The following is a 112,426-nucleotide window of genomic DNA, read 5'->3' on the forward strand; positions in this document are numbered from 1 at the left end:
GTTCGCGCTGGCCGGTCTATTGGATGCGGCTGGCCAAGACGCTTCTCGGCTTGAGTGGACTGAGACTCTCAGTGGGGAGCAGGGCATGGCGAAGGTGATTGCGGGTGAGGCGGACGTGGCGCCCATCACGCTCACAGACGCACGCGAATTCTTGCGAGCGAAGACAGCGCGCCCTTTGGCCAATATGGATCGGGCTCGCCATGCGGTCTTCCCTGATGTGCCAACCGTTCTTCAGGCGATTGGGGTCGACTGGTCGGTCGCGCACTGGAGAGGGTTAGTGGCGCCTAAGGGGCTATCGGCCGCGTTGCGTGACCGATATGTGTCTGCGCTGCGAAAAGTGGCTCAGGATGAAGAATTTCAGCGAGAAGCCGCCGCTTCTGCGTTCAATCTCGACTGGCGGTTCGGCGATGACTTCAAAGACTACATGGCGCAGGACGACGCCGTGTTCGGTCATCTCATCCGCATGCTTTCTTCCCGGGCAGCTCGCTGAGTATGTCCAGCATGCATGCTGTCCAGAGCGCCTGGTCGATAAAAGAGCTGCAACGCGCATGTGTCAGGCGCTTGCCTCGGCCCGTTCTCGATTTCTTCGAGGGTGGCGCCGAGGATGAAGAAACGCTATGTGCGAACAGACGAGCTTTCGAGCAAGTGCGTCTCGTGCCGCGCGCTTTCGTGGACGTGTCGAATATTCGTATTGGGGCGAATCTGATTGGAGCGGCAGCGACGATGCCAGTCGCAATCGCACCCATGGGTGCGATTGCGTATGGATGGCCGGACGGTGACATTGCACTTGCGAAAGCAGCTGCGGCAGCGGGCGTCCCGTACACGTTGTCGACCATGGCGTCCGTGTCTATCGAGCGCATGGCCCGCGAGGTCGGTGGTCGCTTGTGGTTCCAGGCGCATCTGCTGCAACCGAGGGAGCGGACGCTCCAACTGGTCGAACGGGCGCGCCGGGCAGGGTACGAGGCGCTGATGATCACGGCGGATTTACCCCGAGGCGGCAAGAGAGAACGGGATCTGCACAATGCCCTGACCATTCCGTTTCGGATGCGGGTTCGGCACCTGCCCCAGTTTGCAGCCCGTCCCGGCTGGTGTCTTCAGATGCTGCGCCACGGGACCCCTCGTTTGCCCGAGGCGCTTCAGGCGTCGGCTGTCTCTCAGGCAGGCTCTTCGATCGGCGCGGGGTTTGACCCGAGCTTTGATTGGGATGCATTGAGGACACTGCGCGAGGCATGGCCGGGGAAGCTAATTGTCAAGGGCATCCTTTGCGGCGAAGACGCGCAGACCGCAATAGGCATCGGCGTAGACGCAATCGTCGTTTCCAACCACGGAGGCAGGCAGCTCGATGGATGCATAGCCACAATGGATGCTCTGCCCGAGATTGCGCAGGTGGCGAGCGGCCGGGTGACAGTCTTTCTGGACGGCGGAGTGCGCCGAGGACGCGACGTACTGAAGGCGCTGTGCCGTGGCGCCGACGCAGTTCTTCTCGGACGCGACGTACTCTACGGGGTGTGCGCGAGCGGCCAAGCAGGTGCGGCGAAGTCGCTCCAGATTATCAGAGATGAACTTGTCGGTGCCATGCAGCTCTCGGGTAAGTCGGATATTTCGGCTTTGTGCATGTTCCCGCGAGACCCTTCGCTCTTGTGGCGAGATGCGTCCGCCAGCGACTTCTGACTGAGCGTCCAGGCAATGTGCATTGAGCCGCGGTGACCGGCGTCGCTCAGGCCTGGCCACGCCGGTCAACGCCGATCGCCCAGGTGTGGCACCTCCGTGAATTTACCCACGGAGCCGCGACGGCGACCACCGTGCCGGCGATCCGCCCTTTCAGGCAGTGGATGGGACTTGACCAGCGCATCCGCAGCATCGGTAAGCTTTGTCATGGCCATGTCGAAAGCTCTCAGCTCAACTTCGTTCAGTGTGGACAGCACGAGGTTGTTGAGGTGAACCGATTGAGGAAAGAACTCTGCGTGCAAAGTCCGACCGCGTGGCGTGATGTTGACCCAGGCGCGGCGACGATCATCCGGATCGACCACCCGCTCGAATAGCTTCTTGGTTACCAGATCGGAAACGTGCCGTGACACGCGCGGGCGTTCCAGGTGTGACCGTTCTGCCAGTTGAGAAGGCGACATGGCCCCGTGGTCCGCCAGGATGCAGATCAAGCGCCACTCACGCCTGGTGATGCCGTAGCGACCCTCGCAGATACGCGTTACCAGAGCCCCACTGCTGGCCAACAGGCGGTTAAGCCGGTAGTTCAGCAGGTCATCGACGGTGGCGGGTTGGGCAAAGGACATGGTTCGGATGATCAAGGAAGGTAGCCAACGCAGTGTGAACGGCCCCAACTTTCTTGGCAAGGGGCCCGAGTTAGTTGTATAGAAGAATTACCGCATTCAATCCTAGACTGGTTTCAGCGACCTACTCTGGAGCCTTTGAATGACGCAACAACTGCCCCCACAGGGCTTGAAAATCTCCGACTCCGAGGTGTTTGACCTCAACATGTCCTGGCGCGGCCTTCGCATCAATACGATGTGCAACGCGCTCTCTGACCCCGTCAACCGCGAAGCCTGCAAGGCCGATGAAGAGGCCTTCATGGCGCGTTTCGAGCTAACGGAGGCCGAGAAGGATCTGGTTCGTGCGCGCGACTTCGCCGGCTTGCTCGCCGCCGGAGGCAACATCTACTTTCTGATCAAGTTGGGCGTGGTCACGGGCAACGGGCTTTATAGGATGGGTGCTTCCATGCGTGGGGAAACACACGAGCAGTTTCTGGCCACCCGCAACGACAGTGGAGCGGTGTGATGGGCGGAAAGATCATCGCCGGCATCGGCACCTCCCACGTTCCGTCCATTGGCGGCGCCTACGACCGCGGCCGTACCCAGGAGCCAGCCTGGAAGCCATTGTTTGACGCCTACGTTCCGGTTCGGCAATGGCTCCAGGAGATCAAGCCTGACGTGGCCATCATGGTCTATAACGACCATGGCGCCGATTTCTTCTTCGACAAGTACCCCACCTTTGCCGTGGGGTGCGCCGACCAGTACGCCATTGCAGACGAAGGTTTCGGCACGCGGCCGCTGCCTGCTATTCCGGGCGACTTGGCGTTTTCTCAGCACCTTTGCCGCTCCTTGGTGTACGACGAGTTTGACATCACGGTGTGCCAGAAGATGGCCGTGGAGCACGGATTTCTGGTGCCCATGCACCTGTGCTTTGACCACACGGACACCTGGCCTGTGGCCTCGGTGCCGATTGCCGTCAACGTGCTGCAGCACCCGCTGCCTACCGCGCGCCGCTGCTTCCACCTAGGGCAGTCCATCCGTCGTGCAGTGGAAAGCTACGAGCGCGATTTGCGCGTGGCCATCATAGGCACCGGCGGCATGTCGCACCAGCTTACCGGCAAGCACTTTGGTGACATGCAGCGTGACAACGACCTGGATTTCCTCGACCGCATCGAGCATGACCCCGAGAGCCTGACGGGGCTCACGCATCAGACGCTGATGGAGAGGTTTGGCGTAGAGGGCATAGAGCTGATCATGTGGCTGGTGATGCGTGGCGCACTCTCAAATAACTTGAAGCAGATGCACCGCAACTACTACGCGCCCATGACCACGGGCATGGGCCTGATCACGCTAGAGGAGACCATTTGATGCGCACACAAGTCGGCATCATTGGCGCAGGTCCGTCGGGACTGATGCTCTCGCACATGCTGCACCTCGAAGGCATCGAATCCGTGATCATCGAGCGTTCTGCGCAAGAGCATGTGCAAAGCCGCCTGCGTGCAGGGGTGCTAGAGCAGGGAACTGTGGAGATGATGCGCTCGCTCGGCTTGGGAGAGCGCATTGGACAGTTTGGGCTGGAGCAGCACAGCATCGATTTCCGCTTTGGCGGGGAGTCGCACCCCATCAACTTCCACGAAGCCACGCAAGGGCGCAGCGCTTGGGTCTACCCGCAGCATGAGGTGGTGAAGGACTTGATGGCTGCGCGCACCGCGACCGACGCGCAGATGCTCTTCGAAACCCCTGTGACCGCTATAGATGGCATAGACGGACCGCGCCCGGTTGTACGTTACGAAAAGGACGGAGTACCCGGCGAACTGCACTGCGACTTCGTGGTCGGTTGCGACGGCTTCCGTGGTATCAGCCGACACGCCATTCCGGCGAACGGAAGCCTGGTGCACGAGCGCATCTACCCCTTCGGCTGGCTTGGCATTCTGGCAGACGCTGCACCCGCGACGAACGAAGTAACCTGGGGTTGCCACGAAGACGGGTTTGCGATGATGAGCATTCGCACCAAGTCGATCACGCGCCTGTACCTGCAGTGCGCACCCGATGAAAACCCGGACAACTGGTCCGACGACCGCATCTGGTCGGAGCTGCACAAACGGCTTGATGTACCCGGTCTGCCGCCGATCAACGAAGGCCGTATCACGCAGAAAGGCGTGACGGCCATGCGAAGCTTTCTCTTCGAACCCATGCAACACGGTCGCCTGTTCCTGGCCGGGGACGCGGCGCACATCGTGCCGCCCACGGGTGCCAAGGGCTTGAACTCGGCGATGGCCGACGTAAAGGTGCTGGCGCGCGCGCTTGAACAGCACTACAGGCGCAGCGCCGACGACCTGCTGGAGAGCTATTCGAGGACGTGTCTGAAGCGCATGTGGCTGGTGCAGCGATTCTCTGCAGGCCTGTGCACCATGGTGCACAGCTTCGACGGCGACAGCTCATTCATCAAGCGCCTGCAACGCGCCGATCTGGAGTACATGACGGGAACTCATGCCGGCCGCCTGCAATTTTCCGAGAATTTCACTGGTCTTCCGATCGACGCCTGAAGGAGCTTTCTCATGCCACACTTGAACACCTTTGCTTCTTCGCTGCGCCGAACTTTGCTGGCAAGCGCCGCTGCTGCCATGCTAGCAGCGGCGATGCCCATCACTGCGCTGGCCCAGGCGGGTGCCTGGCCTTCCAAGCCGGTACGCGTAATCGTCAATTTCCCGCCGGGCAGTTCACCTGATGTGCTGGCGCGGTCGATCTCGCAACCGCTGCAGCAGGCTCTGGGACAGCCCGTCATTGTTGAAAACCGCGCTGGCGCCAGCGGCATGATTGGCGCCGAAATCGTGGCCAAGGCCCCGGCAGACGGGTACACGCTGCTGATGACGGCGGGCAGTGTCATCACCACCAACCCGTTTATCTATAACTCGATTCCCTACGACACTGCGAAGGACCTCACCCCGGTGGCCGCAGTGGCGCGAATCGTGCTGTTTCTGGAAGCAAGAGCCAGTCTGCCGGTAAAGGACGTCAAGGAGTTCCTCGCCTACCTCAAGGCCAACCCGGGCAAGCTGAGCTACGCGTCCGCAGGCAATGCCACAGGGCTGCATCTGGCGGGCGAGATGCTCAAGAGCAGGGCAGGTGTGTTTGCGCTGCACGTGCCCTACCGGGGCTCAGCCCCCGCGCTGCAAGATCTTCTGGCTGGTCAGGTTGACTTTTTCTTCGATCCTGGAATAGGCCTCAATCACGTGCGTGCTGACAAGTTGCGCCTGTTGGCAGTGGCCGGCATGCAGCGTTCTGCGGCGTTCCCCAACGTGCCCACGTTGGATGAAGTCGGCCTTAAAGGCTTTGATGCCGGCCAGACGCACGGTTTCTATGCACCTGCGGGCACGCCTGCTACCGTGATTGAGCGTCTCAACCGCGAGATCAACCGCATCTTGGGGACGCCAGCGGTAAAAACTCAGATTGAAACGATAGGGGCCGAGGCCACACCTCTGACAGTGCATCAGTTCGCCGCTGTGATGAACGACGACAGCAAGCGCTATGCCGCGATCATTAAGGAGCGGAACATCAAGGCGGACTGACGTGCGCGACGCGGCCGGTTATGGCCTATCTACCGTTCCGTGAGCTCAGAATCCTGCGTAACGCTTTTTTACCACGATGCCACCGCACGCCATCTTTGAAGGTGAATGTGCTGTAGAAAATTTCTATCCCTGTGGAACGAGCATCGCGATGCAGGTTGGCATCTGGCTCCGGTGAGGGTATGGTCAAGCGCCGATTGAGCACCGCTGGACGGTCCTTGGCCAAGAGCGTTCGACCTGCGGCAATCGCCCGAAATCAGTATCGCTTGCATTTACCTCGGTGCGTGAATGTCGGGCTGCATCCAACACGCCGCGAACGTCTCCCAGACCGCGGCTCAGTCAAATGCCTACAAGAGGGGCGGCGCCGCATTGAGAGATCGCAGCCGCATGCACTTTCTCAGTGCACTCCATCTGAACACTGTCTGCTGCATAGCTTTGGTGCACTCCGCAAGTTTTCGCGTGCGATGGGGGTCGGGAAACTACTTGCTTGCCGTCCCTACGCGTTAAGGATATATTTAATGTATTGAGCACTACATTAAATGGTTGAGAGCGCCTTTCATGCATCCACTTACCAAGTTTTTCCTAATTTATTCATGGATTGATCCATACATTAATTAGTGAAAAGAACAGAATGAAGACCCCGGAACACGCTCTGTTAGATCGTCCAATGTCATTGCGTCATCTTCTCGCTCCACGCTCTATTGCGATCATTGGTGCTTCAGATCGTCCCGGATCCATAGGGGAGATCGTTATGAACTCGCTTAGGAGTCTGGAGTACGACGGTCCGGTTTTTCCCATCAATCCAAAGTATCCGACGTTGTTGGGCTACAACTGCTTCGCGTCGCTTGACGATTTGAGCGAAGTTCCGGATGTGACCGCGATTTGTCTTAATGGAGCTAGCGCTCTCCGCGAAATGACTCATCTCGCGAGGATTGGCGCAAGAGCTGCTGTGATGTATGACGGAGGGTTTGCGGAGGCGGGGGAAGAGGGTCAGCGGCAGCAGGAACAGTTGTTGTCCCTCGCACAGAAAGCCGGTATTGCCGTTTGCGGCCCCAACTGCATGGGTATCGTCAATCTGGTGGATGGCAGCTCAACCTACAAGCTGCCAATTCTGAACGGGCGAGCGCTCCGCGGAAACATCGGCCTGATCTCTCAGAGCGGTTCCATCACGATTGGACTTCTAAGTGACACGCGGCGCTTCGGATTCAGTCACGTGGTTTCAGCGGGCAACGAGGCAGTCGTGACAGCGGGAGACTACGTCAACTTCCTGGTGGACGACGAAAACACAGAGATCATTGCCCTGTTCCTGGAAGCGGTTCGCCATCCCGGAAAGTTCAAAGCGGCCCTGCTGAAAGCCGCCCGAGCTGGGAAGCCAGTAGTTGTCTTGAAAGTGGGCAATAGCCGAAGGGCCATGGAGGCGGTGGCCAGCCACACAGGCGGGCTCGCCGGAGAGGCGAGGGTCTTTTCCGAACTTCTCAAGAGCCTTGGCGCTATCGAAGTCACCTCGCTGGATGAAATGACGGAAATCCTCGCCGCGTTCCAGGCCAAAAGACTGCCCCATGGCGACCGCATCGCGGTAGTCACCGGGTCGGGTGGACACACTGAGCTGGTATTGGACACGGTCGATCGCGCTGCCTTGAATCTTCCCCCGATGCAAGCTCATGAACTCGAACTCATGCGTGCAGCGATTGGACACTTTGCGGGGGATGGAAACCCGCTTGATGCGTGGGGAGCGGGTGACGTCAGTACCAATCTCAGAATGGCACTGCAACATTTCTCGGCCTCGCCAGATTACGACGCCGTAGTTCTGTGCAACGAAAACAATGAGAACTCCGCCATTGGCAGGTCCGAGCTTGCGTGCACAGTATTCGCGCAGTCTGCGGCGATGTCCGAAAAACCTCACTACCTCCTCAACACCAGGCCGGGATTGATGCATTCCGGAAACCTGGAACTTTTGCGTGGTGCGGGTGCGGCGATGCTCGGTGGCGTGAGACAGGGACTCTCAGCCATTGATGCACTTGCACGCTGGAGCTGCAAGGATCTGCAGCCTACGGAGATGCCTGTGCACACGGGGCACAACGTATTGACCGCAATGGGCGCCAGAAAGATGGTGAACGAGTATGACGCGAAGGCGCTACTAAGGGAGTTCGGCGTCCCTTGCGTTCCCGAACTCCTCACCGATGAATTCAAGGCATGCCTTGAAGCTGCGGAGCGGTTTGGGTGGCCGGTGGTTCTTAAAGTGGCCTCTGATGAGATACCGCACAAGACAGAGGCCGGCCTTGTAGTCCTGAACATTCATGACAGCAGCGAACTCCAAAAAGCGTGGAACCTGCTGTGCGAGAGGTGCGTGGCGCTGCGCGTTTCTAGTGACCGCCTCCTCGTTCAGAAGATGGTCAGGGGCGGCATCGAGGTCTTCCTGGGCATCAAACGAGACCCCGCCTGGGGGCACGTGTTGGCCTTTGGGGTGGGCGGGATTCTGATCGAGCTCATCGATGAAGTTGAGTTGAGACTGATGCCGGCGAGCGAGGCCCAGGTCCGGCAGATGCTGACACTCGGCCGCGCTGGCAAGTTACTCCAGGGCTTTCGTGGGAAGCCTGCTGGCGATATTGAGGCCCTGGTCCATTGCACCTTGGCCGTATGCAAATTTGTTGTGGCCTGTGGAGATTCACTCGAAGAGATGGATTTGAACCCCATTCTGGTGCTTCCTCAGGGCCAAGGATGCCTGGTGGTTGACGCCTTGATCAAAGCGAATCCTTGAAAGGAAATTCCCAATGAGCACACTCGTCACTTACCACTGCGAGGACAAGGTCGGCGTAGTAACCCTTCGCCGTCCCGACAAACTGAACGCAATCAATGCTGCGTTGAAGGAGCAACTGATTGCCACGCTTGAGGGGGCAGACGCAGACGACGAAGCGAGCGTGGTCTTGCTGGAGGCGGAAGGACGTGCCTTTTCGGTGGGGTTTGACATTGTGGGTGCCGCCAGTGACGATGAAAGCGCGCACGACCCGTTTCGCTGGGAATCGATTCTGCGCAACAGCATGCGCATGGCCCTGGCCCCCTGGAGCATGAACAAGCCTGTGATCGCTGCGGTCCAAGGGTATGCACTTGGTGGGGGGTGCGAGCTTGCAATGATGTGTGACCTGACCATTGCTGCCGACGACGCCAAGTTTGGGGAGCCGGAAGTAAAGTTCTCTCATGTAGGTCCGGTGATGGTGATGCCCTGGATGATCGGCCTGAAACGCGCGCGAGAGTTGGTTTTCTTCGGTGATCTGATAGATGCGAAGACTGCGTTGGACTATGGAATGGTCAACAAAGTGGTTCCCGCAGCCGAACTTCCGGCCAAAGCTCGCATGTACGCCCAGCGCCTGGCACTGGTTTCTCCAGAAGCGTTGCGCTGGGCAAAGCGTTCAATCAACCGCGGAGCCGAAGTGGCTGGGATCCGCACCGCGATCGAAGCGGGAGTGGATAGCTACATCAGCCTCTATGCCGGACGGACCAAGGTGAACGATGAGTTTGCCGAACGCGTTCAGAAAGATGGTCTCAAAGCGGCGTTGGGATGGCGTGAAGGCCAATTCAAAGCATTCGACTTCAGCTGAACCACTTTTCCGGGCAGATATATGTTCAGTGCAATTCTCATTGAAGACGCCAACACAGGGCGTACCGTCCAGGTTCGCCAGCTTGATGACAGCCAGTTGCCAGAAGGGGACGTGACGGTCGATGTGCTCTACAGCACCTTGAACTACAAGGATGGGCTCGCCATCTCAGGGCGCGCGCCGGTCGTCCGCCGCTATCCCATGGTCCCTGGAATCGATCTGGTGGGTCAGATCAAATCTTCGGGAAGCTCGGAATTCAAACCTGGCCAACTGGTCCTGTTGAACGGCTGGGGAGTCGGGGAGAATCACTGGGGTGGCCTCTCGCAGAGGGCTCAGCTGTCCAGTAGGTGGTTGACGCCACTGCCTGCGGGCATCACACCGCGCCAGTCCATGGCCATCGGCACTGCTGGTTACACCGCCATGCTTTGCATCCTCGCACTTGAGCGAAATGGACTCCGACCTGAACACGGCGACGTGCTCGTCACTGGGGCATCGGGCGGCGTTGGCAGCTATGCCATCTCTTTGATGTCACAACTTGGCTACCGCGTCGTCGCCGCGACTGGCCGTCCAGAGGAAGCCGATTACCTCAAGCAACTGGGCGCGAGCGACATCCTGCACCGTGAGAGCTTGAGTCAGCCAGGCAAGCCACTTCAGCGTGAGTTGTGGGCTGCGGCGATCGATTCCGTTGGCGGAGTCATGCTGGCGAACGTATGTGCAGGCATCAAGGCCGATGGCGCCGTCGCGGCATGTGGGATGGCTGCTTCGCTTGATTTCCCTGGCTCTGTGGCGCCTTTCATTTTGCGCGGGATCAACTTGCTGGGTATCAACAGCGTGACACGTCCTGCTGCTGAGCGTGTGCAAGCCTGGAAACGGCTCGAAAGCGACATCAATCTCACCAGCCTTGACCTGATCACTGAAGAAATCTCGTTGGGTGAGGCGATTGGTGTTGCTGAGCAACTCATGAGAGGGCAAATACGCGGTCGCGTCGTGGTCGATGTCAATAGAGCATGAGTCCAATAAATTTCTGACTACCGAAAAGTAGAGCAAGCCCGAACTTCTACACCTTGGCTATTTCGTCATGCGTCTTTAACCTCAACCATCACGCGCATGTTTGCGCCAGAACAGGAGCCGGATATGTCCCCCAGAAAGATTTTCTTCGCGACAATGACCTTTCTCGTGGTGGCTTGTGCCCAAGCCGCCGACTGGAATCCAACGCGTCCGATCAAGATTACCGTGCCCTATGCTGCTGGCGGCTCTGCCGATGTGATCGCTCGAGTTTTGGCAGAACGGCTTCAGGCGCAACTCGGGCAACCCGTCATCATAGACAACAGGCCGGGTGCGGGAACGGTCATCGGCGCCACGGCGGTCGCGAAAGCCCCCGCAGACGGATACAACCTACTCTTTGCAACTTCAACGACATTGAGCATCGTGCCGCTGGTGCAAAAGCAAATTCCTTACTCGCCTTCCCAGTTCATGCCCGTGGCTGGAATCATGCTGATGCCTTTCATGCTCGACATCAATAAGGATCTTCCGGTGAACTCTCTGAAGGAACTGGTCGCCGCGTCTCGTGCCAAGCCTGGCGTCCTCAACTACGGCACGCTTGGCAATGGGAGCTCCAACCATGTGCTCGGCGCCTTGCTCTCCAAGGCCGCTGACGAATCGATGGTCTCCGTTCACTATGTGGGTGCTGCCCCCGCGTTAACGGCTCTTTCGCGGGGCGATATTCATGTCTACTTTGACGGTATCCCGACGTCGATCCACAAGGTGGCCAACGGCGAATATAAAGCGATTGCCGTGACCAGTAAGACCAGAGTGCCGGGTGCGCCCAATATCCCTACCGTGTATGAACAGGGGTTTCCGGAGCTGGGACTATCTGTGTGGTACGGACTGGTTGCACCCACCGGCACGCCTCAAAACGCAGTGGCAACGATCAACACCGCTGTCCGCTCTGCTGTTGCCGATACACGTGTTTCGGGACTCATCACACGCGACGGTTCCCAGCCACTGCAGCTCGACCCGCAGGCTTTCCAACAACTCATTGAACAGGACGCGGTTGGGTGGAGAGAAGCATTCTCCAAACTTAAGCTCAAGCTCGATTGATCTCCGATGTCGATAACGGACTTTCTATGAACGGTGCCGAGGCGCTTCTCCACACCTTGGTCAGAGGCGAGGTGAAAACCTGCTTTGGCAATCCTGGAACGAGTGAAGTTCATTTCGTGAAGGGCCTTGACGCTGTGCCCGCCATGCGTTGCGTTCTAGCATTGGCGGAAAACGTGGCCACAGGAGCGGCGGACGGGTTCTCGAGAATCTCCGGCGGCACCGCCGCAACACTGCTGCATTGCGGGCCCGGGCTTGCGAACGGACTCTCCAACTTGCACAACGCACAGAAAGCTGGCAGCTCGATTGTCAACATTGTGGGCGATCAGGCGCAGTTTCATTCGTACTTGAACCCTCCTCTGGCATCTGAGACGCAGAACTACGCACGCACCGTCTCGGCGTGGACACGGCAGTCGAAGTCTTCGCTCTCAGTAGGTGCAGATGCTGCCACCGCCATTGCTCAGGCAAGAAGCGGTGGTGGTGCCATCGCAAGCCTTATCCTGCCATCCGATGTCTGTTGGGGGCCGGGAGGAAGCATAGGTACGGTCGCTCCGTGCGCCCCCCCACCGCCCGTGCCATACCAAGTGGTCTCTGACGTCGCCAGCCTGGCACGCAAGGGCTCTTCAACCGCCTTTATTCTGGGCGATGGCGCCCTGTGCGGTGATTCTCTGCGCCTCGCGTCGGCTATTGCGAAGAAAACAGGTGCCCTCGTCTTGGCGCATAGCTTCATTGGCAGGGTGGAACGTGGGGGTGATCGGCCATCGATCGACCGCGTGCCTTACGCCGTGGCGCCTGCACAGAAGATGTTTGCTGGCATCCGAAATGTGGTTCTTGTTGGAGCCCAACGCCCGGTTTTTGCCTTCGCTGGCCCGGACGGCGTGAGCGGCCCGGAGGTACCCGGCACTTTGTTTAGCAATCTAGGGTCAGTGGGTGACGATCTGGAAAGCGCGCTGCGCGCTGTGTGCGCACAGCTCGGTTGCAAGTTCGTGGATTCTGAGTCCTCTTCCGGCTACGTACCTCTAGAGCGAGCACGTGGCGAGATTTCTCCCGCTGCGTTTGGGCAATCACTGGCAGCATTGATGCCTGAAGACTGCATCGTCGTAGACGAGGGCGTGACGTTCGGACGTTCAGCCTATGGAGCAACGCACAGCGCGCGACGCCACGATTGGCTTCAGTTAACGGGAGGTGCCATAGGATCCGGGTTACCGCTTGCGACAGGGGCAGCTGTTGCAGCGCCGCAGCGTCGCGTCGTTTCTCTCCAGGCTGATGGATCAGGTCTCTACACGGTGCAAGCTCTCTGGACGCAAGCGCGCGAGCGGCTGGATATCACAACCGTCGTGTTCTCGAACAAGAGGTACGAGATACTTTTCAATGAGATGAGGCGAATGGGGGTTGAGCCCGGAGCGAACGCGGAGAAGCTCTTCTCGCTTGAAAATCCCTCGCTTGACTGGGTACGCATCGCGCAGGGCTTCGGCGTAGAGGCGGCGAGAGCTTCCAACATGGACGAGTTCAATGATCTATTCCTCTACTCACTGAACTGCAGCGGACCATTCTTGATCGAATTGCAGATTCCCAACTGACGGGCCTGACATGCGGCTCGCCACTGGTATTGGCTAGCCTCATGATGCCGATTTTTTCTCCAGCACACGCATGACGGAGTCTGATGCGAAAGCAGTCCACTCCTTGTGCGCTTCATCGTCAAGCGCCTCGCCAAGAAATCTGGACAGTGTGTACCGGTTGGACACGAAAAAGTATCCCGAGGCCAGGATCATCAGGTAGATATGGCGAGCCTTGACGCCGCGTCTGAAAAGGCCTGCGCGTTGGCCTTCCGCGACTATATTTTCGATACGTGTCAAAACAGGGGAGACGGCGCCACCAGGCTCAAGCGGCCGGCTTTTGACCAGGTGCCGGCCCTTGTGCATGTTCTCGTTGTTGAGGAGAACAATGAGCTCGGGATGAGCCATGTAATACCCAAACACGAACTGAACGATCTTCGTGATGGCTTTCTTCGGATCTCCCAGATCAATCTCCAGGGCCTCTTCGGCAGCCCCCATGCGCTGGTACATTTCTTCGAGCGCGGCGTTGTAGAGGCCCTGCTTGTTGCCGAAGTAGTAATAGATCATTCGGTCAACAGACTTCGCCTCTTTAGAGATTTTCTCGATGCTCCCCGCGTCGTATCCATACTGCGAGAACACTTTGATCGCTGATTTCAAAATGGCGCTTCTCGTTTTCTGGCTCAACGGTTCTAGCTTGGGCCGCCCGCGCCCTGGCTTCTCGGGGATGGGGACAGGCGGTGATTTCTTGACGGTCACTTCGAAAGAGCTCCATGCTGCATGTTGACACGAGTGTGCCACGACGCAAACCATTCAGGGTACGCTTCATATCCTCGACATAGCGTTGCGTGACAAGACTCCCTTGGCGCGGACCACTACCGTCGCACCGAACTAAACCGTCTTGATGTTCAGCACGCAGGTCACAGTCCGAATCAATGATGAAACGCGCGCGGTTTGGAAGAGCAGCCAAAATGATGCAGCCATGCATGGTCCCATCGAGACGTTGGCTGCACTGGCCAATAAGCTGGCCAGCTATGGAGTGTCAATACCTTGAGGTTTGCGCGTCTTGGTTGGTAGCTTCACGGAACCTCAAGCCGTTTCCCGCGGCGATCGAGTCGTCTCAAACTTTGAGCCATTCGGAAGTGTGAAAATTAGCTTGAACTGAATTGCTGAGACTGAAGGAAGTCAGGGCGTGCGAGCTACCCAGCCTTTGAATGTCAGAGCACTGTAGAACATCTCAACGCACGTGAATCCGGCTTCGTGAAGCACAGCCGCATCCTCCTCGGGCGAGAGAACCGGTAGTTTTTCCTTGATCGCTGAGATGCTCGCGTCGGCCTGTGAAGTGGCGACTCCGGAAGCTTTTGCATACGCGGCATTTCGAAAAAGCCACTTGTCTTGATCGTTGCCGTGGTTGGGAAAGCTGTGGTGAGCAACCACCAGGGGCGCGCCAGGCTTGAGCCGAGTGCGGATGGCTTCCAGCGTTCTGCGGCGCTCGGCCGCAGGTAGAAAGTGCAGCGTCAACAGGCAGGTCGCCGCATCAAAGGGCCCACTGGGTGCGCTGTCGATATAGCCTTCATGCCACTGCACTCGGGAGCCCAACGGCCCCAGGGTGGTGCGGGCCAGGCGAAGCATTTCGGCAGATGGGTCCACGCCATCGAATCGCCAATGAGGCTGCATCTCTGCGAAGGCCTTCAGCTCAAGCCCTCCACCTGCACCGAGTACAAGCACGCGCGCTTGCGCAGAGGCCCGCTCGGCCAGCAACACGCAGGCCATCTTGTGCAGGTCTGCAAGGCCGGGAACAAGTTGTGCGGTCTTCTGGGCGTAACTGGACACAGCGGGTTGGTCAACGTGCGCACTCATGGAGATTTGAGGCTTGCCTGATCCAACTGGATTGTGTCTGGCCAAACCAAGGATCTGTGTATTTGCGCGCCCGCCATTGCGCCGTTGCCAACTGCCAGCGACACCGAGTGGGGTGCCCGAGCCACATCGCCGCAGGCGAACACGCCGGAAATGGAGGTCTTGCACTCTGCATCTGTGCGCACTTGAATTCCCATGGGCGTCTCTTCCAGGGCACAACCCAGGGCTTCTGCCAGGGGGCTGGCAGGTGAAGTGCGTGTTGCGGTGAACAGACCAGCGAAACGTTGCGTCCGTCCGTCGATCAGAACCACCTCAGCCGTCCCTTCTATCCTGTCGATGAGGGTCTCTTCGATCTCAACGCCACGTTGCTCCAATCTACCTCGAGTTAGATCGTCAACAGTCACCGCGCCGTTCGAGAAAAGCGTGACTTTCCCCCATTCAGTGAGAAGCTCCGCCTGATGGGTAGACAAGGGACTGGCGCCGATGATGCCGACTGGACCCTGGTCGAGTTCGTATCCATGACAGTAAGGGCAATGAAAAACCGATTGACCCCAGCGCTCCGCCAAACCCTTGACGGCGGGCAACTGGTCCGCCACACCTGTGGCGAGCAAGATGCGGCGTGCCTGGTGAGTTTCGCCTGTAGCAGTGGTGATACTGAAGCTGTCAACTTCGCCGGATAGACCAGAGATTTGGTCCTCAATCCATGCCAGTGTTGGGTAGCGTTCGAGTTGACTGCGCGCAGTCTTCGCAATTTCGCCGGGATTGACTCCGTCTTGGCTGAGAAATCCGTGTGAATGGCTGGCGAAGCGATTTCGCCTCTGTCCGCCGTCGATGACCAGCACGGTTTTTCGGGCTCGAAGTAGTTGAAGGGCTGCGGCCATCCCGGCGTAGCTGCCGCCTATGACGATGACGTCGTGTTTCATCCTCGGCTCCTGTTAGATCGCGCGGCCACGTGCCGACGCGAAAAGTCTTCGGCCAGATCGGCCAAGGTAATTTCCGAGAAACGCTTGAGCAGCAAGGCTTCAGCTTCTGCCAGCGTGCCTTCAAGCGCTGCATTCACCGCTTGTTCGACCAGACACTCCGGCGCATCGTTGTGGGAGCCAATGGCAAACATCGCAGGCTCTCCGAGTGTTTCGTGCAGTTGGCGCAAGGTAAGGGTAGAAAGGTCGGCCTGGATGCGCCATCCCCCAGCGTGGCCTCTGTCCGAGGTGACGATGCCTGCATCCCGCAGAGAGGCCATGGTGCGGCGGACAACGACCGGATTTGTGCTCAGGCATTGAGCCAGGAAGTCAGAAGTTACGGGTCCATCCTGCTCGGCCATGTGAAGCAGAGCATGCAGAACAGACGAAAGGCGGCTGTTGCGTTTCATGTAACTTATGATGTTTCATATTGGGCAAAATGTCAAGGAAAAACCCAACCGAATCGTTTCGATACTGAAATACGAGTGTCGGCAAGACGTGAGCGAGAGGGTGAACTGAGTGTGAACACGCCTTAGATGTCCAAGACCAGCGTGTCGCTGTGGGCCCGGGAAACGCACACCATCATCGTCCGGCCCGATTCCTTCTCCGCGTTGGACAGGACGTAGTCGCGGTGGTCCGGTACTCCGTCAAGTACGATGGTCTCGCAGGTGCGGCACATGCCTTCACGGCAAGAGCACGGCAGGTCATATCCGTTCTCCTGGAGAACGTCGAGAATGGATTTGCTCTCGGGCACCACCAGCAGCTTGTCACTGCGATGCAATTTCACCCTGAACACCGTGTCGACAACCTCATTGGAGCGAGCCACGGCTGGAGGTGCGAACCATTCGAAGTAGGCGGGACTATTTGGTTGACTGTTCGAATATTGCTCCACTGCGAGCATCACGGGCGTCGGGCCGCAGCAGTAGATCGGCACACCCGGCTGCACCGCGAATGACGGATCGGTAAAGTCGAAGAGTTTGCCAGCCTCGTCGTCGAAGTGCCATCGAACTCGTGTTCCGCCGATCGCACGGAGTTCGTCCTGAAACGCGGCATGCGCACGGGATCGCGCCAAGTAGAGCAAGCTCCAATCCCAACCCTGGCTTTCGCAGTAGCGGATCATCGACAGGATAGGTGTGATGCCAATGCCTCCCGCTACAAACTGGAATTTCCGGTGTTCGATCCTTAGCGAAAAGTTGTTGCGAGGTTCGCTGATATCGATGAATCCTCCTTCTTTCAGATCGGCATGCACACAAGACGATCCGCCTCGACTCGCCGCCGCCTTCGACACGGCAATCTCGTAAGCGCCAAGTTCCCGGCAGTCGTTGAGCAGCGAGTACTGGCGCAAGAGCCCATTGGGCAGGAATACGTCAATATGCGAGCCGGGTGTGAAAACTGGCAGGTTTTCGCCATCGGCTTTTCGCAACTTCAACCTGACTACGTCCTTGGCTGCCTCGACGCGTTCGGTGATAGAGACACGTATTTTGTTCATGACGAAAAACGGCTCAAGCCGTGACGGCCTCTTCCTTGATTCGCTTCTCGATCAGCCAACGTAGATGTGACAGCGGTGCATCGGCTGCGATGGCCTTCAGCGTGAACGAGGGGTCTGCATCGAGTACCTTTTGCTGGGTCTCAATCATGACCTTGTCCTCGTAGAAACCTTCCAGAATGCTGTCGTGCAACGAATGCGCTGTGCGTTCAATGTCCTTTGTCTGGTTGTGCATGTATATCCAGAAGAAGTGAGTTGTGCCGTCCGTTTCTGGTGTCATAGCCTGGAAATTGCGGAATTCAATAACCCCGTCGCGGTTGCCTTCCCGGATGCCGGTGCCGGCTGGCGAGAAGCCGGATTCCAGGAAGAAGTAACCCGGCACTTTCATCTGCGAGGTGTTCCAGCGATCTACTTTGGTCACTTTTCGTTCAATCTTCTTGACGAAAGGCGGTAAGTCCGTGTTCATATGCCATTTGGTCAGTCTGAAGCCGTCGTGCAGGCGCTCCATTGGGACTTGCTCGCTCTCATACGCATATTTTTCGGAACCGCCAAGCGTGTTGGGGTGTACGTAGGCGATGTGATTGAGGTCGGCCAGGTTGTCGGCGATTAACAAGTAGTTGGCGTCGTAGTGCAGATAGTCTGGAATACCATGCCATTGCGGGTTCTTCAGATAAGGGAAGTCCGGGATGGTCGACTCATCGGCCAGAGCCGGATCGCCCATCCAGATCCAGACCAGGCGACCGCCGTCCACGACTCGATAGCTCTTTACCTTCAGGTTTGGCGGGATACGCTCCTGCCCCGGGATCTGGATGCAGGCACCGGTGCCGTCGAAAAGAAGTCCATGGTACATGCAGCGCACGCAGTTCCCCTCAAGCCTACCCAGTGACAGCGGCGCCCCCCGGTGGCAGCAGCGATCTTCTATCGCCACGACGTTGTCATCGTGGCCACGGTACAGCAAGACCTTTTCATTGAGCAACGTGCGGCCTACCAGTGCGTTGTCTTTCAGTTCGTGGCTCCAGGCCGCCACGTACCAGCAATTTTTCATAAACATGTTGTCGTCTCCAGGGTGAATGAATGTCAAAGGGCCATCACGCCAATCGTGCAGCCGCAGGAAAAAGCGGGAATGGGTTCGTAGCACCAGATCTCGCCGGTTGAGCCGGCGGCGGCACCGGCGGCTGCGATGAACGTGCGGATCTCGTATCCACCTTGCCCGCCCTGGGCATAGGTTTCGTCGTCGGTGTAATCGAGCATCGCGGTGCGGTCGTTGCGCTTCCAGCGCTCCAGGAAGTCCCTGTCCCAGGCTTCGTTGATCGTGCCGGAATCGGGCGTGCACGGCCAATGTGAGATACCTCCCGTCCCGATCACCGCGATGCGTTCCGGCATCTTGTCCGCAGCGTGCCGAATTGCCTGGCCGAGCGCGTACACGCGGTGCAGTGGCGCCATGGGCGGAGCCTGGCAATTGATATTCACCGGGATGACTGGCAAGTCGTAGTCCGGTGTCAGGTGGTGCAAAGGCACCATGATTCCGTGGTCGAATTTCCATTCCTCGCAGTAGCTCACATCCACCTCTTGCATCACGCCGTCCAGCAGTTGACGCGATATCACGGGATTGCCGGGGATGTTTCGACGAGGAATCCGCAGCCAGTCCGGATCCTCGATTGGGCCCATATAGTTCTGCGCAATACCCATCGCGAACGAGGGCATGTTGTTCATGAAGAAGTTGGCGAAATGTTCGGCGCCAATAACGACGAGCGCGTCGGGTCGCGCATCACGCAGGGCGTTGCGCATGCGCTCATAGCCAGCCTTCAGGCGCGCGTACTGAGCTGAATCGGCACTCTCAGTGCGAGCGGTGATGCCCGGACCATGGCTGCATACGCCGGCAAAGACCAAGCTCATGGCCGATCTCCCTTCGCTGCATAGATACCCTCACGTACAGGGCCGTACATCCGGAGGCCATCTTCCATCGCGGCGATATAGGCGCTCCACTCGTAACCGCAGGACGCGGCGAAGTGCATCAGCAACTGACCATTGACTCCCAGCACGTACAGCAGGCCGACATTGGGGGTGCTGAAGGCGGCGGCTTCCTCCGCAGTCATTTCGTACTCGCTGGCAAAACCGCCGGGGTCAGCCTTGTACCGGGCCATCTCCGCTTCCTCGCGATTGATGACATAGATAGCCTTCTGCAGCGCGTATAGGGTCATTGGGCCTCCGAGAGAGCTTGAGCAAACGAGGGAGGCAACTCATACGCGCGCACTGCTCGCTCGCGAGCCAGTACCCTGCGCACTGCTGGACGCGCGAAGACGCGTTCCGCCAGAGCCGCATAGCGTGGCCGGTCTGGCAGCTTTGTCTGGATGCGCTCATCGAAACTCCATGTATAGAAAACGAATAAATAGGCATCGACGACGGAGAATTGGCCGCCCACCGCGTAATCCGAAGTGCCGAGCCGGTCCTCGACCTCCCGCAATACTTTCGCCAGCTTTTTCTTCGCGTGTTCGCGCACTGCGGCAATTGCATGCGGCTCATCGCCCGCATATGTCTGCGACCTGAAGATCGACCGGTAAGTCACGTGCATCGTGCCGGAGATCCAGTTCATCCACTCGTGCGCCCGGACGCGGGCCAGGGTCCCGGGCCGTGGGAGCAGGCCGCTTTCGGGCGCGAGATCGGCGATGTAGGTAAGGATGGCGTGCGACTCAGTCAGCACCGCGTCGCCGATCCCCAGAGCAGGTACGGCACCTGAAGGGTTGATCTTCAGATACGCAGGACTCATGTTTTCCTGCGCCCGAATGTCTACGGACACTGCCTCATATAGCAATCGCGATTCCTCGAGCGCGATGTGCGAGGCAAGCGAACACGCCTTTGGGCTGAAGTACAGCGTAAGCTTTGGCGGAAACGCCATTGATGTCGGATGTTGCATGCACTCGAGAATAGGCACATACCGCGCACGTCATGTCATCAATGTTTGATGACATGGACACTCGAATACCTGGTGCGGACCGATGAAAAACAGCGTCTCCATTCTCGTGTTGGGATTCGCTGCACGAGCGCTTGAATCCCGTCGTCGATGTGGGACAAGTCGCTGCGCAGACCTTGTGTTCTGAACTTATCCCTGATAGCTCAACAGGCCATGGACTGAGACCGTGCAACGGCCTGGGGTGCGAGCGAGTTCGACCTGACGCAGTTGGCCGTTTTTTTTTGGCGTGATGCCTAACGCGAGCGGTCTACATGAGCGATTGGCGCCGAACCCTTACGCTGCCACTCATTTCTGTCGTTCTATTTCCACGAGTCAGCAGCTCATGGAGTTGACGCACCGACCCTACCCCGAACTTCGCGTATGCGCGCCGGCTGTAGGTGATGACCGTGTTGACGCTCAGGCCTAGCTCGGTGCCGGTATCAGCCAACGTGCGACCACTCAATAAGTTGGAACAAACGTCTATTTCTCGTGCTGAAAGGGGAGCGTCAATGTTGTGATCCAGAGCCTCACGCCAGTGAGCCAAAGGTATGTGATGCGGCAACGTGAGCTTGGCATGAATTTCCACGAAAGACAGCAGCAGCGCCGCACCAGCGGTAAGTGCTTCCAGCTCGGACGGTGTGAAACGGCCAGTGCTCTCGTCGCGGTAGCAGCGCAGCAACGCTACCGTTCCATCGCCATGTTGCCTGGACATGGTGAGGCGATCTTCGATGCCCGTGTGCTCGTAACACGCGATGCGGTACTTCGGATTGACCACTTCGTCTCGCGTTCGGTAGCTCAAGCGAACCGGAGCGGCGCATCCTCCTTTCGGAACGAGGGACAACTCGTCGGCAAAATCGTGCAGGTGCATGCCGTCCATGTAACGCAACGCAGCGCGTGCGCCGTTCGCATGCGCGACCTGGCTCGCCGTCCCGAGAAGACGCAGTTCAGTGCGTTGCAGGCGCACCAACAGGGCGCAGTGATCAACCCTGGCAAAGTGGTTCAGTGCTTCTAACGTGGCACGTGAGCAAGCAGGCTCGCCGAGTGATCGAGCCAGTGATTCGATGCACGGAACGGGCACCTGCGCATTGGAGTCACGGCTCTCAGCGATCCAGATATCCACCGATTTTCCTCCGCTACGGCCTGCAATAAGATCTGGCCGACCTACGAGGTATGGGAGCAGGCCGTGACGATCGCTGTGAGGTGGTTTTTCTACTCAATGAATGTGCTGCGGAGTGGATTCCTGGGCAGGTCACGATTCAGCCGTAATGTTGCGCTCTACCGCAATCCTTTTCCACTTCACAAGCTCCGAGCGCACAAACTTATCCATGGCCTCAGGCGTTCCTCCTGTTGGAGTGACATACAGATCCTGGAAGCGCTCGCGCAAGGTCACGAGTTGGACTGCCGCGTTGATTTCGCGATTCAAGGCATTGATGACAGGCGCCGGGGTTCCGGCGGGGGCGGCGACCGCACTCCAGGTGAGTGCCTCGTAACCCGGAATTGTCTCGCCTATCGTTGGGGTTTTGGGTAGTCCAGGCAACCGTTCCTTGGATGTCACCGCGAGCGGAATCAGTTGTCCTGATTTAATGAAGCGGATGCCGGATTGCAAACCGTCGATCACAAGGTCCACGTGTCCTGCAATCGCGTCGGTGACCGGGCCGTTGCCGCCTTTGTATGCCGCATGCAGTATGCTGACCTGTGCCATGCTCTTGAACAGTTCACCAGCGACATGGAGTGAGGTTCCAACGCCTCCCGTTGCATAAACCAGCGAGTCTGGCGCCGCCTTGGCAAGCGCAATGAGCTCAGTCAAAGACTTCACACGACCCTCGGGCCTTGCCATGAAGACGAGAGGAGCCTGCCCGACGAGCGCGACGGATGCGAAATCACGCACGGGGTCAAATCCAAGACGCTTGTAGATTGCCGGATTGATACCGTGGGTTGCAGCTTGTGCCCAGAATAGGTTGTAGCCGTCGGGCGCAGACTTCGCAGCGTTCTCTGCACCAATATTGCCTCCGGCGCCGGCGCGGTTTTCTACTACAACAACTTGTCCTAGACGGCGTGAGAGTTGATCTGCTAGCAGTCGCGCCAAAACATCGTTGGCGCCGCCCGATCCGAAGGGTACGACCAGCCGAAGCGGTTTGGCCGGAAAGGTGTCCGCGCTCCAAACCGGCGTCTGGACTGCTAACGCCATGAGGCCCGCGGTGAGGCTTCGGCGGCGGTGAGATATGTGGGTCATGCTTGTCTCCTATTTGTATGCGGCACTTGTTGGACGCTTTGATAGATACGGATTCTTCGACAGCTCCGGGAGTTGCGCAATGCACTGAGGGGAATTTGGTCCATGAATCCGATTCATCTTGTGGACAATAGGGCTCCGCGAAAGGCAAGATGGCGCACGATGGAAAACCACAACCGATCACTGGTCAGCATTCAACAGCTTCGCTGCTTTGAATCTATCTATCGGCTTCGAAGCATCACTCGTGCGGCGTCAGAGCTGGGCCTCACGCAACCCGCGCTGTCTAAGGCGCTCGCTTCCCTCCGCACCGAGTTTCGAGATCAACTTTTCGTCCGAACGCCCTCACACATGGAGGCAACCACCCAAGCGGACCGGATGATCCAGTCAGTGCGGAAAGCATTGCACATTGTCGATGTCGATCTGCGCGCGGGAACAACCTTTGATCCCCGGGTAGCGCGACGCGGCTTCACGCTCTGTTGCTCTGATCTCGGAACCCTTGTATTGGCACCGTCCTTGCTGGCTTACTTCCGAGCCAATGCTCCACATGTTCGCCTTCGGGTCGTTCCGCCGGTTCAGATTGACATGGCGCTAGGGCTGGCGCAAGGCGAAATTGATCTTGTGATCGGGGCATTCCCCGAGCTCAGCAGTGATGTCTACCAGCAAGTTCTTTTTAGCGATACCTACTCATGTTTGGTGAGCGCTCAACACCCGCGGATTGGAAAGGCTATCACCTTGGAGCAGTTTGTGTCGGAATACCACGTGGTGGCGTCTGCGACCCGGTCGGGCCATCAGCACAGCGCGGTGGAGCGGCGGATTATTGAGTTGTGCGGCGCCGACGGGATTGCGGTTCGCGTTCCGAGCTTTCTGGAGGCGCCACCCTTGGTGGAGCGAACAGACTTTCTGCTCACGATGCCTACCGTCAGCGCGAAGCATTTTGCGCGTCCTCGTGTTCTTCGCTTGGTAGATTGCCCGCTTGATATTCGGCCGCTCGAGGTCCGACAGTATTGGCATCAACGAACTCATCATGACAGTGCCCACCTCTGGCTAAGGACGCTTGTATTTGAATTGTTTGGTCGGTCGCGTGCCTCGAACGGCCTTCCCTTCTCCAACTAGTGCCCCGGCTCTTCAAGAAAGCCGACTCTGGCCCTCGCCGGCCCACTGCGAAACCGGGATCGCTAGAGCGTCCTTGATGGCTATTTCAGTCGAAATAAGAATCTGCCCCTTATTTGATGGCAAACGGTGGGAACCGAATGAAGCGGTGCTCTCTTAGTTGATGCGGACGGTCATTCCCATCGGGCATCTCTCAGGGGTCGCAGAAGCGTTAATATTTAGGTATTAATTTGATAATAAGGGTGGCAAGTAGAGGGTGGCCGATCGAATGAACCCCGCTCTCAGGGGTGTGGGTGCCACCCGTCATCGCGCAGAGGGACAATGATCCCTATTTCTTTTTTGACATGCGCTACGGGCCTGCGGTCCAGCGGTGACAATACGAATACCCTCCGTGGGCTACGCGGGATGCCAAAGGGCGATGGACCCAAGCGCTCCCTCAGGATGTTTACAAACAACAGAGACAAAAGCGAAGCAGACAGACCATGACGATGCTAGAGACCAAACTCAACGCCCGTTCCACGGAATTTCAGGCCAACTCCACTGCGATGCGCGCTTTGGTAGAAGACCTGAAAGAGCAGGTTGCGAAAATGGCCGAAGGAGGCGGAGAGGCCGCGCGCAAGAAGCACACGGATCGCGGCAAGTTGCTGCCTCGTGTTCGGGTACAGACCTTGTTGGATCCAGGCACACCCTTTCTGGAAATTGCGCCGCTGGCGGCCATGGGCATGTACGGTGGGGATGCGCCTTCCGCAGGCATTGTGGCGGGCATTGGCCGCGTCAGCGGAGTCGACTGCATGATCGTCTGTAACGACGCCACGGTCAAAGGCGGGACCTACTACCCCATGACCGTCAAAAAGCATCTGCGAGCGCAGGAAATTGCAGATGCCAACCGGTTGCCCTGTATCTATCTGGTGGACTCCGGGGGCGCCAACTTGCCTCAGCAGGACGACGTCTTCCCTGACCGCGATCATTTCGGTCGGATCTTTTATAACCAGGCCAACATGAGCGCCAAGGGGATTGCTCAGATCGCTGTCGTCATGGGCAGTTGTACTGCAGGCGGCGCCTACGTGCCGGCCATGAGTGACGAAAGCATCATCGTCAAGAACCAGGGCACCATCTTTCTGGGTGGTCCTCCTCTGGTGAAGGCTGCGACGGGCGAAGAGGTCACGGCCGAAGATCTGGGCGGTGGGGACGTTCATACGCGTCTTTCCGGCGTGGCGGATCACCTGGCGCAAAACGACATGCATGCGCTTGCGCTGGCGCGTGAGATCGTGTCGCACCTGAACCGCAAGAAAGAGCCTGCTGGCGATCTACGCATCCCAGTGGCGCCCAAGTACGCCGCGGAAGAACTCTATGGCGTGATTCCTACGGACACACGCAAGCCGTTCGATGTGCGGGAGATCATTGCCCGAATCGTGGACGGTTCGGAGTTCCATGAATTCAAGGCGCGCTTTGGCGCCAGCCTGGTGTGCGGCTTTGCGCATATCGAAGGCATGCCGGTCGGCATCGTTGCCAACAACGGCATCTTGTTTTCTGAGAGCGCCCAAAAAGGCGCCCACTTTATTGAGCTCTGCGGCCAGCGCAAGATTCCGTTGGTTTTCCTGCAGAACATCACAGGCTTCATGGTGGGCCGCAAGTACGAAAACGAAGGCATTGCGCGCCACGGCGCCAAGCTGGTGACGGCGGTGGCGACCGTGAACGTCCCCAAGTTCACCGTGATCATTGGCGGTAGCTTTGGTGCTGGCAACTACGGCATGTGCGGCAGAGCCTATTCACCGCGTTTCCTGTGGATGTGGCCGAACGCCCGTATCAGCGTGATGGGGGGCGAGCAAGCTGCCGGCGTACTGGCCACCGTCAAGCGAGACGGCATAGAGGCCAAGGGCGGGCAGTGGAGTGCCGAGGAAGAGGAGGCTTTCAAGGCCCCGGTTCGCCAGCAGTATGAAACCCAGGGACATCCTTACTACGCCAGCGCCCGGCTTTGGGACGATGGCGTCATTGACCCCGCAGATACGCGCCGGATGCTGGCGCTGGGCCTGTCTGCTGCACAGAACGCGCCGATAGAAGACTTGAAATTCGGTATTTTCCGCATGTAGCCATGCCGTCCTGGCCACAGCACTTTTCCACTCTGGCTCGCTATAACGTGTGGGCCACCCGGCGCTTGCTGGCCGCGGTAGGCGATTTGCCTGAAGAAGCCTATCGGCGTGACGTGGGCCTGTTCTTCAAAAGCATCCACGGCACGCTCAATCATTTGCTGGTGGGAGAACACCATCTCTGGTTTGTGCGGTTCTCGGAAGGCACTTCACCTCGCTTGTCCCTGGATGCTGAACTGGAGTCTGACCGCCAGAAGCTGGAGCAGCGTTTGGTAGAAGGTGCGGAGCGCTGGCAGGCTTTGATCCAGAGTTGGCCGCTGGAGCGTTTCGACGGTGAACTGAGCTATATCACCATGCGTGGCCAACCTGCAAATCTTCCTTTTTGCGCCACTTTGGCGCACGTTTTCAATCATGGAACGCATCACCGTGGCCAGGTCACGGCGGCGCTTACCGCACTGGGCCGAACAATCACTGAGCTCGACCTCGTTTATATGCTGCAAGAGGAATCCAAAAGGTCATGACCAATTCTGCTATTCGTACATCCGTTCAGAATCAGATCGCTACGGTGGTGCTCAGCCGGCCTGAGCTTAGAAATGCATTCAACGACGAAGTGATTGCGGACCTGACCCATGCGTTTTCGACCCTGGGTGAAGATCCACAGGTGCGCGCGATCGTGCTCATGGCGGAGGGGCCGGCATTTTGCGCGGGCGCGGACCTCAACTGGATGCGCCGCATGGCCGACTATTCCCAGGACGAGAACGAACGCGACGCCGAGAAGCTGGCTTTCATGATGCGCACTATCTATGAGTGTCCAAAACCCACTATTGCACGCGTGCAAGGCGATGTCTATGCGGGCGGCATGGGTTTGGTGGCCGCCTGCGATGTGGCGGTCAGCATTGATACAGCCCACTACTGTCTCAGCGAGGTCAAGCTCGGCCTGACGCCAGCCACCATCAGTCCTTATGTCATACGGGCCATGGGGCCTAGAGCCGCCCACCGTTATTTCTTGACCGCTGAACGCTTTGATGCGCAGCAGGCACTGCGCCTGGGTTTTGTGCATGAGGTGGTACCTGCCGATCAACTCAATGAGGTCGTGAGCACATGGGTGAACGCATTCCTGGCGGCTGGCCCCAATGCACTGAAGGAATGCAAGAAGCTGGTGCAATACGTGGCCGACCGGGACATCACTCGCCTGCTCATTGATCACACTGTAAAAGCCATCGCCGACATTCGGTCCTCGGACGAAGGCAAGGAAGGCATACAGAGTTTTTTGAACAAGACCAAGCCTGGCTGGCTGGTGTCTTGAGAAGGCATCGGTGGGACACCGTTGTAGACACACGTAGAGGCACAGGCGCGTCGTCATATGCAAGAACTCTTCCAGCAGATCGTGCAGTGGTTGCACAGCATGGGTATTCATCCGAACCAGGAGACCGCCCAGGCTATTGGTGAGGCCGTCGGGCAGGCTGGCACCGCCGTGGGCGGGGCGGTGGCGCCTGTGGTGGCCAAGATGGACATGGCTTCGCTCATGGCCTTGGCTGCAGCGCTTGGATGGGCGAGCGGATTCAGGCTTTATGCGGTGGTGTTTCTGACGGGGGCCATGGGTTATGCAGGGTGGATTCCGCTTCCTTCGGGCTTGAATATTCTCGCGCACCCTGCCGTCATGGCCGCCAGTGGTTTCATGCTTCTGGTTGAGTTTTTTGCTGACAAGATTCCGTGGGTGGACAGCGTTTGGGATTCGATCAACAGCGTGATCCGGATCCCCGGCGGCGCGCTTCTGGCAGCGGGTGTTTTTGGTGCCGATTCGGCCACCATGGGCTTGGTGGCTGGTTTGCTTGGCGGAGGCCTGGCTGCTACCTCCTTTGCGACCAAAGCCACCACACGCGCCGCGATCAACACTTCACCAGAACCCTTTTCCAACTGGCTGGCATCTTTCTTCGAGGACGGGCTGGTGGTGCTGGTGATGTGGTTGGCCACCACGCACCCGGTGGCCTTTGGCGTTGCGCTGGTGGTGATGCTGCTGGTTTCCGCACTCCTGCTGGTGGTGCTTTACAAATTTCTATTGACGGTCGTGGTCAAGCTGCGCCGCCTTTTTGGCAGAACATCGTTCGAATCAAATAGTGCCTGAGTGGCGCTGACAACCTGGGGAGACAACACTTTGTTTGACAAGATACTGATCGCCAACCGTGGCGAAATCGCTTGCCGCGTAGCTGCCACAGCGCGCCGCATGGGCGTAAAGACCGTGGCTGTCTATTCAGATGCCGACGCGCACGCGAAGCATGTGTCAGCGTGTGATGAGGCAGTGCATATTGGCGCCAGTTCTCCCAAGGAGAGCTATCTGCAGTGGCAACGGATCCTGGATGCGGCCAAGGCCACAGGCGCGCAAGCCGTTCACCCTGGTTATGGTTTCCTGAGTGAAAATGAGGAGTTCGCGCAGGCGTGTGCGGACAATGGCCTGGTGTTCATTGGCCCTCCTGCTTCGGCGATCAAAGCCATGGGTCTGAAGGCCGAATCCAAGCGACTTATGGAGTCAGCCAGCGTACCTTTGGTGCCTGGCTATCACGGCGCAGGCCAAGACCCTGAAATGCTGCACAAGGAGGCTGATCGCATTGGCTATCCGGTTCTGATCAAGGCCAGCGCAGGGGGTGGCGGCAAGGGCATGCGTGCGGTCCAGAAGACAGAGGAGTTCGCTGCAGCGCTGGAGTCCTGCAAGCGTGAGGCCATCAACAGCTTTGGTGATGATGCCGTCCTGATCGAAAAGTACGTCCAGCGCCCCCGCCACATCGAAATCCAGGTATTCGGTGACGCACACGGCAACTACGTCTATCTCTTCGAGCGCGATTGCTCCGTGCAGCGTCGGCATCAAAAAGTGCTGGAAGAAGCGCCTGCACCTGGCATGCCGGAGAGCATTCGTGCCGCCATGGGCGAAGCAGCCGTCAATGCGGCGCGCGCGGTGAATTATGTGGGCGCCGGCACGGTGGAGTTCATCGTGGAGCAACCGGGTGGCTATGAGCGGCCAGACCAGATGAAGTTCTACTTCATGGAGATGAACACACGGCTGCAGGTAGAGCATCCGGTCACGGAGGCCATCACCGGCCTTGACCTGGTCGAATGGCAACTGCGGGTAGCCAGCGGCGAACCCCTGCCTCTGGAGCAAGATGACCTGCTTATCGAAGGCCATGCTATCGAAGCTCGCATTTGCGCTGAAAATCCAGACAAGAACTTCCTGCCCGCCACAGGTACCTTGAAGATCTATCGCAAGCCCGCGCATGCGAGCTTTGAGATTGATGTGGTGCGTGTGGACGATGGTGTGCGCGAGGGCGATGTCATCAGCCCGTTCTATGACTCCATGATCGCCAAACTCATCGTCTGGGGCGAAACGCGTCAGGAGGCACTGGCCAAGCTGGACGCAGCACTGGCCGCTACGCACATTGCAGGCTTGCAGACCAATGTGCAGTTTTTGCGTCACGTTCTGGCCTCCGAATCTTTCAGCCAGGCCAAACTCGACACGGCCCTGATTCAGCGTGAGTCCGATCAACTTTTCAAGCAGGACAAACTGGGCGCCCAGATGGTCGTTGCCGCCGCAGTGGCGCAAACAGTGCTGTCGGAGCGCCAGGCTGAAACACACGACCCATTTAGCCGCCGCGATGGTTTCCGATCTCACGGTACGGCTTCCCGGCGGATTGATTTCGAATACAAAGGCCAGCCAGTCGTTGCCAAACTACGCTACTTGAGCGACGGCTTGCAACTGGCGGTAGGCGATCAAGACGCACGGCCGCTGGCTTTCTCCGCCGATGCGCAAGGACGCCTGGATGTTCGCTTTGGTGATGATCGCCAGGTGGTACAGATCTACAAGATCGGCGAGGTGGCGCACGTGTTTGGTGCCCGAGGCGCGGCCACCATCACCGAGCCCGATGTGCTGTCTCATGCGGGCGAAGGCGGTGGCGAAGCTGGACGGCTCACCGCGCCCATGCCTGGCAAAGTGGTGTCGATCGCCGTCAAGGCGGGGGACAAGGTAAGCAAAGGCCAGCTGCTGGTGGTGATGGAAGCCATGAAGATGGAGCACACTATTGCCGCGCCGCAAGATGGCGTGGTGGCCGAGCTGCTTTTTGCGCCGGGCGAACAAGTAACCGAAGGGGCAGAGTTGCTCCGATTGGCTTCGTAAATCCAGGAGAAATTTCATGATGCATTCGAGGGTGCGTGCCGGAATGGGCGCAGTGGGTTTGGTGTTGGGGGCTTTGCTGCTTTCTGGCTGCGCTTCCATGTCGGAGGAGCAGTGCCTGGGTGCGAATTGGGCCGCTCTGGGTCATTCAGACGCGCGCGATGGAGACATGCCCGACTTCGGCGCCAAGCGGGTGCAAAGCTGTGCCGAAAAAGGAGTTCGGGGGAATCTGAGTGAATGGCAACGCGGCTGGGAGCAAGGCCGGCGGGAGGTTTGTGTGCCTGGCAATGCGGACTCCTGGGCCCGTCGTGATAGTGAGTACAAACCCGGTTTCTGCCCACCGGACATGGAGCCGTTGTTCCTGTCCATCTACACGCCGGCGCGTGATCGCTACCGCTTTGAAAAGCGCATCAGAGACCTGCAACAGCAGATTGACGAGCGTTCCCGCAGGCTTGAAGAGGTCATTCGAGACTCGGGCCGGTCAGAAAACCAGAGTTCTCAGAGACGGGCAGAATTGTCTGCGCGCAGGTCTTCGCTGGAGCATGAGATCCGCAATTTGCGTGACCGCATGCGCACAGAGACGATGATGCGTGTAGTGAGGTAGATTGCCTCGGCGCCTTGGGTCGTTTACCAAACAGTGATCGGCCCCAGTACCCTCCCGCGTATTCTGGTGCGTCGTGAGGGTTTATTTATTTGTGTTCCAAGAATGATCTGGCGAGTTTGGCTTGACCAGAATCACCGTGCAGGGGGCATGCATGGCCACCCGGGTGGGCACCGTGGCCACAAAGCGTTGCATCTGCAAGCCATGGGTGGCCGCTCCCATGACGATCAGGCTGACATGGTTGGCGCTGGCGTATCGCAGGATGGCCTGTGCGGCATCGGTTGATTCCAGTACATGGTAGGACGTTTGATGGTTAGCCAGGTCCAGACCGCGAGTCCAGTTCTTGAGCATCGCCAACATGGCGCGATGAACGGTGGCCTCGCTTTTTTCCTCGTCGGTACTGCTGCCAGGCGCCACCACGGTCACGCAAGCCAGGCGCGCGCCCGGTCGAATGCCCAAGGATCTGCTGACCGCCATTCGGAGCGCGTCCAAGGTGGTTTCTGTGACATCGCGGTGCGCAATAGCTACCAGCAAGATGGGTACCTCTTCTATCTGCCTTGCCGGTAGGGGGCTGGGCTGATACTCGGCACCCGCGGCACGGATCCATCGTCTGAGTTGTGTGAAGAAGCCAGGGGCCTGGAGGCGCAGACCTCGCACCCCGATCTGGATCTGCTCCGGGTGAGTCAGGTCGAAAGCAAGGTGCGCTGCGGAGGGGTAGCGCTCTGCCGCCATGGGTTCCAGGCAGCGCAGGATAACTTCTTGCAGCCACTCCGGGAGGTCAGGGCGGTGCTTGCGTGGAGGGATCGGTTCTGCCCAAAGTCGTTGGCGCAAACCACCCGTGGTGATGGGTGCGCCGAAAGGCAATTCACCTGTGGCCAATTCATACAACATGGCGCCTATGGAAAACACGTCGCTGCGAGGATCACCTCGCACGCCAACCACCTGCTCCGGTGCCATATAGGCCGGAGAGCCTACTGCTTTGCGCATTTCTTCTGCCAGCAGATCGGGGTAGTGGGCGTGATAGCTCAGGCCAAAGTCGAGCAGAACAGCCTGAAAGTTCAGCGAATTTCGGCCCTCATCTGGGCCTGAGGCGCTGGCTTTTTCGTCGCACCTGACCATGACGTTGGCAGGCTTCAGATCCATATGCACCGCGTTCTGCTGATGCAGCGCATGCGCTGCCGTGGCCACCGCAGCCCCCAGGCCTGCTATGAGCTCGGGTGAGCACGCTTGTCCTCGTTGAGATTTCGCTATCCAGGAATTCAACGTCCGGCCTGCCACATATTCCATCACGAGATACGGCGTTGTCGAAATATCACCTGAGGCGACGAGACGTGGCAGATGGGGGCCGCTCAACGCTTGCATGATTTGCTGCTCGACTTCGAAACCCACCAGGTTTTCCGCTCCATCGCGGGCTGTCATTCGAGGTACTTTCATCACCATGTCGAATGGCGCGACTCGCCCGTCCGCATAAACGACGCGGTAGATCAGCGCCATGCCGCCCTTGTGCACCAGTTCACGGATGCAGAAGCCATCCACGTTGGTGCCGGGAGGCAGGGTGTTCACCTGCCGAACTCCAGACGGTCTGCGAAGAAGGCAGGGAGCGATGTGGACCGGATAGCGGCCATGGCCCCTTGCACGTCGTAGGGCACGCGATGAAACGTCAGCAACTGAGCGCCATCATCGAAGATCGCGTACATCGCATCGGCTCGACCATCTCGCGGCTGACCCACCGAACCTACGGTCGCCAGCCAGAATCGGTGGCCCGGTACCGGAATAGGCACTCCCGGGGTCGGAGAAAAGGGCATCAGCTTGCCGGCTCCTCCACGAAAAAAAAGTGTTTGGGCGTGGACATGCCCGCCAAAGACATGCCGAACTTTATCGTTACCTACAGGCGGCTGCACCGCCCCGTCCAGACTGGCAGCGGCCAGCTGCGGCGTTTCCACGTAGCGCCAACGCTCAGGGCAGTCGGCGCTGGCGTGCACCAGCACCAAGCTGCTCTCGGTATGCGTCATGGGCAGGGCCGCCAGAAAGGCACGCTCGTCCAACGAGAGCTGAGCCTGGGTCCAGGCCACGCTGACATGGCCAAGGTCTGTCTTGCCTTCCACCAGGGGCATGGAGCTATAAAGATCGTGATTTCCCTTGATGGCGAGCGCACCTTGCGCCCGCAAGGCCATCACCTGCCGCACCACGGCGCTGGGCTCCGCGCCATAGCCCACCAGATCGCCTAAAAAGGCATGTCGATCAATGCCGCACTTTTCAGCGTGGGTCAGGCAAGCCTCCAACGCGTGGCGATTGGCGTGGATGTCGGCAAGCAAAGCGTACTTCATGGGAGCCTTCTACGGAGCGATAACCGTCATGAGAAAGTATTCACGACCTATTGATCCGGCACGGAGAAGCATCAACGGGGGGCTTGGCCCATGAATCTGGGTTGACCCGGCTAGATTATGAGCACGTTCCTTGAATACTTGGCGACTTCCAATTTGTCCGCACGCCGCTACACTGACTGGTTGCATCTATCCAATGAATTGCCATGTCTATTCCTTCGCGAGTGAAGATTGTCGAAGTGGGGCCGCGCGACGGCCTTCAGAATGAAAAGCAACCCGTACCCGCCGCCATCAAGATTGGCCTGGTGCATCGGTTGCAGGACGCGGGCCTCAAAGAAGTTGAGGTCACCAGTTTCGTCAGCCCGAAGTGGGTGCCTCAGATGGCCGATGCTGCAGAAGTGCTGGCTGGCATGGAGCGCAGGCCAGGGGTTCGCTACAGCGTTCTGACTCCCAACATGAAGGGTTTTGAGGGCGCGTTGGCTGCCGGTGTCGATGAAATTGTGGTCTTCGCGGCAGCCAGTGAGGCCTTCAGCCAGAAAAATATCAACTGCTCGATTGCAGAGAGCATCGAACGCTTCGCGCCGGTCGTAGAAGCTGCGCGGGCCAACGGCATTTATGTGCGTGGTGCCATGAGCTGTGTCGTGGGTTGTCCTTATGAAGGCGAGGTAGCCCCCGAGCGCGTCGGCTACCTGGCTGGCCTGATGAAAGGCATTGGCGTGCAACACGTCGGCGTGGCCGACACCATTGGCGTAGGCACCCCTCGCAAAGTACAGCGTGTTGTAGAGCAAACACTGAAGCACTACGAGCTGGACGACATATCGGGCCATTTCCACGATACCTATGGGCAGGCATTGGCCAATACCCTGGCCTCTCTGGAGATGGGGGTATGGCAGTACGACACCTCGATCGCAGGCCTGGGTGGATGCCCCTATGCCAAGGGCGCCACCGGCAATGTGGCCACGGAAGATGTCGTCTACATGCTTCACGGCATGGACATCGACACCGGCATAGATTTCGACAAGCTTGTGGATGCCGGCGCCTATATCAGTGATTTCCTTCAGCGCAAGCCCAATTCGCGGGCGGCGACTGCCATGTTGAACAAACGAGCCGGGTGAACTCATGGAAACGGTTTTGGAGAATTTGCCCGAGGGTGTTCGGCGAGTGACAGAGGCACTTGCCGCCGCAGGGCATCCCCATGTTCCCGTCATGCTGGACGATGCGGCGCGCACCGCCGCGCAGGCAGCCGAAGCGCTGGGTATCGAGGTCGGGCAAATTGCCAAGAGCATCATTTTCAAGCGCAAGGCAGATGAGGTTGCCGTGCTGGTGATCACCTCGGGTGATCGCAGAGTGGATGAAAAGAAAGTGGCTGCGCTGGTGGGCAAGATCGGCCGCGCCGATGCTGAGTTCGTCAAAGCCAAAACCGGCTTTTCCATCGGCGGCGTATCGCCGGTGGCCCATGTTGACCGCTCCGTCACGTTGATCGACCGCGAGCTTTATCGCTTTGATGAGATCTGGGCCGCGGCTGGCCATCCCCACGGCGTGTTCAAGCTGGCGCCAGTTGATCTTGAGCGTTTGACCGACGCACCCGTGGCAGACGTGGTTGAGGCACCTTCACCGTGACGCCTATGACCGCTTGCGTTGGCCTGGTGCGTAGCTAAGTGGCCGGCGTACGCGATCTTGACGCCCTGGCGCGCGAAGCACAGCTCGCCTACGACCACTGCACTCCGATGCCGTCACCTTGCGTGCGGACTTGCCGCATTGAAGAACGTACTGGCTTGTGTGAAGGCTGCTTCCGGCGTCTGGACGAGATTGCTGGCTGGGGCTCCATGGAAGACCCTAAGAAGTGGGCCATATGGCAGAGAGTCCAACTGCGCAGAGAGAAAGCAAAATGACACGCCCTAAACGCATCGACTTCTACCTGGATTTCATTTCTCCCTACGCTTACCTGGCGTTCGAGCAAATACCTCGGGCGCTGCAGGGGTTGAGCTACGAGGTGGTGTACCGGCCCATTTTGTTTGCAGGCCTGCTCAAGCATCACGGGCAACTGGGCCCGGCCGAGATCACGGGCAAGCGCGAGTGGACCTACAGGCAGGTGGATTGGCTGGCAAGTGCACATTCGATTGAGTTGCGTGCGCCAGATGTGCACCCTTTCAACTCTCTGGCGCTGTTGCGATTGGCGCTGGCCTGTTCAAGCCAGGGCATGCCCAACCGCTTTCAATGCGAAGCGATTTTTCGCCATGCCTGGGTCGAGGGTGGTGCTGCCGACGATGCTGCGCGGTTGAGGGCACTGACTGATCGTCTGGCCCCGCAGAGGGATCCGGCGGCGAGCGATGTCAAACAGGAACTGAAGCAGGCAACGGAGGCTGCCATCTCAGCCGGAGTATTTGGTGTACCGAGCATGGTGGTTGACGGCCGGGTGTTCTGGGGTTTCGACGCCTTGCCCATGTTGCGGGCTTACCTGGAGAAGGACGAACGTCTGGATCAGGCTTGGCGCGCTCCTGAACTCATAGGGCAGGGTGTCCGTAGGTCCTAGCCAGAGCATGGTTCCGGCGAGAAGGGTTTTGTCCTGGGAGCGCCAAGCTCCAGCTTGGCATTTGGGCGGGTATGTCGGTCAGAAGAATTGCCAAGCTGGAGCTTGGCGCTCCCAGGCAATACCAAGCACTAGCTCCGGATGTCTGAATTTTTTTCTACGGACTTACCCGAAGACGTCTCGCGGTTTATTGCCAAAAATTTCACATAAGAAAAAATTCCGTCGGGGTTATCCCTTGTTTTGGTTCGCTCGTGCAAGTCACGATGGAATTGTTAGAAAAGTTGTCAGAAAAGGGTCAGCTATTCGTCTCACATTCGGAGTGCAACCACGAGGGTTTGAACCCCCCGATGGGTGGCATTCACGAACTTTCAACAGGAGACACGCATGGCAACAACGGCCGCACGGCCCATGAGCGCGGAGGAGAGGAAAGTCATCTTCGCCTCCTCGCTGGGCACAGTATTCGAGTGGTATGACTTCTATCTCTACGGATCGCTGGCAGCCATTATTGCCAAGCAGTTCTTCGCGGGTCTGGACCCGACTTCTGCTTTCATTTTTGCGTTGTTCGCCTTCGCCGCAGGCTTTATCGTGCGACCCTTTGGCGCACTGTTTTTCGGCCGCTTAGGTGACATGATTGGCCGGAAGTACACCTTCCTGGTCACCATTTTGCTCATGGGCTTGTCCACCTTCATCGTGGGCTTGCTGCCCAACTACGCCTCCATTGGCGTGATTGCTCCCGTGATTTTGATCGTGCTTCGAATGTTGCAAGGTCTGGCGCTCGGGGGTGAATACGGGGGTGCCGCTACCTACGTAGCCGAGCATGCACCGCAGGGCAAGCGTGGCGCTTACACCTCCTGGATTCAGACGACGGCAACGCTCGGACTTTTCCTTTCTCTGATCGTCATCCTGATTGTGCGCAACGTGGTGGGCGAAGAAGCATTCGCTGCCTGGGGCTGGCGGATTCCTTTCCTGGTGTCGATTGCGCTGCTGGCCGTCTCAGTCTGGATTCGCTTGTCGATGAACGAATCTCCGGCTTTCCAGAAGATGAAGTCGGAAGGCAAAACCTCCAAGGCACCTCTGAAAGAATCGTTCGGTGAATGGAAGAACCTGAAAATTGTGCTGCTGGCGCTGTTCGGTCTCGTGGCCGGTCAAGCGGTGGTTTGGTACACAGGTCAGTTCTACGCGCTGTTCTTCCTGCAGAGCGTTTTGAAGGTTGACGCTTCCACCGCGAACATCCTGATTGCCATCGCACTTTTGATTGGCACACCATTCTTCGTGATCTTCGGTACCTTGTCAGATAAAGTGGGCCGCAAGCCGATCATTCTGGCTGGTCTGCTGTTGGCGGTGTTCACCTACTTCCCGCTCTTCAAGGCGCTGACTCAAGCGGCCAACCCAGCGCTGGCAGCCGCGCAAGTGGCTAACCAGGTGGTGGTCACTGCCAATCCTGCTGAGTGCTCCTTCGGTGGCAACCCTGTAGCTCGTGAGATCGACTTCCGCAGCTCTTGCGACATTGCCAAGCGTTTCCTTGCGGCCAATGCCGTGAGCTACGAGAACGTGGCAGGAACTGGGCAAGCAGTGGTCAAGATCGGGAGCAAGGAAATTGCTGCGCCCACCGGAGTGGTGGTAAACAGCAAGTTCGATGAAACGAGTGCGGCGGCCATTGCAGCTTTCAAGAAAGAAGTGGGTGACACACTGAAAGCAGATGGTTATCCGAGCAAGGCGGATCCTGCGCAGATCAACAAACCGCTGGTGGTCGGCATTCTGGCGATCCTTGTGATCTACGTCACCATGGTCTACGGTCCTATTGCCGCGGCTCTGGTGGAAATGTTCCCAACGCGCATCCGGTATACATCCATGAGCTTGCCCTACCACATCGGCAATGGATGGTTCGGGGGCATGCTGCCGACCATTTCCTTCGCGATGGTCGCCTCCAACGGCAACATGTATTACGGGCTGTGGTATCCAATCGTGATTGCCGCCGTTACGTTCGTGATTGGTCTGTTGTTCGTTCGTGAAACCAAGGACGTGGACATCTACGCATCCGATTGATTGCGCAAGCGATTAGTTGAATCATTGAATCATCGAAGCCATGACTCTTTGACTCCTTGATTCTTTGCGCATTGAAAACCGCCCGCATGGGCGGTTTTTTTTGTCTCAGACAATGCCTTAATCGAGAAAAAATGCCCTTTTTATGGGCCCTCTCAAGAGTTGATTGACGTGTTTTTCAGCTTTGCGAAAAGAGAGTTTCTTAGAATGCGGTCACCTGCACATAAAGGCAGGACTTTTAAAACCAACTTTCTGGAAGCTAAATGGCAACTGCGACGAAGAACATCAAGAAACCAACCCCTGTGACAAAGGCCGCTAAGAAGCCTGCCCCTGTGACCAAGGCTGTTCAGAAAACCGCTCCAGTGGCCAAGGCTGTGAAGAAGCCAGCACCTGTGGCAAAAGCAGTTCAAAAAGCCGCTGCTGCACCTAAGGCCGTCAAGAAGCCAGCCGTTGCAGCCAAGCCCGTGAGCAAAGCCGTTCCTGCCAAGAAAGCTGTTCCTGCGAAGAAAGCAGCAGCACCTGTGGCAAAAGCTTCAGCAGTCATCAAGCCTGTCAAAGAAGCCTTTACCAAGGCCGCACTGGTGGAGCATCTGGCAACGCAATCTGGCGTGGAATCCAAAGGCGTCAAGGCCGTGTTGGCCGCGCTCGAAGCCACCGTGCTCGGTGCTGTTCACAAGAAAGGCCAAGGCGAATTCACATTGCCCGGCCTGCTCAAGATTGGCGTGCAGAAAATCGAAGCGAAGAAAAAACGCTTCGGCAAAGATCCATTCTCGGGTCAAGAGCGTTGGTTCCCAGCCAAACCAGCTAGCGTGCGTATCAAAGCGCGTGCTCTGAAAAAGCTCAAGGACGCAGCAGCCTAAGCCGCAATAGACTCTGCGGCGTACGCAGTACGCTGCAGAGTCTGTTCAATGATCGTCTCTTGTGCGATCAATGGGGTCGTAATTGATGACACCCCCTAGACCGTTCGGGCTGAGCTTGTCGAAGCCTTGCACAACGCTTCGACAAGCTCAGCGCGAACGGACTTTTGTGAACTCCAAGTCATTGAGCAGGAACAAGGAACTTGCACTGGCGCAGGCAAGGTTAACGTAGGAGGCATAGAATTTCCCGCCTCTACCCGTTGGACCCGCCTCATGTCTTCTCCGCTGATCCGCATACGCGGTGCTCGCCAGCACAATCTGAAGAACCTCGATCTCGATATCCGCACCGGTGAACTGACGGTGGTCACGGGCCCCAGTGGCTCAGGAAAATCGAGCTTGGTGTTTGATACCCTTTATGCCGAGGGACAACGCCGTTACGTTGAAACCTTTAGTGCCTATGCACGCCAGTTTCTCGACCGCATGGACAAGCCTGCGGTGGACAAGGTGGAAGGCGTACCCCCAGCCATCGCCATTGATCAGACCAACCCGGTTCGCAGTTCGCGCTCCACGGTTGGCACAATGACTGAGCTGAATGATCATCTCAAGTTGCTTTTTGCGCGTGCGGGCCAGTTGTTCGACAGCCAGACTGCGCAACCCGTACGGCATGACACCCCTGAGACCATCGCAAGCACGCTGGCAGAGCGCGCCGCGCAACTGAGCGACCCCCGGCTGGTGGTGACCTTCCCGGTGGAGTTGCCAGGAGGCACCTCCGCAGAGGAAGTTGAGCAATGGCTATCTGCGAGTGGTTTTACCAAGGTGCAGGCCGAGCGCGAAGTTGTGGCACCTGATGGGGGCACCAACAAGGTCCTGGACGTGGTGGCTGATCGCTTTCGCATGAGCAGTGCGGAGCAAGCGCGCGTGATCGAAGCGATCGAAGTGGCGTTGCAACGCGGAGCAGGGCGTCTGAACGTTTATGCCTTGCGAGAAGAGGGGGAGCCTGATCTGTGGCGCTTCTCTACGGGCCTTCATTGCCCTGACAGCGATTTGCGCTACCGCGAGCCGATTCCTTCGATGTTTTCCTTCAACTCCGCAGTCGGCGCCTGTGAAGCCTGCCGCGGTTTCGGGCGGGTCATCGGGGTGGATTGGGGTTTGGTGATCCCAGACCACAGGCTCACGCTGCGTGCAGGCGCGATCAAACCTATTCAGACCCCGGCGTGGAGCGAGTGCCAGGACGATCTCATGCGCCATGCAGAGACTGCGGGCATTCCCCGCGACACGCCATGGAGCAAGCTGACGGCCGACCAGCAACGCTGGGTGATCGAAGGCACCCCCAATTTCAAGGAAGGCAACTGGAACAAGCAGTGGTATGGCATTCGGCGGTTCTTCAAATATCTGGAGAGCAAGGCCTACAAGATGCATATCCGTGTGCTGCTGTCCAAATACCGCAGCTACACCACTTGTCCTGATTGCGGGGGGGCGAGGTTGAAGTTGGAAAGCATGCTGTGGCGCGTCGGTACACGCGCCGATGCGGATGCAGAGCTGCCTTCCAGCCAGCGCTTCATGCCAGTGGGTGTCATGTGGTCACGCGAGCAGCTTGAGGCCTTGCCCGGGCTTTGCCTGCACGATCTGATGCTGCTGCCCCTGGAGCGCTTGCAGCGGTTTTTTGCGCGCTTGGGAAGTGCAGAAGAGCATGCGGTAGAGGCCAAAACCGCCAATGCGAACGCTCAGGCCCTGAAACTCATACTTGAGGAAATCCAGGCGCGATTGAAATACCTTTGCGACGTGGGCATTGGCTACCTCACGCTAGATCGCCAGAGTCGGACGCTGAGCGGCGGTGAGGTTCAACGTATCAACCTGACCACCGCCTTGGGCACTTCCCTCGTCAATACGCTTTTTGTGCTGGACGAGCCCAGCATCGGTTTGCACCCGCGCGACATGGACCGTATCACGCAGGCCATGCAGCGGCTGAAGAATGCGGGCAATACCCTGGTGGTAGTCGAGCACGACCCCGCCGTGATGATGGCCGCGGACCGCGTGCTTGATTTCGGCCCAGGGCCGGGCACGCTAGGCGGACGCATTGTGTTCGACGGAACGCCGGAACAATTGCGCGGAGCCGACACGCTCACCGGCGCCTATCTGGGGGGGCGGAAAACCATAGCCGGTGGCGTTGCCCGTCCTGTGGCAGACAACACCCCTCGGCTGATTCTTGAAGGTGCAACGGAGCACAACCTCAAGAATGTCTCTATCGATTTCCCCTTGCAGCGCCTGGTCACTGTGACGGGCGTTTCCGGTTCCGGAAAATCCACCTTGATCCAGGACATCCTGGCGCCTGCTTTGCTCCGGCATTTTGGCAAGGCCACGGAGTCTCCTGGCGCGCACGACCGCCTGCTCGGTGCCGATCATCTCAGCGAGGTGGTCTTTGTCGATCAATCGCCTATTGGCAAGACGGCGAGATCCAACCCCGCCAGCTATGTGGGGGCCTGGGATGCCATTCGCACCCTGTTTGCCGACGCACCGCTGGCCCGCCAACGCAGCTATACCGCGGCCAAGTTCAGCTTCAACTCAGGCGATGGCCGTTGCCCTACCTGCGGAGGATCCGGCTTTGAGCACGTGGAGATGCAGTTTCTCTCTGATGTGTACCTTCGCTGCCCGGATTGCGACGGAAAACGCTATAGGCCAGAGATTCTTGAAGTCACCATAGAGCGGCTCAGCGCAGAGCGCGGGAGCGTGTTCCTGAACGTGGCTGATGTACTGGATCTGACGGTGGCCGAAGCCGTTGGCCTTTTTTCACGCGACCGAGAGGTCGTCAGGGTGCTGCAGCCGCTGGTGGACGTAGGTCTTGACTATGTCAAGCTGGGCCAACCGGTGCCCACGCTGAGCGGGGGAGAAGCACAGCGTTTGAAGCTTGCGGGCTTTCTGGCTGAGGCGGCCAAAAGCAGCACAGCAAGCAAGCAACCCAAAGCCACCAAGGGCACGCTTTTTCTGTTCGACGAGCCCACCACAGGTTTGCATTTCGACGACATCGCCAAACTCATGCGCGCGTTTCGCAAGCTGCTGGATGCCGGCCATTCCTTGATCGTGATTGAGCACAACCTCGATGTCATGCGTGCCAGTGACTGGCTGATTGACCTCGGGCCCGAAGGCGGCGAGGCAGGTGGTGAACTCGTAGCGCAAGGTACGCCGGACGAAGTTGCTCGCCACCCTCGGTCTCATACCGGCGCTGCGTTGCGCGAGTATGAAATTTTGATGGCCAATCGATCAACGCTTAGCCTGAAGGAAGCCCATGCGGGGTATTTGCCCGCACAGCCGCAGGTTCAGCGCTCGAACCAGATCGAAATCATTCATGCGCGCGAGCACAACCTGAAGAACATCAGCGTGGAAATCCCGCGCGGCAAGTTCAACGTCATCACGGGCGTATCGGGTTCGGGTAAGTCCACGCTGGCCTTCGATATTTTGTTCAATGAGGGGCAGCGGCGCTATCTGGAATCGCTTAACGCATACGCCCGCAGCATCGTGCAACCTGCCGGTCGGCCTGATGTGGATGCTGTCTATGGCATACCGCCTACAGTGGCCATTGAACAGCGTCTGTCCCGTGGCGGTCGCAAGAGCACGGTGGGCACGACCACCGAAGTGTGGCATTTCCTGCGCCTGCTCTACGTGAAGCTGGGTGTGCAGCACTGCATTCACGACGGTGCCGCGGTACAGCCGCAAACCCCTGAGCGTATTGCCGCTCAGATCATGACGCGCTATCGGGATCAGACCATAGGCCTGCTGGCGCCTTTGGTTGTGGGCCGCAAGGGTGTCTACACCGAGCTGGCCGATTGGGCGCGGCCACGTGGTTACACGCATTTGCGTGTGGATGGCGAATTTCTGCCTACCACCGGATTTCCTCGCATCGACCGTTTCAAGGAACACAATATTGAGCTCCCGGTGCTGAGTCTGGTCGTGTCACCTGCCCATGAGACGCAGCTGCGCCAAGCCATTGCACGGGCGCTGGAACATGGCAAAGGTGTCGTCCAGGTATTGAGCGATCTCGGCGACTTGGGCTCCGCGATGCAAGAGGGCCGGTCAACCAAAGGTATTGGCCGCGTAGATGCGTTTTCTACCACACGGGCCTGTCCTATTTGTTCGACGAGCTATGCCGAACTCGATCCCCGCTTGTTCAGCTACAACAGCAAGCACGGTTGGTGCAAAGACTGCGTGGGCACAGGCGTCAAGCTGACCAAGGAGCAGCGCAAGGTTCTAGATGATTCCGTCCTGGCCGATGATCAGAAAGGACGCGAGCAGACGTTTGCCGAACCCGATATTGAAGACGTGGCGGACGTGGCTTGCCCAAGCTGCCACGGCACGCGCTTGAACCCAACCGCGCGTGCCGTGCTGCTGGAGCCGGCTCACGCCACCGCAGGCGGTAGTGGAGACAATCAAGCCTCTGGAGATCAAGCTGACATTGGTATCACGGAACTGGCGCGCCTTAGTGTGCACGACCTCCGAGATTGGTTCGAATCCCTTCACCTGATGGGGCGGGATGCGGACATCGCGCGCGACCTGGTCCCTGAGATCAAGAGCCGCCTTGATTTTCTCAAGCAAGTGGGCCTGGGCTACCTGACGCTGGACCGGGGCGCGCCTACACTGAGTGGTGGCGAGGCGCAGCGTATTCGGCTGGCGGCCCAACTGGGTAGCAACCTGCAGGGCGTTTGCTACGTTCTGGATGAGCCCACTATTGGCCTTCACGCACGAGACAACCGCATCTTGCTGAACGCTCTGCAAACGCTGAGCGACAAAGGCAATACGCTGGTGGTGGTAGAGCACGATGAAGACACCATCCGCCAAGCCGAACATTTGATCGACATCGGCCCGGGCGCTGGCGTGCGCGGCGGGCAGTTGGTCGCTCAAGGGACTTCTGCCGACCTTGAAGCTGCGGCGGATTCCGCCACGGGCCGATATCTGCGCGATGCGATGCGCCACCCCGCTCAGATGCGCCGTCCGGTTGAGTTCGCAGCCGACACCACGCTGTCGGTCCTGGGAGCCAACCTGCACAACCTGAAAGACGTCGACGTGGCCGTGCCTCTCAAGCGGCTGGTTGCGGTCACGGGAGTCAGTGGGTCAGGAAAATCCACTTTGGCACGTGATGTACTGTTGGCCAACGTGGCAGCCTGGGTGGGTCAACGCGCAACCAAGGCTGGACGCGACGCCATGGACGCTGGCAAGGCGCCACCCCTGGCCGGATGTACGGGGCTGCGGGGGTTCGAGAAGATCGACCGAGTGCTTGAGGTTGATCAAACTCCCATTGGCAAGACTCCAAGGTCCTGCCCCGCTACCTACATCGGTTTCTGGGACACGGTGCGCAAGCTGTTCGCCGAGACGCTGGAGGCGCGAGCACGCGGCTACAGCCCGGCGAGGTTCAGCTTCAATACGGGCGAGGGGCGATGCCCGGGTTGCGAAGGCCAGGGCATGCGCACCATCGGGATGAGCTTCCTGCCGGATGTCAAGGTGCCCTGTGAGGTTTGCCATGGCGCCCGCTTCAATCCAGAGACTCTGGCGGTCACTTGGCGCGGTAAGAGCATTGGCGATGTACTGCGCATGGAAGTGGATGAGGCGGTCGGCTTTTTCAGCACCATGCCCAATATCGCACACCCCTTGCAGCTACTTAAAGACGTGGGGCTGGGTTATCTCACACTGGGTCAGCCCTCACCGACGCTTTCTGGGGGGGAGGCACAGCGCATCAAGCTCGTGACCGAACTGGCGCGGGTGCGTGACGACGTAGGAAGAAGGGGTCAGAAGGCGCCGCACACGCTCTACGTCCTGGACGAACCAACGGTCGGCCTGCATATGCAAGACGTGGAAAAGCTTATTCATGTCCTGCATCGGCTAGTTGATGGCGGCCACAGCGTCTTGGTCATTGAGCATGATCTGGACCTTATCGCTGAAGCTGACTGGGTCATCGACCTTGGCCCCGAGGGTGGCGACGGCGGCGGCCGGCTGGTGGCTGTGGGAACGCCTGAAGCGGTGGTGCAGATGGGCACCCACACTGGAGAGGCGCTCAAGAGAGTGCTTTCGCGGTAGCTGCCAAGTCTGCAAAGTCCGGAACAAAAGCAAGTTCAGCCAGTCCTATGGCTGGCTTGCAGGGGCTTGGCTGTTCGCATTGGCGCCAGCCGTGCATAACTCCTCACCGTTCTGTAACTCTTCGTGCAACGATCGCAACTTGAGATTACATTTAGCCCGCCGCTTTACACAAATCAACATTGCGCCCTAAGAATACGGCTCATTGACATCCGGATTTCCAATAATGCTTGCCACGTCAACCAGGCGTTTTTTCCAGAGAAACGCAGCGGAATTTCAATCGATCCCGCCATTCCCCCGACGCGGGCTGGGAATGCCGCTGAGTCATTCGCAGCTTAGAGTGCTGAATCCGCGCATAGCTGCTTGGGCGGCGTTTGCGCTGGGAATTGCAGTGCTGAGTGGATGCGGTAAAAGTGCGCCCACCCCTCCGGCGCAGCCTCGCGTAGCTGAAGTGGGTGTCACTGTGCTTAAAAAGCAAAGCCAACGGCTGGACACCACCTTGCCCGGCCGCACCTCGGCTTTTCTGAGCGCCGAGGTCCGTCCTCAGGTCACCGGTATCGTGCAAAAGCGCCTCTTCACCGAGGGGGCGCTGGTCAAACAGGGGCAGCAGCTCTATCAACTGGACGCTGCCAGCCTTCGTGCAGCAGAAGCCAGTGCCATGGCCGTGCTGGCCAAAGCGGAGGCCAGCCAACGAACCCTGGAGGCCACCGCACGGCGCAACGCGGAGTTGGTCAAGATTACGGCTATCAGCCAACAGGCGTATGAGGAAAGCCAGGCAGCCGCCAAGCAGTCTGCGGCGGACGTTGCAGTGGCGAAAGCCAATCTCGAGAATGGCCGTATCAACCTGCGCTACAGCCGCATTGAGGCGCCAATTTCCGGTCGGATCAGCTTGTCGAGCGTGACGCCTGGAGCTCTGGTGACAGCCAACCAGACCACGCCGCTCACAGAAATCGTGCAGATGGACCCCATGTACGTCAACTTCACGCAGTCCACTTCGGAGATGCTGAAGCTCAAGAACGATCTGGCAGCGGGGATCTACCAGAAGCTGGATGGCGAGCAGCTGTCTGTTCGCATCGCTCTGGAGGACGGAAGCGAATACAAACATGAAGGCAAGCTCCGCTTTTCTGGCCTGATCGTCAACCCCACCATGGGCACCGTGACTTTGCGTGCGGTATTTCCCAACCCTGATGGCGTGCTGATGCCTGGCATGTATGTACAGGCCAAACTCCCTACGGGTCTGGCGCCTGATGCCATTCTGTTGCCTCAGCGGGCTGTCTCCCTGGACCTGAAGGGCCGTGCCAGTGTGCTGGTGGTGAAAGAAGACAGCACGCTAGAAAAGCGGTTTTTGGAACTGGGCCGCGCCATTGGCACTGACTGGTTGGTGCAGACCGGCTTGAAGGACGGTGATCGCGTGGTCATCGACGGGCTCCAGCGCGTGAAGCCCGGTGACAAGGTGAACGCTGTAGAAGGGGGTGATCGCCCGCAGAGCGGCGACAAAAAGGTGGATCCGCAGGCCGCCGCTGCCGCACTACGAGCTGCGAATCAACAGAAGTAACCCAGAAGTACCCAGCACATGGCCCAGTTTTTCATCAACCGGCCCATCTTCGCATGGGTCCTTGCCATCATCATCATGCTTGCGGGGGCCCTGTCCATCTTCAAGCTGCCGCTGGAGCAATACCCCGACATTGCACCGCCGCAAGTGACGATCGGTGCGCAATACACAGGTGCGTCGGCTGAAACCGTCCAGAATTCGGTCACTCAGATCATTGAGCAGCAGCTCAAGGGCATCGACAACATGCTCTACATGACCTCCACTGCAGACAGTGCGGGGCGTGCAAGAACCACATTGACCTTTGCGCCGGGCACGAATATTGACGTGGCCCAGGTGCAGGTGCAGAACAAGCTTCAGGCAGCTACCAACCGCTTACCCGAGGCCGTCAAGAGCCGGGGCGTATTTGTGAATAAGGGCGGCCAGGATTTCCTGGTGACCTATAGCTTTTATTCCACGGATCCATCCATGAACCAGGTGGATATTGGCGACTACCTGAACGCCAACCTGGTGGATGTCATTGCCCGCATTGACGGTGTGGGTGACGTCAACGTCTTCGGCACCAGCTACGCGATGCGGATCTGGATGGATCCCGCAGCCATGCAGCAATTTTCGCTGATGCCCTCGGATCTGATCAGTGCGCTCAATGCGCAGAACGCGCAGGTCTCTGCCGGCCAGTTGGGTGCCTTGCCAGCGCTGGAGAACCAGCAGCTCAATGCAACCATCACTGCGCGTACCAAATTGCAGACGGTCTCGCAGTTTGAAAACGTGGTTCTCAAGACCTCGCCCGATGGCTCCATCGTGACCATCAAGGACGTTGCGCGGGTCGAGCTGGGCGCGGACAACCTGACGGTCAAGTCCAAGATCAACGGCATGGTGGGGGCCGGTATGGGCATTGTGTTGGCCGATGGCGCCAACGCGATGGAAGTGTCGGACGCAGTGGCTGCCAAGCTGGCAGATCTCAAGCCCTTCTTTCCGAATGAGATTGACTACTTTGTCAGCTCGGACTCCACGCCTTTCGTGCGCGCCTCCATCAAGGAGGTGGTGATGGCATTGGGCGAGGCGATGGTCCTCGTCGTGCTGGTGATGTTCCTCTTCCTGCAGAACTTCCGCGCGACATTGATTCCTGCCATTGCGGTGCCGGTGGTGCTGCTGGGAACACTGGGGATTCTCTCGGCTGCGGGCTTTTCCATCAACACCCTCACCATGTTTGCCATGGTGTTGGCGATCGGGCTCCTGGTGGATGACGCCATTGTGGTCGTGGAGAACGTTGAACGCGTCATGCATGAAACCGGCATGCCGGCCAAGGAGGCCACCAGACACTCCATGCGAGAGATCACGCCCGCCTTGATCGGCATCGGTGTGACGCTGTCGGCGGTGTTTGTACCGATGGCCTTCTTTGGCGGCTCAACCGGGGTGATCTATAGACAGTTCTCGATCACCATTGTGGCGGCCATGGTCCTTTCGGTCTTTGTGGCCCTGACACTGACGCCTGCGCTGTGTGCCACTATCCTGAAGCCACCAGCGCATATGGACCCTCATGCGGCACCACGCCGTGGTCTGTTTGGCTTGAGCGACCGGTTTTTCCGCTGGTTCAACTACCACTTCGACAACACTGCGGACCGTTACCAACGGGGCGTTGGTGGAATCTTGCGCCGGTCCAAGCGCATGCTGCTGGTCTTTCTGGCTATTGTGGGCGTCGCGTGGTTGCTCTTCGCGCGGCTGCCTACCTCGTTCCTGCCTGAAGAGGATCAAGGCTTTGTGACCGTCACCATCAACCTGCCTTCAGGTGCGGCGGATGCGCGCTTGCAGGACGTTCTGGATCAAGTGCGAGAGTACTTTGAGAAACAGCCCGATGTCATCAGCTTCAACCAGGTGTCTGGTCTGAGCGGTGACCAAAGTTCAGCACGCGGCTTTGTTCGTCTCAAACCATGGGCTCAGCGACCGCTGAAACAGCAGTCGGCCTCGGCCATTGCACACAAGGCAACGCGGGAGATGGCATCCATTAGAGATGCTCGCATTTTCGTCAACATGCCGCCCGCAGTTCGTGGATTGGGTTCCAGTGCCGGATTTAACTTCCAACTCAAGGACATGAATGACCTGGGGCATGCCGCCCTCCTGGCAGCCAAGGACAAGTTTGTGGCCGAGGCGCGCAAACGCCCCGAACTGACCAATGTGCGCTCCACCAACCTGGATGACGCAGCCGAGCTGCGACTGTCCATCGATGACCGAAAAGCTGCGGCGCTGAATCTGTCCTATGCGGACATCAACAGCGTGCTTTCCAGTGCCATGGGCGGCACCTATGTGAACGACTTTTTGAACAACAGCCGTGTCAAGCGGGTGTATGTTCAGGGGGACGCCGAGCATAGGATGCTCCCGCAGGACATTGCGAAGTGGACCGTGCGGAACAAGAATGGCGAAATGGTGCCTTTCAGCGCTTTTTCGACTTCGTATTGGGCGTACGGTTCGCCGCAGTTGATGCGCCACAACGGTGCACCTTCGTACGAGTTGGCGGGTAACGCCGCACCGGGCGTCAGCTCCGGATTGGTCATGCAGATCGTGCAGGACATTCTGAAGGAAATGCCAAGCGGCATTGACTATGAGTGGATCGGAGCCTCGTTGCAGGAACGTCAGTCAGGCGCTCAGGCACCACTGCTCTATGCCATCTCCATTTTGTTCGTCTTCTTGTGCCTGGCCGCGCTGTATGAAAGCTGGACCGTGCCCTTCTCCGTCATTCTGGCCGTGCCGCTGGGTGTGGTGGGGGCCTTGCTGGCCACTTACACACGGGGCTTGACCAATGACGTTTATTTCCAGGTAGGCCTGTTGACCACTGTGGGATTGGCCGCAAAGAACGCCATCTTGATCGTGGAATTTGCGGTGCAGTTGCAGGAACAAGGAAAAAATGTGTTTGATGCGACCGTAGAAGCCGTTCGCATTCGACTGCGCCCCATCCTCATGACGTCATTGGCCTTTGGCTTTGGTGTGCTGCCTTTGGCCATAGGAACGGGCGCTGGCGCAGGAGGCCGCAACGCCATCGGCACGGCGGTGCTGGGCGGCATGGTGGCTTCTACCGTTCTGGGGCTCTTTCTGGTTCCGGTGTTCTTCCTGCTGATTCGCAGCTGGTTCAAGAGCCGGTCCCGTGTTGACGATGCGGCGGAATCGCCAACGACAGCGCCCCACGCTACTGACCCCCACTCTCAGACATCTGCCGCATGAAGAAAAGCATCACCATCATGCAGCCGGCGACGGCTGCACTACTGGCAGCCGTTTTGCTCTCAGCGTGTAACGTTGCACCCAAATACGAGCAGCCTCCGCTTGCAGTGCCTGAAACACTGTCACCCGGCGCTGGTACGCCCGTCATCGCCAGTGAAGCCAGCCTGGCGTTCGCGCAAGCGCAAACCTGGATCCAGGATGCGCAGCTTCGTGAGGTAGTGGCGCTGGCGCTTAGCCACAACCGTGACTTGCGAGTAGCCATCGAGAACATCGAAAGAGCGCGCGCTCAATACGGCATCTCACGGGCTGATCTGTTGCCCTCCGTCAATGCTCAAACTCAGGCGTCCCGTACTCGTATCGCAGAAGACCTGAGCAGTACCGGCCGTTCCAGTGTCAACAACCAGTTCACTGCCCAGCTCGGTTTTGCCAGCTACGAAATCGATTTCTGGGGGCGCGTGCGCAACCTCAATGAGGCTGCACTGCAAAGTTTTCTGCAATCTGAGGATAACCAGCAAAACGTGCAGATTGCGCTGGTGGCGGATGTCACCAATGCCTGGCTGAATCTGGCTGCAGACAAGGCGCGCTTGCAGTTGGCCAAAGTCACCCTGGAGGCGCGAGAGAAATCGTACGAGCTGACCAAGAAGATATTTGACATCGGCTCCACCTCCGGCCTGGTGCTTGCGCAGAACCTTTCCACGGTTGAGACGGCCCGGGGCGATGTCGCAGCGTTCACCTCTCAAGTGGACCGGAGTCGCAACGCTTTGCAACTGCTGGTCGGTGGCCCGGTTCCCGCAAACTTGCTGCCAGCGGAAAGCCTGATGAGTTCGTCCAGTGGCGGGGCCACGGCGCTTTTGCCTTCGCCTGAAGGCCTGCCGTCCTCACTTCTGCTTCAGCGCCCTGATCTGCAAGCGGCCGAGCACAACCTGCGCATCATGAATGCCAACATTGGCGCTGCCCGGGCAGCCATGTTCCCCACTATATCGCTCACAAGCAGCCTGGGTACTGGCAGCAATGAGCTCAACGGTCTTTTTGGCGGCGGAAACTCCACCTGGAGTTTTGTTCCCTTGATCCGCATCCCCATTTTTGATGCGGGCCGCTTGCAGGCCGGCGTTCAGGTGGCTGAGTCCAATCAGCGCACTGCAGTAGCGCAATACGACAAAGCCGTGCAAACGGCATTCAGGGAAGTGTCTGACGTATTGGCCGACCGCGCCCAATGGAGCGAGCGACTGCGTGCACAAGAAGCCATGGTGCAGGCGACCCAGAAAACCTTCGACCTGTCAGAGGCCAGGTTCACATCCGGAGCAGACAACTACCTGACCGTGTTGGACGCCCAGCGAAGCCTGTACGCAGCCCAGCAAACATTGCTCACTCTTCGCCTGGCAGAGCAGATCAATCGCGTCACGCTATGGAAAGCCCTCGGTGGGCGTGAGGCGGTCGCGCAGTCCTGAAAAGTTGTCGTGCTGGGGATTGTCTCGGACCGCCGAGCACCTGCTCGGCACAATCAATACCGAGTTGCGGTTGATCGATTAGAGCCGTTCGGGCTGAGGTTCCATTGCTCAGTCAAACTCCAAACACCGTTCGGGCTGAGCCTGTCGAAGCCTCACGCGGCGCTTCGACAGGCTCAGCGTGAACGGTTTGTAATTTCTAAAAAGCAAATTGGAGTAGAGCCAGGACGCATCTGCGTCCGAACCACCGTTCCTGTCGTTAGCCGCGCGTGCTAAGGCCGCTTATCAGGCGACTTATGGCGGTACAGCCACTGGCTGGCCCCCAGGTAATTCACGGTCATACCGGCCAAACTCCCTGCGCCCACGTACATGGCCAGCCAAAATGGCGCTTGCGAGTAGCGCCAGGCCAGGAATGAATAAACAGCCAGATTGACCGCACCACCCCCCAGCATGAGGCCCAGGTAGCGCAGATATTCCTGCCAGATGTTCATGCTCGCCGTTCGCCCCGCGAACGATAGGTGTCGATTGACCAACCAGGTCGCCGTCGCAGCGGCCAGAAAAGAAATCGCACGCGCCGCGTAAACACCCAAGGTGTCACGCAATGCGGTCAGCACGGCAATGTCGACTACCAAGCCTAGAACCCCGGCTGCTGCGAACCATAACAGGCTACGGCTAAGTTTCATGGTGTGTGGCGGGGCATCTTGCTCAAGATGATCAAAGCCCCTTGTCCTTCAATAGCGCTCGCGCCACTTCAGCGAACCCGGCACCGCGCTCGCCTTGTGTGATGTAGCGTGGTTTGTGCTGAAGCTCGGCCTCGAATCTTCGGATGTTGGCCACGCCCACGCTGTGCGGCAGGCGTTCGAACATGAGCTGGTCATTGGTCGAATCACCCACGTACACCCAACGGTCCGTTTCGTCCTGCAGTTCACGGCCAAACAGCGTGCGCGTGATCCAGCAAGCGCCCTGCCACTTGTTGTGGTCACCAATCCATCCATTCACATGAATACTGCTCACGCTGGCATTCAGACCCTCGCGCCGCATGACTGCCACCACCTGGGCAATTTGCGATTCATTCAAGTGACTGAATTCACTGTGGTCCACGGCAATATCCGTTTCTCTGCCCGCAGAGTCGCTCGCCAATACCGCACCAGGTACTTCCCGGAGAACGCAAGTTGCGACCTCTTGAAGACGAGAAAATTTCGCGGCACGCGTGGCGGCGTCTTCCTGATAAAGCGTGCGGTGCTCCACCATTGCAACCGAACCGTTTTCTGCGACGATCGCGTCCACCGGCCAGGCCTGCGCGAATGGTTCACTCCAGCCTACGGGGCGGCCGGTGATCGCAACCACATGCAGCCCCGCAGCTTTCAGGGCAGATAGAGCGTCCAGGGCATCTGGAGTAATTGCGCCATCAGTGGTCAGCGTGTCGTCGATGTCGGTGAAGACGCCTTGCACGTCTTGCCACGCACCTGTCTGCTTTTGTTCCAGCGATATCAGCGCAGATTCAGTCATCATCTGCCAAATCGATCGATAGTGGCTCTGTAGGGACGCGCTCCACGTCGTGATGCAGAAATGCAATCAAGAACTGAATCCCGATGATGAGGGGCAACGCTGCCAGCATGACAGTGCCGCTGGTGGCAGGCTCGCCCGTCGCATCGCTCATAACCCAGTGAACCAGCCCGAAGATCACACCCAGCAAACATAAAAGTCCCCCAAGGATGCTGTAGAGGCTGCCCAGATTGAAGTCGCGCAAAAGATAAAGGTAGACGTAGCGCTTAAAAAATCGAGTGACGTGCTTGACCATGAACTCCGGCAGCACTTTGGACACCTTCAGACTCGATTCCTCATCTGCGTACACGGAATCCATAGGGATGTCGCGTACCACCGCCCGCACCGTATTCAGGTGGTAGAGCATGTCGGTCTCGAAAAAGTAGCGCTTCTCCAACTTGTGCAGAGGCAACTCTCGCAAAACACTGGTGTGGATGGCCGTATAGCCGTTGGTGGGGTCCATCACAGACCAGTAGCCCGTGCTCAGCTTATTGATGAAAGATAGCGCGGCATTTCCGAACAGGCGTATGGGTGGCATTCCCTTCAGCGATTCAGGCCGATAGAAACGATTGCCCTTGGTGTAGTCGGCCTTGCCACGCGCGATAGGCCGCACGAAATGCGGGATCAATTTCGGATCCATCTGCCCATCGCCATCCACCTTGACGACGATGTCCACTGGCTCTTCGAGTGCCGCCCGATAGGCCGTGGCGATGGCACCGCCCACGCCCTGGTTTTCCTCATGAAAAATCACTCGCACCCTGGGATCATGACACTCACTTTGTACCAGCGCGCCACTGTTTTGTGGGCACTTGTCGTCCACCACGAAAATGCGCTGCACAGAGGACGGGATGCCGGCAATGACGTCAAGAATCTGAGCTCGAACCTTGTAGCAGGGAATGGCTACGGCTATGCGTGGAGGCATCGTCATATCAGCTATGGCCCCCTATGGATGCCAAGGTCACCCCTGCCAGGATGAGCGCACCGCCAGCCAATGTTTGCCAGGTGATCGCCTCGCCCAGCATCATCCAACCAAGAACGGGCACGATAAGGAAGGCAAGCCCCATGAACGGGTACGCAATGTGCAGCGGCGCATGGCGCAGCACCCAGATCCACACCAGGGTGGTGACTCCGTACAAGGCGAGGGCCGCGATGAGCCAACCATTGAACACCCATTGTTGCCAGTTGGCGGCGTTGATAATGGATTGCGCTGCTTTCTTGAAGAGCAGTTGCCCGAGCGAAATGCCTAGGACACAGAGGACGGTGATACTGGTGAGTAGCGGGGTCATGGTATGGGCCCAAGAGGCTAAGGCCGGTCATCGGGGGTCACGGCGAAGATAGGGGTCGATAGCACGATTTTGATGGATGAGGGCGTGCGCGGCTTCCGGTAATGTCGATTTGAGCAGCTCCGCTCCCGCCCAGGTCACGATAGTTCCGGGTGGACAGTGAAATGTAATGGAGAGGGCGCCCGATCCGGCGGGGCGCATTTCACCATTGCCATCAATGGCATAAGTATGCATAGCGCTGTCCGGTTTTAGGTATAGCGTTGGTAGCGGCTCATATCGAGTTTGCTTTGGGTGCGCGTTGGTTAAGGCCAGTGTGGCCTTTCGGCAGGCGTTGATCGCACCATCTTCGGGTGAGGATACCGCGAAGCGCAACCGCCAGATGCCATCCATTACCTGGATGGGCGCCAACGTATCGGCGATTACCACCTGCAATGGGAGCGTCAGTGTGGCAGGGGCGCTTTCTAGCCGCCAGCGGTCACTTCCCAGAGAACTCGCTGAAGCGGCGTGAATAGGCCCCATGGACGAACGATCTAGTAGAACTGCCACTGGGCCCGGGCGATAAGGATCCATGCCCCAGCTTTCGTGGTGAAGCGAATACCGGTGTAGCACACTTGGCATACCTGCCAGCATTAGCACAATGAGTGCCTTCCCAGCCAACCATACTAATCTGCGAGCAACGGGCAGATGTCTAAATTTCTCTGGAAGCTGAAGCACAATGGCCGTGCCTACGCTTGCAAGCAGGATCATCCACGGTTCCAGAAAAAAGGTGTTGTAGCGTGTGTTGTACAGAACGGGTGTGAGTTGGAGCGACATGCCCAATACACCGAGTAGCAACAGTCCCAGAACCACGATCTTCTGACGCTCCATTCCCGGGCGCCCTGGCAAACGCAGCCTCCTATTCAAAGCTCGTCGCTTCGAGGAGATCAATATGGTCAATGCCGCTAACCCTATGGCCAGCCATTCGAACGTTCGGAAGCCGCGGAGATTTCGCGACATTCGCATCTCAGGGGTACTGTAGAAGAGCCAAGCCTTGAGCTTTTGAGCGAAGAATGAGGTGTTATCCAAAAACGATGTGTTTTTGACAATATCGAAAGCCACGCGCGTATTGATTCTTTCCGATTGCAGTGCGAGTGGATTGCCTTTCGTTTCGGGCGCGACAGTCAATGGTGTCACGCCCGCGTCATAGTTGAAGCCCGAGAAGACAGGCTCCAAGCCCATCTTGAAAGGACTAACTCCGTAATACAGCCCTGATCCTGAGCCCGTTCCAATGCCCCAGAGGCCGAAGCAAAGTCCGTTTTTCAGCACTACCGCGGCTGGAAGTACCAGCGCGGCGATGAATGCAACGACAACAGGTCGATTTAAAAAAATCGCCCGAGCGGCATGTGCGAAGCTTGTATTGACGCGCAGCCAAGAAAGAGCCGTCCATGACGCCAAACCAGCGACCAAGGCCGCCAACGCGAATATCTGAAGAACGGGACGCGAAAGCAACGTGACCGTCAGCCCTAGTGCCGCCCACCGGAGAGCGGCTCGGGGCTTGGATTCATTCAAGGCATATTCCACGACTGACATGGTCAGAAGCATTAGGCCGAACAGATAGATAGACTCAGTCAGAACCAAGGGTATATGGCGTGTGAGATCCGGGTGGAAAACTATCAAGGCTGTCGCGAGAATGCCTGCCCAGATGCCTCCTAGCTGGCTGGCAGTTCGCCACATCATCAAGATGCACGTCAAAAACAGAAAGCAATTGGCTAACTGGATGAGTGCCGGGTCTGCACCCCACAGCGCAGGCCAGATATAACCCAGTGGCGCTACGTAGTAACTGGCTGGATCCTCGGTCAGGAACTCCCAAGGATGATCGAGCAGTGCGCGGGCATTGGGCAGATAGGTCCAATATGCATCGTTGTTGAGGGGAGCGTCGGGCGACGGAAAAAAACGAATAAGCTGCCGGGTTGCCTTAGACAGCAGAAGGACTAAACAAACTACTGAAAAATAAAACCAAAATATGCGTGGCATCGAAATCAGGTCCGATGTGTATATTGTGGTCACCCCGTCTTTAAAACTTTTTCCTTTGTAGCGTGCAATTTTCATGCTATGCTGTTGCATTTTTTTGTGGCGCTTAATTTTACTGAATCGATTTAAAATTAGGGCAAGATTTTAAGATTTATTGAGCTTTTTGTGGCTAGATGGAGTGGAATTTTTTGAGAGACCATGAAAATAAATAAAATTCCAAGCTTGGAGTGATTGCATGCGTGAAACCACCTTTCTTTTTAGATCGTTTTTGCTTGCCATGGTGCTCGGGTGTCTATGGATAAGCAATGTCGCGGCTTCGAGCGGCGAGCCTTGGGCCTTGGTGGAGCAAGTGCGAGCACATCAGGCAGATGCGAATGTTGAAGTCATAGTTAAAGGCATAATCCCTTCTGCGATAGTCAGTGATTTTAGTGTAAGGCCTGGTGAGCCAAATATATTCATTAAGGGCCTTTCCGTAAAATCACGTTCAGATGAAAATTCTGATTTCGAGTTCACGGTTAATTCGGAAAAATTTCAAAATGGAGGTTACTTTCCACTAGCTATTGGTATTGAGTATGAGAGCAAATATCACCCGTTGATATTTAAGTCTGGAGCCGAGCTTTCGGCACATGTGCCTGTAATCTATGGCCGGCACTGGACAATGTTGGCCGTGATTGTGATTGCTATTGGATTGGGTTTGTCCCGCCACTTTCAAAATTGGTGTGGGAAGCTTGGATGTTGGGTGGAGCGGCATCAGCGTACGCTGGCCTGGGGGATTGGCGCCTTAGCGTTGCTGCTGGTGGCGGCAGGTTGGACCGGGAGTTCCTGGCGGCGTATGGCTGACAGCTATGCGGGTAAATCGTTTCTTGAATGGCAAGGTAGCCAATGGCATTCGCGTTCTTTCAAGCTTGATCGCTGGGACGAATGGGGTGTAATTACACCGGCAGTATTTGCGCAGTTGAATCACGAGCCGAAATTCCCTATCGTCAACACCAATATCGGCCCTGAGGGGCAGAACATGGGGGTCATAGGTATGTTTGGTGTACCTATTGCTCAAGTGGCCGCGCTGGCTAGACCTGCTACGTGGGGCTATTTTGTTCTGCCTTTGCGTCAAGCCATGAGTTGGCAGTGGCAGATTCAGTTCTGGGGTTGTCTTCTGGCGGTATGGTGGTTTCTGAACACGTTGCGGGCCGGACAAGCGGGTAGGAATCTAGCGTTAGCCACGTCATTTTGCATGGTGCCCTATGCGGCAGGTTGGTCCAACTGGCCCTTGTACGCCAGTTTGTTTCCGGTCTTGAGCTTTTGTTTGGCGGCTAAATTGCTCCGCACTCGATCGATGATGAGTACCTTATCCCTGGGGGCGGCGCTAGGGTGGGTGCTAGCTAGCTGGGTCCTGGTGTTGTATCCGCCATGGTTGGTCATCGTGGGTAGTTTGTGTGCGCTTTTGATGCTGGGCTGGGTACTGGATCACCGCAGAGAGTTGGTGTGGGGAATTAGCCAATGGCTGGCCTTGTCGTGTGCAGTGGTTGTGGCTGGCGTGTTGCTGGGTAGTTGGTGGCTGGATACGCGCGATGCGGTGGCGCAGGTCCAGGCAACCGTATATCCAGGCGGAAGACAGGCAGAGTTGGGTGGTAATCCCTCGCTGATTTGGATGCTGCGGGGGTACTTGGGCTTGGAAGCATTTGCCAATAACATGGGCCCGGCCTCTAACAAATCAGAGATCAGTTCGTACTTCTTTGTGCCTTTTGCGATGGCAGCAGTGCTGCTCTGGGGCGCCTTCAAGTCGTCGCGACCCAGAGGGGTGTGGCTAGGCTTGGTGACGTTTGTGGCCATTTATGCGTGGTATTGCTTAATGGGCTTTCCATTGTGGCTCGCCGAAATGTCCAAGTGGGGTGTTCTGACCATCAATCGGATGGATTTGGGCTTAGGTTTGGCTATGGTGGTTTTGACATGCTTGTTACGGTCACCTTCGTCGATCGGTGTTCAGGTAACCAGGAATTTGCCATCGGGGGAATTCTCGCGTTTTGCTCACTCAGGGATGGGGATCGCCTTGGCAGCGGGCAGCGCTGCATTGGCCTGGTGGATGCTGGCACACATCGGTCCAGATCTGATGCCGCACAATCCCTGGCCCTTTCGAGCAGCTGTTGTTCTTATGTGCGCAGCCATGGCTTGGTGGATGTGGCGCAGACAGGCTATGGCCTTGACGCTAGCCATGCTAGTGATGGGTTTTGGGGCTGCATTTACATACACGCCGGTCTCAAGAGCTCCAGAAGCGGTATGGCTATCCGATGCCGTCAAGCCTTTTGTGACAGATGCGAGCAGGCCACGACTGGCCAAAACACTGGTCGTAGATAGTGATTCGCTGCCGGCAATGGCTTTGGCTGCACTCGGAGTACCAGTGATCGACGGCCCTTTGTATTACCCCCACCGAACGCTATGGCGTGGGATGCAGTTGCCCGAGGATCAGTGGCCAATAGTCAATCGGTATCAGCACTTGGTCTTCTTGCCGGAGAAGAATGTGGCGGGGCCGTTGCACTACCGCGTGATGTCGCCGGGCATGGATGCTGTGAGGGTGTTTTTTGACCCCATCGCATTCGACTTCACACGCACAGGAGCAGAGCGTGTTGTGTCGCACGAGAGCTTAGCTAACGCGCTGGATGGAAACTCGGGGTTGGAACGAATTGGCGAGCACCGTCAATATGTTTGGTTTCGAGTGAAATGAGGTGCCTTTTGTAGAACAGTTTTTTTGACCACGATGCGGCATTACGGGGGTAGAGGTCTTTTTTGTCATCTACAGTTCTTTCGTGACCCAGACCACCCCCCGAAATTCGGACGGCTTGCTCTCTGGGATTTAACTAACTGTCTCATGATGCCTTGGATTTACTTCCGATTAGTTAAAGTTCGGACTTGCATTGGCTTGCCCTTGATGAATTTGGCAGCGTAATTAATTTCCTGACTGAAGCGCAAGTCCTGCGTGCTCCCGCAATGGATGGAAGTGAATCTTTGGAAACCGCTCCTGCGCCAGCCTGACATCGTAAGGACTGGTGCACAAATATGCCAAGGTGTTCGCAGCATCTTGCGCCATTCGCAGTGGATAGGCATTTTCGAACGCGCGCAGTTCTGCCGGCGTGTCGGCGGTAATCCAACGGGCTCCAGTATATTGGCAGCCTTCTAAGCGCACGTCGCAGTCGTACTCGTTGTTCAAACGGTGTTGCACCACTTCGAATTGCAACTGGCCTACCGCACCCAGCAGCATATTGCCGCCAGCTTCGGGTCTAAAGACTTGGATAGCGCCTTCTTCGCCTAACTGCATCAGGCCTTGTTGCAGTTGCTTGGTGCGGAGGGGGTTTCGAAGCACCACAGTCATGAACATCTCGGGTGCGAAGAAAGGCAGCCCGGTGAATTGAAGGTTGGCACCGTCGGTGATGGTGTCGCCGAGCTGCACGCCCCCGTGTGTGGTGAAGCCGATGATGTCCCCCGCATACGCCTCTTCCACTGCTTCACGGCGCTGACTCATGAAGGTCACCACACTGGTGGGGCGCAACTCTTTGGCTGTGCGCTGCACCTTCATCTTCATGCCCGGCGTGTATTTGCCAGACGCCACGCGTACAAAGGCAATCCGGTCGCGGTGGTTGGCGTCCATATTCGCCTGCACTTTGAACACCACGCCTGAGAATCCTTCATCTTCCGGTTGGATGATTTTTTCGACAGGTTGTTTGTTGACCAGCAAGGAGCTTTTGCGTGGGCCGGGTGAGGGCGACATATCCACGACAGCGTCCAAAACCTCCATCACACCGAAGTTGTTGACACCGGAGCCGAAAAACACAGGGGTGAGTTTTCCAGCGAGGAAGGCTTCGTGGTCCCATTCAGCCGATGCCCCTACAGCCAATTCCATGCTCTCCATGGCATCGTCGAACGATTGGCCAAAGCGTGCGCGCAATCTGTCGGCGTCGTCCAGCGAGATAACTTCAAAGTCTTGCGGGCGTTTTTCGCTGCCGGACTGAAACACAGTCATGCTTCGGGTCCGCAGGTTGATGATGCCGCCGAAAGCCTTGCCCTGACCCACGGGCCAGGTAATGGGACAGCAGGGCATACCTAGTTCGCGCTCGACCTCGTCCATGATGTCCAGCGGGTCGCGCACTTCACGGTCCATTTTGTTCACGAAGGTGATGATGGGCGTATCACGCTGGCGGCAAACTTCGATCAAACGGCGTGTCTGCGATTCGACCCCGTTGGCAGCATCGATCACCATCAGGGCCGAATCGACTGCGGTCAGCACACGATAAGTGTCTTCTGAGAAATCCTTGTGGCCAGGTGTGTCCAGCAGGTTGACGACGTGGTCGCGGTAGACCATTTGCATCACTGACGACGCCACCGAGATGCCACGCTGCTTTTCGATTTCCATCCAGTCGCTGGTCGCGTGTCGGCTGGCCTTGCGTGCTTTCACGCTACCCGCAATCTGGATCGCACCCGAGAACAGCAGCAGCTTCTCGGTCAGCGTGGTCTTGCCCGCGTCAGGGTGGGAGATGATGGCAAAGGTGCGGCGACGCCGCGTTTCGGAGACGATAGACAAAACAAAATTCCGTTAAGAAGCGAAGCAAGACGCCGCGCCTGGAGAAAGATGCTATTTTCGGGCAAATTCGAATCTTCTTTTGTCCTATCGTTTTCATGCAGCCAGAACCACACAAAGACAACAATTTCGATTTTCTTCGCATGGCGGCGGCATTGGGCGTATTGATCAGCCACCAAGCCTCACTCACGGGACTTCCGGAACCCATCTTTCTAGGAGTAAGCCTCGGAGGCTTTTGCGTGCTGATTTTCTTTGCTATCAGCGGGTATCTGGTAGCGGGGAGTTGGAGTCACGATCCGAATGCCTGGAGATTTGCAGCCAGACGTCTGTTGCGCATTTGGCCGGGGCTGCTAGTGGTTTGCCTTCTAGTCGCTCTGCTACTAGGGCCTATCGTGAGCCAGCTCGGAGTGAAGTCCTATTTGGCATCTCCGGCGACGTGGGACTATCTGACGCAGTTGAATCTCTGGACTTTCAAAGCGCAGTTGCCTGGTGTTTTCGTGGGTAATCCATTACCCGAGAGCGCGAACGGCTCTCTTTGGACCATCCCAATTGAGATCCGGTGCTATTTGGCGTTGTTGGTCGTCGGCTTGCTGGGGCTTATGCGTCGGACGTTCGTACTCCCTGTTGTGTTTTCGTTGTTTGCGTGCTGGTTCTTTTTCCTGTTCAAGACAGGATATGACCAGCCGATACGATTGCATCTGCAGATGGCAGTCGTATTTTTCTGCGCAGCATCCTTGTATCAGCTGAGGGCTATATGGATTCCGCATCGTCGTAAGGTGAGCATTGCCGCATTCGTAGCGGTGCTGGCGTTGTGGTTCGGGGGTTTCCAAGAAATGGCCTACACCTTGGGTGTCCCGGTGGTTGTCGTGTTGTTTAGCACAGCCTCATGGCCTGTGCTCAGGCGAGCGGGTCGCTATGGGGATGTCTCCTACGGACTCTACATTTATGCCTATCCTGTTCAGCAAACGGTTATCTGGCTCGGGGACAATCAGTTGCCCTTCGGCGTGGGTTTGGCGCTGTCCACCGCTATCACGCTTGCGCTGGCTTGGCTATCGTGGACCTTCGTGGAAAAACCTGCTCTGCGTCTCAAGCGGCTGCTCTGACTACCCGCTTTGAGGCATTGGCTCGCGGGAAACTCGACCGATGCTGCCTTTCCCTCGATCTCTCCGGATAGCCGGTCAAAGTCCGATCTGGCCGCGCTTTTTCTTTTGAGCGCGTTGGTTTGTGCCGCAGCTAAAGTAAACTTGCCTGCCCGTAAGCCTTTCTTTATCGTGCCGACCGTCGAAGGGCTTTTGTTTTGCAACGAAGCGCACAATAACCTCAAGCAAATCAGGTTTGCACAGGCGCAGGCAGCTTGATGTCAAAGGCCGAGACGGCGCAGCCGCGCTTAATCATTGGCTGGATGAGCTCGAACCTGGGGGCGGAAAAGGGCAAGTGCCAGACGTGAGGCCTGGATGCCTTTCTTTGCAACGACGCCCATCCACTGATGCAAATGCGGTGAGCTTTTTTAATCCCCGCTTGCTTCAGTGGTTCAACATAAGTTGTTCTGAAACCATCATGAACGCATGCGTTGAAAACGCCCGTGGCCGCTGACAGCGCCATCGCAGACATCAACCTGTCCGATTGGGCTGCAAGGAAACGGGCGTCAATGAGACGGAAATGCCCGGCCTGATGCCTATTCGCGAGGAATTTGCCAAATCGCAGGCTTTAAAGGGTGCTCGCATCACGGGTAGCCTTCACATAACAACCGCAGTCTTGTCACTCGGCGGGCACTGCCTTTGTGGCAAGAGGCATGTTCGGGGTAAGCAGCGTGGACGAATTTTATAACCTAGGGCCGCCTATTTAATCGGCACGTCGTTGACCTGACCGGATGTCAGTACATCGGCGGGTCGGCTAGCATGCCAGTCAGTCTTCACTGCCACGCCACGATAAATCCATTCGACAACTCTCTCTACCACTGTCGGCCCATCAACCTGCAGATTGGTCGTAGTGCTCTCAAAACCGCAGGCTGAAAAAACTCCAGCTGGTGTTTCAATAGACTGAATTCCAAGAAATTTCGTGGTTTGTTCAACGTTTGCCGTGGTGAGTCTGGAATTTGAAACAGTACTCTCCCGGTATTGTTGGGTTGCAATGCCTCCAGTCGCGCCCTCCACTAATTCCAAACGCAAATCTGTCTTCCCAGGATCATAGGTATTTTGCCGAGTAAAAATTCTGTATCTCATATGCTCTGCAAAAGTAATAACTCGGCCCTCCTTGACGCTTTCCAAGGTAAATATAACGGTGGCCCCAACCTGAGGGACAGCGGTGGAATAGGTACTAGAGGCGCGAATTCTTAGCGATGGGTCCGTATCTGAAGCACCAGTAATCCCTGGGAACAGAGTGCTCATATCTCCCGCGACAGGTGCCCGGACCTCTGAGCGGTAGTGTCGGCCAGTGGGCTCGTTGTCGTTGTATCGGAGATCTGTCTGCCATCCAATGACTGAGCTGTCTGGAGTAAAACAAAGTTCTTTTGCAGACACAGGTGGTGGGGAGTCATCACCGCCACAACCTGCCGTCAGTACGCATGCAAGTGCAATTGCAGTTAAAGATCTAGATCCCACGGTAACTCCTCGATTCTTCGGGACTAAATGCTAAAGAGTACTCCAAGTTTGTACTGTATGTTCACTGTTTCTTGAAACTACTAACCACACCGCCGGCTTGATGCTCAACAGATGAGAGTTGACGATAGCCAAAATGATGTGCTGCGCGCCACCTTACCGCGTCGCAAGGCCGTCGTCTACGTGCGATAGTCCGCCCCGACACAGGGTTGACTAATCTAATCTTGAGGGGTGGGCCTGGCCCCTGGGATGGTGGATTCCTAAGACAGATTGATTCCCCGATTGAAGCGCCAATCCAGCATGCTCCGCAGCGGATGGAAGTAGATCTCGAGAAACCTCTCCTGTGCCAGTCGAACGTCATGAGGGCTGATGCACAGATAGGCCAGTGTGCTCGCGGCGTCGTGCGCCATGCGGAGCGGTTGGGCATTTTCGAACGCTAGTTGGCACCATCGGCTTGTGGGAAACTTGGCCGATGCTGCACTTTCTTCGATCTGGCGCGCGTTTTCGGTCGAGACCCGCCTTCGCCGCCTTCTCTGTTCTCATGGCTTCAGTGTGTTTAAACGCCGAGGCAGAGCTTCCTGCTCGCAAACCTTTCTACATCGTTCCGACCGTGGAAGGGCTTTTGTTTTGCGACGAAGCGCGCAATGACGCGAAGCAGGTGAACTTCGCGCAGGCGCAAGCGGGTTGTGAGGCCAAGGGCCGTGATGGTGCTGCTGCACTTAATCGCCTGCTGGATGAGCTAGAGCCTGGAGGCGCAAAAGGGCAAGTGCAGGTAGGCTATCTGCTTACCGTGCAGCTCCTCAGTCTTTATAAGGCTCACGGCACCGGATGGGTCATAGACGATAAGCGAGTGGATGGCCTGCTGCGCATGCTGACTGAGGTGAAGCGGCCCGTGGTGGTTTATCTGCAGTCCACGCATTTCGACACTCAAGGACCGTTACCCACCGCCTTGGCGAAAGACCCACGCAACCTACTGCTATATGCCGACGGAAAACCCCCGGAACTGGGGTATTTTGGCTTTGCCATCGCGCCATTCACGCTGTCCACAGATACCACTTTGCCGGTCAATGTCTACCGGTTCGACGCGTTGCGTTATCTCAGTAAACGCTTGCTGGCGCTTCCTGCCGAGGCGCGTGAAAGGATTGTGGGTATTTCGCTCGCAGGCGAGGCGCATCAGCTTTATCCCGATTTTGAAAACGGCATGGGCCGGTATGAAGACATCCGAGTGACCGATTACAGCGCCGCTTCGGTCGATGGTTTTCGGAGCATGCTGGAAAAGCGCTTTGGCAGCATCGAGAAGCTCAATGCGGCTATGGGTTTCAACGAAACTTCTTTTACCACCGTTCCCGCTCCCAGCAAGAACATCCGCAAGGAGCGACTAACCCGCTTCGGCGAGCACTATGACGCTTGGGCAGATGGCTATCTGCCGATCTCAGGTTGGTTGTTTGATCCTGAAAACCGGGTCAGTGAACTGTTGCTCTACGTGGACGGCCAGGTGGTTGGACCAGTACAGCGTGGAATGAACCGATTAGACGTTTATCGCGCTGTGGAAGAGATCAATACACCCAATACAGGATTCCGGTATGACCTGGACTTCAGCGCCCTGCCGGTAGGCCGGCACCGGGCTCAGGTTGTGGCTGTGTCGGGTAAGGACCGTTACTTGCTGGCAGAGGCTCCCTTCGTCGTGGTGGGGCGCGATCAAGCCACGGTGTCTGATGGTTTGCCCGCCGGAGCGCAAGATCTGAAGACCGATGGCTCGGTCTCGCGGGTCAAGGCATTCTTCGACAAGGTTCTGCGCAAATTAGGTTTCAACCGGCCATTGCCTAGTCCGATCGCATTGCCAGGGGTGCGCTCCTGGCTGGATATGCCCCGGTCCTTGCAGGATGTCTATTACAACCCGCTGGCTCGTGAATGGAACAAATATCGGGATGAGCAGACCCTGGCTTTCATGACGGTGTTCTACAACGTTGCAAAAGATGCGGGCCTGCCCAAGGAAAAGCTTTTTTCCCACCAGATCATTCCGCGTATCAACTCTTCATGGAATCCGCAGCTGTTTGCGGTCGACAGTACCTTGCAGTCTGGCTTGCCATGGCGTCCTGGGGTGAATATGTATGGCGGCACCACCAACAGCGCCTGGCTGCGCCATTTCATGAAGGAGCGGCAGCTTACGGACTACGGCGCGCCGGAGTTTCATCCTCAACAATGGAAGCAGCCAGACGCAGCCATGGCCGCGCTGCGTGAGCAATACGATGCAGGGGCTCGTTTTATCAGCCCCATGTATTTTTCCCTTGTGCCTGAACGTTTCAAGACCTCCGCGGAGAACGGTGTCAATCGGATGGAAATCCGGCCGGACAACCCTAAGGATGGCTCAGATCAGTTCTACAAGGCTATCCGCGATTTCGCGCGAAACTAGTTGTTTCAAGATTTAAGATGGTCGTGTTGATGGAATGCGCTTGCATCGAGTTGTGGCGTATGCATAGGCTTCTATAATCTCTGTCATTCCGAGGAGCGTTGCAGCGCCTGCATTCATTGCCAGGCGTGAGGCTCGGACACCTTTCTTTGCAACGACGCTCATCCACTGATGCAAGTGCGGTGAGCTTTTTTTATTCCTCGCTTGCTTCCGTGGTTCAACACAAGTTGTTTTGGAACCATCATGAACGCACGCCTGAAAACACCCGCTGCCGCTGACAGCGCCATCGCAGACATCGACCTGGCCGATTGGGGCCGCAAGGAAATCGGTATCGCCGAAACGGAGATGCCCGGTCTGATGGCCATCCGTGAGGAATTCGCCAAATCCAAGCCTTTGAAGGGCGCTCGCATCACGGGCAGCCTTCACATGACGATCCAGACTGCCGTGCTGATCGAAACTTTGCAAGCACTGGGCGCGCAAGTGCGCTGGGCTTCTTGCAATATTTTCAGCACCCAGGATCATGCAGCCGCCGCTATTGCCGCCAGCGGCACGCCCGTGTTTGCCATCAAGGGCGAAACGTTGACTGATTACTGGGACTACACACACCGCATTTTCGACTTTGGTCCCAAAGACTCCAAAGGCGAAGGCCCCAACATGATTTTGGATGACGGTGGCGATGCCACGATGCTGATGCATCTGGGCAAGCAGGCCGAAACCGATCCCAAGGTTCTCAGCAATCCCACCAGCGAAGAAGAAAAGATTCTTTTCGCTGCGATCAAGGCCAAGCTCAAGGAAGACGCTACCTGGTACAGCCGCAAGAGCGCAGAGATCATGGGCGTGACTGAAGAGACCACCACCGGGGTGCATCGCCTGAATGAGATGTCGGCCAAGGGCTCCCTGATGTTCCGCGCCATCAACGTGAATGACTCGGTAACCAAGTCCAAGTTCGACAACCTCTATGGCTGCCGCGAATCGCTCGTGGACGGTATCAAGCGCGCTACTGACGTAATGGTGGCCGGCAAGGTGGCTGTGGTGTGCGGCTACGGCGATGTGGGCAAGGGCTCTGCTCAGGCGCTGCGCGCTCTTTCCGCTCAAGTGTGGGTTACGGAGATCGATCCTATCTGCGCCCTGCAGGCCGCCATGGAAGGGTACCGCGTGGTCACCATGGAAGATGCAGCCCCACTGGCTGACATCTTCGTCACGGCCACCGGCAACAAGGACGTCATTACCTACAAGCACATGAAGGCCATGAAAGACCAGGCCATCGTCTGCAATATCGGTCACTTTGACAATGAAATCGACGTCGCTGGCCTCGAAGAAAAGTGCAAGTGGGAAGAGATCAAGCCACAGGTTGATCACGTGATCTTCAAGGACGGCAAACGCATCATCCTGTTGGCCAAGGGCCGCCTGGTGAACCTGGGTTGCGGCACAGGCCACCCCAGCTATGTGATGTCATCTTCCTTCGCCAACCAGACCATTGCCCAGATCGAGCTGTTCGCTCATTCCGAGCGCTATGAGGTGGGTAAGGTCTATGTGCTGCCCAAGCACCTCGATGAGAAAGTGGCTCGCCTGCAGCTGGCCAAACTCAACGCCAAGCTGACCGAGCTTTCAGGTGAACAGGCGCGCTACATCGGCGTGTCCAAATCGGGCCCCTACAAGCCAGACACCTACCGCTACTAAGACAGACCAGACTGGCAGGACGGGTAGATGCGGGCCGATCAATTGCTCGTGGAGCGCGGCCTGGCCGCCAGCCGCAGTCAGGCGCAGCGCTTGATCGCCGCAGGCGGGCGCTGGCGTGCACCCGGAGGGTGGCGCCAGCTCACCAAAAGCGTTGATCTGCCTGCAGATGCAGAAATTGAGTTGCTCGATGTCGCCGAGGCACGCTATGTCTCTCGCGGCGGCCTGAAGCTTGAAGGCGCTCTGCAGGAGGCTGGGCTGAACGTCTCTGGATGGCATTGCCTTGATGTGGGGCAATCCACCGGAGGCTTTACAGACTGTTTGCTGGCGCAAGGCGCTGCGCATGTGGTGGGTGTGGACGTTGGCCATGGCCAGGTGCATCCGCGTGTGCGAAAAGATGTCCGTGTGCAATGCCTTGAGGGTATGAATGCTCGGGAGTTGAGCGCGTCTGGCCTGCAAGCCGCTGGAGTCGCCCAACCTGAGTTTGATCTCATCACGGGCGATCTGTCTTTCATCTCGCTTTCACTGGTTTTGCCTGCACTGGCGCCGCTGCTGACTGAGGGCGGCATGTTGCTGATGTTGGTCAAGCCGCAGTTTGAACTGCAACCCGGGCAATTGGCTAAAGGCGGCATCGTGCGTGATGCGGCGCTTTATCCGGTGGTTGAGCAGCGCTTGCGCCAAGCTTGTGCTGATGCTGCTCTGCGCGTTCTGGGCTGGTTTGATAGCCCCATCAAAGGCGGCGACGGTAACCGCGAATTCTTTATTCATGCCACTGCGGCACTTCCCCTATCGAGAGCATCATGAGCCTCCCCTTAAGTTTGGAATTTTTCCCGCCGAAGACGCCTGAGGGCGCCGAAAAGCTGCGGGCGACACGTCAGCAGTTGTACGCACTCAAGCCTGAGTTCTGTTCTGTGACCTTTGGTGCGGGGGGCTCCACCCAAGAGGGCACGCTGGACGCCGTACGCGAGATACTGGGAGAGGGCGTTTCCGGGGTGCCTCACCTTTCCTGCATAGGCCAGACCCGTGATTCCATTCGCGAACGTCTGGCGAGCTATCGGTCTGCGGGGGTGCAGCGACTGGTTGCGCTACGTGGCGATTTGCCCAGCGGCTATGGCATGGGAGGCGAATTCCGTTACGCCAGCGAACTGGTGGAATTCATCCGAGCCGAGACGGGTGATGCGTTCCATATCTCCGTGGCGGCCTATCCTGAAGTGCACCCCCAAGCCAGATCCCCTCAGGCAGACCTGGACGCCTTCAAGGCGAAGGTTTCCGCAGGCGCCGACTCAGGTATCACGCAGTACTTCTTTAACGCTGATGCTTACTTCCGCTTCATGGAAGAGACGCGCAAGCACGGCATGAACATTCCTGTCATTCCAGGCATCATGCCCATCAGCAATTCGACGCAGTTGCTGCGCTTTTCTGACGCTTGTGGCGCAGAAGTACCGCGCTGGATTCGCCTGCGCTTGCAGTCCTTTGGAGACGACATCGCGTCCATCAAGGACTTTGGCGCTGACGTGGTTGCGCACCTCTGCCAGCGCTTACGCGATGGCGGCGCGCCTGCACTTCATATCTACACATTGAATCAAACCGCAGGGGTTTTGGAGCTTATGAAGCGGGTGGGGTGACCCTGCGGGTCTCGTGCTTACTGTAACAATCTGGGATTTCCCGACGCAAATAAAGTCGCTAGAATGCGCCCAATGCTACGGGACACCTCTCCCGGCGCGCCTCAATGCGCGTCGGCTTCGGGAAGTGCTCACCGTTCACCAGTAGGCCGATGGTTGTTGATCGGCGCTTGTTGGCTGGTGACTGGCCCACTTTGGGCCCAGACGGTGCGCTCGGATGCTTCCACCCCTTCGACTATGTCTTGCTCTTCGGCCAAGGCCGTGCATGACATGCGTTGCTCCAATTACTCTGGCTTCAAGGGTCGGTTAAGCCTGCGCGCCGATTCGCGGACCACCGCCTCTGCTTCGCAAGAGGCTGCACCTGTGGCTGCCGCTTTGCGGCTTGGCCGTGTTTTGCAAAGTGGAGTCGCTTCTTGGTACGGGCCCGGTTTTCATGGCCGCAAGACCGCCAATGGTGAGCGCTTTGACACCGGCGATATGACCGCAGCACACAAAACCTTGCCCTTCGGCACCCGAGTGCTGGTGCATAACCCGCGCACTGGTAAAGAGGTGGTGGTGCGCATCAACGACCGCGGCCCCTTTACGCGTGGCCGGGTGATTGACCTCAGCGGAGCAGCTGCATCCGCCATCGGTATCAAGGCGCGCGGGCATGATACGGTGGTACTCAAAGAGGTCCAGGATTCAGCGGATGGCGACGTAGTCGCCAGTGCTCCGGAGACTGGCGATTGACGGATGTCTGGAGAGCGGACATCCCTGGATGTCGGCGCAATCATTGAGACAATGCCTGTTCGCCGCTCACATGGGGTCTAGAGCGTCGACGTACTACTGAATATTCGCGGGCCGAGCGTAGCGATGGCCCGAGTCGGTATCCCACCCCTCTGGACGTGCTGAGCAGCGCAGGGCGAGGGGCGGGCAGTGGCACTGCAAGATGCCACTGCTTCGTGATCTAGCTTGTCGCAGTTGTTTGACCGAAGTGAGCGAAGTGAACGCAGGGAGTTTCTGCGACACCGCCCCCGGATGGCCGGCCCCTCGATCGAGCAGCGCAGGTTGCCCGTAGCGAAGTGAAGGGTCGCGGCCGGCATAGGCACGGCAAGTGGGGCCGCCTTTTCTTGCGCCAGGTTCTTTTGGCGGACCACCGGAGCGCCGGCCGAAAGAAGGTGGCTGCGCTGCCGGGCGCACTCCCCGGCCTCCGACCTCCATGCAAGCGCAGAAGGCAATTAGTAACCGCAGCGATTCATCAATCCCAAACGGAAAACCAAATTAACCCGCAACTTTACCGCTCGTCATAACTCACCACCAACTTTCCAGTAGTAGGCCGCGCCTGGCAACTCAGCACAAAGCCTTGCGACATCTCGTCCTGTTCAAGCGTGAAGTTCTTGTCCATGACCACGTTGCCTTCCATGACCTTCGCACGGCAAGTGCAGCAAACGCCAGCTTTGCAAGAGTAGGGCAGATCCAATCCCGCTGAGAGCGCGACGTCGAGCACGTGCTGATCGCTGCGCATGGAAAGCTCGTGTGATTTTCCGTCGATCAAGACCGTGAGCTGCACTTGCCCTACGGGCGCTTCCCGGTCAGGCTGAGCAATGGCTGCACGACGCGCCTCGCTGCTCATTTCTTCCAGACGAGGAGAGGTGAAGCGCTCGGTGCGAATTCGGTCAGCGGGCACGCCTGCTTGTTTGAGCGTGGCCTCGGTCACCTCAATCATTTCCTCGGGGCCGCAAATGAACACTTCGTCCATGCTGGCCGCCGGAAGCAGTGTGCTCAGAAGCTGTTGCACTTTGGCGGCGTCAATGCGGCCTTCCAGCAAGGGCACTTCCTGAGCCTGGCGCGAGAGGATGTGGATCAGCGTCAGGCGATTCTTGTATTTGTCCTTGAGGTCTTGCAAGGCCTCATTGAACATCACGCTGGACATACGGCGGTTGCCATAGACCAGTGTGAACTTGGCTGTGGGGTGCTCTTCCATCGTGCTCGCGACAATGGACAGAATGGGCGTGATGCCCGAGCCCGCAGCAAATCCCACGCGGTGCAGCGCACGGGGTTGTTTTGACACGAAGCGGCCATCCGGCGGCATTACGGAAAGCGTGTCACCGGCTTTCAATTCACTCGCCGCCCAGTTGGAAAAGATACCGCCTTCCATGGGGCGTATGCCTACCTCAAGCTCTCTCGCGGCCGTGTAATGTTTGCGTGTAGAGCAGATGGAATAGTTGCGCCTGATGTCTTCACCATTCAGCGTTTTACGCAAGGTAAGAAACTGACCCGGCTCGAACTGAAAGCTGTCCTGCAGCTCTTCGGGCACGGCGAACGTAATGGCAACTGCACCGGCTGCTTCAGGGTTGACGCGGGCAACGGTGAGATCATGAAATCGCGGGGTGGACATCTCTAGATTCTCTTGAAGTGATCGAACGGCTCCATGCAGTCAAGGCAGCGGTAAAGCGCCTTGCACGCGGTGGAGCCGAAGTGCGAGATTTCTGTGGTGTTGATAGAGCCGCACTGTGGGCATGAAACGTCGAGGGGCTGGCTTTTGCCGGACGCCCGCGCAGCAGAAAACTGGATCACGGAACCTTCGGCAGATGCGCTGGCGCAGTGCGGTGGCGAGATGCCGTAGGCGCGCAGTTTTTCCCGGGCAGCGTCGGTCATCCAGTCGGTGGTCCAGGCGGGGGCCAACTGGGTGACGACACGGCCATGAACGCCTTCGCGCTCCAGCGCAGCGGCCACATCGTCAGCAATCTGCTCCATGGCGGGGCAGCCGCTGTAGGTCGGCGTGATGACGGCTTCTACGGCGCCATCGGTCCCCAGCCGAACATCGCGCAAGATTCCCATCTCGCGCAGGGTGATGACAGGGATTTCCGGGTCGGTCAGCTCATCCAGGGCTTGCCAGATACGGTCAAACTCAGGCTGCGGCATTCCCCCGTGCGGGAGAGCGCCTGCAGGCAGATGGTCCGCGCGCGTCATTTGGCCGGCCCCGTGGCTCACCAGATGGCTCCGGGGTGAGCGCGTGCAAGGCTTTGCATTTCGCTCAGCAGATAGCCCAGATGCTCTGAATGAATGCCCTGCTTGCCTTGGGTCACGTAACCTTTGACAGGGGCTGGGCGACGCAGCGTGGCTTCTTCCAACGCCGAGTTGACGATTTCGTCCCACTCGGAGCGCAGACCGGCCACTTCCACGCCGGCGCCGCTGTTGGCCACATCTTGCTCGACGTTGTGCGCTACCCAGAACTCGTCTGTGTAGGGCAGCAGATGGTCCACAGCTGATTGCGCGCGACGATGAGACTCTTCTGTGCCGTCACCAAGGCGAATGACCCAGTCGCGGGAATGGCGCAGGTGGTAGCGCACTTCTTTGATGCTCTTGGAAGCGATGGCCGCCAGTTGCGTATCGGTTGATTGCTCAAGCCGTTCCCACACCAGCACCATCAGGCTGCTGTAGAGGAAGTTTCTGACGATGGTGGTCGCCCAGTCACGCTCTTTGGCGGCGGAGGGCAGCAGGGCTGGACTGTGCGGCAGTTCCAGCAGTGTGTAATTGCGGAAATCGGGCACATCACGGAAATATGCGAGGGTGTCTTCCGTGGCGCCGTTTCCTTGCAGGGTGGCGGCGTGCTGATAGAGCATGCGTGCCTGGCCGATGAGATCGAGGCTGTTGTTGGCCATCGACAAATCTTCTTCCAGGATGGGTGCGTGACCGCACCATTCAGCGTTGCGCTGACCCAGCACCAGGGCGTTGTCGGCCAGATGCAGGACATAGGCGGCGGGCGCCGCCTTGTTGACGGGGGAGCTTTGAGCGTTGAGCGTATTCATGGTCTTGTCTGGTGGGGCGCTGAACGCAGATAAGCGGTGCGCCTAACCCATTTACCTCACATGTGTCCCACTTCTTCCGGGATTTCGTAGAAGGTGGGATGGCGGTAAATCTTGTCGCTGGCCGGATCGAAGAACTCGGACTTGTCTTCTGGCTCGCTGGCGGAGATTTGGTTCGAAGGGATCACCCAGATGGAGACGCCTTCCTGGCGACGCGTATAGACGTCACGCGCCATTTGCAGGGCGTGCTGCGAATCGCTGGCATGCAGGCTGCCGCAGTGCTTGTGTTCCAAACCTTGCTTGCTGCGTACAAACACTTCCCACAGAGGCCAGTCGCGCAGGGCTTTGGTGCCTGCAGGCTTGGAAGATGGAGCGGACTTGTCGTTCATGGTGGGCTCTTTCATGCTGCTTCTTTCATCGAGCGCTGTTCTTGTTTTTCTGCATGCGCCAGGGCCGCTGCACGTACCCAGGCGCCGTCTTCATGCGCCTTCACCCGCGTGGCCAGGCGCTCTTTGTTGCAAGGACCATGGCCGTTGACGGTCTGCCAGAATTCATCCCAGTCGATGGCGCCGTAGTCGTAGTGGCCCCGTTCCTCGTTCCATTTCAGATCGGGATCGGGCAAGGTCACGCCCAGCACCTTGGCCTGTGGCACCGTGGCGTCCACGAACTTCTGGCGCAGGTCATCGTTGCTGATGCGCTTGATTCCCCAGCGACGGCCTTGATCGCTGTTGGGGCTGTCTGCGTCAGGCGGGCCAAACATGGCCAGGCATTTCCACCAGGTGCGGTTCACGGCGTCTTGCACCATGTCGCGCTGGGCCTGGGAGCCTTTCATCAAGACCAGCAAGGCTTCATAGCCCTGACGCTGGTGGAAAGACTCTTCCTTGCAGACACGAACCATGGCGCGTGCATACGGGCCGTAAGAGCAACGGCAAAGGGGGATCTGGTTCATGATGGCAGCGCCATCCACCAGCCACCCGATAACGCCAACATCTGCCCAGTTGAGCGTGGGATAGTTGAAGATGCTGCTGTACTTGGCTTTGCCTGAATGAAGGGCGTCGAGCATTTCGTCTCGGCCCGTGCCCAGGGTTTCCGCAGCGCTGTACAAATACAGACCATGGCCAGCTTCATCCTGCACCTTGGCAATGAGAATGGCTTTGCGTTTGAGGCTGGGTGCACGGCTGATCCAGTTGCCTTCGGGCAGCATGCCGACGATTTCTGAGTGGGCGTGCTGACTGATCTGCCGCACCAGGGTCTTGCGGTAGGCCTCTGGCATCCATTCACGGGGTTCAATTTTCCCGTCGGCGTTGATTTTTTCGTCAAAAGCGGCCTGCAGCGCGGTTTCCGCTTCGCTCAGGGGTTTGGGTACGGGCCGCAGGCCTGCAGTCTTGGCGTCTGCCTCGTCGGGCACGGAAAACGATTGGGTATACATGCGGATCTCCTTGGCGCAATGCGCCCAAGTGGATTGGGGGCGTCCTCACGCCCTGACTTCCGGAAAGTCCGAGTATAAATAATTAGCCGACCGAGCGGTCGGCTAATTATTGAGTGATCTTTAGGGGTTTACCCGAAGTTAGCTCGAGTGCCCCCAGCAGAAGCTGTGCCAGCCTCAGGGAGAGGAAGAGGTCAGGAACGCTGGGCTTCCACTTCCCAGCGCTGGCCGGACCCGTTCCCAAGCGCCTTCAGAACCTTTGGAAGCACTGCTTCCAGCGCTGGTTTCAAAGGGTGGGGTGGGTTGATGACGAACATCCCGCTGCTGGTGAGGCCGCGGCGGTCTGGGCGGGTTGGGTCGCCGCTGGTATCTGCTGCCGGTGCTCCGACATTCAAGGTGGCGTGCAGCCATGGGCGCTCGGCCTGCATCGCCATGGTCTTGAGCTTGCGTGGCAGATCATGGGCTTCTGGCCGGCCGATGATGGGGTACCAGACGAGGTACACACCCGTAGGAAAGCGCCGCATGGCGTCTTGCATGGCCGTATGGACCTTGGCGTAGTCAGTTTTGATTTCGTAGCTTGGGTCCATCAACACCACGGCACGGCGTGAACCACCGGGCGCCGGGGGCGGAGGCAGGAGGGCTTTCAACCCCTCGAAGCCATCTTGGGCTGATACGGTGATCTGGCGCCCAGCTTCCAGTTGGCCGATGTTGCCTTGCAGGGTCTTGGCATCCGTAGGGTGGATCTCAAAGAGTTTGAGCCGGTCGCGCACGCTGGCGCGATCGGCCTCGCTCATCAAATGATGCATCACGAAAGGCGAGCCAGGGTAGACCCGCCAAACGTCGTCCGTATTGAACGCTTTAATGACTTCCAGGTAATCGGCCAGCGCATCGTCTTCGGGTTGTGCGCCTTTAGAAGTAGGCAGCTTGGCCAGGCGCAAAATGCCATTGGCGGCTTCACCGGAGGTTTCTGCGTAGTCGCCATCCAGTCGGTAGAGGCCCGCACCGGCATGGGTGTCCACCATGGTCAGCGGAGTCGGTTTCTGCATCAGATGACGCAGGGTCGCGATCAGCGTGAGGTGTTTAAGGACGTCGGCATGACTGCCGGCGTGAAATGCGTGGCGATAACTGAACATGGGCTGATGGTAAGGGCTAAGGAGCCTCTGCAAAACCCCTCACGGCGCCAGACACTGCCCTCGGGCGGTCTGCGGCGTTGATTTTTTTGCCAATAGCACGAGCTATTGGCTGCAAAACTGCGCCTTGCAGCCCATCCCGAGGCCAGCGCCCGGCATCCGCGATCAGTTTTGCAGAGGCTCCCTAAATGCTTGCCAGGCTTGTTGCAGGCTTGTGGACCCAAGCTTGCTTCTGTGTCAGGTGCAGCATGCGGGCACTTGTGGGGCAAGGCGTTATCCACATATAATGCCGGGTTCTGCAGCGCCTTTAGGCTCCGCGACAGACGCTTTGACAAGCGCAGTGAATAAGCGGATTTTCGGATGCGAGATTGATTCGAGCATTCAAAAGTACTCTCTATTCATGCTTTTCAGGGCGAACCCCACCTAAGAGACTCTCTAAAGAAGAGTGCCGACCGTGGAAAAGAGCCGAATTAAATCCTTCACAGGAAAAAACTCATGAAAACGTTCAGCGCTAAAGCAGCTGACGTGACGCACGAGTGGTTTGTGATTGACGCCACCGATAAGGTGCTCGGTCGGGTTGCCAGCGAAGTGGCCCTCCGTCTACGCGGCAAGCACAAAGCCATCTATACGCCTCACGTCGATACAGGTGACTTCATTGTCATCGTCAACGCCTCCAAGATCCGGGTTACCGGAGCCAAAGAGCTCGACAAGAAATACTATCGCCACACTGGTTACCCAGGTGGCATTCGCGAAACCAATTTCCGCGACATGCAAGCCAAGCACCCTGGCCGCGCACTGGAAAAGGCCGTCAAGGGCATGCTGCCCAAAGGTCCTCTGGGCTACGCCATGATCAAGAAACTGAAGGTCTACGGCGGCGCGGAACATCCGCACACTGCTCAGCAACCTAAAGTGCTTGAAATCGCAGCACTTTCCAATGGGGTGGCTAAATGATCGGTGATTGGAACAACGGCACCGGCCGACGCAAATCCAGCGTGGCCCGCGTGTTCATCAAAAAAGGCAGCGGCAAGATCACTGTCAATGGCAAGGATATTGGCGCGTTTTTCGGCCGCCAAACCTCCATCATGATCTGCAAGCAACCTCTGGTGCTGACTGACAACGTCGAAACATTCGACGTGCAGGTCAATGTCCACGGCGGCGGTGAATCCGGTCAAGCCGGCGCCGTTCGTCACGGCATTACCCGTGCCCTGATCGACTATGACGAAACCCTCAAGCCGGCGCTGAGCCAGGCGGGCTTCGTGACACGTGATGCACGTGAAGTCGAACGTAAGAAGGTCGGTTTGCACTCCGCTCGCCGCCGCAAGCAATTCAGCAAGCGTTAATTCGCTTGGCTCTGGTGGGCTCAAGCATGCTTGGGCTCATTCAGGATCTTGCTTCAAACCGCGCCTCTCTTTACGAGATGCGCGGTTTTTGCTTTGTGACGTGGTAAAACGGTGGGCGTTCAGACGTTCAGGAGTTCGGTTCATGTTGGGCATCAAAAAGCAGGCATCCACTCGTAGCACCATCGGCCCCGGCATGCGGGTCGTGGGCGACTGCACGTTCCAGGATGGACTGCAGATCGACGGTGAGGTGATTGGCAACGTGACCGCCGATCCTGGACCCTCGAACACCCTTGTGATCAGCGAGACAGGCCGTGTTCAAGGCGCAGTGCTCGCAGACCATGTGGTGATCTCAGGCAGCGTGACAGGTCCTGTACATGCCCGAGAACTGCTTGAATTGCAGTCGAAGGCGCGTGTGGAAGGGGATGTGAGATACAAGACGCTGGAAATGCAGCAGGGCGCTGTTATTGCCGGGCAGTTGCAGCCCCAGGTCACCAAGCCCATGCCCGTGGTAGTGGAGCGCCAAGAGCCTCTGCAAGAACCCACTGAGCCTACACTGGATTTCGATAAGCAGTAAAAGAGCAGTATGTGATGGTCAGGGTGCGGTTCCAGTCTCCGGCACCCGAGGGCTAATAGCCCTGTCTCAGCAGAAATCCGACTGATTTGATATACTATTTCTCAAGCAAAATCATAGGAGTAGCGACATGAGCGCTCTAGCCCAAGATATCCAGACCCCCACGCAAATGCCCGAACCCATTGTGTTCACCGACAGCGCAGCTGCCAAGGTGGCTGATTTGATCGCGGAAGAAGGCAATCCTGAGCTCAAGCTGCGCGTCTTTGTGCAAGGCGGCGGTTGCTCAGGTTTTCAGTATGGTTTCACGTTTGACGAAATCGCAAACGATGACGACACCACCATGACCAAGAACGGTGTGTCTTTGCTGATCGACGCCATGAGCTACCAGTATCTGGTGGGCGCAGAGATCGATTACAAAGAAGACCTCCAAGGCGCGCAGTTCGTCATCAAGAACCCCAATGCAACCACCACCTGTGGCTGCGGTTCTTCGTTCACTACTGCTGATAGCTAAGAAGAGGGTTTATCTCCCAACAAAAAGCCCGCTGAACAGCGGGCTTTTTGTTTGTAGCCAAATCAGCGGTGTTCGACTGTTCGACTGTTTGACTGTTTGGCGTGTTCGGCGTGTTCAGTTGAGAGTTTCAACTGAACACTTGGAACTTCGACACGTTCTTACTGCGCGCTGGCGCCGTAGATTTGCCCAGCGGCGGCCAATTGCATTTTCATGCCAGCGGCCAGCTGCGCAAAAGCTGCTCGGCTGCCTGGAGAAACCGGCACGTTCTCGCGCTGTTCGGCCAAGATGGCCGGGTCTTGCGGTTCGTTGTTGATGCGGTATTCGAAGTGCAGGTGGGGGCCTGTGGCAATGCCGGTCATGCCGACAGCGCCAATGTTTTCACCTTGCATGACGTTGTCGCCCGTTTTAACGGAAATACGCGACAAGTGGGCATACACCGTGGTGCTCTTATTGCGGTGCTTGACGTAGATCACGTTGCCGTAGCCGTTTTGAACGCCCGCAAACTCCACCACGCCGTCACCAATGGTGCGAACGGGGGTGCCGGTGGGGGCTGCGTAATCCACGCCCTTGTGTTCGCGCTGATAGCCGAGCACCGGGTGCGTGCGCATTCCAAATCCACTGCTCATGCGTGAAAATTCGAGCGGAGCCAGAAGGTAAGCTTTACGAAGGCTCTGGCCGTCGAAAGCGTAGTAGCCACCCCGGCTGCCAGGCTCTTGAAACCACATGGCCTGAAGCGTCTTTCCGCGATTCGTGAACTCGGCGCTCAAGATTCTGCCGGACCTCATGGGTTCGCCATCAGCTTGCAGCGTTTCGTAGACGATGGAGAAGCGATCGCCCTTGCGAAGACCCCTGTGAAAATCGACATCGCTGTCGAACATTTCGGTGAGTTGTTTGGTAACGCTATCAGGAACGCGGGCGTCGTCCGTAGCAGCAAACAAAGTCGACTCAATGACGCCGCTTGCCAAGCGTTGCGACGCTACCAGTGGAGCTGTTTCCACGCGGGAGACAAAGCCGTTGGCAGTCTGCTCGACCACCAGCCGCTTGAACTGCTCGTCAGTGCTTTTTTCAAGCCATTGTGTGCGCAGAGAGAGCAAAGCCTGGTCTGCATTGGCTTCCACAGTGACAGAACGTCCACCGCGGCCAAACAGGGCCTGGCGTGAGGCAGCGTCATTGCGGAGAAAGGCCGCCGCTGCGGGGTCGGCGACGCCCAGACGCCTGAGAAGGCTTTCTGGTGTCTCGGGGGAGCGGGTAACCTCGGTTCTGTACAGCTTGAACGCGAATTGGTCCAGCGCATCGATCTGCGCTGACAGGGAAGATGGCAAGACGTCTTCAGAGACAAGACGCACAGGTTCGGTGGGCGCTGTAGGTGCCAAGGAGGCCACGGCGAATGCACCACCACCACCGCCAAGCAGGAACGCAGCAATCACAGCAGTGATGCGTTTCGGGTGGCGATGAATCAAATCGGCGAGCGCGAGGCCCGTTGAAATCAGCTTTTGCTTCACTAGTGTCCTGAAATCTGGGGGGTTTTGGACACGGCAACAAGGAAAATTACCGCTTTCAGTCTCTCTTATGAGGGACGGGACCCTAAAATCACGGGTCTTAAGTCGGGGCAGTATACCGACGTAGGCATTGGCCTACAAGAAAAACTACCTTATGAACTCAGCTCTTGTTACAAATTACCCCGTGACCGACCGTGTCCGCGAGGCCATGGCCGTCAGTTTGCGGGGCGTCGAGGAATTACTTCCTCAAGAAGATTGGCTCAAAAAGCTCTCCCGCGCAGAAGCAACCGGCCAGCCACTTCGCATTAAACTGGGATTAGACCCTACTGCGCCCGACATTCACATCGGTCACACCGTGGTGCTGAACAAGATGCGCCAGCTTCAGGACCTGGGGCATACGGTTATCTTTCTGATTGGCGATTTCACGACCTTGATCGGAGATCCATCCGGGCGTAATTCCACCAGGCCGCCGCTTTCTGCCGAACAGATTCAGCAAAACGCCGAAACGTACAAGACGCAAGCGTACAAGGTGCTCGATCCTGCGCGGACTGAGCTGCGCTACAACAGCGAGTGGAGCGATCAGCTGGGCGCGCGCGGCATGATTCAGTTGGCTGCCAAATACACCGTGGCCCGGATGATGGAGCGCAATGATTTTCATGACCGCTTCAAGGCCGGAACGCCGATCAGCGTTCACGAGTTCCTGTATCCCCTCATGCAGGGCTATGACTCGGTCGCGCTTCGCAGTGACATTGAACTGGGCGGTACCGACCAGAAATTCAACCTCCTGATGGGGCGCCACCTGCAGGTTGAATACGGGCAGGAGCCTCAGTGCATTCTCACCATGCCGCTGCTGGAGGGGCTCGATGGCGTTGAGAAGATGTCGAAATCGAAGAACAACTACATCGGCATCACGGAAGACCCCAACACCATGTTTGCCAAGGTGCTGTCAATCTCTGATGAGTTGATGTGGCGCTGGTATACGCTGCTGTCTTTCAAATCGATGGCAGACATCGATGCGCTTCGCCAGGAGATCGCGCAGGGTCGTAACCCCAAAGACGCCAAGGTGATGCTCGCCAAGGAAATCACGGCGCGCTTCCACTCTGCGGCCGCGGCCGAAGCTGCAGAGCAGGATTTCATTAACCGCAGCAAGGGCGGGGTGCCCGACGATATCCCCCTGGTGTCCCTCAGCGGTGCGCCTTTGGGCATTGGCGCGGTGCTGAAATCTGCAGGGCTGGCGCCTTCGACCAGTGAGGCTGGCCGCCTGATTGACGGCGGAGGCGTGCGCGTGGATTCAAGTGTCATCAGCGACAAGGGCCTGAAACTCCAGGCTGGCACTTACGTTGTTCAGGTCGGCAAGCGCAAATTCGCCAAGGTGGAATTGACCGCCTGAGGCCCTCCGACAGAGCTCAGGACAGGCATGTCGAAGCGTAGCGCAAGGCGCTTCGACATGCTCAGGACAGGCTTCGACAAGCTCAGCCCGAACGGTTTTAGGCTGAACGGCTTTTGTAGATTGACCGCAATTTGGTATCAGTCGCTCGGCTGATCCTTTTTGCGCGGTTGCAAGGCTGCGCATTCTGCGGTGGCGTCCCACTTGCCTCTGCAGTGACGCCAGCCGCAGGCGTCGCGTTTAAATGGGTTGCCCCCTGCTTCCTTGAGGCATTGGCCTAAAGGCGTGCCCGAAGCTCCCTTGTTGGCCATGAAGTCTCCGCCACTGGCCGGGCAGTCTCCTTGCCCCCAGCGGCCTTCGCAGTGCTGGCGCATGCACCGGTCACGGGCGAGGGGGTTCATGCCTGAATGATCCATGCAGCTTTTCAGGCTGGCATTGGGGTTGGCGTTGGGATTGGCGCTAGAACGGTAGGCCTGGGGCTCAGGTGGCGGAGGAGGGGCTGCCGCGTTGGAGCGAGCGGGTGCGGCTCTAGGGGCCTGAGGTTGGCCTTTTTCCGCGCGGTGCTTGCGGGCAGCCTCAGCGGCTTGCTGGGAATTGCTTTGGGCATTCGCAGCGGGCGCTAAAAGCATGGTCTGCACAAGTGCAAATGCCGTCAGCGCTCGCGCCATCATGGTGAAAATCTTCATGCAATACTCCTCATTTTTTTGGTGGGAAAGCACGAGCGCTTCCCTCGTTAAGTGCTGCTTGGGCACCTTCTCGCGTGGCTCGGCCCACGAATCCCTCGCCGCGCCCCCACAAAGATAGACTAAATGCAAGCATTGATCCAGCGAGTTTCGCAAGCACATGTGACAGTGGATGGCCGAGAGACCGGCAGAATCGGGCCAGGACTATTGGTGCTGGTCTGTGCTGAGCGAGGCGATACGAAGGCGCAAGCAGACAAGTTACTGGCCAAGCTCCTGAAGCTTCGAATTTTCTCGGACCCCGCCGGGAAGATGAACCTTAGCCTGCTTGACACCGCCGGCGGCCTGTTGATTGTGAGCCAGTTCACGCTGGCCGCTGATACGAGTGGCGGTAATCGTCCAAGCTTTACTGGCGCAGCGCCACCCCAAGAAGGGCTTGAGCTGTACGACTATTTCGTGGCGCAGGCCAAGGCTCAGCATTCACTGGTTGCCACCGGCGAATACGGCGCCGATATGCGCGTGCACTTGATCAACGACGGTCCGGTGACCATTCCAATGAAAATTTCGTGATGAGGGTGTGAAGTAGTGGTGCCAGAGTCAGTCACCCCTGCCGTCCCATCACGCACAAGAACTAGCCCGGCGCTCCGTAGGGGTCGGTAAGTCCGAGACTTTCCATGATCTGAGTCTCCAGCGCCTCCATCGCTTCTGCGTCTTCTGAGCTGGTCTCATGGTCCCAGCCTTGCGCGTGCAGTGTGCCGTGCACCAGTAAATGGGCATAGTGCTCGGCCAGCGGCTTGCCCAGTTCTGCGGCCTCGCGCTCGAGCACCGGTGCGCAAAGTACCAGGTCGGCACTGACCACAGGCGCATCCGGGGGGCGTGCGTAATCGAAGGTGAGGACGTTGGTGGCGTAGTCCTTGCCACGGTAGGCCAGGTTCAGAGCCCGGCCTTCCTCGGCATCAACGATGCGTACCGTGATCTCGGCGGGCGCTTGCAGGGCATGGCGTATCCATCGCACGGCACGGTGACGAGGCAACGCGGCGCGATGCAGGGCTACGCCTTCAAAGCGGGCCCATTGCAAGGATAAGTCCAGGGAGGGCAGGGACATGGCAGAACGCGGTTCTTTTTAGACGGGGTACTTCAGAGAGTTGGGGCGCACTCAGATGGGAAAGCTAGTCACCGCCGCGCACGCGCTTCGTCTGAGCATCGTAGGCGTCAACAATGCGTGCCACCAGCGGATGGCGAACCACGTCAGCGGAAATGAAGCGCGTGAAGGCGATGCCCTTGACGCGTTTGAGGATGCGTTCCGCATCTACCAGTCCGCTGGTTGTACCTTTGGGTAAATCCACCTGGCTCACGTCGCCTGTGACCACGCAACGCGCGCCGAATCCTATCCGCGTCAGGAACATTTTCATCTGCTCTGCGGTGGTGTTTTGCGCTTCATCCAGAATGATGAAAGCATTGTTGAGCGTGCGCCCCCGCATGAAAGCCAGCGGAGCGATCTCAAGCTGGTTGCGCTCGAAAGCTTTCATCACGCGGTCAAAGCCCATCAGATCGTAGAGCGCGTCATAAAGCGGCCGAAGATAGGGGTCTACCTTCTGGGTGAGGTCGCCAGGCAGAAATCCCAAACGCTCACCGGCTTCTACAGCAGGCCTTGTCAGCACAATACGCTGCACAGCGCTGCGCTCCAGTGCATCCACTGCACAGGCTACCGCCAGGTAGGTTTTACCGGTACCTGCGGGACCAATCCCAAAGGTGATGTCGTGCGTGGCGATATTTTCCAGGTAAATGCTCTGGTTGGGCGTGCGTGCCTTCAAATCAGCGCGCCGCGTCTGAAGGCGCTGAGACCCATCGTCGTTTTCTGAAAGGGGGGCTCCGTCTCCAGCCAGCATCAGCTGCAAAGTCTCGGTTTTGACAGGCCTGTCGGCAAGTTCATAGACCGCTTGCAGTATTTCTAGCGCGCGCTCCGCCTGCTTTTTGGGCCCGTCGATCTTGAATTGCTCGTGACGGTGGGCTATTGAAACTTGTAACCCAGTCTCGATGGTACGCAGATGGTCATCCAACGGACCGCAAAGATTGGACATGCGGGTGTTGTTGTGCGGGGTAAAGTTGTGGCGGATGATCACTTAAATATATTTGGCGTTTCGTAGGCATTGTCCATGAAGTGGCAGGCTGCATGCACACAAGCGTTTTATCATGTGTAAATAGACAGTCATGTCATCCATCTTCTACTGAAAGCTTCTGTGATCGGACGCCTTGCCGGCTTGCTGGCCGAGAAAAATCCTCCGCAACTGTTGATTGACTGCCATGGCGTGGGCTACGAGGTCGATGTGCCCATGAGCACGTTCTACCTCTTGCCTGCGGTAGGTGAGAAGATCACGCTGCTCACCCACTTCGTGGTGCGGGAAGACGCGCAGATTCTGTATGGCTTTGCCAGCGCGCCTGAACGCGAAGCCTTCCGTCAGCTTATTCGTATCAGTGGCGTGGGGCCGAGGACTGCACTGGCAGTGCTTTCTGGTATGAGCGTCGCAGAGTTGGGTCAAGCCATTACCACTCAGGAAGCGGGCCGATTGGTCAAGGTCCCTGGCATCGGCAAGAAAACCGCAGAGCGCTTGCTTCTTGAGCTCAAAGGCAAACTGGGAGCGGATATCGCAACCGCATCCGCCAACCCTCAGAGTGATGCGGAGTCGGATATTTTGCAAGCCCTGCTTGCGCTGGGCTACAACGACCGCGAGGCCGCGGCCAGCATGAAGGCGCTGCCTGCCGGCGTGGGTGTGAGCGACGGGATCAAGCTGGCTTTGCGCTCGCTTGCGAAATAGCCTCACGCTCCTATTGAGACTGAGCTAAGTCCTGACAAATACCTGTTCGGCTTGAGCTTAGCCTGTCCTGCGCCTGTCGAAGGGCCTTGCGCAACGCGTCGACAAGCTCAGCGCGAACGGAATGTTGTGGCCCCAACTCCGTGGATGCGTCGAGTTCAAGCGGACTTGGTGTTGGGGCTCGCCTCCAGCTATAACGCCTCCAGCGCGGGACAGGCTGTGACGCTCATCCAGTGGGAAAACGCGCTAATCAGGAAGAAAATCCTGCTTTGAGTGCGAGCGTGATGGCCGCTGCTGACGCGGACTTGCACTGACTCGCATTCTGTCCGCTCCAAAGCGGGGAGAAGTCGGTGCTACCTTTTTTCTCGGCTGCGGCGCGCAGAAGGCCAATCGCATTGGTGGCCAGCGGGAACTCAGGTGCGGCAGGGCTGATCGGACCCTGTTCGCGCATGACGCGGTTGACGATGCCGCGAGCAGGCCTGCCTGTGAAGAGGTTGGTGAGGGCTGTGTGACGTGACGCTTCGCTTTGCAGGGCAGCGCGGTGAGCAACTGAGGTGGTGGCCTCGTCGGCGCACAGATAGGCCGTCCCGACCTGCACACCGGCGGCCCCCAATGCCATGGCTGCACGTACACCTGCAGCGTCAGCAATCCCTCCGGCGGCGATCACGGGCACGCGCACGGCGGCCACTATTTGCGGCAGCAGGGCGAAGGTGCCCATTTGCGCTGTCAGGTCCATGCTCAAAAAATGCCCGCGGTGTCCGCCAGCCTCCAGGCCTTGTGCGATCACCGCATCGGCTCCATTCGCCTCCAGCCAAAGCGCCTCCTGTACTGTGGTGGCGGACGAGAGAACGAATGCTCCCCACGCTTTTACGCGGGCCAACAAATCAGGCGCTGGAAGGCCGAAGTGAAAACTCACTACTCTGGGTTTGAACTCTGCCAATAACGCGGCCGATTCGGCGCTGAATGGCAATCTTCCTGGCCCGGTGGGTATGTTGGCCATGTCCAGCCCGTGCTCCTCGTAATAGGGTGCAAGCGCCTGGCGCCAAGCGGTGTCGCGCGCGGCGTCGGACGGTGGGGAGGTGTGGCAGAAAAAGTTGACGTTGTAGGGGACTCCCCCAGTTTGCATCTTCTGCAGTTCAGCGCGCAAGGCATCGGGCGCCAGCATGGCGCAGGGCAGAGAGCCCAGCACACCTGCATCGCTCGCAGCCAAGGCGAGCGCACTGCCTTGGACTCCGGCCATAGGAGCCTGAATAAGGGGATGGGAAACGCCAAGCTGTTCGCACAAGGTATTCATGCCCGTATTGTCGCCGGGGCTTGCGCATTCTCAAAATATTTAATATATTAAATAAATGGTCAAGCCCACCGCTCTCAAACACCGCAATTTGCCTCTGCTGCTGCTCAAGGCGCGCGAGGCGTTGATGGAGAGCCGCCGGCCGGCTCTGCGTAGCCACGGACTGTCGGACCAGCAATGGCGCGTTTTGCGTGTGCTGTCTGAACCTGTCAACGCTTTGGGGCTGGAGACCGGTCGCCTGGCGCGCGAAGCCCATTTGCTGGGACCCAGCCTGACAGGGGTGTTGTCCCGGATGGAGCGCGACGGAATGGTCGTGCGCCAGCGCAGTGAGTCGGATGCGCGCCGTAGCGTGGTTCGCATCACCGAGGTGGGCCAGGCGCTGGCAGCCTCGCTTTCCGTGGTTATTGAATCGCAATACCACGATCTGGAAGCAACGATTGGTCAACCTAAATTGAACAAGCTCTACACGCTGCTGGATGAATTGATTGCCTTGCAGCAGATTGATCAGAAAGAAACTATTGAAATGACCGAGGACGATCTATGACCGCCAGTACCGCGAATGGCTGGTTGCCGCAAGGCACGGTGTATGGCACCTTGCTCAATTTTCGGCGCGAGTTTGATCTTTGGGCGCCCAAGATGAATGAAGCGCCCTACAAGGCGCCGCCCAAAGCGCCCGTGCTCTACATCAAGACCGCCAACACTTTCGCGCCCTGCGGGGCGGTGGTGGCTGTGCAAGGTGAAGTGGATGTGGGTGCCACGATCGGCCTGGTCATGGCAGATGCGGGAAGTCCATCTTCATCTGAGCCATGGAGCCGGGTGGGAGGCTGTGTGCTGCTGAACGATCTGAGCGTGCCCCATGCAAGCTACTACAGGCCGCCACTTCGGTTCCGAAATCTCGATGGCTTTCTTGTCTGCGGGGGGGCAGAGCACGCCCTCTCTCAAGCGGATGATCTGGCTGCTCTGACGCTTGAGGTTCGCATCAACGACCAGTTGGTGCAGCAAGTCGATTTATCTACCCTGGTGCGAAATGCGGGGAGCTTGCTGAACGACGTGAGTGAGTTCATGACCTTGCAGCCCGGCGACGTGTTGATGCTTGGCACTGACTGCCTGGAGAGCGGTGCTCGCCCAAGGGCCAAGGCGGGTGACCGTATTGAGATCAGCGCGTCTGGCTTTGCGGCCCTTACACATACCCTGATCGCGGAGGAAGCATGAAACACGCCCGCATTGCCTGGGCTGGCGCCGTGCATGATGCGATCTTGCAAGACGGTCAGCTCGAACTCGTGACGCCTGCTTTCAGAGGCAAGCGCCTGGATTTTGGTGAGGTGGTGTGGCTGCCGCCTCTCGCTCCCATGCCACCCCGAAGACCACGCTCTGTATTGGCACTGGCAATCAACTATGCGGATCATGCCAAGGAGCTGGCTTTCAAGCCGCCCGAGGAGCCTTTGGCTTTTCCAAAGAGCGATGCTTCTTTCATAGGCCATCGCGCTTGCACCGTGCGGCCTCTGGATGCAACCAATATGCACTACGAGTGCGAGCTGGCCGTGGTGATGGGGCGTGAAGCGCGGCGCGTGAAGAAGAGCGACGCTTATGACTTCGTTCGCGGTTACACCGTGGCCAACGACTACGCCATTCGCGATTATCTGGAGAACTGGTATCGGCCCAATCTTCGCGTGAAAAACCGCGATACCTGCACTCCTATAGGCCCCTGGCTGGTGGATGCAACTGATATTGCGGACCCCATGAAGCTGGCGCTCAAGACCACGGTCAACGGCCAGGTTACCCAGCAGGGCACCACGGCAGACATGGTGTTCGACATACCCACTCTGATTGAGTATTTCACGAGTTTCATGACGCTCTACCCTGGCGACGTCATCCTCACTGGTACGCCTGACGGCGTGGTTGATTGCCCTGCAGGCAGCCACGTGGTGTGCGAGATCGAAGGCATAGGCGCGCTGGAGAACACCATTGTTCATCCTGGAATTCCAACACCCTAAGTGGCGCTACGCCTAGAAAGCAGTGAGACAAGCATGAGAATCGATCATCTCATCGATGGCAAGCCGGTCGCCGGCGTTGACTACTTCGAGACCGTGAACCCGGCCACGCAGGAGACTCTGGCAGAGGTCGCCTCTGGCGGCGAGGCGGAGATCCATGCCGCGGTGGCTGCCGCCAAGGCGGCATTCCCCAAATGGGCCGGCCTGCCCGCCACGGACCGCGCCAGGAAAATCCGAGCGCTTGGAGAGCTCATTGCCAAGCATGTGCCGGAGATTTCCAAGACTGAGACAGACGATACCGGACAGGTCATCTCTCAGACCGGCAAGCAACTGGTGCCGCGCGCGGCTGACAACTTCTCCTATTTCGCAGAGATGTGCACGCGCGTGGATGGCCACACCTATCCAACGCCCACCCACCTGAACTACACGCTGTTTCACCCAGTGGGGGTTTGCGCCTTGATCAGCCCGTGGAACGTGCCTTTCATGACCTCCACATGGAAGGTCGCTCCCTGCCTGGCCTTTGGCAATACGGCTGTGCTCAAGATGAGCGAGCTTTCCCCCTTGACGGCGGCGCGGCTTGGAGAATTGGCATTGGAGGCCGGTATTCCGGCGGGCGTGCTGAACCTTGTTCACGGCTTTGGCAAGGAGGCCGGTGAGCCGCTGGTAGGGCACCCGGATGTGCGAGCCATTTCTTTCACGGGATCTACGGCCACGGGCCATCGTATCGTCCGCGCGGCAGGCCTGAAGAAATTCAGCATGGAGCTGGGAGGAAAGAGTCCCTTCGTGGTGTTTGAAGACGCTGATCTTGACCGTGCGCTCGATGCCGCCGTGTTCATGATCTTCAGCAACAACGGCGAGCGCTGCACCGCGGGTAGCCGAATACTGGTGCAGAAAAGCATCTACCCGGAGTTCGCCAAAAAGTTCGCAGAAAGAGCCAGGAAGATCACGGTGGGTGATCCGCAAGACGAGAACACCATCATCGGCCCCATGATCTCCAAGAATCATCTGGCCAAGGTACGTAGCTACATTGAGCTGGGACCCAAAGAAGGGGCCACGCTCCTGTGCGGCGGGCTGGACCGCCCGAGCTATGCACCTGAATTGCCCAGCCGTGTGGCCAAGGGCAATTATGTGTGGCCCACAGTATTCGCGGATGTCGATAACCGCATGAAGATTGCGCAAGAAGAAATCTTCGGACCCGTGGCGTGTTTGATTCCTTTCACGGATGAGGCTGACGCGATCCGACAAGCCAATGACATTGACTACGGGCTTTCCAGCTACGTCTGGACCGAGAACATCGGCCGCGCACACCGCGTAGCCGCAGCCATTGAGGCAGGTATGTGCTTTGTCAACAGCCAGAACGTGCGCGATCTGCGCCAGCCCTTCGGCGGAACCAAGGCCTCAGGCACTGGTCGCGAGGGGGGCACCTGGAGCTACGAGGTTTTTCTGGAGCCCAAGAACGTGGCGGTGTCCATGGGTTCACATCACATACCGCACTGGGGAGTCTGAACATGAAGCGTCGTCAACTGTTGTTAGCTACGGCGGCTACCGCCGCCACGTCCGCGCTGCCTCTGGCCGTGCGTGCCCAAGCCTGGCCGGGCAAGACGATTCGCATCGTTGTGCCGTTCACACCCGGCGGCACTACGGATTTCGTCACCCGGCTGGTAGCGGTAGAAGCTGCCAAGACGCTGGGGCAGACCATCGTGGTGGAGAACAAGCCCGGTGCGGGTACCGTGATTGGCGTGGACAGCGTGGCCAAATCTGCGCCAGACGGATACACCTTTGTCACCGTGGCCAATAGCTTCTGTGTGAACGCGACCCTGATCAAAAAACTGCCTTACGACACGCGCAAAGACCTTCGCCCCGTGGCATTGATGGGCTTGTCGGAACACGTGCTGGCAACCCATCCGGCAAGCGGGCTCAAGACCGTAGCGGACATCGTGGCGCAGGCCAAGGCGGGGCAGAAGCTGAGTTATGCCTCGTTCGGGAACGGAACGTCCGCGCACCTGGCCGGAGAGATGTTGAAGACGCAGTTGGGCGTCGACATCGTTCACGTGCCGTACAAGGGACAGGCCCCAGCGTTGGCCGACCTGCTGGGCGGGCAAGTCTCCATGATGTTTGGCAACTGGCCCGAGTTCCGCAACCACGTGCAATCAGGCAAACTGGTGGCGGTGGGCATGGCGACGGCGCAGCGCTCGATCTATGCGCCTAATGTTCCTACACTGAGTGAGCAGGGGCTGAAAGTTGAATCCAACTCATGGAATGGCTTGCTGGCTCCATCTGGTGTGCCGGATGCCATCGTGCAGCGCATGAACGCTGCCGTGAACGCCGCCATGCAGTCGCCAACCTTGGTGGAAGCGTTTCAAAAGGGCGGAATTGCAGCCAAGAGCGGCACCTCGGCCCAGTTTTCTGACTACATAGACAGCGAGATCGTGCGGTACGCAGAGGTCATCAAGAAAGCCGGCATCTCGTCAGAGAGTTGATCACCCATCTCGGAACGCCAGAGCGCTGAACGCCAGGAAGGAGACAAACCATGGGCCAACTCGCCCTCGCTGCCAAGGTCACCCACGTACCCAGCATGTATTTGAGTGAGCTGCCGGGCGACCGCCATGGCACGCGGCAAGACGCCATAGACGGGCATCTCGAAATCAGCCGGCGTTGCCGTGCACTGGGCGTGGACACCATCGTGGTGTTCGACACCCACTGGTTGGTCAACGCCAACTACCACCTCAACTGCGCGCCGCAGTGGGCGGGCACCTACACTAGCAATGAGTTGCCGCATTTCATCAGCAACATGGAATATGGCTTTTCAGGCAACCCTGAGCTGGGGCGCCTGCTGGCCAAGACATGCAGCGAGCAGGGCGTGGAAACGCTGGCACACGACGCCACCACCCTGGCGCCGGAATATGGCACGCTGGTTCCCATGCGCTATATGAATGCCGACAAGCATTTCAAGGTGATCTCGGTCTCGGCCTTGTGCACCAGTCACTACCTGAACGACAGTGCTCGCCTCGGCTGGGCTATGCGGGAGGCCGTGGAGAAGCACTACGACGGCAAGGTGGCATTTCTGGCCAGTGGATCGCTTTCGCACCGCTTTGCGCAGAACGGCCTGGCACCGGAATTCGCTTTCAAGATCTGGAGCCCCTTGCTTGAGAAGATGGACGATGAAGTCGTCCGCATGTGGAAGAGTGGTGACTGGAGCGACTTCTGTGCCATGTTGCCGGAGTACGCGACCAAAGGGCATGGTGAAGGCTTCATGCACGACACCGCTATGCTGCTGGGATCATTGGGCTGGTCTGCGTACGACGGTAGGGCGGACATCGTCACCCCCTATTTCGCGGCTTCGGGTACCGGACAGATCAATGCTGTCTTTCCAGTCACGCCTCAAGACGGCCAGGCTGTGCCCCAGCCGGAGGCTTCACGCGCGGGCAGTTACCGCGCGTTTCCCAGAATTTGAAGTTCACGGATATTTTCATGCCCCATCTTGTTGTTCTCTATACCGGTAATCTCGACAAACTCACGGATATGAGTTTGCTCTGCCGGGGCCTCGCTGATGCCATGCTGACCGTGAAGGATGAAGCGGGTACCCAGGTTTTCCCCACGGGCGGTACAAGAGTGCTGGCCTATCCTGCTCCTTACTACGCGGTGGCGGACGGCGGAGCCGCCGGCAAGGCTGCCGGAGGCGATGGCGACTATGCGTTCATCTATCTGAATCTGCGCATGGCGCGGGGGCGTAGCGCAGCCACGCAGCAAAGGGCCGGCGAGGCCGTGTTAGCTGCAGCTCGAGAGCGCATCGATCCCCTCATGAAAGACCACCATATCGGCTTGACTGTCAACGTGGACGAAGGTGCGGAAGTGTTCGACGCCAAGCACAGCACTTTGCACCCCTTGTTCAAGAAACCCTGAGCCATGCTGACTCCTGACCAAATCAACCAACTGGCCCGTGAGCTGCAAGAGTCTGAGAAGACACGCGTGCAAGTGGAGCATTTTTCCAAACGCTTTCCGGAGATGGCTGTAGAAGACGGCTATCGCATTGGGCGAGCCTGGGTGGCGTTGCAGTTGGCCGAAGGGCGGAAGGTGATTGGCCACAAGATTGGCCTGACCTCGCGTGCCATGCAGATCAGCAGCCAGATCGACGAGCCCGACTACGGCACCTTGCTGGACAACATGCTGTATTCCGCCCCGCCCGGCCAGTTGCTTGAGATTCCAAGCAACCGCTTCATCGCGCCGCGTGTGGAGGTGGAACTGGCCTTTGTACTCAAATCGCCATTGAAAGGCCCGAATGTGGATGTGGAGCAGGTGCTGCAAGCCACGGAATACGTCACACCCGCCATCGAAATCATTGACTCGCGCATAGAGCAGTTTGACCGCCACACCAAAGTGATGCGCAAGGTGTACGACACCATCAGTGACAACGCGGCCAATGCGGCCATTGTGGTGGGTGCCAGCCGCGTACATCCGAAATCCATAGACCTGCCCTGGGTGGGCGCGGTGCTTAGACTCAATGGGGCGGTGGAAGAGACCGGGCTGGCCGCAGGTGTGCAGGGACATCCGGCAGTGGGTATTGCCTGGCTGGCCAACAAGCTGGCGCCATGGGGAGAGTCACTGCAGCCCGGGCAGATTGTGCTGGCAGGCTCCTTCACGCGTCCCGTGGCTGCCAAGGCGGGCGATGAATTCGAGGCTGACTACGGCCCGCTTGGCAAGTTGCAATTCAAGTTCGTCTGAAAGAAAAATAATGGAAACCCCAATCAATCCGTTCAAACAAGCCTTGCTGGAAAAGCGTCAGCAAATCGGGTTCTGGTTGAATGTACCCAACACCACCACGGCAGAGATCTGCGCCGGCGCAGGGTTTGACTGGTTGCTGATCGACGGTGAGCACACTACCCACAGCTTGCAAACCATCTTGCACCAGTTGCAAACCATTGCCGCTTATCCAGGCACACATGCCATTGCTCGGATGCCCATGGGGCATGGTCATGTGGGCGAGATGTTGATCAAGCAGTACCTCGATCTTGGCGTGCAAACGCTGTTGGTCCCTATGGTGGACACCGCAGAACAAGCGGAGGCCATCGTACGCGCGGCGCGCTATCCAGGGCCCGACGGGTTCGGCGGCATCCGCGGCGTGGCTGGTGGCCGGGCTGCGCGGTGGGGGCGCTATCCTCGGCATGTGCATGAAGCCAACGACCGCGTTTGCCTATTGCTGCAGGTGGAGTCGCGTACGTCCTTGGACAACCTCGAGGCGATCGCTGCGGTGGACGGTGTGGATGGCATCTTCATCGGCCCCGCTGACCTTTCGGCATCCATGGGGCACAGGGGCCATCCTGCTCACCCTGACATGCAGGCGATCATGGAAGACACCATTCGCCGCATCGTACGTGCCGGTAAAGCCGCTGGCATCCTGACACCCGATGAAGCTGCGGCGCGCCGTTATATGGAGTGGGGGGCGACGTTTGTTGCCGTGGGCATCGACACTTTGAGTCTCGCGCGCGAGACCAACCGGCTGGCCGCGGCCTTTGCGCCCAAGGCCAGACTGACGACATGAACGCGCTGGAATGGGAGACACGTCAGCAACTGGCGGCTTGCTACCGCATCTTCGCCATGCTGGGCTGGACGGAGATGATCTACAACCACATCACACTGCGCCTGCCTGATGAGGCCACGGGTGGGGAGATGCAATTCCTGATCAACCCCTTTGGCCTGCACTACACAGAGGTCACGGCCAGCAATCTTGTGAAGATCAATCTGGCGGGCGAGATTCTTGACGGATCTGCCCACCCGATCAATCCGGCCGGCTATACCTTGCACAGCACCCTACATGGCGGCATAGAAGGCGCGCACTGTGTGATGCACACGCACACCACGGCCGGGGTCGCTGTGGCGTGCATGAAAGAAGGTTTGCAGCAGACAAATTTCTACAGCGCTCAACTCCACGGCATGCTGGCCTATCACGCGTTCGAGGGCATTACTGTGCACGCGGAAGAAGGGCCGCGTGTGCTGGCAAGCATTGGAGACAAACGAGCGGTGATCTTGCGCAACCATGGGCTCCTGGCCTGGGGGGAGACTCTGCCGCAAACCTTTGCCATTCTCTGGACTTTGCAACGTGCGTGCGAAATCCAGTTGGCAGCGTTCAGCATGGGCGGCGCACAGGCGGTGATTCCCGTGCCTGAAGCCATTGCTGCCAACTGCACACGAGATTCCCTGCAGTTCGACCCCAAGCATGGCGCGGGGCGGGACGTATGGAATTCTCTGGTGCGGCAACTGGATCGAATGGATGAGAGCTATAAACGCTGATCCAGACAGGAAAGCGGGGCCGAGGAAACGATGTTCAAGAAAATAGCAATTTATGGCGCTGGTGCCATTGGCGGCTGGCTAGGCGCCGGCTTGGCAGCTCAAGGGGCTGAGCTCAGTGTGGTGGCAAGAGGTGCTGCACTGGAGGCCTTGCGCCAGTGCGGCTTGCGTTTGCGTGACCGCAGTGCCGATGGGCAAGAGGTCGAGACTGCCTGTGCGGTGCGAACCAGTGAAGAACCATCCGAGCTGGGTGTGCAAGATCTGGTCATCGTGTCGGTCAAGGCGCCAGGCATGGCCGACGTGGCGAGTCGTATTGCACCGCTGCTGGGGCCCGACACGGTGGTGCTCACGGCTATGAACGGCGTTCCATGGTGGTTCCTGCAAGGCTTTGGCGGTATGGCCGAGGGCCAGACGCTTCAGTCGGTCGATCCAGGTGGCGTCATTGAGAAAGCCATCGCGCCATCTCATGTCGTGGGTTGTGTCGTGCATGCCAGTTGCTCGGTCGATGCACCTGGCATCGTCCGCCACCACTTTGGCTCAGGTTTGATCATCGGTGAGCCGGCCGGGGGCGAAAGCCCCAGGGTCAGGGCCTTGACCGAACTCCTGCGCAAAGCGGGCTTTGATGCCACGGTGTCCTCGCAGATCCAGAAAGACATCTGGTTCAAGCTTTGGGGCAACATGACCGTGAACCCTATCAGCGCATTCACGGGCGCAACGGCCGACCGCATCATGGACGATGAGCTTGTGCGTGGCTTTGTCAGCGCCGTGATGCTGGAAGCCCGGGACATCGGAGCGAAGATTGGTATTCCGATTGCGCAAGATCCGGAAGATCGTCACATAGTCACCCGCAAGTTAGGCGCTTTCACACCCTCGATGCTGCAGGATGTGCGAGCGGGCAAGGCGGTGGAGATCGACGCGCTGGTCTCGGCGGTGCGTGAACTCGGCCAGATGACCCAAGTTTCCACGCCTTTTACAGACGCCTTGCTTGGCCTTGCTCGGCTGCATGCGCGCGTCCACGGCCTTTATCCGGAACGGACCTGAATGAGCGCTCCTGCTCGGGCACTGAGCGGCACTGCGTTTTTTATTCTGCTTTCCATTGGCGTGCTGATGGGCGCCAATCATGTGGCGGCCAGGTTGGCTTTCGACCATGGAACGGGTGTAGCGACGGCTGTAGCTGTGCGTTGTCTTGCCACCGCGCTGGTGGTTGGGGTGTTCCTGCTCTTGCAGCGAGTGCCGGTGTCTTTGACGACACGGCAACGCAAGGGCCTGCTCGCAATCGGCCTGCTGGTCGGCGTTCAAAGCCTGTGTTTGTACTCCGCCGTGGCGCGGTTGCCAGTGGCGTTGGCCTTGTTGGCGTTCAATAGCTATCCCTTGTGGACGGCGTTGTGGGCCCGCCTTTTCTACCAGCACCGGCCTGAGCAAGCTTTGTTCCGAGCCATGCCTGCGATTCTGGTGGGGTTGGTATTGGCTCTTGATGTGTTTGGGAAAAGTTCGGGCCTGGGTGCCGCTGGTCAATGGCGTGAAATAGGTGAGGGCGTGGCTTTCGCACTGAGCGCAGCTGCGGCATTTGGCCTCGCGCTGGTGCTGACCCAGCACGAGGCGGGTAGTCTCGATGGCCGGCTGAGGACGTTTTCAACCATGGCCATTGTCAGTGCACTGGCAACCGCAGGCGTTCTTTGGCAGGGCGGCCCGCAGCTTCCGACAGCTGCAGCGGGATGGTGGGGGCTGGCGATTTTGACCTTACTCTACGGCAGCGGCATCACGCTTCTTCTTACTGTGCTGCCGCGCATGGGTGTGGTGGGTAATTCGGCCATCATGAATGTAGAGCCTGTTATTTCGCTGGTGCTGGCCTGGGTGATATTGGGGCAAGCAATTGCACCGGTTCAGGTGCTGGGCGCGCTGATTGTGGTGGGCGCAGTCGTTTGGCTAGGCATGCGGAAAAAATGAAGAGCCTCATGCTGGGGGCCGTGGGTGATGCTGAGTCCAGGGGCTTCTGGCGCTCCTGGCGCTGCGCCGCTTGAGTGAAATGTCGTTCGAGGGTAGCTTTCGTGTATTAGGATTCAGCTCATGACTTCATCGCCCACACCTGATTCAGCCAATCCATCCATCGACGACGACCCTACCTTAGCGACGCTGGAGGCGCTTGACGACGTGCTGGCGGAGTTGAGTGAACACCACGAACTCATTCCAACGTGGGAGTTCTGCGAAGGGGCTTTGACTGCCCTGCTATGTACCCGCCGGCAAATTCCCGTCGGTGAATTCCTGTCAGCGCTGCTCAGCATAGACGCGGATCAGGTCGATGCTGCCGAAGGCTTTGCCAGCGAAGCGCAACGCACCCGCTTCCTGATGAACTGGATGGCCCGGGAATCCCAGATCCGTGCGGCCCTCGATGCCCAGGTTGAGGCACTGGATGACGAGCAAGCGCTTGATCCGGCTGTAATGGACATGCGTGGCCTGATCGCCGCTCAGCCTCCTGAGGAGGGATCGAACGAAGACGAGGAAGACGAAGGCGTTCTTCCGGCGTTTGCCTACCCCTGGGCCATGGGCTTCATGTCCGTCGTCGACATCTGGGAGCAAGACTGGGAGCCGCCTCGCGACAAGGCCATCGCATCTGACATGTCCGATGCACTCGATTGCATTCGCGCACTGTGTGAGGATGACACCGCATCGCCTGCGCTCAACCTTTTCGACGAAAACGGACCCCCCAGCGTGAGCGAGCAACGCCTGGAACAGTTCGGTGAGGCTGTATGGGCGGTCTATGACCTCTATGCGATCGCCAAAAGCCTGGGACCTCGCATTGATCCTGTGCGCAATGAGCTGAAGATTGGGCGCAACGATCTGTGCTCTTGTGGAAGTGGGAAGAAATACAAGAAGTGCTGTGGGGCGTAGGAATTTCAAGAGGCATTTCAGGCGCCTCAATGATCGCCCGGGAGGATCGTGAACAGGTTTTCACAGTAATCTGCATTCGAGAATAGTCACCGTTCAGGACGAGCCAGGTTCAGCCCGAACGGTGCTTATCGGTTAAACGCAACTCGGTACAAAGCTCCACATGGTCCTGAATCTCGTCTGGCTAGGGTTTTTCCTCAGCGCCTTCATTGTGGCGCTGGTTCAACTGGCGCAAGGTGATCTGACGGTATTGCCCAGGCTGCTCACCGCCATGTTCGATTCTGCCAAGACTGGCTTCGAGATATCCATCGGCCTGGTCGGCATCATGGCGCTGTGGCTGGGCTTCATGAAGATTGGTGAGCGGGCTGGCATGATCGATGCGTTCGCGCGAGGCGTGAACCCGCTCTTTCGTCATCTTTTTCCTGGCGTACCGACCAGGCACCCCGCTCAGGGCGCGATGACCATGAACATCAGCGCCAATCTGCTGGGGCTGGACAACGCTGCCACCCCACTGGGCCTCAAGGCGATGCAGGAACTGCAGTCGCTCAACCCCAAGCCGGACACGGCAACCAATGCGCAGATCATGTTCCTGGTGCTGAACACAGCGGGGTTGACTCTGATCCCCACGGCGGTCATCGCTGTTCGCCAGACCATGGCCATCAAACAGGGGTTGACCAACTTCAACGCGGCGGACATCTTTTTGCCCACGATGCTGGCAACTGGCTGCTCGTTTCTATCCGCGCTGATCGCGGTGGCCGTGGTGCAGCGCCTGCCGTTGTGGCGCGTTGGCGTGTGGTTGCCGCTGGCAACTCTCGCAGTCCCTGTGGCCGCGCTTGTCGTCTGGTTGGGACGCTTTCCTCCTGATCAGGCCGCGCAGTGGATGGGCGTCATCGGCGCCGGTTTCATTCTCTCGGTCGTGGTGCTGTTTTTAGTCTGTGGAATGGTGCGCCGCGTCAACGTATATGAGACCTTCATCGAAGGCGCGAAGGAGGGGTTTGGGGTCGCCGTACAGATCATTCCCTATCTGGTAGCCATGCTGGTGGCAATTGCGGTTTTCCGCGCGGCAGGACTGATGGAGCTGTTGATGAGCGCCATCGCCACTGGCGTGGCAGCCCTTGGCCTTCCCACCGACTTCCTGCCTGCGTTGCCGGTTGGCCTGATGAAGATCCTATCTGGATCGGGCGCACGAGGGTTGATGGTGGACGTCATGCAAACCTATGGGGTCGACTCATTCCCGGCCAAACTCGCTGCCATTATTCAAGGCTCAACCGAGACCACGTTCTATGTGCTGGCCGTGTACTTCGGCAGCGTGGGCGTCAAGAACACACGCCATGCCTTGCCGTGCGCTCTGTTTGCTGACCTGATTGGCTTGGTGGCCGCGGTGGTGGTGGCCTACGCGTTCTTCAAATAAAGCAAGGCGGGTCGTTACCCTCTGTTTCAAGGTTCAATGACGTTCGGCACTGGTGAGAGGGGAAGGCGCCCGATATGGTGAGAACCTATCATGCGCTCCCACCATGTTCCGCCTTGTTCGCTAGCAGTTCATCGCACTCTGACGATGTTGTGCATCGCGTGCCTTGCGTTGCCTGTTGTTGCGAGTGCCGAACCGGATCTCTGCCAACGGGAGGAAGGTGCGGCTGATTTTCCTTTGGCCGAACGCCTGGCTTCCATCGCCTTGCGTGAACACCGGCTGATGGGGGGCGCCTTGATTGACGCGGGAGGAGGGTTGATTCGGCAGGGTTTTGCTGAGGCAGAACAGGACCGCGCGCCTGAGTCAGATCGCCCCACCTGGCAGCGCGTGTGGAACTACTGGCGCTCTACGCGTGCTGGAACACCTGCGGCCATGGCCGCGCAACCATCATCAGTCCAGTTGCGCGCCATGCTGGTCGATCAGCCCTGGTCAGCTGTGTTCATTGGTCACGTCATGCGCCAGGCTGGCATGGAGGAGCGTGCTTTTCGCTATTCGGCCAGTCATCAGGACTATGTGCACGCTGCTTTTCGCAGCACTGAAAATGAAGTGCGGGGAGATCCCACGGCATATGCCTATCGCGCTTGCGACCTGAAAACCACCGCACCGCAGGTGGGCGATCTGATCTGCTTTGCGCGTGGTCGAGACGGACGTGAGGATACGTTCAAGAAGCTGAAGCAATCACTCGGGACGCGCTCTCTCAGCATGCATTGCGATATGGTCGTGCGCCGTGACTCGGCAAGCATTGAAGCTGTCGGAGGCAATGTGGTGCAGTCGGTGACCATGCGCCGCCTTGGTCTGGAAGGAAACGGCTCTGGTCTCATGTGGTCCGCGTATTTTGAATCAGAGCACGCTCGCCAGGCTGCCGAGCAAGCTGTGCCTGTGGCCGAAGGTGTTGCAAAGGCCATGCTTGCCGATACCTATCTGAATCGCAAGCCCTGGAGCGTGCTGCTGCAACTGCGCGCGCCGGAGTCGCATCTGAGGGCGGTCCAATGGAAGCCCCGCACTGCGAAGCTCACGCACAGCCTAGAGTCCGCGCGCATGTCTGAGTAGGTGATCTGGGAACGGTGTGTGGATCTAGATCATGGGATCGAAGAACAGACCTTTTGGCGTTTGAACTTCTTTGAGTCAGAAATCAAAAATGCCCGTTCGCGCTGAGCCTGTTGAAGCGTTGCGCAAGGCCACTTCGGCTGGCTCAGGACAGGCTTCGACAAGCTCAGGCTGAACGGTTGTGTGTCAATAGTGCCGTCGGCTCAGACGCCGCATCCCCCAAAGTGCCATCAACGATCCCAGCGCTAACAAGGCCCATTGACCCAAGGTTGGAACGGCGGTGACCGCCGCAGGAGAAGGCGTTGGGGTGATGACGAGTGGATACTCGTACGCGCCGATATCGATAGAGCTGCCGATGATGCGGCTCGCGCTGGCAAGGTCCAGCGTGAAAGAGGCGGGGAGGGCGCTGTTCTGGCCGCGGTTGATGGCATCGGATGATGGACTGAGGCGGTAGTCGCCTGCCGCAGGATTGATGAAGGCTGGGTTGCCAGTGCGTCGAAACGGGTCGGGGGGCAGTGGAGACTCCAATTCACCGTTGCCATGGATCAGGTTGTGTGATTCCACAAATCCGGGCGCCAGGTCACTCTGATAGGACAGCGCGTACAGGGTGTTGAAAGCCGCTATGTTGTTGCGCATGCTTCCTTGCAACTGCGCGCCTTCGTCGGTACGAGCGCCAACCCACATGCCGGTTCTGTTGTGCGCCACTGTGTTGTTGATGAGATGCGCAGTGACGTCGCTGATGCCCATGGCATACACCACAAGGGCGCCCGGACCGCCTCTGTTGCCCGATTGGCCGTAGACCAGATTGTTGTAGATACCCGCTTGCGTATTCCCTCCAAGGGTACGCAGTTCGATGCCGTTGTTGAACATGCTCCCCTGTACTCGGTTGCGGTCTACCGTCAAGTCCAGACCGCCGGCGGCCTGGTAGACCAGGATGGCACCGCATTGATCCAGGTCGTTGGCTGTGATCTCGTTGTTGCGTATCACCACATCCGAGCGGGCTTCTCCCGCTTGATACAGAGCCACTGACACGCCGTCAGCGCAGGAGTCGCTGATGCCTCTTATACCCAGGCGGTTGCCTTCGATGATGGCGGAGATGCTGCCGTACTGCTCGCCAGCGGTGGTGGTGCGCACTTCGATTTTGGTGCCTTGCGAGTCAGGGAAAGTGTTGTCGGTGACTTGCAAGCGCAGGTTGCCGCCCCCGACGCCGAGCAGACCGAGCACGTTTCCAGCGAAGTTGAGGGAGCGAATCGTCACATCAATGTTTTCGTCCGTGGCATAGGCCATGGCCGATGTCACGGTGGGAGTGCGACCAGTTGCGGGCCGTAGGGTGACTGACTTTCGGATGTCCAGAGCTTCCGCGTTGGTGGTGTCGAAGGCCAGTTCGATCACGTCACCAGGATCTGCCGCCTCAATACACGCCTGAAGGGTGCCGTTGCAAGGAGAGGCGCCCGGGTAGCTGAGCGTGGCACTGAAGGCGGGATAAGCAGCGAGGGCGCTCGCGAGTATGAGCGCGACACGAGAGACATGAAGCGAGAAGGGCATGCGGGCTCCAAAGCAAGACTGGCCGATGCGGCCTTTGTAGGGAACGATATGCGGGAACTTCAGCGACCGCCAGTGCCGAAAGTCATGTCCGGCGTGCTTCCAACAGAGGGCTCAGGGCTTCGAGCAGGTCCGAAGCCGTTACCGGTTTGAACAGCACCGGCATGCCTGCTTGCCGGACGCGCTGCAGCGGAGCGGGTGCCGTTTCTCCGGTGATAAGCAGGGTGGGCGGCGGGATCAGCCCGCGCTGGGAAAGCGAGAGGGCGAAATCCAAGCCGTCGACGCCGTCCGCCAGGCGTAGATCACAAATCATGGCGTGGAACGAATTCCTGTCCACTTGCCCTTGCTCCAATAGCCGTTGCGCTTGTTCGGTCGTCGTAGCGTGTACCAAGTCAACGCCATAGGAGCTGAGCAGCACGTGCATGGCTTGCGCGATGTCGGCTTCGTCTTCCAGCAGCAATACCCGCGCTCCGGACGCTGTGCTGAAAGTGGCGTTGAGCGCAGCGGAAACAGGCGGAGGAGGCAGCGCGTGAGGTTGAGCGGGAGCGGCCGGCAATACGACGCGAAACCGGCTTCCGCGTTCTGGTCGAGACTTTAGATGGACAGGATGGCCGAGCAAATTGGAGAGTCTGCGCACGATGGATAGTCCCATTCCGAGACCACGCGAACGATCACGCCCGGCGTTGTCAACCTGGTAGAACTCGGCGAATATCGGTTCCTGGTGTTCGGCAGCGATGCCTATACCGGTGTCCACCACGTCAATCCAGACTTCCTGGTTTCGGGCACGCGCGACTACGAGGACACCTCCTTCAGGCGTGTACTTGAGTGCGTTTTCTATCAAGTTGCTCAGCATGCGTTGCAGCAGGTCTGCATCGGTGTGAACCCACAGCGGCGTTGCTCGCATCCTGAGTTGCAAGCCTCGTTGCTCGGCGTCTGCGACAAAGGTCTGGCTAAGGGAGCGAAGAATGGTATTGAGCGCAACGGGTGCGACTGTGGGCTCTATGGCGCCCGCATCCAGACGGGACGTGTCAAGCATGGTGCCAAGCGAGGCGCTTAAGGCATCGGCGGCACGCATCAGCCTTTGTGCATTGGCGTGCTGGGGGTGTCCCGCCAATTCCTTCTCAAGTACGGCTCCGAATAGCGTGATGGCGTGCATGGGCTGGCGCAGGTCGTGGCTGGCGGCGGCCAGAAAACGCGTCTTGTCTTCACTGGCCTGGTGAGCAATCTTGACCTGCTGCACCAGCTGATTGGCTAGATCCTCTTTCTCGAATCGGGTCATCAGCGTCTGCGTCATGAGCTGCTGCTGTTGCCGCCCAAAATACAGCACGATACCCAGATTGATGGCCGCGCAGGCGAACATGAATAGAAACAAGGGCTGCCCTTGCCAAAGTAGTGCGGTCAGCAAGCCTATGTTCATGGGCAGGACCCAGCCCAGCACGATGGGCCACAGCTGAGTGCCGTACACGGCGGCGCTACTGGCGACCCCGATCAGAATGACCAACAGGCCGTGCAGGAGTGGGCTCCCCGCAGGTGGCAGGAGCCAGCAGGCAAGGCCCCATAGCGTGCTGTCCAGAGCCGTGGACGTCGTAAAGCGGCGAGCCCAGCGGTCGCTGTGTTGCTCGCGCTCGGGATCGGCACGGTAACCATTGGAGATCCAAAGGCCGATAAGGTGTGTGGGAGCACGCAGGCCGACCCAAAGAAAGACGAGCCAGGATCCTGTCTGCCAATAGAAGAAGATGGCTACGAGCGCATTGACCGTTGTTTCAAGCCAGCGGGCATCACGGTCCGTGCGTGCCTGGGCCTCGACCTTGGAGGCCAATACTCGTTCAGCGACGGCGGGGGGCAGAGGCATGTTCACGATATCGTACAGGTCACCGGACGAGGGCGTACGCCTCTCTGGTGCTTTCCAGTGACTTTGCACGCACCAAGCATGCGGCTCTTCAACAGGGCGGCTAGCAGGTCCTTCTCGGGCCACACAGTGCTCAAGATCGGTCTTTATGTGAGGCACGCCAGGCGGGTAGAAGCTTTGATCATGGTGACTCCCTCTTTGAATGGACTGGGTTTCATGCTTGCGCGGTTGCTGGCCAAGGGGCCGCATGCGCAACATGCGCGTGCGCAGGAAGATATGCCGCATGGGCGTGTGCCACTAGTGCCGAAAGTCATTCAAAAGCCATTCAAAGGTCCTTGGTAGGTAGCCGCGTTCGATGAGCCACTCTGCACCCCACATTGCTTTGGGGCTGAGGTTCTGCAACTGTCTCAATGGTCGATCATTCCGGCCAGGGCTGCCAGCAAAGCCGACGCGGTGACAGGCTTGAACAGCACAGGTATTCCCGTCTCGTTCACTCTCTGCAGAGGCTCGGGCGCGGTCTCTCCTGTGATGAGCAGGGTAGGCACGGCCTCACTGCCTTGTGCTCGCAATTTAAGGGCCAGCGCGAGGCCATCCGTTCCTTCGGCCAGGCGCAAATCGCAGACCACTGCCTGAAATGGCTGGCCTGCTTCGCGCGCCTGGGCAAGAAGCTCTTCGGCTTGCGAAGCCTGCGTAGCATGGGTCAACGTCATGCCGTGCGTGACCAGCAGCGCAGCCATGGCGTGGCCGATATCGTCTTCGTCTTCCACCAACAGCACGCGTGCTCCGGTAACTGACGTGGGTGGTGAATCGTCTGCCGGGAGCTGCTCTGGAGATCGGGATCCCAGGGTGCCGGCCGGGGTGGCCGGAAGCACGATTCTGAAGCGGCTGCCCCGTCCGGGCTGGGAGTGAAGCCGCACCGGATGGTTGAGCAGACGTGACAGCCGCCGCACGATTGACAGTCCCATGCCCAATCCATGGGAGCGATCGCGCCCTGGGTTTCCGATCTGATAGAACTCTGCAAACACCTGCTCTTGATGCTCTGGTGCGATGCCAATTCCGGTATCAACCACTTCAATCCACACCTGGCCTCGTCGTGCGCGGGCCAGCACGAGCACTCCCCCGTGCGAGGTGTATTTGAGTCCATTCTCGATCAGGTTGGACAACATGCGTTGCAGCAGATCGCTATCGGTTTGCACCCAGAGTGTCGTGGCGCGCACACGAAGTTGAAGCCCTCGTTCCTCCGCTTTGCCTGCGAAGACCTGTCCCAGCGACTGCAGGATGGGATTGAGTGGGGTCGCAGCCATGGCGGGTTCAATCAGCCCCGCATCCAGATGAGACACGTCCAGCATCGAGTCAAGTGAATGTCCCAGAGCATCCAAGGCGCGCATCAGGCGTTCGGCGTTGGCGTGCAGGGGGTGTGTTCGCAGGTCGTGTTCGAGCACGGCGCCAAATAGGCCGATGGCGTGAACTGGCTGGCGCAGATCGTGGCTGGCGGCGGCCAGGAAGCGGGTTTTTTCGTCGCTCGCGAGTTGGGCTACACGGACTTGCTCTGCCAACTGTTCTGTCAGCGCCTGGTTTTCAAAGCGAGCGAGCAGAGAATCCGTCAGCAGAAGGTGGTGCTGGCGACCCGTGCGCAGGGCCATCACCAGGTAAAGCCCCGCGCACAATGCCAGGAAGAAGTCGCTCGCCTGTTGTGCTTGCCACAGCAGCGCGGCTATCAGGCTCAAGAGGATGGGAAGCACGAAGGCCAGTACGGCCGGCCAGCTGGGCACCACGTTGTGCAGGCCGCCCGCGCACAACATGATGAGAAGCAGGGCGGTCAGCAAGCTGGTGGGAAAGTCGTGCGGGGGTAGGAACAACCAGGGCACCAGTCCCCAGACAAAGCCGTGGTAGAGAAAGGCCCATAGGTAGACCCGTAACCACCTCTGGCATTCCTGCGGCGTGGTGCGTGGGAGTGTGGTCAGGGCGAAGTAGAAGGGAATTGAAAATGCCCGCAACGCCAACCAACCCCAGATGCGCGTATCGCCTACCAGCCAACCATAAAGAACGGCATAGCTGATGGATACCAAAAGGCTGATGAAAAACGCGCCCGGGTATCCTGCAAACAAGGCGTTGACCTGCGCTTGCAGAACACGCTCATTCACCGCAGCTTGGTTGTGGGCGCTGTAGGCTTTCTGTGAATTGTCTTCATCGGGAAAAAGGCGTTGGCCTTCGCCTGGAGGATGCTGCTCAGGTTTTGCCGGCTTCCCCAGATCCTGGGCTGAGGGCAACGCGGCCCTGAGGGCGCGTGGGGTTTTCATCTCAATTTGCTGATCAGCTGCGCTCGCGAGCGTACCCCGAACATGAGCAGTAGTGCCGAAACATGATTCTTGACCGTGCCTTCCGACAGGTGGGCTCTTTCTGCAATCTCCCGGTTGGGCTGTCCGGCCAATACCCAGTCCAGCATTTCAGCTTGGCGATGTGTCAGGCGGACTCGCTCCCCGTCCCGGGTTTGCACCATACGAGCGGCTTCGCTGGCCCGGCTCTCGGGTTCTGCTAGCCCGGGAATGGGCCCGGAGGCAGCCGGTAAGCCCAGGAGCCCCTGTGCCCGCAGGTAAGTAATGACATCGGCCAATTGACCGGACTTTGGGAGGTAAGCACGGGCTCCGGTTTCCAGAGCCTGCCGTTTTAGAGCGGGGTCAGCGTCCCCAGAGAGAACTGCGACCGGTGCTTCGGGAAAGCGCGTCAAGAGCTGGCGCAGACCGGACAGGCCGTGCGCATCGGGCAGGTGCAGATCCAGCAATATCAGCGCCAAGGTGTCCTGATGCCGGGCGTAAAGGTCTATGGCCTCCGCCAAGGTGCTTGCTTCCAAGGTCCCTGGCTGACTGTGGCCTGCCGCCTGGGACGCAATCAGGGAACTCAGGCCCAGGCGCACCAGTTCATGGTCATCCACGATCAGGAGTCGGGGATGATCTGGCGTGACAAGAGGCTCTGAGGGCAGCATGCGAGCATGTTAGGCCCTGTGAGCGTGTTAGTGAAGTGACGAAAGTAACGGGCGGCTGGCCGTTTTAACCCTCTCTCCCGAAATCGGGAGAGAGCTCAACAGTCTTCGCTTGTGAACGATCCGTGTAGGGCCGAGCGCAGCAATGGCCCGAATGGGCACCCAACCCCCCCCTTTGGCCGTGCCGAGGAGCGCGGAGCGAGGGGCAGGTCATCCGGTGGCGGAGCAAAGAAGAAGTAGGTGCGCTGCTGGGCGCACTCCCCGGCCTCCGACCTCAATCCAAGAGCAGAAAGTAACTAGAAAGCACAGACAACAACTCAACCGTCGTCTGGCCTCATCGGATAGCCGGCCATCCGGGCCATTCTTCATCAGGGTCAACGTTAACCGTCGCGTTGCTTCAAAGCACGTTCGTACAAGGCATTGCGAGCTTGCCCGGTAATCTCCGCTGTCAGCTTGACAGCAGTCTTCAATGGCAGCTCAGCCATCAACAGGCGTAGCACCCGATCATCATCGCTTGGCGCCGCACCTGCTTCATGCGGATGAAGCACCAAGGCGAATTCGCCACGCAGGCGCTGTGGGTCTGCAGCCAGCCATGCCGGCAAGGCAGCACATGCCATGGTGGCGATCTGCTCGAACTGCTTGGTCAGTTCGCGCCCCACCGTGACCAGCCGCTCCTCCAACGTGGCCAGTGCATCGGCCAGGGCCGCAATGCGATGAGGTGCCTCCAGCAGCACCACGGCGCGCGGCTCACGCGCCAGTTCAGCGACCGCACTCATGCGCTCGCCCTGTTTGGAGGGCAGAAAACCGGTGAAAACGAAACCAGGATCGCCCGTGATACCCGCCGCACTGAGAGCGCAGGTCACGCTGCTTGCACCCGGCAATGGAATGGCCCGCAAACCTGCCGCATGGACCGCTGCCACCAGCCGCGCACCTGGGTCGCTCACGGCCGGGGTGCCTGCATCGCTCACATAAGCCACGCGCTGACCCTCTTGCAGCCGGGCGATCACGGCTTGGGCGGCCTCAATTTCGTTGTGTTCATGCAGCGCGATCAGCTCGCTGCCGGAGCGCTGAATACCCACTGCACGAAGCAGGTGCTGGGTATGCCGCGTGTCTTCGCACGCAATGGCGTCGACCATCAACAGCACATGCAGAGCCCGTAGAGTGATGTCGGCCAGATTCCCGATGGGCGTGGCGACTACATACAACGCGCCGGACGGATAATGCTGCCCCCCAGCCGCCGCACGTGCAGCTTCCAGGGCATGCTGAAACGATGGCTTGCCTATGGGCACGGATTCAGTGGCTGGCAAAGACATTTTTATAACTTCAAGAGAAGACAATTCGGATGGCGCTTTGGTCAGTCAAGCGATCGGTAGGCAAAAACGCCAGCGCAAGCACCAGCACGCGCGAACAGGGGATGTCAGCGGAAGATTCTGCGCTGGCTCATCTGGAAGGCGCAGGGCTGCGACTCGTGGATCGCAATTATCGGACGCCAGGGCGAGGCGGTGGTGAAATAGATCTTGTGATGAGGGCCGCAGGCGGAACGCTGGTGTTCGTCGAGGTGCGCGCACGGTCCGGTTCGGGTCATGGAGGGGCAGCGGCCAGCGTAAGCGCCATCAAGCAACAGCGCATTGTGTTTGCGGCGCGGCATTACCTGCGGCGTTTTCGCGCACCCCCGCCGTGCCGCTTTGATGTCGTTGCTATAGACGGCGGACGCATCCAATGGCTCGTCGGCGCATTCGATGCGAGTTAGGGAGAGCGGATGGCCGGCCCCCAGGTTCTCGTGGTCAACCAGTTGGAAAGCATGATGCAAATTGACACGTTTGCTCCTGATTTTGAACTGATTTGCTCCTAAATTTGCACTGACGTCCCTTTCCGGCGTTATCATTGCCGCCGATGCTCGCGCAACGCATTCAACAACAATTCATAGACAGCGCCGATCTCCAATACCAATGGGCGGAAGCGCTGGCTGGTGCCGTGGCCGAAGCCGCGCAATCACTGCTGGCCTGTATCACCGGTGGGGGCAAGATACTCATTTGCGGCAATGGTGCCTCAGGCGCACTTGCTCAGTATCTGGCCGCCTTGCTGGTGGGTGGGCTTGAGCGCCCTCGCCCTGAACTTCCCGCGTTCGCTTTGGGTACTGACGCGGCCACGCTGACGGCGGTGGCGCGCCGTGGCGAATATGCCGATGCCTTTGCCGCCCAGGTGCGTGCCTTGGGTAGTGCTGGCGACGTACTTTTGATCCTCTCTTCCAACGGCCGCGCCAGCAACCTGCTGCGTGCCGCACAGGCGGCGCATGAGCGGGAAATGAGCGTCATTGCGCTCACCGGTGCCGGTGGGGGCGATCTGGGCATGATGCTGCGCGAGACCGACGTGCACGTCTGCGTGCCGCACGAGCGAACCCCGCGCATACACGAGGCACATCAGCTGGTGCTGCATTGCCTTTGCGACGGACTTGATCTTCAACTTCTGGGTGAACAGGAGAGTGCTGGATGACTTTACGCATGAATCGGCTGGCTGGTGTCTGCCTGGTGGCAGCCCTGGCGGGCGCTGGTGTTTCTGGCTGCGTGCCGCTGGCCATCGTGGGCGGCGCGGCTGGTGCCGGCACGCTGATGTTCGCCGCCGAGCGGCGCAGCGGCGAAACGCAGACGGCCGACCGCACGATTGAGCAGGAAGCGCAGGAAAAAATTGTCAACGCCCTGCCCGGGCGTGGCCATGTCACCGTGACCGCGTACTACCGCAAGGTTTTGGTCACTGGCGAGGTCCCTACGGAGCAAGATAAGCAATTGGTTCACTCGCTTGTGAACGGCATTACGGGCGTGCAGGGCGTCGTGAATGAGCTGGCGGTCATGCCCAATTCCGGCCCGGTTCAGCGCTCCAACGACACCTACGTCACCGGCAAAGTAAAAGCCAGACTGATAGATGCCAACGGCGTGCCAGCCAATGCCGTTCGCGTCATCACCGAAAGAGGAACCACCTACCTGATGGGGCGCCTGTCTGCGCAGGAGGCCGAACTGGCGACTCAGATCGTGCGGCAGACCGCGGGGGTAGAGCGGGTAGTGCGTGTGATTGACTTGATTGTGGAGCCCCCGGCGGCCAATGCTGGCATGGGTGGGGCGCCTGCAGCGGCTGCGCCATCGGGGTCTGCGGTGGTGCCTGTGAGTGAGGCGGCGACTGGGGTGGTGACTCAGCCAGTGACGCAGCCTACGGTGCAGGAAGCTCGTCCGCCTATACAGGTGCAGACTTTGCCGCCGGTCAAGTAGCAAACAGGTTCAGACCTTGCCGCCAATCTGATGGCGAGAGGCGGAGTTTGGATGTGACTCCCTCTCCCGCAAGCGGGAGAGGGTTTGGGGTGAGGGAAAGCTGCGTGTCCTAATCACGTCACCAGCTTAGTCTCCCTCCACTAACTCAGTTGTCGATCGGGCTACTTCAGCCTTTTAACCAAACTGGAAGTATCCCAGCGCCCACCACCCATCTGCTGCACATCTGCGTAGAACTGGTCCACCAGCGCCGTGACTGGTACGCGCGCGCCATTGCGCTTGGCTTCATCAAACACCAGTCCCAGATCCTTGCGCATCCAATCAACCGCAAAGCCGAATTCGAACTTGCCTTGCGCCATGGTAGAGCCACGGTTGTCCAACTGCCAGCTCTGTGCAGCGCCCTTGCCAATGACTTGCAGCACCTGATCCATGTCCAGGCCCGCCCGTTGTCCAAAGGCCACGGCCTCCGAAAGGCCTTGAACCAGGCCGGCGATGCAGATCTGGTTGACCATCTTGGTCAACTGGCCTGAGCCGCTGGGGCCCATCAAGGTGAAGGCGCGGGAGAACGCCATGGCCACCGGCAACACGTCGTTGAAAGCGGCAGCATCACCACCGCACATCACCGTGAGCATGCCATTTTGGGCGCCTGCTTCACCGCCTGATACCGGCGCATCGATGAATTGCAGGCCGAGGGCGCGGGCGGCACTGTCGAGTTCGCGCGCCACAGTGGCGGAAGCGGTTGTGTGGTCCACAAAGAGTGCGCCCGGCTTCATGCCTGCAAAGGCGCCTGTGTCTCCCAGCACCACGGATCGCAGATCGTCGTCATTGCCGACGCAGCAGAACACGATGTCAGCCTGAGATGCCGCCTGCGCTGGCGTGTCTGCTCGGGTCACTTTTCCAGTAGATGCCAACTGCGCGCAGAAGGCCTCCGACTTGGCGGGAGAGCGGTTGTACACCGTGACGGTATGGCCCGCCTTGGCCAGGTGGCCGGCCATCGGGGCGCCCATGACGCCCAGGCCAAGAAAAGCCACATGGCGAGGGGCGATGGATTCGTAGGTTTTGGGATTGATCTGGATGGTCATAGGATTTGGAGGTGTTCGGTGCCGGCAGCCAGATCCACGGATTTGGCTCGCTTGCTGGTCAGCTTGATCTGCAGGCGCAGGTCGTTGGCGGAATCAGCGTTTCGCAGGGCATCTTCATAGCTGATGAGGTGTTTCTCGAAAGCATCAAAAAGCGCTTGATCGAAAGTCTGCATGCCGATCTCTCGGCTCTTCTTCATGATTTCCTTGATCTCGGTGACTTCGCCTTTGAAGATCAAGTCTGAGATCAGAGGGGAGTTCAGCATGATCTCGAACGCCGCAGTGCGGCCCTTGCCGTCCTGCCTGGGAATCAGGCGTTGCGAAATCAGAGCGCGCAGGTTCAATGAAAGATCCATCAGCAGCTGTGCGCGTCTTTCTTCCGGAAAGAAGTTGATGATGCGGTCCAGTGCCTGGTTGGCAGAGTTGGCGTGCAGGGTGGCCAGGCACAGGTGACCCGTTTCTGCAAAGGCCACGGCATGTTCCATGGTCTCACGGTCGCGTATCTCGCCCATCAAAATTACATCAGGCGCCTGCCGCAGGGAATTCTTCAGAGCGGTGCCCCAGTCCTCTGTGTCCAAGCCCACTTCGCGCTGTGTCACGATGCAGTTCTTGTGTGGATGAACAAATTCCACCGGGTCTTCCACTGTGACGATGTGACCCTGTGAGTTGATATTGCGCCAATCCACCATCGCTGCCAGGGAGGTCGACTTGCCCGAGCCGGTGGCGCCGACCATGATGGTCAGGCCCCGTTTGGACATCGCCACGCTCTTCAAGATCTGCGGCATACCCAGATCGTCAATGGTAGGCAGATCTGCTGGAATCACCCGCATGACCAGGCCAATCTTGCCCATCTGCACGAAGGCGTTGCAGCGGAAGCGGCCCACCCCGGCAGGCGCGACCGCAAAGTTGCATTCCTTGGTGCGTTCGAACTCAGCGGCCTGCTTGTCGCTCATCACAGCACGAGCGAGAGCCAATGTGTGCGCAGCGGTCAGCGGCTGGGGCGACACCTTGGTGACCATGCCATCGACCTTGATCGCTGGCGGAAAGTCGGCGGTGATGAAAAGGTCGCTGCCCTTGCGAGCGAGCATGAGTTTGAGCAAGTCATTGATGAACTTGCTCGCCTGATCGCGTTCCATGTTTTCTCCTCGCCAAATAAAGACCGTAGTGACCCGCCACTTTCGCTATCGTAGCGCCCGTCCCACCCCATAAGCGAATGAGGTCAACAAAATCTGACCGCCGCGGGCAGCCAAAATCAGAAGGGCACGGCGCAGGCCCCACGCGAGTAACCGCGAAGCTGGCCTTGCCAGGCCGCTGGCTCTGAGCGATCGTAGCGCCAGTCCCCGCCCAAGACCGGATGATGCCTCCAAAATCAGAAGGCCGCGGAGCAGGCCATAAGTGAGTAGCCGCGGAGCTGGCTTTGCCAGGCCGCTGGCTGCGTCCCCCAGGGGGGATGGCGCGAAGCGCCTCAGGGGGGAGCCCATTCTTACCCGGGGAAATTCTCAGGTATCTTCGCTTTGCTCCGAGCCTCACCCACGCTGATCAGATTGCGCTTGACCAAGTCCGTCAAGTTCTGGTCCAGCGTCTGCATGCCGGTATTGGCACTGGTCTGGATCACTGAATACATCTGCGCCACCTTGGCTTCCCGAATCAGGTTCCGGATGGCGCTGGTGCCCAGCATGATTTCATGGGCGGCCACCCGACCTTGACCATCTTTGGTTTTGCACAGGGTCTGGGAGATGACGGCCTGCAGCGATTCGGACAGCATGGTGCGCACCATCTCCTTTTCAGCTGCGGGAAACACGTCAATGATCCGGTCAATCGTCTTGGCGGCGGACGAGGTGTGCAGCGTGCCAAACACCAAGTGGCCTGTTTCCGCTGCCGTCATGGCCAGCCGAATCGTCTCCAGGTCGCGCAATTCGCCCACCAGAATGGCGTCAGGATCTTCCCGCAGGGCTGATTTGAGCGCAGCAGTAAAGCTCTGCGTCATGGGGCCCACTTCTCGCTGGTTGATCAGGCACTTCTTCGATTCGTGCACGAATTCGATCGGGTCTTCCACCGTGAGCACGTGGCCATACTCGTTTTCGTTCAGGTGGTTGACCATGGCCGCCAGTGTGGTCGATTTGCCCGAGCCGGTAGGTCCAGTTACCAGCACCAGGCCGCGAGGTTTGAGTGCGAGTTCGGCAAAAATCTTGGGGGCTGCCAGCTGTTCCAGCGTCAGAATCTTGTTGGGAATGGTCCGCAGTACAGCGGCGGCTCCGCGCGCCTGGTTGAAGGCGTTGACCCGAAACCGCGCCAAGCCCTCGATTTCAAAGGAAAAATCGATCTCCAGGAACTCTTCATACGCCTTGCGCTGGGTGTCGTTCATGATGTCGTAGATCATCGCGAACACTTGCTTGTGTTCCAGCGGCTCTACGTTCAGCCGCCGCACATCCCCGTGCACGCGGATCATGGGAGGCAAACCTGCAGAAAGGTGCAAATCCGATGCTTTGTTCTTGACGCTGAAGGCCAACAATTGCGTGATGTCCACGAAGTTCCTCGGTCAGGTTGTTTACAGTTTGGTACGCTGCGAGGATTATGACGACGATCGCAGACAAGCTCCACAAAGTGCGTGAACGAATTGCGGCTGCAAGCGCGCAAGCCGGGCGTCCCGCTGACTCCATCGGGCTGCTGGCAGTGTCCAAGACTTACGGCCCGGAAGCCGTACGCGAGGCCCATGCAGCGGGCCAGCAGGCCTTCGGAGAAAACTATATTCAGGAGGGCGTCGAGAAGATTGCGGCCTTGCGCGATCTCCCCCTGCAGTGGCATTGCATTGGTCCTATCCAGAGCAACAAGACCAGGCTGGTGGCGGAGAACTTTGACTGGGTACACACCATAGACCGCGAAAAGACCGCCGAAAGGCTGTCAGCGCAACGCCCCGATGGCATGGCGCCGCTGCAGGTGTGTATTCAGGTCAACGTAGACGGAGGGCCTACCAAATCCGGAGTGGCACCTGACGATGCACTTGGCTTGGCACGCGCGGTAGCCGCACTACCGGGGCTGCGTTTGCGCGGAATCATGTGTATTCCCGAGCCGGCGCCGGATTTCGCCAGCGCCCGCGCACTTCATGAGCGGGCCCGGCTCGTCTTTGAAGAACTTCAGAAGGCGGGCCTGCCGCTGGATACCCTGTCCATTGGCATGAGCGCTGATCTTGAGGCTGCAATCGCTGCGGGCAGCACCATGGTGCGTGTGGGAACGGCGATATTCGGCAAGCGAGAGCCCTGAGCGGCTAGTCATATGAATTGGGGGAGACGTATCCCAGGACCTTTGATCTCCCCTGGCAGCACATTGATCTGCGCTTTCAACTCGCTCCCAGTTCAGTCCATCCT

At 58.4% G+C, this 112,426-nt stretch carries 105 protein-coding genes, 1 pseudogene and 1 riboswitch (2 of these 107 running past the window's edge); of the genes and pseudogenes, 63 read left to right on the plus strand and 43 right to left on the minus strand.

The annotated features are described in order from the left end of the window. Together ABIE13_RS12675 and ABIE13_RS12680 are read left to right on the plus strand one after the other, a co-directional pair. A protein-coding gene (locus ABIE13_RS12675) for a tripartite tricarboxylate transporter substrate binding protein (RefSeq protein ID WP_354443915.1) crosses the window boundary here: on the plus strand, positions 1–490 show its 3' portion. 404 nt of this gene lie to the left of the window's left edge; 490 of the gene's 894 nt are visible here — the last part of the coding sequence; its start codon lies beyond the left edge, outside the window; the stop codon is at positions 488–490. An 11-nt stretch (positions 491–501) separates the two neighbouring features. Continuing rightward, a complete protein-coding gene (locus tag ABIE13_RS12680; protein WP_354443917.1) occupies positions 502–1,671 on the plus strand; it encodes an alpha-hydroxy acid oxidase in 1,170 nt (389 codons plus the stop codon). Between the two features lie 65 nt (positions 1,672–1,736). Here the strand turns inward: ABIE13_RS12680 and ABIE13_RS12685 are convergent, their stop codons facing one another. Beyond that, positions 1,737–2,288, minus strand: coding sequence for a MarR family winged helix-turn-helix transcriptional regulator (locus tag ABIE13_RS12685; protein WP_354443919.1), 552 nt, complete (start codon positions 2,286–2,288; stop codon positions 1,737–1,739). A gap of 139 nt (positions 2,289–2,427) precedes the next feature. On the opposite strand from ABIE13_RS12685, the gene ABIE13_RS12690 reads away from it, so the two are divergent. From ABIE13_RS12690 to ABIE13_RS12730, 9 genes are all read left to right on the plus strand, one after another. Continuing rightward, the gene (locus ABIE13_RS12690; protein ID WP_354443921.1) at positions 2,428–2,790 is read left to right on the plus strand and encodes a hypothetical protein; all 363 of its coding nucleotides are present in this window, start codon (positions 2,428–2,430) and stop codon (positions 2,788–2,790) included. Then, positions 2,790–3,632 (plus strand): class III extradiol dioxygenase family protein, encoded by an 843-nt coding sequence (locus ABIE13_RS12695; RefSeq protein WP_354443923.1) that lies wholly within the window; start codon positions 2,790–2,792, stop codon positions 3,630–3,632. The genes ABIE13_RS12690 and ABIE13_RS12695 overlap by 1 nt, the downstream gene beginning before the upstream one ends. Further along, on the plus strand, positions 3,632–4,810 hold the full coding sequence (locus ABIE13_RS12700) for a 4-hydroxybenzoate 3-monooxygenase (protein ID WP_354443925.1): 1,179 nt from the start codon (positions 3,632–3,634) through the stop codon (positions 4,808–4,810). The genes ABIE13_RS12695 and ABIE13_RS12700 overlap by 1 nt, the downstream gene beginning before the upstream one ends. A gap of 12 nt (positions 4,811–4,822) precedes the next feature. Next, positions 4,823–5,830: a Bug family tripartite tricarboxylate transporter substrate binding protein gene (locus tag ABIE13_RS12705; RefSeq protein ID WP_354443927.1), complete on the plus strand. Its 1,008-nt coding sequence runs from the start codon at positions 4,823–4,825 to the stop codon at positions 5,828–5,830. Positions 5,831–6,494: 664 nt separating this feature from the next. Beyond that, a complete protein-coding gene (locus tag ABIE13_RS12710) occupies positions 6,495–8,585 on the plus strand; it encodes an acetate--CoA ligase family protein (RefSeq protein ID WP_354443929.1) in 2,091 nt (696 codons plus the stop codon). A 13-nt stretch (positions 8,586–8,598) separates the two neighbouring features. Then, positions 8,599–9,423: an enoyl-CoA hydratase/isomerase family protein gene (locus ABIE13_RS12715; RefSeq protein ID WP_354443931.1), complete on the plus strand. Its 825-nt coding sequence runs from the start codon at positions 8,599–8,601 to the stop codon at positions 9,421–9,423. A gap of 21 nt (positions 9,424–9,444) precedes the next feature. Further along, the gene (gene acuI, locus ABIE13_RS12720; protein ID WP_354443933.1) at positions 9,445–10,431 is read left to right on the plus strand and encodes an acrylyl-CoA reductase (NADPH); all 987 of its coding nucleotides are present in this window, start codon (positions 9,445–9,447) and stop codon (positions 10,429–10,431) included. A gap of 123 nt (positions 10,432–10,554) precedes the next feature. Beyond that, positions 10,555–11,520, plus strand: a complete 966-nt coding sequence (locus ABIE13_RS12725; RefSeq protein WP_354443935.1) for a Bug family tripartite tricarboxylate transporter substrate binding protein — start codon at positions 10,555–10,557, stop codon at positions 11,518–11,520. A gap of 26 nt (positions 11,521–11,546) precedes the next feature. Next, complete coding sequence (locus ABIE13_RS12730; RefSeq protein WP_354443937.1) at positions 11,547–13,097, plus strand: acetolactate synthase large subunit; 1,551 nt, start codon at positions 11,547–11,549, stop codon at positions 13,095–13,097. A gap of 39 nt (positions 13,098–13,136) precedes the next feature. Here ABIE13_RS12730 and ABIE13_RS12735 read toward each other — a convergent pair whose 3' ends face one another. The 11 genes from ABIE13_RS12735 to ABIE13_RS12785 all read right to left on the minus strand — a co-directional run bounded on the left by ABIE13_RS12735 (position 13,137) and on the right by ABIE13_RS12785 (position 22,555). Continuing rightward, positions 13,137–13,730, minus strand: coding sequence for a TetR/AcrR family transcriptional regulator (locus ABIE13_RS12735; RefSeq protein ID WP_354443939.1), 594 nt, complete (start codon positions 13,728–13,730; stop codon positions 13,137–13,139). 525 nt (positions 13,731–14,255) lie between these two features. Then, entirely contained in the window at positions 14,256–14,930 is a 675-nt protein-coding gene (locus tag ABIE13_RS12740; RefSeq protein WP_354443941.1) for a class I SAM-dependent methyltransferase, read from the minus strand. After that, positions 14,927–15,850, minus strand: a complete 924-nt coding sequence (locus tag ABIE13_RS12745; protein ID WP_354443943.1) for an NAD(P)/FAD-dependent oxidoreductase — start codon at positions 15,848–15,850, stop codon at positions 14,927–14,929. The genes ABIE13_RS12740 and ABIE13_RS12745 overlap by 4 nt, the downstream gene beginning before the upstream one ends. Then, the gene (locus ABIE13_RS12750) at positions 15,847–16,296 is read right to left on the minus strand and encodes an RrF2 family transcriptional regulator (protein WP_354443945.1); all 450 of its coding nucleotides are present in this window, start codon (positions 16,294–16,296) and stop codon (positions 15,847–15,849) included. Before ABIE13_RS12750 ends, ABIE13_RS12745 begins: the two co-directional genes overlap by 4 nt. A 122-nt stretch (positions 16,297–16,418) precedes the next feature. Further along, the gene (locus ABIE13_RS12755; protein WP_354443947.1) at positions 16,419–17,375 is read right to left on the minus strand and encodes a PDR/VanB family oxidoreductase; all 957 of its coding nucleotides are present in this window, start codon (positions 17,373–17,375) and stop codon (positions 16,419–16,421) included. A 13-nt stretch (positions 17,376–17,388) separates the two neighbouring features. Next, on the minus strand, positions 17,389–18,423 hold the full coding sequence (locus ABIE13_RS12760) for an aromatic ring-hydroxylating dioxygenase subunit alpha (protein WP_354443949.1): 1,035 nt from the start codon (positions 18,421–18,423) through the stop codon (positions 17,389–17,391). 26 nt (positions 18,424–18,449) lie between these two features. Continuing rightward, positions 18,450–19,268, minus strand: a complete 819-nt coding sequence (locus ABIE13_RS12765) for an extradiol ring-cleavage dioxygenase (RefSeq protein WP_354443950.1) — start codon at positions 19,266–19,268, stop codon at positions 18,450–18,452. After that, positions 19,265–19,573 carry an aromatic ring-opening dioxygenase subunit LigA gene (locus ABIE13_RS12770; RefSeq protein WP_354443952.1) on the minus strand — a complete coding sequence of 103 codons (309 nt, stop codon included), beginning with the start codon at positions 19,571–19,573 and terminating at the stop codon, positions 19,265–19,267. The genes ABIE13_RS12765 and ABIE13_RS12770 overlap by 4 nt, the downstream gene beginning before the upstream one ends. Next, positions 19,570–20,286: a glutathione S-transferase family protein gene (locus ABIE13_RS12775; protein ID WP_354443953.1), complete on the minus strand. Its 717-nt coding sequence runs from the start codon at positions 20,284–20,286 to the stop codon at positions 19,570–19,572. Before ABIE13_RS12775 ends, ABIE13_RS12770 begins: the two co-directional genes overlap by 4 nt. 304 nt (positions 20,287–20,590) lie before the next feature. Beyond that, positions 20,591–21,442: a helix-turn-helix domain-containing protein gene (locus ABIE13_RS12780; RefSeq protein WP_354443955.1), complete on the minus strand. Its 852-nt coding sequence runs from the start codon at positions 21,440–21,442 to the stop codon at positions 20,591–20,593. 129 nt (positions 21,443–21,571) lie between these two features. Continuing rightward, positions 21,572–22,555: a Bug family tripartite tricarboxylate transporter substrate binding protein gene (locus ABIE13_RS12785; RefSeq protein ID WP_354443957.1), complete on the minus strand. Its 984-nt coding sequence runs from the start codon at positions 22,553–22,555 to the stop codon at positions 21,572–21,574. A 159-nt stretch (positions 22,556–22,714) separates the two neighbouring features. Here ABIE13_RS12785 and ABIE13_RS12790 point away from each other — a divergent pair, with 159 nt between their 5' ends. The 7 genes from ABIE13_RS12790 (at position 22,715) to ABIE13_RS12820 (ending at position 30,512) form a co-directional block, all read left to right on the plus strand. Continuing rightward, on the plus strand, positions 22,715–23,665 hold the full coding sequence (locus ABIE13_RS12790) for a LysR family transcriptional regulator (protein WP_354443959.1): 951 nt from the start codon (positions 22,715–22,717) through the stop codon (positions 23,663–23,665). Positions 23,666–24,144: 479 nt separating this feature from the next. Beyond that, a complete protein-coding gene (locus ABIE13_RS12795) occupies positions 24,145–25,752 on the plus strand; it encodes a carboxyl transferase domain-containing protein (protein ID WP_354443961.1) in 1,608 nt (535 codons plus the stop codon). 2 nt (positions 25,753–25,754) lie between these two features. Further along, positions 25,755–26,270 (plus strand): DinB family protein, encoded by a 516-nt coding sequence (locus ABIE13_RS12800; RefSeq protein ID WP_354443963.1) that lies wholly within the window; start codon positions 25,755–25,757, stop codon positions 26,268–26,270. Continuing rightward, the gene (locus tag ABIE13_RS12805) at positions 26,267–27,055 is read left to right on the plus strand and encodes an enoyl-CoA hydratase/isomerase family protein (RefSeq protein WP_354443965.1); all 789 of its coding nucleotides are present in this window, start codon (positions 26,267–26,269) and stop codon (positions 27,053–27,055) included. Before ABIE13_RS12800 ends, ABIE13_RS12805 begins: the two co-directional genes overlap by 4 nt. A 57-nt stretch (positions 27,056–27,112) precedes the next feature. Continuing rightward, entirely contained in the window at positions 27,113–27,874 is a 762-nt protein-coding gene (locus tag ABIE13_RS12810) for a DUF4126 domain-containing protein (protein WP_354443967.1), read from the plus strand. A gap of 30 nt (positions 27,875–27,904) precedes the next feature. Next, positions 27,905–29,911, plus strand: coding sequence for an acetyl/propionyl/methylcrotonyl-CoA carboxylase subunit alpha (locus ABIE13_RS12815; protein ID WP_354443969.1), 2,007 nt, complete (start codon positions 27,905–27,907; stop codon positions 29,909–29,911). 16 nt (positions 29,912–29,927) lie between these two features. Further along, positions 29,928–30,512, plus strand: coding sequence for a DUF2799 domain-containing protein (locus ABIE13_RS12820; RefSeq protein WP_354443971.1), 585 nt, complete (start codon positions 29,928–29,930; stop codon positions 30,510–30,512). A gap of 81 nt (positions 30,513–30,593) precedes the next feature. On the opposite strand, the gene ABIE13_RS12825 is transcribed toward ABIE13_RS12820, so the two are convergent. Both ABIE13_RS12825 and ABIE13_RS12830 read right to left on the minus strand, forming a co-directional pair. Then, complete coding sequence (locus tag ABIE13_RS12825) at positions 30,594–32,072, minus strand: serine/threonine protein kinase (protein WP_354443973.1); 1,479 nt, start codon at positions 32,070–32,072, stop codon at positions 30,594–30,596. Beyond that, positions 32,069–32,836, minus strand: a complete 768-nt coding sequence (locus ABIE13_RS12830) for a metallophosphoesterase family protein (RefSeq protein ID WP_354443975.1) — start codon at positions 32,834–32,836, stop codon at positions 32,069–32,071. Before ABIE13_RS12830 ends, ABIE13_RS12825 begins: the two co-directional genes overlap by 4 nt. 203 nt (positions 32,837–33,039) lie before the next feature. Here ABIE13_RS12830 and ABIE13_RS12835 point away from each other — a divergent pair, with 203 nt between their 5' ends. From ABIE13_RS12835 to ABIE13_RS12880, 10 genes are all read left to right on the plus strand, one after another. Next, positions 33,040–33,948, plus strand: a complete 909-nt coding sequence (locus ABIE13_RS12835) for a hydroxymethylglutaryl-CoA lyase (protein ID WP_354443977.1) — start codon at positions 33,040–33,042, stop codon at positions 33,946–33,948. 4 nt (positions 33,949–33,952) lie between these two features. After that, positions 33,953–34,453 carry a YbaK/EbsC family protein gene (locus tag ABIE13_RS12840; RefSeq protein WP_354443979.1) on the plus strand — a complete coding sequence of 167 codons (501 nt, stop codon included), beginning with the start codon at positions 33,953–33,955 and terminating at the stop codon, positions 34,451–34,453. Between the two features lie 107 nt (positions 34,454–34,560). Next, positions 34,561–34,725 carry a DUF1289 domain-containing protein gene (locus tag ABIE13_RS12845; protein WP_354444686.1) on the plus strand — a complete coding sequence of 55 codons (165 nt, stop codon included), beginning with the start codon at positions 34,561–34,563 and terminating at the stop codon, positions 34,723–34,725. Next, on the plus strand, positions 34,722–35,366 hold the full coding sequence (locus tag ABIE13_RS12850) for a 2-hydroxychromene-2-carboxylate isomerase (protein ID WP_354443981.1): 645 nt from the start codon (positions 34,722–34,724) through the stop codon (positions 35,364–35,366). The genes ABIE13_RS12845 and ABIE13_RS12850 overlap by 4 nt, the downstream gene beginning before the upstream one ends. Before the next feature lie 381 nt (positions 35,367–35,747). Further along, entirely contained in the window at positions 35,748–37,409 is a 1,662-nt protein-coding gene (locus ABIE13_RS12855; RefSeq protein ID WP_354443983.1) for an MFS transporter, read from the plus strand. A gap of 389 nt (positions 37,410–37,798) precedes the next feature. Then, a complete protein-coding gene (locus tag ABIE13_RS12860) occupies positions 37,799–38,266 on the plus strand; it encodes an HU family DNA-binding protein (RefSeq protein WP_436278418.1) in 468 nt (155 codons plus the stop codon). A gap of 270 nt (positions 38,267–38,536) precedes the next feature. Next, positions 38,537–44,326: an excinuclease ABC subunit UvrA gene (gene uvrA / locus ABIE13_RS12865; RefSeq protein WP_354443985.1), complete on the plus strand. Its 5,790-nt coding sequence runs from the start codon at positions 38,537–38,539 to the stop codon at positions 44,324–44,326. A gap of 310 nt (positions 44,327–44,636) precedes the next feature. After that, positions 44,637–45,878: an efflux RND transporter periplasmic adaptor subunit gene (locus ABIE13_RS12870; protein ID WP_436278409.1), complete on the plus strand. Its 1,242-nt coding sequence runs from the start codon at positions 44,637–44,639 to the stop codon at positions 45,876–45,878. Positions 45,879–45,896: 18 nt separating this feature from the next. Continuing rightward, entirely contained in the window at positions 45,897–49,088 is a 3,192-nt protein-coding gene (locus ABIE13_RS12875; protein WP_354443989.1) for an efflux RND transporter permease subunit, read from the plus strand. Continuing rightward, positions 49,085–50,533: an efflux transporter outer membrane subunit gene (locus tag ABIE13_RS12880; protein ID WP_354443991.1), complete on the plus strand. Its 1,449-nt coding sequence runs from the start codon at positions 49,085–49,087 to the stop codon at positions 50,531–50,533. Before ABIE13_RS12875 ends, ABIE13_RS12880 begins: the two co-directional genes overlap by 4 nt. 269 nt (positions 50,534–50,802) lie before the next feature. Here ABIE13_RS12880 and ABIE13_RS12885 read toward each other — a convergent pair whose 3' ends face one another. Genes ABIE13_RS12885 through ABIE13_RS12905 form a run of 5 tightly spaced genes read right to left on the minus strand, consistent with a single transcriptional unit; the run spans position 50,803 to position 55,446 of the window. Continuing rightward, positions 50,803–51,213, minus strand: a complete 411-nt coding sequence (locus tag ABIE13_RS12885) for a GtrA family protein (RefSeq protein WP_354443993.1) — start codon at positions 51,211–51,213, stop codon at positions 50,803–50,805. 31 nt (positions 51,214–51,244) lie between these two features. Next, complete coding sequence (locus tag ABIE13_RS12890) at positions 51,245–52,042, minus strand: HAD-IIB family hydrolase (RefSeq protein ID WP_354443995.1); 798 nt, start codon at positions 52,040–52,042, stop codon at positions 51,245–51,247. Next, the gene (locus ABIE13_RS12895; protein ID WP_354443997.1) at positions 52,032–53,003 is read right to left on the minus strand and encodes a glycosyltransferase family 2 protein; all 972 of its coding nucleotides are present in this window, start codon (positions 53,001–53,003) and stop codon (positions 52,032–52,034) included. Before ABIE13_RS12895 ends, ABIE13_RS12890 begins: the two co-directional genes overlap by 11 nt. Before the next feature lies 1 nt (position 53,004). Then, on the minus strand, positions 53,005–53,361 hold the full coding sequence (locus ABIE13_RS12900) for an EamA family transporter (protein ID WP_354443999.1): 357 nt from the start codon (positions 53,359–53,361) through the stop codon (positions 53,005–53,007). 27 nt (positions 53,362–53,388) lie between these two features. Beyond that, positions 53,389–55,446: a hypothetical protein gene (locus ABIE13_RS12905; protein WP_354444001.1), complete on the minus strand. Its 2,058-nt coding sequence runs from the start codon at positions 55,444–55,446 to the stop codon at positions 53,389–53,391. Between the two features lie 157 nt (positions 55,447–55,603). On the opposite strand from ABIE13_RS12905, the gene ABIE13_RS12910 reads away from it, so the two are divergent. After that, positions 55,604–58,087: a DUF7657 domain-containing protein gene (locus tag ABIE13_RS12910; RefSeq protein WP_354444003.1), complete on the plus strand. Its 2,484-nt coding sequence runs from the start codon at positions 55,604–55,606 to the stop codon at positions 58,085–58,087. A gap of 222 nt (positions 58,088–58,309) precedes the next feature. On the opposite strand, the gene ABIE13_RS12915 is transcribed toward ABIE13_RS12910, so the two are convergent. Then, on the minus strand, positions 58,310–59,938 hold the full coding sequence (locus ABIE13_RS12915) for a peptide chain release factor 3 (protein ID WP_354444005.1): 1,629 nt from the start codon (positions 59,936–59,938) through the stop codon (positions 58,310–58,312). 95 nt (positions 59,939–60,033) lie between these two features. On the opposite strand from ABIE13_RS12915, the gene ABIE13_RS12920 reads away from it, so the two are divergent. Together ABIE13_RS12920 and ABIE13_RS12925 are read left to right on the plus strand one after the other, a co-directional pair. Continuing rightward, positions 60,034–61,038, plus strand: a complete 1,005-nt coding sequence (locus ABIE13_RS12920; protein ID WP_354444007.1) for an acyltransferase family protein — start codon at positions 60,034–60,036, stop codon at positions 61,036–61,038. A 467-nt stretch (positions 61,039–61,505) separates the two neighbouring features. Next, positions 61,506–61,693, plus strand: a pseudogene (locus ABIE13_RS12925) (adenosylhomocysteinase); the annotation flags it as partial. 80 nt (positions 61,694–61,773) lie between these two features. Here the strand turns inward: ABIE13_RS12925 and ABIE13_RS12930 are convergent. After that, positions 61,774–62,322, minus strand: coding sequence for a hypothetical protein (locus ABIE13_RS12930; RefSeq protein WP_354444009.1), 549 nt, complete (start codon positions 62,320–62,322; stop codon positions 61,774–61,776). A gap of 470 nt (positions 62,323–62,792) precedes the next feature. Beyond that, positions 62,793–62,942: a hypothetical protein gene (locus ABIE13_RS12935; protein ID WP_354444723.1), complete on the minus strand. Its 150-nt coding sequence runs from the start codon at positions 62,940–62,942 to the stop codon at positions 62,793–62,795. Between the two features lie 131 nt (positions 62,943–63,073). On the opposite strand from ABIE13_RS12935, the gene ABIE13_RS12940 reads away from it, so the two are divergent. The 4 genes from ABIE13_RS12940 to metF all read left to right on the plus strand — a co-directional run bounded on the left by ABIE13_RS12940 (position 63,074) and on the right by metF (position 68,244). After that, positions 63,074–64,945 carry a hypothetical protein gene (locus ABIE13_RS12940; protein WP_354444011.1) on the plus strand — a complete coding sequence of 624 codons (1,872 nt, stop codon included), beginning with the start codon at positions 63,074–63,076 and terminating at the stop codon, positions 64,943–64,945. Positions 64,946–65,029: 84 nt separating this feature from the next. Then, positions 65,030–65,112, plus strand: a riboswitch (S-adenosyl-L-homocysteine riboswitch). 73 nt (positions 65,113–65,185) lie between these two features. Then, entirely contained in the window at positions 65,186–66,622 is a 1,437-nt protein-coding gene (gene ahcY / locus ABIE13_RS12945; RefSeq protein ID WP_354444013.1) for an adenosylhomocysteinase, read from the plus strand. Between the two features lie 27 nt (positions 66,623–66,649). Next, positions 66,650–67,423 carry a TlyA family RNA methyltransferase gene (locus ABIE13_RS12950; protein WP_354444015.1) on the plus strand — a complete coding sequence of 258 codons (774 nt, stop codon included), beginning with the start codon at positions 66,650–66,652 and terminating at the stop codon, positions 67,421–67,423. Further along, positions 67,420–68,244 carry a methylenetetrahydrofolate reductase [NAD(P)H] gene (gene metF, locus ABIE13_RS12955; RefSeq protein ID WP_354444017.1) on the plus strand — a complete coding sequence of 275 codons (825 nt, stop codon included), beginning with the start codon at positions 67,420–67,422 and terminating at the stop codon, positions 68,242–68,244. Before ABIE13_RS12950 ends, metF begins: the two co-directional genes overlap by 4 nt. Before the next feature lie 128 nt (positions 68,245–68,372). Here the strand turns inward: metF and ABIE13_RS12960 are convergent, their stop codons facing one another. Further along, entirely contained in the window at positions 68,373–68,513 is a 141-nt protein-coding gene (locus ABIE13_RS12960) for a hypothetical protein (RefSeq protein ID WP_354444019.1), read from the minus strand. Between ABIE13_RS12960 and ABIE13_RS12965 the strand changes: the two genes are divergently transcribed. After that, the gene (locus ABIE13_RS12965; protein WP_436278410.1) at positions 68,512–68,970 is read left to right on the plus strand and encodes a septal ring lytic transglycosylase RlpA family protein; all 459 of its coding nucleotides are present in this window, start codon (positions 68,512–68,514) and stop codon (positions 68,968–68,970) included. The genes ABIE13_RS12960 and ABIE13_RS12965 overlap by 2 nt on opposite strands. Before the next feature lie 544 nt (positions 68,971–69,514). Here ABIE13_RS12965 and paaE read toward each other — a convergent pair. The 6 genes from paaE to ABIE13_RS12995 all read right to left on the minus strand — a co-directional run bounded on the left by paaE (position 69,515) and on the right by ABIE13_RS12995 (position 74,588). After that, positions 69,515–70,618 carry a 1,2-phenylacetyl-CoA epoxidase subunit PaaE gene (gene paaE, locus ABIE13_RS12970; protein WP_354444021.1) on the minus strand — a complete coding sequence of 368 codons (1,104 nt, stop codon included), beginning with the start codon at positions 70,616–70,618 and terminating at the stop codon, positions 69,515–69,517. Positions 70,619–70,620: 2 nt separating this feature from the next. After that, positions 70,621–71,145, minus strand: coding sequence for a 1,2-phenylacetyl-CoA epoxidase subunit PaaD (paaD, locus tag ABIE13_RS12975; protein ID WP_354444690.1), 525 nt, complete (start codon positions 71,143–71,145; stop codon positions 70,621–70,623). 65 nt (positions 71,146–71,210) lie between these two features. Further along, on the minus strand, positions 71,211–72,032 hold the full coding sequence (paaC, locus tag ABIE13_RS12980) for a 1,2-phenylacetyl-CoA epoxidase subunit PaaC (RefSeq protein WP_354444023.1): 822 nt from the start codon (positions 72,030–72,032) through the stop codon (positions 71,211–71,213). Positions 72,033–72,088: 56 nt separating this feature from the next. Continuing rightward, positions 72,089–72,418 carry a 1,2-phenylacetyl-CoA epoxidase subunit PaaB gene (gene paaB, locus ABIE13_RS12985; RefSeq protein WP_354444692.1) on the minus strand — a complete coding sequence of 110 codons (330 nt, stop codon included), beginning with the start codon at positions 72,416–72,418 and terminating at the stop codon, positions 72,089–72,091. Between the two features lie 11 nt (positions 72,419–72,429). Continuing rightward, entirely contained in the window at positions 72,430–73,458 is a 1,029-nt protein-coding gene (paaA, locus tag ABIE13_RS12990) for a 1,2-phenylacetyl-CoA epoxidase subunit PaaA (RefSeq protein ID WP_354444025.1), read from the minus strand. Between the two features lie 191 nt (positions 73,459–73,649). After that, positions 73,650–74,588 (minus strand): 23S rRNA (adenine(2030)-N(6))-methyltransferase RlmJ, encoded by a 939-nt coding sequence (locus ABIE13_RS12995; protein ID WP_354444027.1) that lies wholly within the window; start codon positions 74,586–74,588, stop codon positions 73,650–73,652. A gap of 492 nt (positions 74,589–75,080) precedes the next feature. Here ABIE13_RS12995 and rplM point away from each other — a divergent pair, with 492 nt between their 5' ends. The 4 genes from rplM to erpA all read left to right on the plus strand — a co-directional run bounded on the left by rplM (position 75,081) and on the right by erpA (position 77,007). Further along, complete coding sequence (rplM, locus tag ABIE13_RS13000; RefSeq protein ID WP_354444029.1) at positions 75,081–75,536, plus strand: 50S ribosomal protein L13; 456 nt, start codon at positions 75,081–75,083, stop codon at positions 75,534–75,536. After that, complete coding sequence (gene rpsI / locus ABIE13_RS13005) at positions 75,533–75,925, plus strand: 30S ribosomal protein S9 (protein ID WP_354444031.1); 393 nt, start codon at positions 75,533–75,535, stop codon at positions 75,923–75,925. Before rplM ends, rpsI begins: the two co-directional genes overlap by 4 nt. Before the next feature lie 142 nt (positions 75,926–76,067). Continuing rightward, positions 76,068–76,499, plus strand: coding sequence for a bactofilin family protein (locus ABIE13_RS13010; RefSeq protein WP_354444033.1), 432 nt, complete (start codon positions 76,068–76,070; stop codon positions 76,497–76,499). Between the two features lie 127 nt (positions 76,500–76,626). Then, the gene (gene erpA / locus ABIE13_RS13015; protein WP_354444035.1) at positions 76,627–77,007 is read left to right on the plus strand and encodes an iron-sulfur cluster insertion protein ErpA; all 381 of its coding nucleotides are present in this window, start codon (positions 76,627–76,629) and stop codon (positions 77,005–77,007) included. Between the two features lie 158 nt (positions 77,008–77,165). Here erpA and ABIE13_RS13020 read toward each other — a convergent pair whose 3' ends face one another. Further along, positions 77,166–78,509, minus strand: a complete 1,344-nt coding sequence (locus ABIE13_RS13020) for a M23 family metallopeptidase (protein ID WP_354444037.1) — start codon at positions 78,507–78,509, stop codon at positions 77,166–77,168. A 151-nt stretch (positions 78,510–78,660) separates the two neighbouring features. Here ABIE13_RS13020 and tyrS point away from each other — a divergent pair, with 151 nt between their 5' ends. Continuing rightward, positions 78,661–79,896: a tyrosine--tRNA ligase gene (tyrS, locus tag ABIE13_RS13025; RefSeq protein ID WP_354444039.1), complete on the plus strand. Its 1,236-nt coding sequence runs from the start codon at positions 78,661–78,663 to the stop codon at positions 79,894–79,896. 137 nt (positions 79,897–80,033) lie between these two features. On the opposite strand, the gene ABIE13_RS13030 is transcribed toward tyrS, so the two are convergent. Continuing rightward, entirely contained in the window at positions 80,034–80,579 is a 546-nt protein-coding gene (locus tag ABIE13_RS13030) for a hypothetical protein (protein ID WP_354444041.1), read from the minus strand. A 123-nt stretch (positions 80,580–80,702) separates the two neighbouring features. On the opposite strand from ABIE13_RS13030, the gene dtd reads away from it, so the two are divergent. Then, positions 80,703–81,143: a D-aminoacyl-tRNA deacylase gene (gene dtd / locus ABIE13_RS13035; RefSeq protein WP_354444043.1), complete on the plus strand. Its 441-nt coding sequence runs from the start codon at positions 80,703–80,705 to the stop codon at positions 81,141–81,143. A 61-nt stretch (positions 81,144–81,204) separates the two neighbouring features. Here the strand turns inward: dtd and ybeY are convergent, their stop codons facing one another. Together ybeY and ABIE13_RS13045 are read right to left on the minus strand one after the other, a co-directional pair. Then, positions 81,205–81,678 carry an rRNA maturation RNase YbeY gene (gene ybeY, locus ABIE13_RS13040; RefSeq protein WP_354444045.1) on the minus strand — a complete coding sequence of 158 codons (474 nt, stop codon included), beginning with the start codon at positions 81,676–81,678 and terminating at the stop codon, positions 81,205–81,207. A 64-nt stretch (positions 81,679–81,742) separates the two neighbouring features. Further along, on the minus strand, positions 81,743–82,696 hold the full coding sequence (locus ABIE13_RS13045) for a PhoH family protein (RefSeq protein WP_354444047.1): 954 nt from the start codon (positions 82,694–82,696) through the stop codon (positions 81,743–81,745). Positions 82,697–82,813: 117 nt separating this feature from the next. On the opposite strand from ABIE13_RS13045, the gene ruvA reads away from it, so the two are divergent. Next, positions 82,814–83,389, plus strand: a complete 576-nt coding sequence (ruvA, locus tag ABIE13_RS13050; RefSeq protein ID WP_354444049.1) for a Holliday junction branch migration protein RuvA — start codon at positions 82,814–82,816, stop codon at positions 83,387–83,389. A gap of 247 nt (positions 83,390–83,636) precedes the next feature. On the opposite strand, the gene ABIE13_RS13055 is transcribed toward ruvA, so the two are convergent. Continuing rightward, positions 83,637–84,680 carry an NAD(P)H-dependent flavin oxidoreductase gene (locus ABIE13_RS13055; protein ID WP_354444051.1) on the minus strand — a complete coding sequence of 348 codons (1,044 nt, stop codon included), beginning with the start codon at positions 84,678–84,680 and terminating at the stop codon, positions 83,637–83,639. 55 nt (positions 84,681–84,735) lie between these two features. Between ABIE13_RS13055 and hpaR the strand changes: the two genes are divergently transcribed. From hpaR to ABIE13_RS13130, 15 genes are all read left to right on the plus strand, one after another. Further along, on the plus strand, positions 84,736–85,221 hold the full coding sequence (gene hpaR, locus ABIE13_RS13060) for a homoprotocatechuate degradation operon regulator HpaR (protein WP_354444053.1): 486 nt from the start codon (positions 84,736–84,738) through the stop codon (positions 85,219–85,221). Further along, positions 85,218–85,889: a fumarylacetoacetate hydrolase family protein gene (locus ABIE13_RS13065; RefSeq protein WP_354444055.1), complete on the plus strand. Its 672-nt coding sequence runs from the start codon at positions 85,218–85,220 to the stop codon at positions 85,887–85,889. The genes hpaR and ABIE13_RS13065 overlap by 4 nt, the downstream gene beginning before the upstream one ends. Further along, entirely contained in the window at positions 85,886–86,671 is a 786-nt protein-coding gene (locus ABIE13_RS13070; RefSeq protein ID WP_354444057.1) for a fumarylacetoacetate hydrolase family protein, read from the plus strand. The genes ABIE13_RS13065 and ABIE13_RS13070 overlap by 4 nt, the downstream gene beginning before the upstream one ends. Positions 86,672–86,704: 33 nt before the next feature. Further along, a complete protein-coding gene (gene hpaE, locus ABIE13_RS13075) occupies positions 86,705–88,174 on the plus strand; it encodes a 5-carboxymethyl-2-hydroxymuconate semialdehyde dehydrogenase (RefSeq protein WP_354444059.1) in 1,470 nt (489 codons plus the stop codon). A 2-nt stretch (positions 88,175–88,176) separates the two neighbouring features. Beyond that, complete coding sequence (locus ABIE13_RS13080) at positions 88,177–89,148, plus strand: tripartite tricarboxylate transporter substrate binding protein (RefSeq protein ID WP_354444061.1); 972 nt, start codon at positions 88,177–88,179, stop codon at positions 89,146–89,148. Positions 89,149–89,198: 50 nt separating this feature from the next. Beyond that, the gene (hpaD, locus tag ABIE13_RS13085; RefSeq protein WP_354444063.1) at positions 89,199–90,122 is read left to right on the plus strand and encodes a 3,4-dihydroxyphenylacetate 2,3-dioxygenase; all 924 of its coding nucleotides are present in this window, start codon (positions 89,199–89,201) and stop codon (positions 90,120–90,122) included. Positions 90,123–90,139: 17 nt separating this feature from the next. Further along, a complete protein-coding gene (locus ABIE13_RS13090; RefSeq protein ID WP_354444065.1) occupies positions 90,140–90,571 on the plus strand; it encodes a 5-carboxymethyl-2-hydroxymuconate isomerase in 432 nt (143 codons plus the stop codon). A 3-nt stretch (positions 90,572–90,574) separates the two neighbouring features. Then, on the plus strand, positions 90,575–91,390 hold the full coding sequence (hpaH, locus tag ABIE13_RS13095; protein ID WP_354444066.1) for a 2-oxo-hept-4-ene-1,7-dioate hydratase: 816 nt from the start codon (positions 90,575–90,577) through the stop codon (positions 91,388–91,390). A 10-nt stretch (positions 91,391–91,400) separates the two neighbouring features. After that, positions 91,401–92,207 (plus strand): aldolase/citrate lyase family protein, encoded by an 807-nt coding sequence (locus ABIE13_RS13100; RefSeq protein WP_354444068.1) that lies wholly within the window; start codon positions 91,401–91,403, stop codon positions 92,205–92,207. After that, complete coding sequence (locus tag ABIE13_RS13105) at positions 92,204–92,956, plus strand: class II aldolase/adducin family protein (protein WP_354444070.1); 753 nt, start codon at positions 92,204–92,206, stop codon at positions 92,954–92,956. The genes ABIE13_RS13100 and ABIE13_RS13105 overlap by 4 nt, the downstream gene beginning before the upstream one ends. Before the next feature lie 30 nt (positions 92,957–92,986). Then, positions 92,987–93,994 (plus strand): 2-dehydropantoate 2-reductase, encoded by a 1,008-nt coding sequence (locus tag ABIE13_RS13110; RefSeq protein ID WP_354444071.1) that lies wholly within the window; start codon positions 92,987–92,989, stop codon positions 93,992–93,994. Then, positions 93,995–94,900 (plus strand): DMT family transporter, encoded by a 906-nt coding sequence (locus ABIE13_RS13115; protein ID WP_354444072.1) that lies wholly within the window; start codon positions 93,995–93,997, stop codon positions 94,898–94,900. Between the two features lie 120 nt (positions 94,901–95,020). Further along, a complete protein-coding gene (locus tag ABIE13_RS13120; RefSeq protein ID WP_354444074.1) occupies positions 95,021–95,842 on the plus strand; it encodes a UPF0149 family protein in 822 nt (273 codons plus the stop codon). 160 nt (positions 95,843–96,002) lie between these two features. Beyond that, positions 96,003–97,250, plus strand: coding sequence for a nucleoside recognition domain-containing protein (locus ABIE13_RS13125; RefSeq protein WP_354444076.1), 1,248 nt, complete (start codon positions 96,003–96,005; stop codon positions 97,248–97,250). A 144-nt stretch (positions 97,251–97,394) separates the two neighbouring features. Further along, a complete protein-coding gene (locus tag ABIE13_RS13130) occupies positions 97,395–98,357 on the plus strand; it encodes a DUF2272 domain-containing protein (protein ID WP_354444078.1) in 963 nt (320 codons plus the stop codon). Positions 98,358–98,540: 183 nt separating this feature from the next. On the opposite strand, the gene ABIE13_RS13135 is transcribed toward ABIE13_RS13130, so the two are convergent. Both ABIE13_RS13135 and ABIE13_RS13140 read right to left on the minus strand, forming a co-directional pair. Beyond that, on the minus strand, positions 98,541–99,899 hold the full coding sequence (locus tag ABIE13_RS13135; RefSeq protein ID WP_354444080.1) for an IPTL-CTERM sorting domain-containing protein: 1,359 nt from the start codon (positions 99,897–99,899) through the stop codon (positions 98,541–98,543). An 82-nt stretch (positions 99,900–99,981) separates the two neighbouring features. After that, on the minus strand, positions 99,982–101,748 hold the full coding sequence (locus ABIE13_RS13140) for an ATP-binding response regulator (RefSeq protein WP_354444082.1): 1,767 nt from the start codon (positions 101,746–101,748) through the stop codon (positions 99,982–99,984). A gap of 180 nt (positions 101,749–101,928) precedes the next feature. On the opposite strand from ABIE13_RS13140, the gene ABIE13_RS13145 reads away from it, so the two are divergent. Continuing rightward, positions 101,929–102,087 (plus strand): hypothetical protein, encoded by a 159-nt coding sequence (locus tag ABIE13_RS13145; RefSeq protein WP_354444084.1) that lies wholly within the window; start codon positions 101,929–101,931, stop codon positions 102,085–102,087. 65 nt (positions 102,088–102,152) lie between these two features. Here ABIE13_RS13145 and ABIE13_RS13150 read toward each other — a convergent pair whose 3' ends face one another. The 3 genes from ABIE13_RS13150 to rsmI all read right to left on the minus strand — a co-directional run bounded on the left by ABIE13_RS13150 (position 102,153) and on the right by rsmI (position 106,038). Continuing rightward, positions 102,153–104,045 carry an ATP-binding response regulator gene (locus tag ABIE13_RS13150; protein ID WP_354444086.1) on the minus strand — a complete coding sequence of 631 codons (1,893 nt, stop codon included), beginning with the start codon at positions 104,043–104,045 and terminating at the stop codon, positions 102,153–102,155. Further along, positions 104,042–104,728, minus strand: coding sequence for a response regulator transcription factor (locus tag ABIE13_RS13155; RefSeq protein WP_354444088.1), 687 nt, complete (start codon positions 104,726–104,728; stop codon positions 104,042–104,044). Before ABIE13_RS13155 ends, ABIE13_RS13150 begins: the two co-directional genes overlap by 4 nt. Positions 104,729–105,105: 377 nt before the next feature. After that, the gene (rsmI, locus tag ABIE13_RS13160; protein WP_354444090.1) at positions 105,106–106,038 is read right to left on the minus strand and encodes a 16S rRNA (cytidine(1402)-2'-O)-methyltransferase; all 933 of its coding nucleotides are present in this window, start codon (positions 106,036–106,038) and stop codon (positions 105,106–105,108) included. A 29-nt stretch (positions 106,039–106,067) separates the two neighbouring features. Here rsmI and ABIE13_RS13165 point away from each other — a divergent pair, with 29 nt between their 5' ends. The 3 genes from ABIE13_RS13165 to ABIE13_RS13175 all read left to right on the plus strand — a co-directional run bounded on the left by ABIE13_RS13165 (position 106,068) and on the right by ABIE13_RS13175 (position 107,985). After that, positions 106,068–106,475, plus strand: a complete 408-nt coding sequence (locus tag ABIE13_RS13165; protein WP_354444092.1) for a YraN family protein — start codon at positions 106,068–106,070, stop codon at positions 106,473–106,475. A gap of 143 nt (positions 106,476–106,618) precedes the next feature. Beyond that, the gene (locus ABIE13_RS13170; protein WP_354444094.1) at positions 106,619–107,218 is read left to right on the plus strand and encodes an SIS domain-containing protein; all 600 of its coding nucleotides are present in this window, start codon (positions 106,619–106,621) and stop codon (positions 107,216–107,218) included. Further along, entirely contained in the window at positions 107,215–107,985 is a 771-nt protein-coding gene (locus tag ABIE13_RS13175; protein ID WP_354444096.1) for a BON domain-containing protein, read from the plus strand. The genes ABIE13_RS13170 and ABIE13_RS13175 overlap by 4 nt, the downstream gene beginning before the upstream one ends. Before the next feature lie 161 nt (positions 107,986–108,146). On the opposite strand, the gene ABIE13_RS13180 is transcribed toward ABIE13_RS13175, so the two are convergent. From ABIE13_RS13180 to ABIE13_RS13190, 3 genes are all read right to left on the minus strand, one after another. Beyond that, a complete protein-coding gene (locus ABIE13_RS13180; protein ID WP_354444098.1) occupies positions 108,147–109,064 on the minus strand; it encodes an NAD(P)-dependent oxidoreductase in 918 nt (305 codons plus the stop codon). Further along, positions 109,061–110,197 carry a PilT/PilU family type 4a pilus ATPase gene (locus tag ABIE13_RS13185; RefSeq protein ID WP_354444100.1) on the minus strand — a complete coding sequence of 379 codons (1,137 nt, stop codon included), beginning with the start codon at positions 110,195–110,197 and terminating at the stop codon, positions 109,061–109,063. Before ABIE13_RS13185 ends, ABIE13_RS13180 begins: the two co-directional genes overlap by 4 nt. Positions 110,198–110,544: 347 nt before the next feature. After that, complete coding sequence (locus ABIE13_RS13190) at positions 110,545–111,588, minus strand: type IV pilus twitching motility protein PilT (protein ID WP_354444102.1); 1,044 nt, start codon at positions 111,586–111,588, stop codon at positions 110,545–110,547. 47 nt (positions 111,589–111,635) lie between these two features. Here ABIE13_RS13190 and ABIE13_RS13195 point away from each other — a divergent pair, with 47 nt between their 5' ends. Beyond that, complete coding sequence (locus ABIE13_RS13195) at positions 111,636–112,322, plus strand: YggS family pyridoxal phosphate-dependent enzyme (protein WP_354444104.1); 687 nt, start codon at positions 111,636–111,638, stop codon at positions 112,320–112,322. Between the two features lie 92 nt (positions 112,323–112,414). Here the strand turns inward: ABIE13_RS13195 and ABIE13_RS13200 are convergent, their stop codons facing one another. Further along, positions 112,415–112,426 carry the final stretch of a Bug family tripartite tricarboxylate transporter substrate binding protein gene (locus ABIE13_RS13200; protein WP_354444106.1) on the minus strand. Its footprint extends 957 nt past the window's final position, so the window shows 12 of its 969 coding nt (coding positions 958–969); the start codon falls outside the window, past its right edge — the gene reads right to left on this strand; its stop codon occupies positions 112,415–112,417.

The sequence above is a fragment of the Ottowia thiooxydans genome (genome assembly GCF_040548795.1).
GTDB lineage: Bacteria > Pseudomonadota > Gammaproteobacteria > Burkholderiales > Burkholderiaceae_C > Ottowia > Ottowia thiooxydans_A.

What these genes read in the sequence shown, in the direction of transcription:
- ABIE13_RS12680 (WP_354443917.1), top strand. Translation starts at nt 502, where the DNA reads ATGCATGCTGTCCAGAGCGCCTGGTCGATAAAAGAGCTGCAACGCGCA.
- ABIE13_RS12685 (WP_354443919.1), bottom strand. Translation starts at nt 2,288, where the DNA reads ATGTCCTTTGCCCAACCCGCCACCGTCGATGACCTGCTGAACTACCGG.
- ABIE13_RS12690 (WP_354443921.1), top strand. Translation starts at nt 2,428, where the DNA reads ATGACGCAACAACTGCCCCCACAGGGCTTGAAAATCTCCGACTCCGAG.
- ABIE13_RS12695 (WP_354443923.1), top strand. Translation starts at nt 2,790, where the DNA reads ATGGGCGGAAAGATCATCGCCGGCATCGGCACCTCCCACGTTCCGTCC.
- ABIE13_RS12700 (WP_354443925.1), top strand. Translation starts at nt 3,632, where the DNA reads ATGCGCACACAAGTCGGCATCATTGGCGCAGGTCCGTCGGGACTGATG.
- ABIE13_RS12705 (WP_354443927.1), top strand. Translation starts at nt 4,823, where the DNA reads ATGCCACACTTGAACACCTTTGCTTCTTCGCTGCGCCGAACTTTGCTG.
- ABIE13_RS12710 (WP_354443929.1), top strand. Translation starts at nt 6,495, where the DNA reads ATGTCATTGCGTCATCTTCTCGCTCCACGCTCTATTGCGATCATTGGT.
- ABIE13_RS12715 (WP_354443931.1), top strand. Translation starts at nt 8,599, where the DNA reads ATGAGCACACTCGTCACTTACCACTGCGAGGACAAGGTCGGCGTAGTA.
- acuI (WP_354443933.1), top strand. Translation starts at nt 9,445, where the DNA reads ATGTTCAGTGCAATTCTCATTGAAGACGCCAACACAGGGCGTACCGTC.
- ABIE13_RS12725 (WP_354443935.1), top strand. Translation starts at nt 10,555, where the DNA reads ATGTCCCCCAGAAAGATTTTCTTCGCGACAATGACCTTTCTCGTGGTG.
- ABIE13_RS12730 (WP_354443937.1), top strand. Translation starts at nt 11,547, where the DNA reads ATGAACGGTGCCGAGGCGCTTCTCCACACCTTGGTCAGAGGCGAGGTG.
- ABIE13_RS12740 (WP_354443941.1), bottom strand. Translation starts at nt 14,930, where the DNA reads ATGAGTGCGCACGTTGACCAACCCGCTGTGTCCAGTTACGCCCAGAAG.
- ABIE13_RS12745 (WP_354443943.1), bottom strand. Translation starts at nt 15,850, where the DNA reads ATGAAACACGACGTCATCGTCATAGGCGGCAGCTACGCCGGGATGGCC.
- ABIE13_RS12750 (WP_354443945.1), bottom strand. Translation starts at nt 16,296, where the DNA reads ATGAAACGCAACAGCCGCCTTTCGTCTGTTCTGCATGCTCTGCTTCAC.
- ABIE13_RS12755 (WP_354443947.1), bottom strand. Translation starts at nt 17,375, where the DNA reads ATGAACAAAATACGTGTCTCTATCACCGAACGCGTCGAGGCAGCCAAG.
- ABIE13_RS12760 (WP_354443949.1), bottom strand. Translation starts at nt 18,423, where the DNA reads ATGTTTATGAAAAATTGCTGGTACGTGGCGGCCTGGAGCCACGAACTG.
- ABIE13_RS12765 (WP_354443950.1), bottom strand. Translation starts at nt 19,268, where the DNA reads ATGAGCTTGGTCTTTGCCGGCGTATGCAGCCATGGTCCGGGCATCACC.
- ABIE13_RS12770 (WP_354443952.1), bottom strand. Translation starts at nt 19,573, where the DNA reads ATGACCCTATACGCGCTGCAGAAGGCTATCTATGTCATCAATCGCGAG.
- ABIE13_RS12775 (WP_354443953.1), bottom strand. Translation starts at nt 20,286, where the DNA reads ATGCAACATCCGACATCAATGGCGTTTCCGCCAAAGCTTACGCTGTAC.
- ABIE13_RS12785 (WP_354443957.1), bottom strand. Translation starts at nt 22,555, where the DNA reads ATGACCCACATATCTCACCGCCGCCGAAGCCTCACCGCGGGCCTCATG.
- ABIE13_RS12790 (WP_354443959.1), top strand. Translation starts at nt 22,715, where the DNA reads ATGGAAAACCACAACCGATCACTGGTCAGCATTCAACAGCTTCGCTGC.
- ABIE13_RS12795 (WP_354443961.1), top strand. Translation starts at nt 24,145, where the DNA reads ATGACGATGCTAGAGACCAAACTCAACGCCCGTTCCACGGAATTTCAG.
- ABIE13_RS12800 (WP_354443963.1), top strand. Translation starts at nt 25,755, where the DNA reads ATGCCGTCCTGGCCACAGCACTTTTCCACTCTGGCTCGCTATAACGTG.
- ABIE13_RS12805 (WP_354443965.1), top strand. Translation starts at nt 26,267, where the DNA reads ATGACCAATTCTGCTATTCGTACATCCGTTCAGAATCAGATCGCTACG.
- ABIE13_RS12810 (WP_354443967.1), top strand. Translation starts at nt 27,113, where the DNA reads ATGCAAGAACTCTTCCAGCAGATCGTGCAGTGGTTGCACAGCATGGGT.
- ABIE13_RS12820 (WP_354443971.1), top strand. Translation starts at nt 29,928, where the DNA reads ATGATGCATTCGAGGGTGCGTGCCGGAATGGGCGCAGTGGGTTTGGTG.
- ABIE13_RS12830 (WP_354443975.1), bottom strand. Translation starts at nt 32,836, where the DNA reads ATGAAGTACGCTTTGCTTGCCGACATCCACGCCAATCGCCACGCGTTG.
- ABIE13_RS12835 (WP_354443977.1), top strand. Translation starts at nt 33,040, where the DNA reads ATGTCTATTCCTTCGCGAGTGAAGATTGTCGAAGTGGGGCCGCGCGAC.
- ABIE13_RS12840 (WP_354443979.1), top strand. Translation starts at nt 33,953, where the DNA reads ATGGAAACGGTTTTGGAGAATTTGCCCGAGGGTGTTCGGCGAGTGACA.
- ABIE13_RS12845 (WP_354444686.1), top strand. Translation starts at nt 34,561, where the DNA reads ATGCCGTCACCTTGCGTGCGGACTTGCCGCATTGAAGAACGTACTGGC.
- ABIE13_RS12850 (WP_354443981.1), top strand. Translation starts at nt 34,722, where the DNA reads ATGACACGCCCTAAACGCATCGACTTCTACCTGGATTTCATTTCTCCC.
- ABIE13_RS12855 (WP_354443983.1), top strand. Translation starts at nt 35,748, where the DNA reads ATGGCAACAACGGCCGCACGGCCCATGAGCGCGGAGGAGAGGAAAGTC.
- uvrA (WP_354443985.1), top strand. Translation starts at nt 38,537, where the DNA reads ATGTCTTCTCCGCTGATCCGCATACGCGGTGCTCGCCAGCACAATCTG.
- ABIE13_RS12870 (WP_436278409.1), top strand. Translation starts at nt 44,637, where the DNA reads ATGCCGCTGAGTCATTCGCAGCTTAGAGTGCTGAATCCGCGCATAGCT.
- ABIE13_RS12875 (WP_354443989.1), top strand. Translation starts at nt 45,897, where the DNA reads ATGGCCCAGTTTTTCATCAACCGGCCCATCTTCGCATGGGTCCTTGCC.
- ABIE13_RS12880 (WP_354443991.1), top strand. Translation starts at nt 49,085, where the DNA reads ATGAAGAAAAGCATCACCATCATGCAGCCGGCGACGGCTGCACTACTG.
- ABIE13_RS12885 (WP_354443993.1), bottom strand. Translation starts at nt 51,213, where the DNA reads ATGAAACTTAGCCGTAGCCTGTTATGGTTCGCAGCAGCCGGGGTTCTA.
- ABIE13_RS12890 (WP_354443995.1), bottom strand. Translation starts at nt 52,042, where the DNA reads ATGATGACTGAATCTGCGCTGATATCGCTGGAACAAAAGCAGACAGGT.
- ABIE13_RS12895 (WP_354443997.1), bottom strand. Translation starts at nt 53,003, where the DNA reads ATGACGATGCCTCCACGCATAGCCGTAGCCATTCCCTGCTACAAGGTT.
- ABIE13_RS12900 (WP_354443999.1), bottom strand. Translation starts at nt 53,361, where the DNA reads ATGACCCCGCTACTCACCAGTATCACCGTCCTCTGTGTCCTAGGCATT.
- ABIE13_RS12905 (WP_354444001.1), bottom strand. Translation starts at nt 55,446, where the DNA reads ATGAAAATTGCACGCTACAAAGGAAAAAGTTTTAAAGACGGGGTGACC.
- ABIE13_RS12910 (WP_354444003.1), top strand. Translation starts at nt 55,604, where the DNA reads ATGCGTGAAACCACCTTTCTTTTTAGATCGTTTTTGCTTGCCATGGTG.
- ABIE13_RS12920 (WP_354444007.1), top strand. Translation starts at nt 60,034, where the DNA reads ATGCAGCCAGAACCACACAAAGACAACAATTTCGATTTTCTTCGCATG.
- ABIE13_RS12930 (WP_354444009.1), bottom strand. Translation starts at nt 62,322, where the DNA reads ATGAGCACTCTGTTCCCAGGGATTACTGGTGCTTCAGATACGGACCCA.
- ABIE13_RS12935 (WP_354444723.1), bottom strand. Translation starts at nt 62,942, where the DNA reads ATGGCGCACGACGCCGCGAGCACACTGGCCTATCTGTGCATCAGCCCT.
- ABIE13_RS12940 (WP_354444011.1), top strand. Translation starts at nt 63,074, where the DNA reads ATGGCTTCAGTGTGTTTAAACGCCGAGGCAGAGCTTCCTGCTCGCAAA.
- ahcY (WP_354444013.1), top strand. Translation starts at nt 65,186, where the DNA reads ATGAACGCACGCCTGAAAACACCCGCTGCCGCTGACAGCGCCATCGCA.
- ABIE13_RS12950 (WP_354444015.1), top strand. Translation starts at nt 66,650, where the DNA reads ATGCGGGCCGATCAATTGCTCGTGGAGCGCGGCCTGGCCGCCAGCCGC.
- metF (WP_354444017.1), top strand. Translation starts at nt 67,420, where the DNA reads ATGAGCCTCCCCTTAAGTTTGGAATTTTTCCCGCCGAAGACGCCTGAG.
- ABIE13_RS12965 (WP_436278410.1), top strand. Translation starts at nt 68,512, where the DNA reads ATGCGTTGCTCCAATTACTCTGGCTTCAAGGGTCGGTTAAGCCTGCGC.
- ABIE13_RS12960 (WP_354444019.1), bottom strand. Translation starts at nt 68,513, where the DNA reads ATGTCATGCACGGCCTTGGCCGAAGAGCAAGACATAGTCGAAGGGGTG.
- paaE (WP_354444021.1), bottom strand. Translation starts at nt 70,618, where the DNA reads ATGTCCACCCCGCGATTTCATGATCTCACCGTTGCCCGCGTCAACCCT.
- paaD (WP_354444690.1), bottom strand. Translation starts at nt 71,145, where the DNA reads ATGCCGCAGCCTGAGTTTGACCGTATCTGGCAAGCCCTGGATGAGCTG.
- paaC (WP_354444023.1), bottom strand. Translation starts at nt 72,032, where the DNA reads ATGAATACGCTCAACGCTCAAAGCTCCCCCGTCAACAAGGCGGCGCCC.
- paaB (WP_354444692.1), bottom strand. Translation starts at nt 72,418, where the DNA reads ATGAACGACAAGTCCGCTCCATCTTCCAAGCCTGCAGGCACCAAAGCC.
- paaA (WP_354444025.1), bottom strand. Translation starts at nt 73,458, where the DNA reads ATGTATACCCAATCGTTTTCCGTGCCCGACGAGGCAGACGCCAAGACT.
- ABIE13_RS12995 (WP_354444027.1), bottom strand. Translation starts at nt 74,588, where the DNA reads ATGTTCAGTTATCGCCACGCATTTCACGCCGGCAGTCATGCCGACGTC.
- rplM (WP_354444029.1), top strand. Translation starts at nt 75,081, where the DNA reads ATGAAAACGTTCAGCGCTAAAGCAGCTGACGTGACGCACGAGTGGTTT.
- rpsI (WP_354444031.1), top strand. Translation starts at nt 75,533, where the DNA reads ATGATCGGTGATTGGAACAACGGCACCGGCCGACGCAAATCCAGCGTG.
- ABIE13_RS13010 (WP_354444033.1), top strand. Translation starts at nt 76,068, where the DNA reads ATGTTGGGCATCAAAAAGCAGGCATCCACTCGTAGCACCATCGGCCCC.
- erpA (WP_354444035.1), top strand. Translation starts at nt 76,627, where the DNA reads ATGAGCGCTCTAGCCCAAGATATCCAGACCCCCACGCAAATGCCCGAA.
- tyrS (WP_354444039.1), top strand. Translation starts at nt 78,661, where the DNA reads ATGAACTCAGCTCTTGTTACAAATTACCCCGTGACCGACCGTGTCCGC.
- ABIE13_RS13030 (WP_354444041.1), bottom strand. Translation starts at nt 80,579, where the DNA reads ATGAAGATTTTCACCATGATGGCGCGAGCGCTGACGGCATTTGCACTT.
- dtd (WP_354444043.1), top strand. Translation starts at nt 80,703, where the DNA reads ATGCAAGCATTGATCCAGCGAGTTTCGCAAGCACATGTGACAGTGGAT.
- ybeY (WP_354444045.1), bottom strand. Translation starts at nt 81,678, where the DNA reads ATGTCCCTGCCCTCCCTGGACTTATCCTTGCAATGGGCCCGCTTTGAA.
- ABIE13_RS13055 (WP_354444051.1), bottom strand. Translation starts at nt 84,680, where the DNA reads ATGAATACCTTGTGCGAACAGCTTGGCGTTTCCCATCCCCTTATTCAG.
- hpaR (WP_354444053.1), top strand. Translation starts at nt 84,736, where the DNA reads ATGGTCAAGCCCACCGCTCTCAAACACCGCAATTTGCCTCTGCTGCTG.
- ABIE13_RS13065 (WP_354444055.1), top strand. Translation starts at nt 85,218, where the DNA reads ATGACCGCCAGTACCGCGAATGGCTGGTTGCCGCAAGGCACGGTGTAT.
- ABIE13_RS13070 (WP_354444057.1), top strand. Translation starts at nt 85,886, where the DNA reads ATGAAACACGCCCGCATTGCCTGGGCTGGCGCCGTGCATGATGCGATC.
- hpaE (WP_354444059.1), top strand. Translation starts at nt 86,705, where the DNA reads ATGAGAATCGATCATCTCATCGATGGCAAGCCGGTCGCCGGCGTTGAC.
- ABIE13_RS13080 (WP_354444061.1), top strand. Translation starts at nt 88,177, where the DNA reads ATGAAGCGTCGTCAACTGTTGTTAGCTACGGCGGCTACCGCCGCCACG.
- hpaD (WP_354444063.1), top strand. Translation starts at nt 89,199, where the DNA reads ATGGGCCAACTCGCCCTCGCTGCCAAGGTCACCCACGTACCCAGCATG.
- ABIE13_RS13090 (WP_354444065.1), top strand. Translation starts at nt 90,140, where the DNA reads ATGCCCCATCTTGTTGTTCTCTATACCGGTAATCTCGACAAACTCACG.
- hpaH (WP_354444066.1), top strand. Translation starts at nt 90,575, where the DNA reads ATGCTGACTCCTGACCAAATCAACCAACTGGCCCGTGAGCTGCAAGAG.
- ABIE13_RS13100 (WP_354444068.1), top strand. Translation starts at nt 91,401, where the DNA reads ATGGAAACCCCAATCAATCCGTTCAAACAAGCCTTGCTGGAAAAGCGT.
- ABIE13_RS13105 (WP_354444070.1), top strand. Translation starts at nt 92,204, where the DNA reads ATGAACGCGCTGGAATGGGAGACACGTCAGCAACTGGCGGCTTGCTAC.
- ABIE13_RS13110 (WP_354444071.1), top strand. Translation starts at nt 92,987, where the DNA reads ATGTTCAAGAAAATAGCAATTTATGGCGCTGGTGCCATTGGCGGCTGG.
- ABIE13_RS13115 (WP_354444072.1), top strand. Translation starts at nt 93,995, where the DNA reads ATGAGCGCTCCTGCTCGGGCACTGAGCGGCACTGCGTTTTTTATTCTG.
- ABIE13_RS13120 (WP_354444074.1), top strand. Translation starts at nt 95,021, where the DNA reads ATGACTTCATCGCCCACACCTGATTCAGCCAATCCATCCATCGACGAC.
- ABIE13_RS13125 (WP_354444076.1), top strand. Translation starts at nt 96,003, where the DNA reads ATGGTCCTGAATCTCGTCTGGCTAGGGTTTTTCCTCAGCGCCTTCATT.
- ABIE13_RS13130 (WP_354444078.1), top strand. Translation starts at nt 97,395, where the DNA reads ATGTTGTGCATCGCGTGCCTTGCGTTGCCTGTTGTTGCGAGTGCCGAA.
- ABIE13_RS13135 (WP_354444080.1), bottom strand. Translation starts at nt 99,899, where the DNA reads ATGCCCTTCTCGCTTCATGTCTCTCGTGTCGCGCTCATACTCGCGAGC.
- ABIE13_RS13140 (WP_354444082.1), bottom strand. Translation starts at nt 101,748, where the DNA reads ATGCCTCTGCCCCCCGCCGTCGCTGAACGAGTATTGGCCTCCAAGGTC.
- ABIE13_RS13145 (WP_354444084.1), top strand. Translation starts at nt 101,929, where the DNA reads ATGGTGACTCCCTCTTTGAATGGACTGGGTTTCATGCTTGCGCGGTTG.
- ABIE13_RS13150 (WP_354444086.1), bottom strand. Translation starts at nt 104,045, where the DNA reads ATGAAAACCCCACGCGCCCTCAGGGCCGCGTTGCCCTCAGCCCAGGAT.
- ABIE13_RS13155 (WP_354444088.1), bottom strand. Translation starts at nt 104,728, where the DNA reads ATGCTGCCCTCAGAGCCTCTTGTCACGCCAGATCATCCCCGACTCCTG.
- rsmI (WP_354444090.1), bottom strand. Translation starts at nt 106,038, where the DNA reads ATGTCTTTGCCAGCCACTGAATCCGTGCCCATAGGCAAGCCATCGTTT.
- ABIE13_RS13165 (WP_354444092.1), top strand. Translation starts at nt 106,068, where the DNA reads ATGGCGCTTTGGTCAGTCAAGCGATCGGTAGGCAAAAACGCCAGCGCA.
- ABIE13_RS13170 (WP_354444094.1), top strand. Translation starts at nt 106,619, where the DNA reads ATGCTCGCGCAACGCATTCAACAACAATTCATAGACAGCGCCGATCTC.
- ABIE13_RS13175 (WP_354444096.1), top strand. Translation starts at nt 107,215, where the DNA reads ATGACTTTACGCATGAATCGGCTGGCTGGTGTCTGCCTGGTGGCAGCC.
- ABIE13_RS13180 (WP_354444098.1), bottom strand. Translation starts at nt 109,064, where the DNA reads ATGACCATCCAGATCAATCCCAAAACCTACGAATCCATCGCCCCTCGC.
- ABIE13_RS13185 (WP_354444100.1), bottom strand. Translation starts at nt 110,197, where the DNA reads ATGGAACGCGATCAGGCGAGCAAGTTCATCAATGACTTGCTCAAACTC.
- ABIE13_RS13195 (WP_354444104.1), top strand. Translation starts at nt 111,636, where the DNA reads ATGACGACGATCGCAGACAAGCTCCACAAAGTGCGTGAACGAATTGCG.